At 71.7% G+C, this 115343-nt stretch carries 92 protein-coding genes and 1 pseudogene (2 of these 93 only partly in view); 38 read left to right on the plus strand and 55 right to left on the minus strand.

All coding sequences use genetic code 11. The annotated features are described in order from the left end of the window. Window positions 1-650, minus strand: the 5' portion of a protein-coding gene (locus tag J5X86_RS18840; protein ID WP_208517940.1) for an SGNH/GDSL hydrolase family protein. The gene continues 157 nt to the left of window position 1, outside the view; the window shows 650 of its 807 coding nt (coding positions 1-650); its start codon is at window positions 648-650; its stop codon lies beyond the left edge, outside the window. A 403-nt stretch (window positions 651-1053) separates the two neighbouring features. On the opposite strand from J5X86_RS18840, the gene J5X86_RS18845 reads away from it, so the two are divergent. From J5X86_RS18845 to J5X86_RS18870, 6 genes are all read left to right on the plus strand, one after another. Then, entirely contained in the window at window positions 1054-1449 is a 396-nt protein-coding gene (locus J5X86_RS18845) for a hypothetical protein (RefSeq protein WP_208517941.1), read from the plus strand. A gap of 4 nt (window positions 1450-1453) precedes the next feature. Then, window positions 1454-2557: a GNAT family N-acetyltransferase gene (locus tag J5X86_RS18850; protein WP_208517942.1), complete on the plus strand. Its 1104-nt coding sequence runs from the start codon at window positions 1454-1456 to the stop codon at window positions 2555-2557. Between the two features lie 367 nt (window positions 2558-2924). Continuing rightward, a complete protein-coding gene (locus tag J5X86_RS18855; protein ID WP_014059617.1) occupies window positions 2925-3737 on the plus strand; it encodes a glycosyltransferase family 2 protein in 813 nt (270 codons plus the stop codon). Further along, a complete protein-coding gene (locus J5X86_RS18860) occupies window positions 3734-4972 on the plus strand; it encodes a glycosyltransferase family 2 protein (RefSeq protein WP_243980735.1) in 1239 nt (412 codons plus the stop codon). The genes J5X86_RS18855 and J5X86_RS18860 overlap by 4 nt, the downstream gene beginning before the upstream one ends. 128 nt (window positions 4973-5100) lie before the next feature. Further along, window positions 5101-5874 (plus strand): polysaccharide deacetylase family protein, encoded by a 774-nt coding sequence (locus tag J5X86_RS18865; protein WP_243980801.1) that lies wholly within the window; start codon window positions 5101-5103, stop codon window positions 5872-5874. 5 nt (window positions 5875-5879) lie between these two features. Further along, window positions 5880-10265 (plus strand): lipopolysaccharide biosynthesis protein, encoded by a 4386-nt coding sequence (locus J5X86_RS18870; protein WP_243980736.1) that lies wholly within the window; start codon window positions 5880-5882, stop codon window positions 10263-10265. Between the two features lie 71 nt (window positions 10266-10336). Here the strand turns inward: J5X86_RS18870 and J5X86_RS18875 are convergent, their stop codons facing one another. Beyond that, the gene (locus J5X86_RS18875) at window positions 10337-11650 is read right to left on the minus strand and encodes a xylan 1,4-beta-xylosidase (RefSeq protein WP_208517945.1); all 1314 of its coding nucleotides are present in this window, start codon (window positions 11648-11650) and stop codon (window positions 10337-10339) included. Window positions 11651-11897: 247 nt separating this feature from the next. Between J5X86_RS18875 and J5X86_RS18880 the strand changes: the two genes are divergently transcribed. After that, on the plus strand, window positions 11898-13010 hold the full coding sequence (locus J5X86_RS18880) for a DUF5925 domain-containing protein (RefSeq protein ID WP_208518037.1): 1113 nt from the start codon (window positions 11898-11900) through the stop codon (window positions 13008-13010). A 120-nt stretch (window positions 13011-13130) separates the two neighbouring features. Here J5X86_RS18880 and ddaH read toward each other — a convergent pair whose 3' ends face one another. The 4 genes from ddaH to J5X86_RS18900 all read right to left on the minus strand — a co-directional run bounded on the left by ddaH (window position 13131) and on the right by J5X86_RS18900 (window position 16170). Continuing rightward, complete coding sequence (ddaH, locus tag J5X86_RS18885) at window positions 13131-13907, minus strand: dimethylargininase (protein WP_208517946.1); 777 nt, start codon at window positions 13905-13907, stop codon at window positions 13131-13133. A 49-nt stretch (window positions 13908-13956) separates the two neighbouring features. Beyond that, the gene (locus J5X86_RS18890; RefSeq protein WP_078640617.1) at window positions 13957-14337 is read right to left on the minus strand and encodes a GntR family transcriptional regulator; all 381 of its coding nucleotides are present in this window, start codon (window positions 14335-14337) and stop codon (window positions 13957-13959) included. A 76-nt stretch (window positions 14338-14413) separates the two neighbouring features. Further along, a complete protein-coding gene (locus tag J5X86_RS18895) occupies window positions 14414-15004 on the minus strand; it encodes a TetR/AcrR family transcriptional regulator (RefSeq protein ID WP_208517947.1) in 591 nt (196 codons plus the stop codon). Between the two features lie 62 nt (window positions 15005-15066). Further along, the gene (locus J5X86_RS18900) at window positions 15067-16170 is read right to left on the minus strand and encodes a methyltransferase domain-containing protein (RefSeq protein ID WP_208517948.1); all 1104 of its coding nucleotides are present in this window, start codon (window positions 16168-16170) and stop codon (window positions 15067-15069) included. Between the two features lie 93 nt (window positions 16171-16263). On the opposite strand from J5X86_RS18900, the gene J5X86_RS18905 reads away from it, so the two are divergent. Next, window positions 16264-16638 (plus strand): type II toxin-antitoxin system RelE/ParE family toxin, encoded by a 375-nt coding sequence (locus tag J5X86_RS18905; RefSeq protein WP_208517949.1) that lies wholly within the window; start codon window positions 16264-16266, stop codon window positions 16636-16638. Further along, window positions 16638-16973 (plus strand): helix-turn-helix domain-containing protein, encoded by a 336-nt coding sequence (locus J5X86_RS18910; RefSeq protein ID WP_208517950.1) that lies wholly within the window; start codon window positions 16638-16640, stop codon window positions 16971-16973. The genes J5X86_RS18905 and J5X86_RS18910 overlap by 1 nt, the downstream gene beginning before the upstream one ends. Window positions 16974-16992: 19 nt before the next feature. On the opposite strand, the gene J5X86_RS18915 is transcribed toward J5X86_RS18910, so the two are convergent. After that, window positions 16993-17739, minus strand: coding sequence for a cyclopropane-fatty-acyl-phospholipid synthase family protein (locus J5X86_RS18915; RefSeq protein ID WP_208517951.1), 747 nt, complete (start codon window positions 17737-17739; stop codon window positions 16993-16995). A gap of 259 nt (window positions 17740-17998) precedes the next feature. On the opposite strand from J5X86_RS18915, the gene J5X86_RS18920 reads away from it, so the two are divergent. Together J5X86_RS18920 and J5X86_RS18925 are read left to right on the plus strand one after the other, a co-directional pair. After that, window positions 17999-19408: an MFS transporter gene (locus J5X86_RS18920; protein WP_208518038.1), complete on the plus strand. Its 1410-nt coding sequence runs from the start codon at window positions 17999-18001 to the stop codon at window positions 19406-19408. Further along, window positions 19405-20628, plus strand: a complete 1224-nt coding sequence (locus tag J5X86_RS18925) for an FAD-dependent monooxygenase (protein WP_208517952.1) — start codon at window positions 19405-19407, stop codon at window positions 20626-20628. The genes J5X86_RS18920 and J5X86_RS18925 overlap by 4 nt, the downstream gene beginning before the upstream one ends. A 7-nt stretch (window positions 20629-20635) precedes the next feature. Here J5X86_RS18925 and J5X86_RS18930 read toward each other — a convergent pair whose 3' ends face one another. The 4 genes from J5X86_RS18930 to J5X86_RS18945 all read right to left on the minus strand — a co-directional run bounded on the left by J5X86_RS18930 (window position 20636) and on the right by J5X86_RS18945 (window position 38856). Further along, a complete protein-coding gene (locus J5X86_RS18930) occupies window positions 20636-21331 on the minus strand; it encodes a response regulator transcription factor (protein ID WP_119986647.1) in 696 nt (231 codons plus the stop codon). Beyond that, a complete protein-coding gene (locus J5X86_RS18935; protein ID WP_208517953.1) occupies window positions 21328-22668 on the minus strand; it encodes a sensor histidine kinase in 1341 nt (446 codons plus the stop codon). Before J5X86_RS18935 ends, J5X86_RS18930 begins: the two co-directional genes overlap by 4 nt. A 7-nt stretch (window positions 22669-22675) precedes the next feature. After that, on the minus strand, window positions 22676-24964 hold the full coding sequence (locus tag J5X86_RS18940; protein WP_208517954.1) for an MMPL family transporter: 2289 nt from the start codon (window positions 24962-24964) through the stop codon (window positions 22676-22678). A gap of 203 nt (window positions 24965-25167) precedes the next feature. Beyond that, complete coding sequence (locus tag J5X86_RS18945) at window positions 25168-38856, minus strand: type I polyketide synthase (protein WP_208517955.1); 13689 nt, start codon at window positions 38854-38856, stop codon at window positions 25168-25170. Window positions 38857-39268: 412 nt separating this feature from the next. Here J5X86_RS18945 and J5X86_RS18950 point away from each other — a divergent pair, with 412 nt between their 5' ends. Then, a complete protein-coding gene (locus J5X86_RS18950; RefSeq protein ID WP_208517956.1) occupies window positions 39269-40561 on the plus strand; it encodes a carboxymuconolactone decarboxylase family protein in 1293 nt (430 codons plus the stop codon). Window positions 40562-40629: 68 nt separating this feature from the next. Here the strand turns inward: J5X86_RS18950 and J5X86_RS18955 are convergent, their stop codons facing one another. The 6 genes from J5X86_RS18955 to J5X86_RS18980 all read right to left on the minus strand — a co-directional run bounded on the left by J5X86_RS18955 (window position 40630) and on the right by J5X86_RS18980 (window position 46097). Then, window positions 40630-41307, minus strand: a complete 678-nt coding sequence (locus J5X86_RS18955; RefSeq protein WP_078640631.1) for an O-methyltransferase — start codon at window positions 41305-41307, stop codon at window positions 40630-40632. After that, entirely contained in the window at window positions 41292-42455 is a 1164-nt protein-coding gene (locus J5X86_RS18960; RefSeq protein ID WP_308124616.1) for an HAD-IIIC family phosphatase, read from the minus strand. The genes J5X86_RS18955 and J5X86_RS18960 overlap by 16 nt, the downstream gene beginning before the upstream one ends. A 27-nt stretch (window positions 42456-42482) precedes the next feature. After that, on the minus strand, window positions 42483-43592 hold the full coding sequence (locus J5X86_RS18965) for an acyl-CoA dehydrogenase family protein (RefSeq protein WP_208517957.1): 1110 nt from the start codon (window positions 43590-43592) through the stop codon (window positions 42483-42485). Next, complete coding sequence (locus tag J5X86_RS18970) at window positions 43585-43857, minus strand: acyl carrier protein (RefSeq protein ID WP_043236862.1); 273 nt, start codon at window positions 43855-43857, stop codon at window positions 43585-43587. Before J5X86_RS18970 ends, J5X86_RS18965 begins: the two co-directional genes overlap by 8 nt. Before the next feature lie 2 nt (window positions 43858-43859). Then, on the minus strand, window positions 43860-44723 hold the full coding sequence (locus tag J5X86_RS18975; RefSeq protein WP_208517958.1) for a 3-hydroxyacyl-CoA dehydrogenase family protein: 864 nt from the start codon (window positions 44721-44723) through the stop codon (window positions 43860-43862). Window positions 44724-45167: 444 nt separating this feature from the next. After that, window positions 45168-46097: a LysR family transcriptional regulator gene (locus J5X86_RS18980; RefSeq protein WP_208517959.1), complete on the minus strand. Its 930-nt coding sequence runs from the start codon at window positions 46095-46097 to the stop codon at window positions 45168-45170. 257 nt (window positions 46098-46354) lie between these two features. On the opposite strand from J5X86_RS18980, the gene J5X86_RS18985 reads away from it, so the two are divergent. Then, window positions 46355-47017 (plus strand): hydrolase, encoded by a 663-nt coding sequence (locus tag J5X86_RS18985; RefSeq protein ID WP_208517960.1) that lies wholly within the window; start codon window positions 46355-46357, stop codon window positions 47015-47017. 184 nt (window positions 47018-47201) lie between these two features. Here J5X86_RS18985 and J5X86_RS18990 read toward each other — a convergent pair whose 3' ends face one another. After that, window positions 47202-48776: an FG-GAP and VCBS repeat-containing protein gene (locus tag J5X86_RS18990; RefSeq protein ID WP_308124617.1), complete on the minus strand. Its 1575-nt coding sequence runs from the start codon at window positions 48774-48776 to the stop codon at window positions 47202-47204. Window positions 48777-48859: 83 nt separating this feature from the next. Further along, window positions 48860-49018, minus strand: coding sequence for a hypothetical protein (locus J5X86_RS18995; protein WP_162952970.1), 159 nt, complete (start codon window positions 49016-49018; stop codon window positions 48860-48862). 153 nt (window positions 49019-49171) lie between these two features. Here J5X86_RS18995 and J5X86_RS19000 point away from each other — a divergent pair, with 153 nt between their 5' ends. The 3 genes from J5X86_RS19000 to J5X86_RS19010 are packed head-to-tail and all read left to right on the plus strand — an operon-like array spanning window position 49172 to window position 50957. Continuing rightward, window positions 49172-50020, plus strand: coding sequence for a helix-turn-helix transcriptional regulator (locus J5X86_RS19000; RefSeq protein WP_208517961.1), 849 nt, complete (start codon window positions 49172-49174; stop codon window positions 50018-50020). Further along, window positions 49999-50208, plus strand: a complete 210-nt coding sequence (locus tag J5X86_RS19005; RefSeq protein ID WP_208517962.1) for a DUF397 domain-containing protein — start codon at window positions 49999-50001, stop codon at window positions 50206-50208. Before J5X86_RS19000 ends, J5X86_RS19005 begins: the two co-directional genes overlap by 22 nt. Further along, window positions 50205-50957 carry a type 1 glutamine amidotransferase gene (locus tag J5X86_RS19010; protein ID WP_208517963.1) on the plus strand — a complete coding sequence of 251 codons (753 nt, stop codon included), beginning with the start codon at window positions 50205-50207 and terminating at the stop codon, window positions 50955-50957. Before J5X86_RS19005 ends, J5X86_RS19010 begins: the two co-directional genes overlap by 4 nt. Window positions 50958-50967: 10 nt before the next feature. On the opposite strand, the gene J5X86_RS19015 is transcribed toward J5X86_RS19010, so the two are convergent. From J5X86_RS19015 to J5X86_RS19025, 3 genes are all read right to left on the minus strand, one after another. After that, window positions 50968-51732, minus strand: coding sequence for a sulfite exporter TauE/SafE family protein (locus tag J5X86_RS19015; protein ID WP_208517964.1), 765 nt, complete (start codon window positions 51730-51732; stop codon window positions 50968-50970). Window positions 51733-51874: 142 nt separating this feature from the next. After that, window positions 51875-52873, minus strand: a complete 999-nt coding sequence (locus J5X86_RS19020) for a WD40 repeat domain-containing protein (RefSeq protein ID WP_208517965.1) — start codon at window positions 52871-52873, stop codon at window positions 51875-51877. Between the two features lie 69 nt (window positions 52874-52942). Further along, window positions 52943-54454, minus strand: coding sequence for a glycosyltransferase family 39 protein (locus J5X86_RS19025; protein ID WP_208517966.1), 1512 nt, complete (start codon window positions 54452-54454; stop codon window positions 52943-52945). Window positions 54455-54582: 128 nt separating this feature from the next. Between J5X86_RS19025 and J5X86_RS19030 the strand changes: the two genes are divergently transcribed. From J5X86_RS19030 to J5X86_RS19045, 4 genes are all read left to right on the plus strand, one after another. Continuing rightward, window positions 54583-55263: a response regulator transcription factor gene (locus J5X86_RS19030; protein WP_208517967.1), complete on the plus strand. Its 681-nt coding sequence runs from the start codon at window positions 54583-54585 to the stop codon at window positions 55261-55263. Further along, window positions 55250-56725, plus strand: a complete 1476-nt coding sequence (locus tag J5X86_RS19035; protein ID WP_208517968.1) for a cell wall metabolism sensor histidine kinase WalK — start codon at window positions 55250-55252, stop codon at window positions 56723-56725. Before J5X86_RS19030 ends, J5X86_RS19035 begins: the two co-directional genes overlap by 14 nt. A gap of 193 nt (window positions 56726-56918) precedes the next feature. Beyond that, window positions 56919-57791: a helix-turn-helix domain-containing protein gene (locus J5X86_RS19040; RefSeq protein WP_208517969.1), complete on the plus strand. Its 873-nt coding sequence runs from the start codon at window positions 56919-56921 to the stop codon at window positions 57789-57791. Between the two features lie 5 nt (window positions 57792-57796). After that, on the plus strand, window positions 57797-58240 hold the full coding sequence (locus tag J5X86_RS19045; protein ID WP_208517970.1) for a VOC family protein: 444 nt from the start codon (window positions 57797-57799) through the stop codon (window positions 58238-58240). A gap of 18 nt (window positions 58241-58258) precedes the next feature. Here J5X86_RS19045 and J5X86_RS19050 read toward each other — a convergent pair whose 3' ends face one another. The 5 genes from J5X86_RS19050 to J5X86_RS19070 form a co-directional block, all read right to left on the minus strand. Further along, a complete protein-coding gene (locus J5X86_RS19050; protein WP_208517971.1) occupies window positions 58259-59470 on the minus strand; it encodes a type III PLP-dependent enzyme in 1212 nt (403 codons plus the stop codon). Then, entirely contained in the window at window positions 59467-61332 is a 1866-nt protein-coding gene (locus J5X86_RS19055; protein ID WP_208517972.1) for an IucA/IucC family siderophore biosynthesis protein, read from the minus strand. Before J5X86_RS19055 ends, J5X86_RS19050 begins: the two co-directional genes overlap by 4 nt. 83 nt (window positions 61333-61415) lie before the next feature. Further along, on the minus strand, window positions 61416-63569 hold the full coding sequence (locus J5X86_RS19060; protein WP_208517973.1) for an IucA/IucC family protein: 2154 nt from the start codon (window positions 63567-63569) through the stop codon (window positions 61416-61418). Beyond that, complete coding sequence (locus tag J5X86_RS19065; protein WP_208518040.1) at window positions 63566-64816, minus strand: acetyl-CoA carboxylase biotin carboxylase subunit family protein; 1251 nt, start codon at window positions 64814-64816, stop codon at window positions 63566-63568. Before J5X86_RS19065 ends, J5X86_RS19060 begins: the two co-directional genes overlap by 4 nt. A gap of 186 nt (window positions 64817-65002) precedes the next feature. Beyond that, window positions 65003-67078, minus strand: a complete 2076-nt coding sequence (locus tag J5X86_RS19070; protein WP_208517974.1) for a carboxyl transferase domain-containing protein — start codon at window positions 67076-67078, stop codon at window positions 65003-65005. Window positions 67079-67306: 228 nt separating this feature from the next. On the opposite strand from J5X86_RS19070, the gene J5X86_RS19075 reads away from it, so the two are divergent. Further along, entirely contained in the window at window positions 67307-68350 is a 1044-nt protein-coding gene (locus J5X86_RS19075) for a lytic polysaccharide monooxygenase (protein ID WP_208517975.1), read from the plus strand. Between the two features lie 154 nt (window positions 68351-68504). On the opposite strand, the gene J5X86_RS19080 is transcribed toward J5X86_RS19075, so the two are convergent. Then, on the minus strand, window positions 68505-69017 hold the full coding sequence (locus J5X86_RS19080; RefSeq protein WP_208517976.1) for a MarR family winged helix-turn-helix transcriptional regulator: 513 nt from the start codon (window positions 69015-69017) through the stop codon (window positions 68505-68507). A gap of 116 nt (window positions 69018-69133) precedes the next feature. Between J5X86_RS19080 and J5X86_RS19085 the strand changes: the two genes are divergently transcribed. After that, on the plus strand, window positions 69134-69550 hold the full coding sequence (locus J5X86_RS19085) for an organic hydroperoxide resistance protein (RefSeq protein WP_078647314.1): 417 nt from the start codon (window positions 69134-69136) through the stop codon (window positions 69548-69550). A gap of 128 nt (window positions 69551-69678) precedes the next feature. On the opposite strand, the gene J5X86_RS19090 is transcribed toward J5X86_RS19085, so the two are convergent. The 3 genes from J5X86_RS19090 to J5X86_RS19100 all read right to left on the minus strand — a co-directional run bounded on the left by J5X86_RS19090 (window position 69679) and on the right by J5X86_RS19100 (window position 76151). Next, window positions 69679-70572, minus strand: coding sequence for a triacylglycerol lipase (locus tag J5X86_RS19090; RefSeq protein WP_208517977.1), 894 nt, complete (start codon window positions 70570-70572; stop codon window positions 69679-69681). 231 nt (window positions 70573-70803) lie between these two features. Continuing rightward, the gene (locus J5X86_RS19095) at window positions 70804-71844 is read right to left on the minus strand and encodes a helix-hairpin-helix domain-containing protein (RefSeq protein WP_208517978.1); all 1041 of its coding nucleotides are present in this window, start codon (window positions 71842-71844) and stop codon (window positions 70804-70806) included. Between the two features lie 701 nt (window positions 71845-72545). Further along, window positions 72546-76151, minus strand: coding sequence for a DNA polymerase III subunit alpha (locus J5X86_RS19100; RefSeq protein ID WP_208517979.1), 3606 nt, complete (start codon window positions 76149-76151; stop codon window positions 72546-72548). A gap of 227 nt (window positions 76152-76378) precedes the next feature. Here J5X86_RS19100 and J5X86_RS19105 point away from each other — a divergent pair, with 227 nt between their 5' ends. Next, window positions 76379-76831 (plus strand): PPOX class F420-dependent oxidoreductase, encoded by a 453-nt coding sequence (locus J5X86_RS19105; protein WP_106685981.1) that lies wholly within the window; start codon window positions 76379-76381, stop codon window positions 76829-76831. A gap of 387 nt (window positions 76832-77218) precedes the next feature. Beyond that, window positions 77219-77662, plus strand: a complete 444-nt coding sequence (locus J5X86_RS19110; protein WP_059146915.1) for a subtilase-type protease inhibitor — start codon at window positions 77219-77221, stop codon at window positions 77660-77662. A 159-nt stretch (window positions 77663-77821) separates the two neighbouring features. Here the strand turns inward: J5X86_RS19110 and J5X86_RS19115 are convergent, their stop codons facing one another. The 10 genes from J5X86_RS19115 to J5X86_RS19160 all read right to left on the minus strand — a co-directional run bounded on the left by J5X86_RS19115 (window position 77822) and on the right by J5X86_RS19160 (window position 90600). Continuing rightward, window positions 77822-78898, minus strand: a complete 1077-nt coding sequence (locus J5X86_RS19115; protein ID WP_208517980.1) for a S1 family peptidase — start codon at window positions 78896-78898, stop codon at window positions 77822-77824. A 375-nt stretch (window positions 78899-79273) separates the two neighbouring features. Next, window positions 79274-80218 (minus strand): slipin family protein, encoded by a 945-nt coding sequence (locus J5X86_RS19120; RefSeq protein ID WP_208517981.1) that lies wholly within the window; start codon window positions 80216-80218, stop codon window positions 79274-79276. Window positions 80219-80457: 239 nt separating this feature from the next. After that, window positions 80458-81363: a S1 family peptidase gene (locus J5X86_RS19125; RefSeq protein WP_208517982.1), complete on the minus strand. Its 906-nt coding sequence runs from the start codon at window positions 81361-81363 to the stop codon at window positions 80458-80460. Window positions 81364-81685: 322 nt separating this feature from the next. Further along, on the minus strand, window positions 81686-83035 hold the full coding sequence (locus J5X86_RS19130; protein ID WP_208517983.1) for an NtaA/DmoA family FMN-dependent monooxygenase: 1350 nt from the start codon (window positions 83033-83035) through the stop codon (window positions 81686-81688). Then, a complete protein-coding gene (locus J5X86_RS19135) occupies window positions 83032-84123 on the minus strand; it encodes an LLM class flavin-dependent oxidoreductase (RefSeq protein WP_208517984.1) in 1092 nt (363 codons plus the stop codon). The genes J5X86_RS19130 and J5X86_RS19135 overlap by 4 nt, the downstream gene beginning before the upstream one ends. A gap of 36 nt (window positions 84124-84159) precedes the next feature. After that, window positions 84160-85122: an ABC transporter substrate-binding protein gene (locus tag J5X86_RS19140; protein WP_208517985.1), complete on the minus strand. Its 963-nt coding sequence runs from the start codon at window positions 85120-85122 to the stop codon at window positions 84160-84162. Window positions 85123-85211: 89 nt separating this feature from the next. Then, window positions 85212-85964, minus strand: coding sequence for an amino acid ABC transporter ATP-binding protein (locus J5X86_RS19145; RefSeq protein ID WP_208518041.1), 753 nt, complete (start codon window positions 85962-85964; stop codon window positions 85212-85214). Between the two features lie 5 nt (window positions 85965-85969). Next, window positions 85970-86863 carry an amino acid ABC transporter permease gene (locus tag J5X86_RS19150; RefSeq protein WP_208517986.1) on the minus strand — a complete coding sequence of 298 codons (894 nt, stop codon included), beginning with the start codon at window positions 86861-86863 and terminating at the stop codon, window positions 85970-85972. 92 nt (window positions 86864-86955) lie between these two features. Continuing rightward, a complete protein-coding gene (locus tag J5X86_RS19155) occupies window positions 86956-88845 on the minus strand; it encodes an FAD/NAD(P)-binding domain-containing protein (RefSeq protein WP_208517987.1) in 1890 nt (629 codons plus the stop codon). Window positions 88846-89397: 552 nt separating this feature from the next. Then, the gene (locus tag J5X86_RS19160) at window positions 89398-90600 is read right to left on the minus strand and encodes a DUF5685 family protein (protein ID WP_208518042.1); all 1203 of its coding nucleotides are present in this window, start codon (window positions 90598-90600) and stop codon (window positions 89398-89400) included. 233 nt (window positions 90601-90833) lie between these two features. On the opposite strand from J5X86_RS19160, the gene J5X86_RS19165 reads away from it, so the two are divergent. Continuing rightward, window positions 90834-91265, plus strand: a complete 432-nt coding sequence (locus tag J5X86_RS19165; RefSeq protein WP_208517988.1) for a cell division protein SepF — start codon at window positions 90834-90836, stop codon at window positions 91263-91265. Between the two features lie 30 nt (window positions 91266-91295). On the opposite strand, the gene J5X86_RS19170 is transcribed toward J5X86_RS19165, so the two are convergent. Together J5X86_RS19170 and J5X86_RS19175 are read right to left on the minus strand one after the other, a co-directional pair. Further along, window positions 91296-92483 (minus strand): acyl-CoA dehydrogenase family protein, encoded by a 1188-nt coding sequence (locus J5X86_RS19170; RefSeq protein WP_208517989.1) that lies wholly within the window; start codon window positions 92481-92483, stop codon window positions 91296-91298. Window positions 92484-92748: 265 nt separating this feature from the next. Next, window positions 92749-94416 carry an MFS transporter gene (locus J5X86_RS19175; protein WP_208517990.1) on the minus strand — a complete coding sequence of 556 codons (1668 nt, stop codon included), beginning with the start codon at window positions 94414-94416 and terminating at the stop codon, window positions 92749-92751. A 354-nt stretch (window positions 94417-94770) separates the two neighbouring features. Here J5X86_RS19175 and J5X86_RS19180 point away from each other — a divergent pair, with 354 nt between their 5' ends. Together J5X86_RS19180 and J5X86_RS19185 are read left to right on the plus strand one after the other, a co-directional pair. Next, complete coding sequence (locus tag J5X86_RS19180; protein ID WP_208517991.1) at window positions 94771-95958, plus strand: mannosyltransferase family protein; 1188 nt, start codon at window positions 94771-94773, stop codon at window positions 95956-95958. A 304-nt stretch (window positions 95959-96262) separates the two neighbouring features. Beyond that, complete coding sequence (locus tag J5X86_RS19185; RefSeq protein WP_208517992.1) at window positions 96263-97297, plus strand: phosphatase PAP2 family protein; 1035 nt, start codon at window positions 96263-96265, stop codon at window positions 97295-97297. A 147-nt stretch (window positions 97298-97444) separates the two neighbouring features. Here J5X86_RS19185 and J5X86_RS19190 read toward each other — a convergent pair whose 3' ends face one another. Beyond that, complete coding sequence (locus tag J5X86_RS19190; protein WP_014059684.1) at window positions 97445-97660, minus strand: I78 family peptidase inhibitor; 216 nt, start codon at window positions 97658-97660, stop codon at window positions 97445-97447. Window positions 97661-98050: 390 nt separating this feature from the next. Between J5X86_RS19190 and gvpO the strand changes: the two genes are divergently transcribed. From gvpO to ctaD, 9 genes are all read left to right on the plus strand, one after another. Then, complete coding sequence (gene gvpO / locus J5X86_RS19195; RefSeq protein ID WP_078640668.1) at window positions 98051-98353, plus strand: gas vesicle protein GvpO; 303 nt, start codon at window positions 98051-98053, stop codon at window positions 98351-98353. Window positions 98354-98397: 44 nt separating this feature from the next. Beyond that, complete coding sequence (locus J5X86_RS19200) at window positions 98398-98850, plus strand: gas vesicle structural protein GvpA (protein WP_078640669.1); 453 nt, start codon at window positions 98398-98400, stop codon at window positions 98848-98850. Further along, a complete protein-coding gene (locus J5X86_RS19205) occupies window positions 98847-99566 on the plus strand; it encodes a GvpL/GvpF family gas vesicle protein (protein ID WP_208517993.1) in 720 nt (239 codons plus the stop codon). Before J5X86_RS19200 ends, J5X86_RS19205 begins: the two co-directional genes overlap by 4 nt. A gap of 17 nt (window positions 99567-99583) precedes the next feature. Further along, on the plus strand, window positions 99584-99772 hold the full coding sequence (locus J5X86_RS19210; protein ID WP_374229265.1) for a gas vesicle protein GvpG: 189 nt from the start codon (window positions 99584-99586) through the stop codon (window positions 99770-99772). Between the two features lie 80 nt (window positions 99773-99852). Next, window positions 99853-100134, plus strand: a complete 282-nt coding sequence (locus tag J5X86_RS19215; protein WP_208518043.1) for a gas vesicle protein — start codon at window positions 99853-99855, stop codon at window positions 100132-100134. Then, a complete protein-coding gene (locus tag J5X86_RS19220; RefSeq protein ID WP_208517995.1) occupies window positions 100131-100985 on the plus strand; it encodes a GvpL/GvpF family gas vesicle protein in 855 nt (284 codons plus the stop codon). Before J5X86_RS19215 ends, J5X86_RS19220 begins: the two co-directional genes overlap by 4 nt. Then, the gene (locus J5X86_RS19225) at window positions 100982-101182 is read left to right on the plus strand and encodes a gas vesicle protein (protein WP_014059691.1); all 201 of its coding nucleotides are present in this window, start codon (window positions 100982-100984) and stop codon (window positions 101180-101182) included. The genes J5X86_RS19220 and J5X86_RS19225 overlap by 4 nt, the downstream gene beginning before the upstream one ends. Beyond that, window positions 101179-101457 (plus strand): gas vesicle protein K, encoded by a 279-nt coding sequence (locus tag J5X86_RS19230; protein WP_208517996.1) that lies wholly within the window; start codon window positions 101179-101181, stop codon window positions 101455-101457. Before J5X86_RS19225 ends, J5X86_RS19230 begins: the two co-directional genes overlap by 4 nt. Before the next feature lie 88 nt (window positions 101458-101545). Continuing rightward, window positions 101546-103249, plus strand: coding sequence for a cytochrome c oxidase subunit I (gene ctaD / locus J5X86_RS19235; protein ID WP_208517997.1), 1704 nt, complete (start codon window positions 101546-101548; stop codon window positions 103247-103249). Here the strand turns inward: ctaD and J5X86_RS19240 are convergent. The 3 genes and pseudogenes from J5X86_RS19240 to J5X86_RS19250 form a co-directional block, all read right to left on the minus strand. Next, window positions 103221-104177, minus strand: a pseudogene (locus tag J5X86_RS19240) (helix-turn-helix transcriptional regulator); the annotation flags it as partial. The gene ctaD and the pseudogene J5X86_RS19240 sit on opposite strands and share 29 nt — an antisense overlap. 89 nt (window positions 104178-104266) lie before the next feature. Then, window positions 104267-105145 carry a hypothetical protein gene (locus J5X86_RS19245; protein ID WP_208517999.1) on the minus strand — a complete coding sequence of 293 codons (879 nt, stop codon included), beginning with the start codon at window positions 105143-105145 and terminating at the stop codon, window positions 104267-104269. A 41-nt stretch (window positions 105146-105186) separates the two neighbouring features. Further along, window positions 105187-106425 (minus strand): glycosyltransferase family 4 protein, encoded by a 1239-nt coding sequence (locus tag J5X86_RS19250; RefSeq protein ID WP_208518000.1) that lies wholly within the window; start codon window positions 106423-106425, stop codon window positions 105187-105189. Between the two features lie 271 nt (window positions 106426-106696). On the opposite strand from J5X86_RS19250, the gene J5X86_RS19255 reads away from it, so the two are divergent. Both J5X86_RS19255 and J5X86_RS50770 read left to right on the plus strand, forming a co-directional pair. Then, window positions 106697-107644: a hypothetical protein gene (locus tag J5X86_RS19255; protein WP_374229266.1), complete on the plus strand. Its 948-nt coding sequence runs from the start codon at window positions 106697-106699 to the stop codon at window positions 107642-107644. 158 nt (window positions 107645-107802) lie between these two features. Next, window positions 107803-108102, plus strand: coding sequence for a hypothetical protein (locus tag J5X86_RS50770; RefSeq protein ID WP_243980739.1), 300 nt, complete (start codon window positions 107803-107805; stop codon window positions 108100-108102). Between the two features lie 142 nt (window positions 108103-108244). On the opposite strand, the gene der is transcribed toward J5X86_RS50770, so the two are convergent. From der to J5X86_RS19300, 8 genes are all read right to left on the minus strand, one after another. Then, a complete protein-coding gene (der, locus tag J5X86_RS19265) occupies window positions 108245-109708 on the minus strand; it encodes a ribosome biogenesis GTPase Der (protein ID WP_208518002.1) in 1464 nt (487 codons plus the stop codon). Between the two features lie 55 nt (window positions 109709-109763). Beyond that, window positions 109764-110480 (minus strand): lysophospholipid acyltransferase family protein, encoded by a 717-nt coding sequence (locus J5X86_RS19270; RefSeq protein ID WP_208518003.1) that lies wholly within the window; start codon window positions 110478-110480, stop codon window positions 109764-109766. After that, a complete protein-coding gene (gene cmk, locus J5X86_RS19275; RefSeq protein WP_014059701.1) occupies window positions 110438-111142 on the minus strand; it encodes a (d)CMP kinase in 705 nt (234 codons plus the stop codon). Before cmk ends, J5X86_RS19270 begins: the two co-directional genes overlap by 43 nt. A gap of 144 nt (window positions 111143-111286) precedes the next feature. Further along, the gene (locus J5X86_RS19280; RefSeq protein WP_208518004.1) at window positions 111287-112372 is read right to left on the minus strand and encodes a prephenate dehydrogenase; all 1086 of its coding nucleotides are present in this window, start codon (window positions 112370-112372) and stop codon (window positions 111287-111289) included. Further along, window positions 112369-112731 carry a chorismate mutase gene (gene aroH / locus J5X86_RS19285; protein ID WP_208518005.1) on the minus strand — a complete coding sequence of 121 codons (363 nt, stop codon included), beginning with the start codon at window positions 112729-112731 and terminating at the stop codon, window positions 112369-112371. Before aroH ends, J5X86_RS19280 begins: the two co-directional genes overlap by 4 nt. Window positions 112732-112914: 183 nt before the next feature. Then, complete coding sequence (locus J5X86_RS19290) at window positions 112915-114039, minus strand: pseudouridine synthase (RefSeq protein ID WP_208518006.1); 1125 nt, start codon at window positions 114037-114039, stop codon at window positions 112915-112917. Then, window positions 114039-114719, minus strand: coding sequence for an SMC-Scp complex subunit ScpB (scpB, locus tag J5X86_RS19295; RefSeq protein ID WP_059146883.1), 681 nt, complete (start codon window positions 114717-114719; stop codon window positions 114039-114041). Before scpB ends, J5X86_RS19290 begins: the two co-directional genes overlap by 1 nt. Further along, window positions 114716-115343 carry the 3' end of a ScpA family protein gene (locus J5X86_RS19300; protein ID WP_208518007.1) on the minus strand. 935 nt of this gene lie beyond the right edge of the window, so 628 of the gene's 1563 nt are visible here — the last part of the coding sequence; its start codon lies beyond the right edge, outside the window; its stop codon occupies window positions 114716-114718. The genes scpB and J5X86_RS19300 overlap by 4 nt, the downstream gene beginning before the upstream one ends.

The following is a 115343-nucleotide window of genomic DNA, read 5'->3' on the forward strand; positions in this document are numbered from 1 at the left end:
AAGCCGTGGTCGGCGGCGCGCTTGGCGGTGACGGAGTTGAGCAGATCGGCGCCGCCGTTGATCGCGGCGCGCTCGGCCTCGCTGAGGCCCACGATGCAGGAGCCGCTGAGCTTGTAGAACCGCGGGTAGCCGAGGACGACGACATGCGCGGAGGGGGCCTTGGCGCTGATGGCGTTGTAGACCTGGTCCAGCTTGCCGGGCAGGGTGTTCTGGACGAACGTCTTGGCGCTGTTGACCGCGTTGATGCAGGTGGACTCGGACTGCAGCACGCAGGTCATCATGATGTCGGCGAAGCCGGCGTCGTTGCCGCCGATGGAGATGGAGACGAGACCGGTGCCGGAGCCCAGCGGACCGAGCTGGTTGTTCAGCACATCGCCGGTCTTGGCGCCGGAGCAGGCGGTGAAGTTGAAGCTCGAGGGGGCGTGCGCGGCGGCCCAGAGCGCGGGGTACGCCTTGCTGCTGCGCTTACAGCTCCCGCTGGAGCTGTCGTAGCTGCCCGAGCCGAGCCCGGATGAGTAGGAGTCGCCCAGCGCCACATAGGCGGGGCCCGCGCTGTTCTCGGTGGCATGGGCTGCGCCGGCCCCGGTGAGGGCGAGGACGGCACCGACGACGAACGCACCCATCGTCGCCGTGAGTCTGGACAGTTTCATTCGATCTCCCTAGCAGGATCACTGCTGTGCCGATATGAGGCGCGATAGCCCGAAAAAGGGCAATCGCGTTCGAAACCGTCAGTCACGCCGCCAGGGATCGATTTCAGCGGTGTGACATGGATATGTCATCCCGCGAAAACGGCCTATCTATGCGGGTAGTTGGCAAAAATCTTTCGATCCAGGGCCGATACGTCCATAGGTCGGACGGAATACGGATGAGTCACCACGCCCCGCCCCAACTCCCCCGGCGCACGACCGGCGCACAGGGCGCGACCAGCCCTGATGGGCACTCAACCCCTGCGCCCGCCATGGACCGTTCGCACACTTTCTCCGTCTTGACGGCATCCGTCGACTGCGCGACATTGAAGCCCGGCATCCGGCGCTTCGGGGGGCAAAGACGCCAATGCATACCATCACTGACAAGAGACCGGCGGGTGGGGATTCGCTGCCGGTGATCGCGGGCGCCGCGGTCGGCATCGCGGCCATCGGCGCGGCACTCGCGCTGGCCGACGTCCACTCACCGCTGCGGGCGCCGTTCACGCTGTTCTTCCTGCTCGCCGCGCCCGCGCTGGCCATCGGCAGCGCTCTGCGCGGGCTGGACGCGCTGATCCGCCCGGTGCTGGCGGTGGCAGGCGCGCTCGCGCTGGATCTGCTGGTGGCGCAGGCGATGCTCGCGCTGCGGCTGTGGTCGGCGCGCGGCGGGGTGGCGGCGGTCGGGGCCCTGAGCCTGCTGATCCTGGTGGCGGCACTGCTCACCCGCCTCACCCGGCGACGACGTATGACCCAGAGTCAGGAATAGATACGTGGAGATCGGTGTGTACCGCCCGGGGGAGCTGACGGCGGCCGACCGGGCGGTGTGGACGGCCATGCAGTCACAGGCGCATCTGCTGGGCGCGCCGGAGCTGGCGAACCCCTTTCTGTCACCGGAGTTCACGCTGGCCGTCGGCCACTGCAGACGCGGGGTGCGGATCGCGGTGGTCCGCGAGGAGGGGGAGCCGGTGGCCTTCTTCCCTTTTCAGCGGACCCGGCTCGGGGTGGGGCGGGCGATCGGTCTCGGCCTTTCGGACGCCCAGGGTCTGGTGCACCGGCCGGGGTTCCAGTGGGACGCCCGGGAGCTGCTGCGCGCATGCTCCCTGGCCGTCTGGGAGTTCGACCATCTGGTGGAGGGGCAGAAGCCGTTCGCGGTGGGGGCCCGTGGCTCCTTCCCCTCCCCCGTGATCGATGTGGAGCGGGGCTATGAGGCGTATCTGGCCCGGCTGCGCGACCGGTCGCCGAGGTTCACCCGCACCACGCTGGCCAAGGAGCGCAAGCTGGGCCGGGACGTGGGCGAGGTGCGCTATGTGCACGACGAGCGCGATCCGGCGGTGCTGCGCACCCTGATCGGCTGGAAGTCCGCGCAGTACCGCAGGACCGGGCGCAGCGACCGGTTCGCCCGGCCGTGGATCATCCGGCTGGTGGAGCAGCTCTTCCACACCCGCGGCGCCTCCTGCCAGGGGCTGCTGTCGGTGCTGTACGCGGGCGGCCGGCCGGTCGCCGCGCACTTCGGGCTGTGCTCGGAGCGGGTGCTCGCCTGCTGGTTTCCGGCCTACGACCCGGCATACGCCAAATACTCGCCCGGACTTGTGCTGCATCTGCGCATGGCGGAAGGGGCCGCCGCGCAGGGTGTGGACTATCTCGATCTCGGGCGCGGCGAGAAGGAATACAAGGACTCCCTGAAAACACGCGATCTCAGCGTGTCGGAGGGATGGGTGACGCGCCGCCATCCAGTGGCGCTCGGTCACCGGGCACGGCGCGCCCCGGTGCGCGCACTGCGCAATACCGTGGTTTCCCGGCCGGAGCTCTTCGGGCCGGCCGACCGGGTGCTCAAAAGCATGGGCAGCCTTCGGAAAAGGAACCCACAAGACTGACGAACAAAATTACCAAGGGGGGTGTAGCCGCAACCGGCTTGCCATACAGTTTGCGACGTCAATACCGTCGTACTTCCACCCGTGTCGGGACCATCATTACAGGCGGCTCCAGGGGAGGGGCTTCATAGCGTCGCGATGGTTCTCGGGGCGGGAAACGCGGTAGGGGGGTGCCGCGTCCGGCTGTCCTGATCCTTTTGGGATGCGCCGTGCACGCGGGCCGCGAGGCCAGTAACACCAGCCAGCTTGCCTTGCCTTGGCCGGCAGTCCATGCCGTCATGCGCGGGCGAGAACCCCCCTTTCGAACCGGATACACCAAAGGACCGTCCGTGGGGCGGACGGTCCACCGGACGAGAGGGAAAACAGACTCATGAGCTCCTTTGTGCGCCCGGCCGCGCCGGAAATCGATCCGGCGGCCCGTACACATCCGTACCGCCCGGTGTCCTCTCATCTCGCGATTGCGCCACCGGTGAGCGTCGTGATTCCGGCGATGAACGAGGCCGAGAATCTTCCGTACGTTTTCAAAACCCTGCCCGACTGGATCCATGAAGTGGTCCTGGTCGACGGCAATTCCACCGACGACACGGTCCGGGTGGCCCGGGAACTGTGGCCCGAGGTGAAAGTCGTGTCGCAGTCCGGCAAAGGAAAGGGGGACGCGCTCAGCGCCGGATTCGCCGCCTGCACCGGCGACATCGTGGTGATGATCGACGCCGATGGATCCGCCGATGGATCGGAGATCGTCAGCTATGTGTCGGCGCTGGTCTCGGGCGCCGACTTCGCCAAGGGTTCGCGCTTCGCCAACGGCGGCGGCACGGACGACATGACGACGATCCGCAGGCTCGGCAATCGCGCGCTCACCTCGATCGTCAACCGCAAGTTCGGCGCCCGTTACACCGATCTCTGCTACGGCTACAACGCCTTCTGGCGCCACTGCCTCGACGAGATCGCGCTGGACTGCGCCGGGTTCGAGGTGGAGACGCTGATGAACATCCGGGTGGTCAAGGCCGGGCTGCGGGTCCAGGAGATCCCCAGCCATGAGTACGAGCGCATCCACGGCGCCAGCAATCTGCGGGCCGTCCGCGACGGGCTGCGGGTGCTGAAGGTGATCCTGCGCGAGCGCGGCGCCCGGCGCCCGCGCCGCCCCGCGGTGGCGCCCGCGGCGGTCCGGGGGGAGGCGTCTTGACGGTTCGCCCGGCTCCGGGGCCGCTGGTGCGGATCTCCGTGGTGATCTGCGTCTACACCGAGGACCGCTGGGGCGACATCCTCGCCGCGGTGGACTCGGTGCGGGCCCAGTCGCTGCCCGCACACGAGACGCTCCTGGTGGTGGACCACAACGCCGGCCTGCTGCGGCGGCTGACGGACCACTACGGGGACGGCGGGGCGGGCCCGGATCCCGAAACGGCGGCGGATACGGGTCAGGGGGTGCGGGTGCTCGCCAACGCGGGCCCCCGCGGCCTGTCCTCCGGCCGTAACACCGGGATCGCGGCCTCGCACGGCGAGGTGATCGCCTTCCTCGACGACGACGCGGTCGCCGAACGGGACTGGCTGCACCACTTCGCCGCCGCGTACACCGATCCACGGGTCATGGCGGTCGGCGGGCGCACCGTCCCGGTGTGGGCGTCGCGCCGCCGCCCGGTCTGGTTCCCCGAGGAGTTCGACTGGGTGGTGGGCTGCACCTACCGGGGGCTGCCGCCGGGTCGGGTGCGGGTGCGCAACGTCCTGGGCGGGAACGCCTCGTTCCGCAGGGAGGCGTTCGACGCCGCCGGGGGCTTCGCGAGCGGTATCGGCAGGGACGGCGACAAGCGGCCGCTGGGCTGCGAGGAGACCGAGCTGTGCATCCGGCTGGCCCGCGCCCGGCCGGACGCGCTGCTGCTGATCGACGACCGCGCGGTGATCCACCACAAGGTGCCCGCCGCCCGGGAGCGCTTCGCCTACTTCCGGTCGCGGGCGTACGCCGAGGGCCTCTCCAAGGCCCTGGTGACACGCAGCGTGGGCGCCCAGGCGGGCCTTTCGACCGAGCGCCGCTACACCACCCGGGTGCTGCCCGCGGGCATCGCCCGCGGGCTGCGGGACGCGCTGCTCGGCCGGGCGGGCGGCGCCGGGCGGGCGGGCGCGATCGTGGCGGGCGTCGCGGCGGCGGCGGGCGGCTATGCGGTGGGCACCGCCCGCGCCCGCCGCGGCGGCCCCCGCTTCAGCATCGCCACCCTCCCGGAACGGCCACCTCCGCCCGGCGGACAGCCGGACGAGGGCCGCGAGGCGGAACGGGGCCGCGAAGCGGGGCAAGGCCGTGCGGCGGAGCAGGAGTCGCGACGGGACCGCGAGGCGGGGCAAGACGGCGGGACGGGACGGGGCCGCGAGGCCGGACCGGGCCCCGAGGCCGGACCGGGCCGCGAGGCGAGACGGGAGGGGGCGGCATGAGCGGCGCGAACCCAGGCCCGGCGCCGAACACAAACCCCGGCCCGGTGCCGAACGCGAAGCCCGGCCCGGTGCCGAACGCGAGCCCCGGCCCGGCGCCGAACGCAAACCGCGGCTCCGTGCCGATCCTGATGTATCACGCCGTGGCCAACGCCCCCGCGCGGGCCACCCGTGGGCTGTCCGTCACGCCGGGCGCGTTCGCCGAGCAGATGGCTCTGCTCGGCGAGCGCGGCTTCACTCCGGTCAGTTGCGTACGGCTGGCCGACGCCTGGCGCGGCGGCCCCGCGCTGCCGCCCAGACCCGTGGTGGTCACCTTCGACGACGGCTACGAGGGCGTGCACCGCCACGCCCTCCCCGTCCTCGCCCACCACGGCTTCGAGGCCACGCTCTTCGCGGCCACGGGCTGGCTGCGAGGCCCGCACCAGGCAGCAGGCGCCCTGGACCTGATGCTCGACTGGGGCCAGGTACGTGAGCTGGCCGGCGCGGGGGTGGAGATCGGCGCGCACAGCCACACCCACCCCCAGCTGGACCAGCTCTCCGACGCCCGGCTGTGGTTCGAAGTGGCCCACTGCCGGGATCTGCTCACCGCCGAACTCGGCCGTCCGCCCGTGTCGTTCGCCTATCCCTACGGCTACTCCAGCCGCCGGGTGCGCCGGGTGGTGCGCTCGGCCGGGTTCGGGGTGTCCCTCGCGGTGGGTAACGCCCTGGCGGCGCGCGGCCAGGGCCCGTACGCACTGCGCCGGGTCACGGTGCGGCGCACCACCCGGATCGAGGAGTTCGAGCGGCTGGTGTCCGGGCGGGCGATCGGCCGCGGCTTCGCCGGGGACCGGGCCCTCACCAAGGGATACGCCATGGTCCGCAGATCCCGTCAGCTCTCACGCCAGGTACTACGGAAGGTGACGTGAGCCCGTTGTCCGACACGACCACCCGGGCAGAGGAGCGGACGGCCGCCGCCGAGCGGCCGTCCGACGGCCGGAGCGGTGAGCGCGGCATGCTGTTCCGCAACGCCTACGCGCTGATGCTCAACACGGGCATCTCCGCGGTCCTCGGCCTCGGCTTCTGGCTGGCCGCCGCCCGCTACTACGCGGAGGACGCGGTCGGCCAGGGCTCGGCGGCCATCGCCGCGATGAAGCTCCTCGCGGGGCTCACCGCGGTCACCCTGACGGGCGCGCTGGCCCGTTTCATCCCGGTCGCCGGGCGGACCACGGGCCGGCTGGTGTTCAGCACCTACGCGGCCAGTTCGGTGATCGTGGCGCTGGCCGCGGTGGTCTTCCTGCTCACGCTCAACGCCTGGGGGCCGTCGTACCGCTTTCTGCACGGCCCCCTCCACGGCCTCGGCTTCATCGTCGCGGTCGTGGGCTGGTCGCTGCTGACCTTGCAGGACGGGGTGCTGACCGGGCTGCGCAGCGCGTTCTGGGTGCCGGTGGGCAATACGGTCTTCTCGGCGGCCAAGCTGGTGCTGCTCATCGCGTTCGCCGCGGCGATCCCGACCGCCGGGGTGTTCGTATCCTGGGTCGCCTCGATCGCGGTGTCCGTACTGCCGCTGGGCTGGCTGGTGTTCCGCCGCCTCGTGCCCCGGCACATCACGGCGACGGAGGGGAGGGCGCGGCCCGCGGGCTATCGAGAGATGGGCCGCTTCCTCGCCGGGGACTACACCGGGTCGCTGTTCTCGCTCGTGGTGGTCTACGCCGTGCCGGTGATCGTCGCCTCGCAGGTCAGCGCGGCCGACAACGCGTACTTCTACATCACGACCACCATCGGCGGCACGACGAATCTGCTGGCCATCAACATGGGTTCCTCGCTGACCGTCGAGGGCTCGCACGATCCGGCCCGGCTCGCCGAGAACTGCCGGGCGGCGCTGCGGCGGATGGCGCGCATCATGATCCCGGTCTGTCTCTTCCTCTTCGTCTTCGCCCCCCAGATCCTCGGGGTCTTCGGCGACGGCTACGCGGAGGCTGCCGCACCGCTGCTGCGCTGGTTCGCGGTGGGCGCGGCGCTGCGGGTGGTCATCGAGGTGTACTTCGCGGTGCTGCGGGCGCAGAGCCGAACCTCGGGGCTGGCGGTGTTGCAGGGGCTGTTGTGTGTGTTGGTGCTGGGGCTGACGTTGCTGCTGCTGCCACGGATGGGGTTGACGGGGGCGGGGGTCGCGGAGATCTCCAGCCTGTCGGTGATCGCGTCGATCGCGGCGGTGCGGCTGCGCCGGGTGCTCAAGGGGCACGGTGGGGCCGCCGCCCCGGAGCCGGAGTCCGCCTCCCCGCCCAAGCCGCCTCTGCCGCTGCCGGAGCAGCGCACAGCGCCCGACGGCGATCTCGCGGACCTCGCGGTCTACGGCGACCGCCGCCGCGAGTACGCGGGCCACTACGGCACCCGCTGGGCGCTGCGCGCCGCCCTCGACACGGACACGCTGGCGCTCGGCGTCCGCATGCACTTCCCCGCCACGGATCCGCCGCGAGACGACGACGCCCAGAAACGCCGCTGGGACAAGCGCTACGGGGCATCGGCCCCGGAGACACCACCCCCGGCCCGGGCCACCGAAACGACCGCCGCAGGGACCACCCACCCAGCGCCGGGTGACACCGACTCGGCCGCGGACGGCCGGTGGCCGGTGCTGAGCGCCGGGCTCCCGGGGTCGGCTGACGACGCCTCGGGCGCGGGTCCCGGGCACGTTCGGCCCGACGCGGGCGGCACGGACCACCCGACCGGCGAACCCCGCGTGGCACGGAACGCCTCGGCCCCCGGCCCCCTCGCCCCCGCCGACGCCCCGGACGACGACGCGGGACTCGCCGGAGTCTCCCGAGCGGAGGCGGACGGCGGGCCGCGTATCCAGGCCGCTGGTACGGCCGCTGGTGCGGGCGCTCCCAAGGACCGGTGGCCGGTGCTGAAGCCCGGACCCCTGGGGGCGGTTGATCCGAAACGCGGGCAACCCGGTGCGGAACGCGACCCGGCCGTACGGTCCCAGGCCGCGCGGCGGTGGTCGGTCGCCGCCTCGCCGCTCGGCGAGCTGCCCGATCGGGGCGCCGCCGCCAACGCGTCGCAGGCGCGGAGCGGGGCGGGTGGGGTGCACTCGGGGGGCGTGCCCTCGGAGCGGGCCGCGACCGGTCCGGGGACGGACCCGGCCTCACCGCCCGCCTCCGACGCCACCGATGCCGCCGCCGACTCGGCACGGCAGTGGGACCGGCGGGGCCTGGCGTCCGCCGGTCCCGCAGGACGGCAGGGCGGCTGGGGGGCCGCCGGGCCCACGGACCGGGCCGACCGGGCGGACCGAGCGGACACGGCAGGCTCGGCAGGGCCCAGCGGGCGGCGGGCGGGCCGGAAGGGCGCGGTCGCCCTGTGGGGGGTCGCGGCCGGCGGGCTTGCCCTCTACTGGGTGCCGCTGCTGCGCATGGGGGACGCCGATCTCGACCGTATGGGCGGGCTCGGGCTCGTCTCGGTCCTCCCCCGGGCCACTCTCCTCGGCGCCGTGCTGCTGATCGCCGCCTTCGCCGGTGCGCTCCGGCTCGCGCGGCCCCGGCGCGCCCTGCTGACCGTCGTACTCCTCGCGACCGTCGTCTCGCTGCACGCCGTGCCCGCCGTGCTGGAGGCGCAGCCGCGGTTCCCGACCGCATGGCAGCACTTGGGGTTCCTGGACTACATCGGCCGGACCGGTCACGCCGTGCCCGATCTCGACGCGCGCTGGAGCTGGCCCGGTTTCTTCGCGGGGGCGGCGTTCCTGGCCCAGGCCGCCGGGGTGCACGATCTCTCCGAGGTGCTGCGCTGGTGGCCCACGCTCCTCCAGTTGCTCTGTCTCGCCCCGCTGATGGTGCTGTTGCGCGCTCTGCGGGCGAGCTGGCGGGCGAAGTGGACCGCGGTGTGGCTGTTCGCGCTCTGCGGCTGGGTGGGTCAGGACTACTTCTCGCCGCAGGGGTTCACCTACCTCCTCTACCTCGTCTTCGTCGCCGTCCTTCTGGTGTGGTTCCGCGAACCCCGGGTGCTGCCCGGTAAGCGGCGGCCGGGTGAGGCGGAGGTGACGGCGGCCACGCCCGCCCAGCGCACAGCGCTGCTGGGCCTGCTGATCACGCTCTTCGCGGCGTCCGTGGCGGCCCATCAGCTCACCCCGTTCGTGATGCTGGGCGTGGTGAGCGCGCTGGTGCTGCTGCGCCGGTCGAATCTGTACGGGCTGCCGCTGCTGTGCGGGGTGATGGTGGCCGTATGGGTGGGGTTCCTGGCGGAGCCGTACTGGTCGGGCCACTGGGACGAGCTGTTCGGCGGGGTCGGCGGGGTGGGCGGCAATGTGTCCTCGTCCGTCTCGGGCCGGATCGAGGGCGGCAGCAGCGTGCACCGGCTGGTGCTCTACGTCCGGGTGGCGCTGGCGGGCGGGGTGCTGGCGCTCGCCTGCTGGGGGGTGCTGCGGCGGCGCGCCGCCGGGTTCACCGAGCGGTCGCTGCTGGTGCTGACCTTCGTGCCGTTCCTGGGCTTCGGCATGCAGAGCTACGGCGGTGAGATGGCGCTGCGCGTCTTCATGTTCGCGCTGCCGGGCGCCTGTGTGCTCGGCGCGCTGGCGGTCTTCCCCCGGGTGGGCGCGGACCGCGCGAGGCTGGGTCCGGTGGCCGCGCTGCTGGCCGGGCTGACCCTGATGTCCGGGTTCCTGGTGGCGCGCTGGGGCAATGAGACGTTCGAGAGGGTGCGGCCGGGCGAGGTGGCGGCGATGGAGTACGTCTACGCCCATGACAAGCCGACCGTACGGGTGCTGTGGATGAGCAACGACCCCATCAACAACGTCACCCCCGCGATGCCGTGGGGCGCCCGCGACATGGAGCGGGTCCTCTACGAGCCCACCCTGGCCCCGCGCGATCCGGTGCTGGTCGACAGCCTGGTCACGGGGCTGCGCGAGGCCGGGCCGCACTCCTATCTGATGGTGGGCCGCGGCCAGTCCGTCTATCTCACCCTCGACTCAGGCTATGACGAGCACTGGCAGGAACGGCTGCGGCGCTCGCTGGACCAGCGCGCCGAGCTGCGCCGGGTGTTCGCCAACGATGACGCGGCGCTGTACGAGCTGAAGCGGCAGCCGAGCGGGCCGGTCGCGGAGCCCGCGCCGGGGCCGTCCGGTCCGCTGGTCACCTGGACGCCCTGGTCGGTGGTGGGGGCGCTGGCGGCGGTGGCGCTGATGCTGCTGCTGGCGGCGCGCGAGGTGGTGCGGGTGGCGGTGCGGCCGAGCGTACGGCGGCTGCACTGGCTGCAGGGCTCGTTCTGGTTCGCGCTGCCGCTGCTGGTCGTGGTGGTGGCCGCGCTGGTGCAGCGCTTTGTGACGATGGCGTAGCGACCTCGAAGCGGTGACGAGGGCGGTGGCGACCGTGGCGCACGGTGGCCACGCCCTCGTACGGCGCCAGCTCACCGCTTGAGCCAGCGCACCTCGTATCCGTCCATCCCGAACGACCGGCCGTCGACCTTCGCCTTGATCGGCCGGTCGAGGGTGTTGACGACCAGCACCGCGTCATCGTCGGCGAGCACCTGGACATTGGGCCGGTCGTCGGCGGCGATGTCCACGGAGCGGAAGGTGGTGCCGGGCGGGAACTCCCGGGCGAACCGGCCGAGCAGCTTCATCATGGGCAGCGCACGGCCGCCGTCGTCCAGTTCGGTGGGGCGCCACAGACAGCCGGGGCACCGCTTGCCCGTGGTCTCCGGGTTCCAGTAGAAGGCCGTGGCGGTGCCGCCCTCGGCCAGCCGGATCATCGCGGTGGCCTGGACGGCGGTGCGGCGGCCCTCGCTCCAGCCCGCGCGGTCGTCGCGCCCGTCGGCCGGTTCGACGTACCACTCGGCCCACCACACCGGCAGCCCGGTGGTCCTGCGCAGCCAGCGGGTGACGTCCTGGAACTTCCGCGTGGCCCCGAAGGCGTCCGGGATGAGCCGGTCGCCCTCGCGGGTGTAGCTGGAGCCGTCGACGACGACGAAGTCCGCGCCCGCCTTGTGCTTGTCCCAGTACGTGATCGCGGCGGCGGACCGCTGGTCGAGGGTGCCCCAGGGGCCGCTCACCGCGGCGGAGCCGTCGGCCTCGCCCGGGGCGTCGCTGTCGGCGACCACATACGGGCCGCCGACCTGGTTGTCGGGGTTCTGCTTCTTCAGCTCGCGGTAGACCAGGTTGTAGAGCCGGGTGTAGCCCTCGTAGTTCCAGCGCTTCTTGCCGTCGTCGTAGAAGCCCTTGAACTCGTTCCACACGATGAAGTGGCGCACCTGCGGATAGCGCCGGGCGATCTTTCCCGCGAGCGCGGCGAAGTCCTTGTAGTGCTCGGGGGTGGGCGCGGTCTCCAGGGCCTCCTGCGACCAGTCCGTACGTCCCGGCTCGCCGCCCTTCATCCAGTCGGGCGCACAGCACAGGGTGAGCACGGGCGCGGTGCCGGTCTTGCGCATCAGGGCGATGCGGCGGTCGAGATCCGCGAAGTCGTAGTGGCCCGGGGACGGCTCGGGGTTGCCCGCGCCCCAGCCCATGATGTGCTGGTTCTGCGGCATCGGCCGGCCGGACAGCAGGGCGCTCGCGGCCTTACGGCCGCTTTCCGTGCCCTGGTCGGCGCTGTACTGGGTATGGGTGAATCCCCAGCCCAGCCCCCCGGCGCCGGCCTTCCCGCGCGCCGACTCCGATCCCTGCCGCCCCTCGCCCGCGCCGGACCCGCCGGAGCAGGTGGCCGCCAGCAGTGCCAGCGTGACCATGCCGACACCGAGCAGCGCGCCGGTCCGCCGGCGCCTCTTTTGCCATAACCTGGCCAACCCGCCCCGTTCCCTTCCCTGACGCCCCACAACGGGTAAGAGTATCCGTGAACGCCCCCATTCCAGTGGGGTTCCGTGGAACAGCTCGGTAAACGGCCACAAACCTTGGTGCGCCCTCGCCCCCAGTCCTGGATCATGGGGCCGGGTGCGCTGACCGACGCACCGGCCCCCCGTTCTCAGGAGGCAGACCCTGCCTACGACACCCGCCGAAGAGTCCCTTCCCATCCGGCTCAACGTCGACGACAGCGATTCGCCGTCCGATGTCGTCGACGCGCTCTTCCTGGGGCGCTTCGCGACCGGCGAGCAGCCGTACGCCCGCAGTCACTCCGTCGACCGGGTGCGGTCGGGCGCGACGCTGCTGCCGCCGTCCGCCACCGTGCTGCGCGCGGCCTGCGACGACGACCGCAGCGCGACGCTCGCCGAGGGCGACGGCTGGACGCTGCTGATCTCCCGGTGGAACCGGGGGGCCGATGTGACCGTGACCGCCGTCGACGACGCCCTGGCCGAGAAGGTGCTCCACCAGGCCGTCGACGGCGCGGAGGACGAGCCGGAACCCCAGCCGGAGAACGTGTCGATGGGCTTCTGGTACGTCTCGCCGCGCCGCGGACCGCATCGCACCTCGCGGCAGATCTCGGCCGGGACCTGGGAGGAGATCCGCGGCAACTACACGACACCGGTCGCGGAGGCCATGGACGGGCTGATGAAGGTCACCCCGGACGACATCGCCGGCCGCCTCCTGCTGCTGCACGGCCCGCCCGGCACCGGCAAGACCTCGGCGCTGCGCACCCTGGCCCGGTCCTGGCGGGAGTGGTGCCAGGTGGACTGCGTCCTGGACCCGGAGCGGCTCTTCACCGACGTCGGCTATCTGATGGACATCGCCATCGGCGAGGACGACGGCACGGCCAAGGGGCGCTGGCGGCTGCTGCTCCTGGAGGACTGCGACGAGCTGATCCGCGGCGAGGCCAAGCACACCGCGGGCCAGGCACTGTCCCGGCTGTTGAACCTGACGGACGGTCTGCTCGGCCAGGGGCGCAATGTGCTGGTCGGGGTGACCACCAACGAGGACCTGGAACGGCTGCATCCGGCGGTGGTCCGCCCCGGCCGGTGCCTGGCCAGGATCGAGGTCGGCAAGCTGACCCGGACGGAGGCGGTCGGCTGGCTCGGCGGGGAGGTCGACGACCGGGAAGGTGTGATCGGGCGGGACGGGGCGACGCTCGCGGAGCTGTACGCGCTGCGGCGCGGCACCCGGCCGCCCGCCGTGCCGTCGCAGCCGGGGGACGCGAACGCGGGGCTGTATCTGTGAACCGGCCCCCGGGGGCCGCCGCCCGCAGGACGGCCGCCGGGGGCCCGTGAGCCGGCCGGCCTCCCGGGGCTTGTGAGATGCCCACGGGGCCCCGTGGCCCGGGCCCCCGTGGGGCCCGGCTCAGGCGTACAGCTCCCGGAGCCGGACCGACAGGCAGGTCACACAGCCCTCCATCTTCTCGAACTCGCTGATGTCCACCGGCACCGGCTCATAGCCGAGATCGGCGAACAGCTCGGCGCTGCGCGGCGCGCTCTCCGCCATCAGCAGCTTGCCGCCGCCGAGCAGCACCACATGGGCGCCGGACTCCTCGGGGACGGGGAGGAAGCGGTCAAACGCGTCCGGGTCGTCGACCAGCGGCGGATAGCCGATGACGGTGCCGTCCGGCAGCGCGGTGACCGCCGACTTGAGGTGGAGCACCTTGCTGACCGGTACGGCCACCACCCGTGCGCCCAGCGGCTCCAGCGCGGCGCGAAGCTGGCGGATGCCGTCGCCGTTGGTGCGTCCGCCGCGTCCCACGTATACGGTGTCGCCGATCTTCAGGACGTCGCCGCCCTCCAGCGTGCCCGGCTCGCGGATCCGGTTCAGCGAGCAGCCGAGCCCGGTCACGGCCTCCTCCGTCGTCACGGTCTCGGGCCTGCGGGACTCGGCTCCGGGGCGGGCGATCACCGCGACGTTCCGGTGGACGACCATGGTGTCCTCGACGAACACCCCGTCCGGGCAGTCGTCCACCGGCGGCAGCTCCACCGTCTCCCAGCCGTGCGCACGCAGCGCCACGACATAGACCTCCCACTGCCGCAGTGCCAGCGCGGCGTCGACCGGCGTGCGGTCGATATGGGTGACGAGCCCGTCGGCGAGGCGGGGGCTGGGGCGTCGGACGAGGGCTTTGCGGCTGGTCATGGGGGACAGCATGGCAGGCGGAGTCACCGGCGCAGTGAGCGGCAGAGGTTCAGGCGGGGTCTCCGTAGGCGGCCCGCAGGGCGTCCTCGACGGCGGCGAGGGCCGCCGCGCGGTCCAGACCTAGGCGGCGCGCCCGCTGGACATAGGTCTGGGCGGCCTCGGCGGCCTGGCGCCGTGCCGCGTCACCCGCCGCCGCGATGAAGGTGCCGTGGCGGCCACGGGTCTCGATCACACCGTCCGCCTCCAGAGCCCGGTACGCCTTGGCGACGGTGTTCGCCGCCAGTCCCAGCTCCTCGGCGAAGCCCCGTACGGTGGGCAGTTTGTAGCCCACGGGAAGCGCGCCGGAGCGGGCCAGCTCGGCGATCTGTGCGCGGATCTGCTCGAAGGGGGCGGTCGCCGCGTCCTGGTCGACGGTGATCTGCAAGGCCACGTGGGGCTCCTGGGGCGTGGGTGGAGTGGTTTGTGGCCCCCATTGTGTGCCAGGGCGGGCGCTGCCCGGCCGATGGTCAGTGTGGTCGGCGCAGTCCCGCGATGAGCAGCTCGACCAGGTGACGTGTGTCGTAGCGGGGGTCGGTGCCGGCGCCCGCGCAGAGGCTGCCGACGCCGCGCATGAGCTCGTAGGCGTCCTGGCCGGTGCGGATCTCGTCCGCGTCGGCCGCGGCGTCGAGGAGCTGGGTGCATACGGGCAGGAGCCGGTCGAGGAAGTAGGAGTGCAGGGGGTCGAAGCAGGGGTCGTCGGACTGCAGCACGGCCGCGAGCCCGTGCTTGGTGACCAGGAAGTCGACAAAGAGATCGATCCAGCGCCCCAGGGCGGCGTGCGGAGTCTCGCTGGTCTCCCGCAGGGCCGGACCGGCCTCGGCGAGGGCCTCGACCTGGTGCCGGTAGACGGCGACGATGAGATCCGCCCGCGTCGGGAAGTGGCGGTAGATCGTGGCCGTGCCGACGCCCGCCTTGGCCGCGATATCGCGTATCGGCGCTTCGACGCCCGAGGTGACGAAGACCGCGGCGGCCGCTTCGAGCAGGGCCTTCTCGTTGCGCCGCGCGTCCGCCCGCTTGGGCCGGGCCGCGCGCCCCGCGTCTCGATCGTTGTCGTTCACCGCACCCTTCCCTTCGCCGCCGAGTCTAACTAAACGGGACAGTGTCCCGTAACCTCTGATCGTCAGAGCGGGGTCAGACGGTCGGGGCCCTTGGGGGCAAACGCGATCGGGTCGTCCGGCTCATGCCAGTGGAGGGCGAAGCGGTGGCCCGCGCGGTACGCCTCGAGACCCGCGCGGCAGTACGCCACCATGTCGTCCGGCAGCGCGTCCAGCGGGAACCAGCCGAGCTCGGAGCACTTCTCCGGCTCCCGGTTGACGGGCTGCCGCCCGCCCTCCCCCAGCTCCGCCTCGAAGAACCACCCCGTACGGGCCGCCCCCGTGGGCGCCTTGTGCTGCAGCACGAGGACCGCCCGCACCTCGTCCGGGCCCAGGGTGAGGCCGATCTCCTCGGCCGTCTCGCGGAGCATCGCGGTGCGGACGTCCTCGCCGTCCTCGACATGCCCGGACGGGGCATGCAGCAGCCCATCCGCATAGCCCGTGTTGGCACGGCGGGCGAGCAGAACCTCATCCCCGCGGCGCAGGATCAAATGAACGTCCACGATCTCGGTATGGCGCCGAGCCGGTGCGAGGTCGGCCACCAGGGCATACCGCTCGTCGCGCACGGCCCGCCCCCACAGCGCCGCGTCCGGCGCGAGCTGCTCGACCGACAGCCGCTCGGTCAGCGGCCCGACCAGCGCGGACAGCTCGGCGGCGGGCAGCCCGACGGGGTCGGACTCGCCCCACCGCCCCTCGATCAGCACCAGCCGCCCGCCCGGCCGCAGCAGCCGGGCCCAACGGCGCAGCACCGCCTGCCGGTCCGGCAGCATCCACAGCAGATGCCGGACCAGGACGACATCGAAACTCCCCTCCCCCACGGGCGGCTCCGCCGCGTCCCCGACCAGCACGGTGGCCCCCGTCCCGGCCAGCTTCGCCCGCGCCAGCTCAACCATCCGAGGCGAGCGATCGACCCCCGTCACCCGATGCCCCCGCTCGGCCGCGAGCAGCGCGAGACTCCCCGTGCCACACCCGAGGTCGAGCACATCCCCGGCCCGCCCGGGCAGCCACCCCCACAGCCGGGCGGCCCACGCCTCCCGCACGGCCGGATCCCGCAGCCCATGATCCGGCTCGTTGTCGAAGTCCGCGGCGGCGGCGTCCCAGTAAGCGGTGGTCGAGGTATCGGCGCACATGCCGCGATGGTCGCACCCACCACTGACAACGTCCCGCCTTCGGGCAGGCACCCAGCGTTGCCCATGTCGTGCACGACATATATCGTGCACGACATGAACGACGCGCTGTATGTCATCGAGGTCGAGCCCGAGGTCAGGGCCTGGCTTGAGCTCTTACCCGGCAGGCTCTACCGCAAGGTCGAGGCCTACGTCGAATTGCTGGCCGAGCTGGGACCACAGACCCCGATGCCATATGCCCGCCCACTGCGCGAGGGGGTGGCGGAATTGCGCCCCAGCCTCGACGGCATCCAGACGCGAGTGACCTACTGGATCACGGATGACCGCCGCGTCGTACTGCTGACCGTGTTTCACAAGACCAGGGCGCACGAGGAAGCCCAGATCAACAGGGCTGTATTGGCGAAGAAGGAGTGCGAGGCCGAACACGGCCCGGCGCATACTGATTTCACTCGCGAAGAAGGGGACCAGTGATGGAGCACAGCCGCTGGAAGCGGGCGGGCGAACGTAAGCTCGCGGAGGGGTACCAGGAGTCCGCCGAGATCGAGCAGGAGCGCCAGGAGCACCGTCTGTCCATGGCGCTGGCCAAAGTCGTCTACGACCGCCGCACGGAGCTGGGCCTGTCCCAGACCGAACTGGCCGCCCGGTCCGGGCTGACCCAGGCCAAGATCTCCCGGATCGAGGGGTCCGACACCGTGCCCACGCTGCCCCTTCTCGCGAAGCTGGCCAAGGGGCTGAACGCGTCACTGAACATCGCCATCGACGAGGCCGACGCACACGTGACACTCACCGCCCACGAAGCCGCCTAGGCCAACGTCACCGTGGGGCTCAGGGGCTCTGCCGCAGTACGAGGGTGACGAAGCCGAGGGTGCCGCGGTAGCCGTGCAACCAGCCCGTGCGGTGTTCGGCGGCGGCCTTGTACGTGTCCAGGGCGTCGGGTTCGTCGCTGTGGTCCAGGGCCCAGCGGGACAGTGAGCCGGTCCATGACCACTCGTAGTCGTCCCACTCCCCGGCCGTGCTGACGTGGCCGTAGACGGGTGTCCAGCCGTCGGCGGTGACGCGGTCCACGGTGGTGGCGAGATCGGCGTAGTCGTCCCAGGTGGCGCCCAGGGCAGAGAGGGCGGCGGCGTCGGGTTCGCGCTCCCAGAAGCCGTCGCCCACGAGGACATGGCCGCCCGGGGCGAGGAGTTCACGCGCCGCCGCCAGGGTGGGCAGCAGCCCGCCGAAGGCGTGCGCGGCGCCGACGCTCAGCACCAGGTCGAAGCGGTGCGCCGAGGCGAACACGGAGGCGTCCATCTCGTGGAGGACCAGCCGGTCCGCGACGCCGGCTTCCGCCGCGCCCTCGCGTGCCTGTTCCAGGGCCGCGGTGTGGATGTCCACCCCCTCGGCGCGCATCCACGGATAGCGGACCAGGAGCCGCCGCAGCCAGGCGCCGCCTCCACAGCCGAGGTCGAGGGCGCGGTCGGCCTCGTCCGCCACCGCCCGGTCGAGCAGTCGGGCCACCGACTCGTCGGCGAGCGGGGCGGCGATCGGGTGGTCGGCGTGCGCGAGCTGGGATCTCCGTTGACGGTCCATCCGCTCAGCGTGCCAAGGTCCGCCCTCCACCGCAGCTGCTTTATCAGTGAACGGCTCGGTTCGCCCCCAGGGTGGTTGATCCGCCCGGCCCACGCCGGCCTGTGGTGCGTAGGCACCAGGACACCTGAGCGGCTGGTCCGGGTGCACCAGGAGAAGACGGCGGCGGGAGACGATGCCCGGCGGGACGCCGGAAGGAAGGGTGGGAAGCGCGTGAATCTCGCGCATTCCCCCCTGCCTGACGGTGTCTGGAAGGACGTCCATGTCCCTAGCTGTAGCTTCCCCGGTCCGCATCGGGAGGCTGTCGATCGGTGCCCTCGGCATCCTGGCGCTCGCCCTCGGCACTCTGCAGTCAGTGGTGGAGCCCGCGCTCCCGCAATTGCAGCGTGAGCTGGGGGTCAGCCCTGCCGAAGGGGCATTGATCGGCAACACCCTGCTCATCACCGGCGCGGTCATCACACCCGTCGCGGGCAAACTCGGCGACCGCTACGGCGGAAAGCGGGTGCTGGTCTGGCTGATGGCCGTGGTCTCGGCCGGTGGTCTGTTGGCAAGCCTGGCGCCGAACCTGCCGGTGTTGTTGCTCGGTCAGATATTGCAGGGCGTCATGGTGGGCGCGCTGCCCCTCTCCTTCATCCTGGTGCGCAAAAACCTCCCCGCACGAGCGTCACAGGTCGCGATCGGGCTGGTCATGGCGCTGTTCACGGGCGGCGGCATGGTGGGAACGCTGATCGCCGGGCCGCTTTCGGAAGAGCTGTCCTGGCATTGGATGTTCGCGCTGCCGACGATCGTGATCATCGCGACGACGTTGGTCCTGACGCGGCTGATGCCGCATGATCCGCCGACCCCCTCGGACGACAGGATCGACTGGCCGGGCGTGGTTCTGCTGAGCGGCGCGTTGCTCGCGTTCATGATCGGGCTCGTCAGGGTGACGGGCGCCGGTCTGCCGCCCCTCGCGGTCGTTGCCCTCACCCTTCTCGTGGCCGCCCTCGCGACCGCATGGGTCGCCGTCGAGCGCCGGGCGGCCTCGCCGATGGTCGATCTGCGCATGCTGGCAAAGCCCGCGATGTGGCATTCGTGCGTGCTCACCTTGGTCATCATGGCCGGCTTCGGGATGGTGGCCTTTCTGCTCCCGCAGCTTTTCGCGATATCGGCCGACGGGTACGGCTTTGGACTCAGCACCACCGACATCGGACTGTTCCTGCTGCCCGGCGCCATCGCCGGGGCGGTCAGCGATTCGGTCGGCGGGGTCGTGGCGCGGCGTTTCGGTCTGCGTGCCGTGCTCGTCGGGGGTGCCGTCGTCACGGCGGCAACGACGATCGCCCTGGCGTCCCTGCACACCGCGGCATGGCAGCTCGTCATCGCGAAGGCGCTGACCTCGATCGCCGCGGGCGTCGGCAGCACGGCGTTGCTCACCCGCGCCGCCGCCGCCGTCGAGACCGGGGACACCGGCATCGCCACCAGCCTGCTCGTGGTGACCCGCGTGATCGGCGTCGCCCTGGGCTCTCAGGTCGGCGGCGCGATCCTCGACTCCGGGGCCGACCCGAAGACGGGCCTGCCGACCGAATCGGCCTTCGTCACAGGTTTCGTCATCGCCGGTCTCGTCGCCGCGTTGGCACTGCTCATTGTCCGTATCACGAAGATCCGTAACACGCAGAATGGAGCCCAGGCATGACATCTACCGGCCTGTCGATGGACGTGCGTACCACCGCGAAGCGCACGGTTCTGATCTCCGGGGCCAGTATCTCCGGACCCGCGCTGGCGTACTGGCTGCACCGGTCCGGATACGCGGTCACCGTGGTGGAGAAGGCAGACGCACTGCGCGCCGGTGGTTACCCGATCGACATCCGCGGTACCGCGATAGAGGTGGTCCGGCGGATGGGGATACTGCCGCGACTGCGGGACGCGCACATCGACTCGCGCCGCTGCACCTTCCTCAACGCCGATGGCAGCGAAGTGGCCTCGCTCAACCCGAGCGCCGTTGCCGGCGGTGTCGAGGGACAGGACCTCGAAGTGCGTCGTGGGGATCTGGCGGCGAGCCTGTACGGAATAGTCCGCGACGATGTGGAATTCCTGTTCGGCGACTCCATCGACACCCTCGACGAGTCCGGACAAGGGTTCGATGTCATGTTCCGCAGTGGGCAACGGCGCACGTTCGACCTGGTGGTCGGCGCCGACGGGATGCACTCAGCCACCCGGAAGGCCCTGTTCGGCCCCGAGGAACAGTTCCACCGCTACCTCGGCTACTGCTTCGCCATCTTCACCATGCCGAACACCTTGGGGCTCTCCCGCGAGGTCATGATGTGGAACACCCCGGGGAAGGCCGCGGCCCTCTACGCCGTCGGGGACAACGACGAGCTGCACGCCTTCCTGAACTTTCACCAACCGGAACCGCCGCTCGATGCCCTCCGGAACCCCGACGCCCAGCGGGACCTGGTCGCCACGGTCTTCGCGGGCGCGGGATGGGAGGTCCCTGGCATGGTCAAAGCCCTGCGCGACGCGGATGACCTGTTCTTCGACACGGCCGGTCAGATCCGCATGCCCCACTGGTCCAGCGGCCGCGTCGCGCTCGTCGGCGACGCCGCGTACGCACCCTCGTTCCTTACCGGACAAGGCTCGAGCCTGGCGCTGGTCGGTGCCTACATGCTGGCCAACGCCCTGGCCACGCACCGGGACCACACCGCGGCGTTCGCCGCCTACGAACGCGACGTTCGCGACTTCGTCGCCATGAATCAGGCACTGGTCGACAAGGGTGGGGCCACGCTCTTCCCCACCACCGCCCAGGCGCTGGATCAGCGCAACACCAGGCTGCGTGGCCTCGTCACCCTGCCCTCCGCGCCGGCACGACCGGCCCACTCGGCCCTTACGCTGCCCCCATTCGCCACGATGCCGTGACCTCGGACTACGACAGGGGGTCGGCCCCGCCGCCATCGGGGGCGGCGTGGGCCAGACCCGTCCGGTAGGCGATGACGACGAGTTGCGCCCGGTCGCGGGCCTCCAGCTTCGTCATGGCGCGCTGCACATGGGCGCGGACCGTGAAGGGGCTGAGGAACATCTGCTCGGCGATCTCCTGGTTGGACAGGCCGGTCGCGACCAGGGCCACCATCTCGCGTTCGCGCGGGGTGAGCACGGCGAGCCGTTCGGCGTGACGGGGCGGGGCGTCGGCCGGTGTGGCCAGGAAACGGGCGACCAGGGAGCGGGTCGCGGCGGGGGACAGCAGCGTGTCGCCGTCGGCGATCGTACGCACGGCGGCCAGCAGGTCCTCGGCCCCGATGCCCTTGCCGATGAAGCCGCCGGCCCCCGCGCGCAGCGCCTGCGCGACATACTCGTCGGTCTCGTACGTGGTGAGGATCAGGATGCGGCTGGCACGCAGTTCCGGGTCCGCGCAGATCTCCGTTGTGGCGGCGAGACCGTCCACCTCGGGCATGCGGATGTCCATGAGCACCACGTCCGGCCGCAGTTGCCGGGTGAGTCTCACCGCCTCCCTGCCGTCGGCGGCCTCGCCGACCACGGTGATGTCGTCGGCGGAGTCGAGAAGCAACCGGAAGGCCCCGCGCAGCAGGGCCTGATCGTCGGCGAGCAGCACCCGGAGCGTCACGGCGCATCCCCGGCCTCTCCGTCGCCCGTCCGTACGTCGTCTGTCCGTACGTCGCCTGTCGCTTGGTCGGCCATCCGTCCCTCGATGGTGGTCGCTCCGTCCGTTCTCCGCGTCGTGTCCTTGGCGGGCGGGAGGGGCAGCTCGGTGGAGACGAGGAAGCCGCCCTCCGGGCGCCTGCCCGCGGAGAGGTGTCCCCCGACCGCGGTGGCGCGCTCCCGCATCCCGATCAGACCGTAACCGGGCGGACGCTCCGGCATCGTGGGCGCGCTCCGTCCCGTGGACGCGCTCGGTCCCGTACGGCCGCCCCTTCCGTCGTCGGCGACGGTGATGGTCACGCGGTCGCGGTTCCAGGCGAGGCCCACCCGGGCGCTACCGCTACCGGCGTGCTTGGTCACGTTGGTCAGGGCCTCCTGGACGATGCGGTAGGCGGTGAGGTCCACTCCCGGCGACAGCGGCCTGGCCGTGCCCTCCTGGTGCACCGACACCTCCAGACCCGCGCGGCGGAAGGACTCGAGGAGCGTGGGAAGCCGGGACAGCCCGGGCGCCGGATCGCCGGGCGTGGCCGTGTCCCCGGACTGACGCAACAGACCGACCGTGGCCCGCAGTTCGTCGAGTGCGTGGCCGGTGGTCTCGACAAGCTCCGTCAGGCTCTTGCGGGTCTGCTCCGGGCGGGCGTCGAAGAGGTGGGCGGCGACCGAGGCCTGCGCGTTGGCCAGGGTGATCTGATGGGCCACGAGGTCGTGCAGTTCCCGGGCGATGCGCACCCGTTCCTCGGCCACTCTCCGGCGCGCCTCGCTCTCCCGGCTCTTCTCGGCCCGCTGGGCCCGCTCCTCCACGGCCGCCAGATAGGCCCGCCGGTTCTGCACCGCGTGCCCGAGTACGGCGGCCACCAGCGGGAATGCCGCCACCGCCCCCACCCTGCTCGCGTCCTTCCACGAGAGGGCCCCGAACAGGGGGGTGGAGGCGACCAGCAGCGCCACGGAGGTGAGGGACACCGCGCTCGTCGCGTGCCGTTCGGTGCGCGCGGTGAGCGAGTAGGCGGTGATCACGGCGGGGGCCACGATGAGCGGGCTCAGCAGGAGGTCCAAGAACGGCACCAGCACACCGCTCGCGGTCGTGACCGCCATGGCGGCCAGGGGCGCCCGGTGCCGCACCGGCAGCACGGCACAGGACACCACGGCGATGAGGTAGGCGGCGGCGGGCGGCAGTGACAGCGTACTGCCGTCTTCCTGGAGCGCGCCGCCGAGCAGACAGAGCGCGAACGCCGTCGCGGTGATCGCTCCCTCCCGCCACCACGTGCCGCGTGGTCGCGGGCCACCGCCACCTGTGTTCGTCATGGCCGGCTCAGCCCCGGTGCCGGCCGACGGGGAGCGGCGGAACCGCTGTGTCCGGCACGGTCGCGGAGGCCGGGACACGCCTGGTCAGTGCCTCACCCTCGATATCCACATTCGGCAGCACACGGTCGAGGATACGGGGCAGCCACCAGGCCCGGTGGCCGAGCAGTGCCAGGACCGCGGGCACGATCGCCATCCGGACCACGAAGGCGTCGAAGAGGACGGCGGCGGCCAGGCCGACGCCCATCGTCTGGATGGTCGGGCTGCTCATGCCGACGAATCCGGCGAACACGCTGATCATGATGATCGCCGCCGCGGCCACCACCCGTCCGCTGTGCCGGAAACCGCTCACGATCGCCTCGCCGGGGGACGCGCCATGGACGTGGGCCTCCCGCATCCGGGTGAGGAGGAAGACCTCGTAATCCATGGCGAGGCCGAACACTATGCCGATGATGAGAATCGGCATCAGCGACATGACCGGTCCGGTCTGCTCGATGCCGAGCAGGTCCGCCGCCCAGCCCCACTGGAAGACGGCGACGAGGACGCCGAAGGCGGCACCCACCGACAGCAGGAAGCCGAGCGCGGCCTTGACCGGGACCAGGACCGAGCGGAAGACCACCAGCAGCAGGAGCACCGCCAGGCCGATGACCACGGTCAGATAGGGGATGAGGGCGTCGGACATGGCTTCGGAGATGTCGATGTTCATCGCGGTGGTGCCGGTCACCAGGATGGCGGCGCCCGTGTCGGCCTCGACGCCGGAGACCGCGCCCCGGATCGCGTGCACCAGGTCCTTGGTCTCGCCGCTGTTCGGCGCGGTCCGGGGGACGGCGGTGAGGACGGCCGTGTCCTTGGTCCGGCTGAGAACCGGATCACCGACCGAGGCGACCCCGTCCACTCCCCGTACGGTCTTGACGACCTGGTTCGTGGCGGCCCGGGTGTCCGCGGACTTCGAGGTGTCCACGACCACGGTCAACGGGCCGTTGAAGCCGGGGCCGAAGCCTTCCGACAGCAGGTCGTAGGCACGGCGCTGGGTGGTCTCCACCGACTTGGACTCGTCTCCGGGCAGCCCGAGTTCGAGGCTCAGCGCCGGTAGGGCGACGGCGCCGAGACCGAGTCCGGCGATCATCAGCACGGCCACCGGCCGGCGCAGCACGAACCGCGCCCAGCGGGTGCCTATGCCCTTCGCCGGCATTGCCGCGATGGATTGTCGGTCGCCTGCGGGTTCGTCGTGGCTGGTCGCGCGGTTCCCCGCGCCCCTTCGGGGCGCTCCCGCAGCCTTGCGCACGGCACGGGGCAGGACCCTCCGGCCGAAGAGGCCGAACAGCGCGGGGACCAGGGTCAGTGCGACGAGTACGGCAAGGGCCACGGCGCCCGCGCCGCCCATGCCCATCTTGGTGAGTTCGGGGATTCCGACGACTCCCAGCCCGACCAGGGCGATGAAGACGGTCGCGCCGGCGAAGACGACGGCGGATCCGGCCGTGCCCACCGCCCGGCCGGCGGCCTCCTCCGGCTCGCTGCCCTGGGCGCACTCGTCGCGGAAGCGGGAGGTGATGAAGAGTGCGTAGTCGATGCCAACCGCCAGTCCCAGCATCAGGGCCAGGATGGCGACGGTGGACGTCAGGCCCAGCGGCACGGCCAGCGCGGAGACCAGGCCGAAGGCGATGGCCACGCCCAAGAGGGCGGTCAGCAGCGACAGTCCGGCCGCGACCAGCGACCCGAGGGCGAGGACCAGCACCACGGCCGCCACCGCCACGCCGATGAGTTCCGTCGTACCGCCCGGTTCCTCTTCCGCGTCGAGGGCCGAGCCGCCGATCTCGACGGTCAGCCCGGCGTCCCGGGCCTGGTTCGCGGCGTCCTCGAGGGCGCTCTTCGTCGACTCGGTCAGGTCGACGGCGCCCTCGGTGTAGGTGATCGTGGAGTAGGCGATGGTGCCGTCCTCGCTGACCGCGCCGCTCTCATAGGGGTCGGTGGTCGACGCGACCTGATCGCCCCCGTCCAGCGAGCCGAGCGTGTCCTGGACGGCCGCCTTGTTCTCCCTGGCCGTCACCCGCTGCCCGTCCGGGGCCTGGAACACCAAACGGGCCTCGGCGCCCTGGGAGTTGCTCTCGGGGAAGCGCTCGTCCAGCAGGTCGAACGCCTTCTGCGATTCGGTGCCGGGCATGGAGAGGTCCTCTTCCTCCCCGGCCGGGGCCATGGCGGCGGCGGCCAGGGCCAGCACCAGGGCGCCCAGCCACAGACCGCCCACGAGCCGGCGCCGCCGGAAGACCCACCGTCCGATCCGGTAAAGAAATGTCGCCACCTGTAGATCACTCCAGACACCGTCAGGCAAGGGGAATGCGCGGGATTCACGCGCTTCCAACCCTTCCTTCCGGCGCCCAGCCGGGCATCGTCTCCCGCCGCCGTCTTCTCCTGGTGCTCCCGGACCAGCCACGCACGTGTCCTGGTGCGTACGCACCACAGGCGGGGACCGGGCCAGCCCCCGTCCCCGCCCGGAGAAGCTGTTCACCCCAGTCCGGTGAGCCAGTCGGTGAGGTGGCCTGCGGCGGCGGGGGCGTGCTGGTTGACGAGGGTGAAGTGGTTGCCCGCAGTGGTGCGGGTGGTGGTGATGTGGGGAAGGGCCGTCTGCCAGTCGTGCGGCACCGGGTCCGCCCCGTGTGCTGCGGGGAGCGGGTCCGAGGCGCGCAGGAGCAGGGTCGGGAAGGGCGTGGGTGCGGGGGTCCAGGTGTGGATGAGCTGTTCCATCCAGGCGTAGGCGGACAGGTCGGTGGCGGTGAAGCCGTCGGTGTGGTGCTCGCGCTCGTACAGGCCGTGCCACAGGTGGGGTTGGAGGGCGAGGGCGGCGGGGGATTCCAGGATGTAGGTGTCCAGGAGGACCACGGCCCGTACGGGCACCCCGTGGTCCGCGAGATGGCGGGCGGTCTCATGAGCGAGGATGCCGCCGGACGAGGTGCCCAGGAGGATCACCGGGTCGGTGGTGTCACCGCCGGTGCTCGCGGCCACGGCTTGGGCCAGCCCTTCGACGAGGGCTTCCCGGGTGGCGGGCAGTGCCTCGTCGGTGCCGAAGCCGGGGGGTGTCAGGCAGGAGACGTCCCAGGTGTCGGGGAGCGCCCCGGCCAGGGCGAAGTAGGTGTCGGGTCCGGTCAGGGGCACGATGGGGGCCACGCAGATCAGCCGGGTGCCTGAGGTGCCGGTGGTGAGCCGGTCCAGGGTGGACGGCAGAGGCCCGGTGCTCTTGGGCCGGAGGGCGGCGAGGTCGAGAAGCAGGGTTTCGGCCTCGGTCCCGCGGCCCGTCCGCACGGCGTCGCGGTGGAGGCGGGCGACCAGGTCGGTTATCGGGGCCGCGCCGGTGGCGTGGTCCTCGGCCCGCGGCGTGGCGAGGTGGTCGAGGAGATGGCCGGCCAGGTCGGCCGGGGTGGGATGGGTGAGAACGACGGTGCTGGGCAGTGTCGTGCCCATCGCGGCGGCCAGCCGGTTGCGCAGGTCGATGGCGGCGAGCGAGTCCATGCCGTGGTCACGGAAGGCGGAGTGTTCCTCGATCGCCTCGCCGGATGAGTGGCCGAGCGCCACCCCGGCCTCGCTCCGCACCAGGTCGAGGAGGAGTCGCCGCGCTTCCGCGGGCGGCAGGCTCCGCAGCCGTGCCGTGAAGTCGCCGTGTCCGCTCGCGGGTTCGGGCCCGGTGAGCTTGGCTGCCTCCGGCAGCTCGCTGAAGAACGGGCGGGGAGCGGCCTCGGTGATGACGGGGAGATGGCGGTCCCAGTCGATGTCGGCGACCGTCAGCGCGGTCTCCTGTTCATGCAGCGCCTGGGCGAGCGCGGCCAGGGCCAGGTCACCGTCGAGGAAGGACATTCCGCTGCGCAGGAGTTGCTCGCGGTCGTGCTCGCTCATCCGCCCCCGTGCCTCCTCCCAGGGGCTGTAGGCGATCGCCGTCGCGGGGGCGCCCCGGGCGCGGCGCTGGGATGCCAGCGCTTCCAGGTACGCGTTGGCCGCCGCCTGTGCCGCGTGGTGGCCGATGCCCCAGACGCCGGAGACCGAGGAGAACAGCACGAAGGCGTCCAGGCCGGTGTCGTCGAGCAGTTGGTCGAGGTGCGCGGCGCCCGCCACCTTTGTGTGCAGCGCGTCGGCGAAGTGCTCGGGGCTCGCCGTGGAGAGCGGGCCGAGCGGGCTCGTCCCGGCCGTGTGCACCACGGCGCGCACCGGATGGCCGTCCGCCGAGAGCCGGTCGAGTACGTCGGCCGCGGCCTCCCTGTCGGTCAGCTCGCACGGCACCACCTCGGCGGTCGTCCCCTGGGCGGTCAGCTCCGCCACCAGTTCGGCCGCGCCCGGTGCCGCGGGGCCACGCCGGTTCATCAGCACCAGGTGCTCCGCGCCCTGGTGGGCCAGCCATCGGGCGACCCGGCTGCCCAGCGCGCCGGTGCCGCCGGTGACCAGGGTCGTGCCGCGGGGCGCCCAGGTGCCGGGCGAGTCGGCCCGTGCCGGTGCCCGCACCAGTCGCCGGACGAGGATGCCCGAGGGGCGCACCGCCGCCTGGTCCTCCCCCAGGTCCGCCGAGAGCAGCGCGGCGAACCGCCCGGCCGCCTCGGGGTCGAGGCGCTCGGGGAGGTCGGCCGGACCGCCGCGCAGCGACGGTGCCTCCAGGGCCGCGGTCCTGGCGAGTCCGAGGACCATCGCCTGCCGCGGGTCGCGGACCGGGTCGGCCGGGCCGGTGGACACCGCGCCGCGGGTCACCGTCCACAGCGGCACCTCGGCCCCGGCCGCCATCAGCGCCTGGACCAGCGACACGCTGAGGGCCAGACCGGCGGGCAGCGCGGGTTCGCCGCTGCCGGTGTCCTCGGCCGCCGCGAGCAGCGACACCACTCCGGCCACCCGGTCGAGGCCGACGTCGGCGAGCTGTGCGGCCATCGCCTCCGGGCCGGTGCGGGTCCCGTCGAGGACCACACGGCGCGCCTGGGCGCCGTGTGCGGTCAGCGCGGACACCACATCCGTGTCGTCGATGGAGTCGGTGGTGAGCACCAGCCACGTTCCGGTCAGTGTGGGGCCGGCGGGGACGCGCAGGGGTGTCCACACCGTCCGGTAGCGCCGCCGGCCGGCCAGCGTGTGCTCGTCCTGCCGCCTGCGCCACCCCGACAGCGCGGGGAGCACCGAGTCGAGCGCACCCTTGCTCTCGGGTTCGAGGCCGATCAGCGTGGCGACGGCGGCGCTGTCTCCCTGGTCCACGGCGGTCCACAGCGGCTCGTCGGCCCCTGCGGCGGTGCCGGCCGGCGAGGTGGACGGGGCGGGCGGGGCGATCCAGTACGACTCGTGCTGGAAGGCGTAGGTGGGCAGGTCCACCGTACGGCCGCCGGGCAGCACGCTGGTCCAGTCGACGGGCACGCCGTGGGCGTACGCCTCCCCGAGCGAGCGCAGGACCCGGTCCCATCCGCCGTCGTCCCGGCGCAGGGTGCCCAGGGTGACGGCGGGGCTGCCCGCGTGCTCGATGAGCTCGCTGGTGCCGACCGCGAGCACCGGATGCGGACCGACCTCGATCATGACCCCGTAGCCCTCGCCCAGGAGACCGGTCATCGTCTCGGCGTAGGACACGGTCTGCCGCAAATTCCGGCACCAGTACCGGGCGTCCAGCTCCTCGGTGTCGAGACGGCCCCCGGTCACCGTGGAGTAGAACGGCACCTCCGAGGGGCGGGGCCGCACCGGAGCCAGCAGCTCCAGCAGTTCGGCCTCGATCTCGTCGATATGCGCCGAGTGGGCGGCGAAGTCCACCCCGGCCAGCCGCCAGCGCATGATCCTGGCGGCGGACAGACCGCGCTCGACCTGGTCGAGTGCGGCCGGATCGCCGGAGAGCGTCACCGTCTTCGGGCCGTTGACCGCCGCGATGGACACCGCGCCGGACACCTCGTCCAGCAACTCCTGTATGCGCTCCGGCGATGCCATCGCCGACATCATCGCGCCGCGTCCGGACAGGCGCTCGTGGATGAGCCGGCTGCGCAGCGCCACCACGCGGGCGCCGTCGTCCAGCGACAGGCCGCCGCTGACGCAGGCGGCGGCCACCTCGCCCTGGGAGTGGCCGACGACGGCGGCGGGCTCGACACCGAACGAGCGCCACAGCGCGGCGAGCGAGACCATGACCGTCCACAGCACGGGCTGCAGCACATCGGGGCGCCGCTCGATCGGCGGAGCGCCGGGCTCACCGCGGATCACCTCGGTGGGCGACCAGTCGAGGTACGGGGCCAGGGCCGTCTCGCACTCGGCGACGCGCGCGGCGAAGACGGGCGAGACATCGAGCAGTTCGGCCGCCATCCCGGCCCATGCCGCGTCCTGTCCGGGGAACACGAAGACCACCGGGCCGCGTTCGGTCGCCGTGCCGCGCACCGCCGCGGGATCCGAGGTGCCCTCGGCCAGGGCCGCCAGGCTTCCGCGCAGCGCCGCGGGGTCCTCGCCGACCAGCACCGCCCGATGCTCGAACGCGGCACGGGCCGTGGCCAGGGAATGCCCGATGTCCACCGGGTGCGCCCCCGGGTGGGCGTCCAGATGTGCGAGCAGTTTCGCGGCCTGGGCGCGCAGCGCCGCGGCCGACTTGCCCGCCAGCGGCCATGCCACCGGCCCGTCCCCCACCGGATCCGGGACCGGGGCGGTGGGCGCCGGGGCCTGCTCCAGTACGGCGTGGGCGTTGGTCCCGCTCATGCCGAACGCGGAGACCGCGGCCCGCCGCGGACGGCCGAGGTCGGGCCACGGTGCCGCCTCGGTCAGCAGCTCGACCGCGCCCGAGTCCCAGGCGATACGGGAGGACGGCTCGGCGGCGTGCAGCGTCTTCGGCAGTTGGCCGTGCCGCATGGCCATCACCATCTTGATGACACCCGCGACACCGGCGGCCACCTGCGTGTGTCCGATGTTGGACTTGACCGAGCCGACCAGCAGCGGCGGGTTGCCGCCCCGGTCCTGGCCGTAGGTGGCCAGCAGCGCGTGCGCTTCGATCGGATCGCCCAGGGCGGTGCCGGTTCCGTGTGCCTCGACCACGTCGACGTCGGACGCCGCGAGACCGCTGTTGGCCAGGGCCTGCCGAATGACCCGCTGCTGGGCCGGTCCGCTCGGCGCGGTCAGCCCGTTGGAGGCGCCGTCGGAGTTCACCGCCGACCCGCGGACGACCGCCAGCACCTGGTGGCCGTGGCGGACCGCGTCCGAGAGTCGCTCCAGCACCAGGAGACCGGCGCCTTCGGCGATGCCCATGCCGTCCGCCGACTCGGCGAACGCCTTACTCCGTCCGTCGGGCGCCATGACCCGGTGCCTGCTCAGCGAGACCAGCAGGTCCGGGCCGGTCAGCACGGTGGCACCGCCCGCGAGGGCCAGGGTGCTCTCCCCCGAGCGCAGCGACTGGCACGCCATATGCAGCGCGACCAGGGACGCCGAGCAGGCGGTGTCCACCGTCACGGTCGGCCCGTGGAGGTCGAAGAGATAGGCCAGACGGCCCGAGAGCACGCTGGGGAGCGTGCCGGTGAGCTGGTAGCCGTCGGAGTCCGCCGACACCCCCGTGCCGTACTGCTGGGCGGTCGCCGAGACGAAGGTGCCGGTCATGCTGGACCGCAGGGAGGCGGGGTCGATCCCGGCGCGTTCGAACGCCTCCCAGGTGAGCTCCAGCAGCATCCGCTGCTGCGGGTCCATCGAGACGGCCTCACGCGGGGAGATGCCGAAGAACGCCGCGTCGAACTCGGCCGCGCCGTCGACAAAGCCACCCGCCGCCGAGTAGGTCGTGCCCGTCCGCTCCGGGTCGGGGTGGTACGCGCCCGTGTCCCAGCCGCGGTCGGCGGGCAACGGGGAGATGGCGTCCGTGCCCTCGGTCAGCAACTCCCACAGTTGCTCGGGCGAGCGCACCCCGCCGGGAAAACGGCAGCTCATTCCGATGATCGCGATCGGCTCCGCGTCGGCCGCCCCGGTTGCGGGACCGCCCGCCGTGATCGCGGCCGGTGCGGCGCTCCCCCGCCGCTCGTCGGCCTCGCCGCCCAGCTCGGTCCACAGATGACCGGCCAGGGCCTCCGGCGTCGGATGGTCGTAGATCAGGGTCGAGGGCAGGCTCAGGCCCGTCCGCTTCCGCAGGGCGTTGCGCAACTGACCGGCGGTCAGGGAGTCGAAGCCCATGTCCTTGAACGTCCGCCCGCCCCCGGCCGCCGCCGGACCCGCGAGCCCGAGCACCGAACCCACCTGCTCACGGACGAGCTGGAGCAGGGTGTCCCGGGCCCGGTCGGCCGTCAGCCCGGTCAGCAGGCCGGAGCCGCCACCGGTGGCGGCGGCCCGGCGGACGGCGCCGGTGGGCACCAGGCCGCGGAGGACGGCGGGCACGGTGCCACGCGCCCGCAGGGCGGCCCGGTCGACGCGGGTGGCGACGAGGGACGCCTCGCCCATCGCACCCGCGGTGTCGAAGCAGGCCAGTCCCTCCTCGACGGTGAGCGTCGGCAGCCCGGCCGCGGCGATCCTGCGAAGCTGCGCGGCGCTCAGCCCGGCCGACATACCGCCGCTCCGCGGCCAGAGCCCCCAGCCGATGGACAGGCCCGCGAGGCCCTCCGCGCTCCGCCGCCGCGCCAGCGCGTCCAGGAACGCGTTGGCCGCGGTGTAGGCGGCCTGCCCCGCGTTGCCGAGGACACCGAACACCGAGGAGAACACCACGAACGCGGTCAGACCGTGGTCACGCGTCAGCTCATGCAGATGCCAGGCGCCGTCCAGTTTCGGGCGGAACACCGTGTCCAGCCGGTCCGGGGTCAGCGCCCCGATCAACCCGTCGTCGAGCACACCGGCGGCGTGCACCACCCCGGTCAGCGGGTGCTCGGCCGGGATCGCCGCCAGCAGGGCGGCCACGGCCGCGCGGTCGGAGACATCGCAGGCGGCGGCGGTCACCCGCGCGCCCTGCCCGGTCAGCTCGGCCACCAGCGCGTCCGCGCCCTCGGTGTCGGCGCCGCGACGACCGGCCAGCACCAGGTGGCGCACGCCGTGCGCGGTGACCAGGTGCCGGGCCACCAGCGCGCCGAGACCGCCCAGACCGCCGGTGACCAGTACGGTGCCGTCACCACCCCATACGGTGCCCGGCGCGGACGGGTCCGGGGCGTCGACGGAAGCCAGCCGAGGCATCAGCAACTCACCGGCGCGCACCGCCAGTTCGGGCTCGTCGCAGTCCAGCGCCGCGCGCAGGGTTCCGGCGGCGGCCGACACCGGATCCCCGGTATCGGCGGGGTCCAGGTCGAGCAGGACGAACCGGTCGGGGCTCTCCTGCCGGGCCGACCGCACCAGGCCCCACACCGTGGCCGCCACCGCGTCAGGGGCCGTACCGGCGGTGGTGGCCACCGCGCCACGGGTCACGAACACCACCCGGGCGGGCCGACTCCCGCCGGTCGCGCCCGTGTCGGCGGCGTCGCCTGAGTCGTCGTCGTTCAGGTGGTAACGCAGTGTGTCGAGCACGGACGCGGTGACCGCACGGACCGCCTCCGGCACCGGCACACCGTCCGGCGCGGTGACCGGGACCAGCACCGCCTCCCCGGCGCTCACCGGGCCGTGCCCACCGGTGTCCGGCACCGGCGCGGGCAGCCAGTCCAGGCGCAGCAGTGGCCGCGCCGCCATGGCCCCCGAGGTGTGGACGTCCGGCGTACGCAGCGTCAGCGCGCGCGCCGACACCACCGGATGGCCCTCGGTGTCCACCGCGCTCAGCGTGACCGTGTCCTCGCCCGTCGCGCGCAGCCGCACCCGCAGCACCGACGCGCCCACGGCGTGCAGGGACACCCCGGACCAGGTCGACACCTCGGAGCGAGCCGAGGCCGCCCGCCCGCCGTCCGGGCCGCCGTCGAGCCCGGTCGACGACGCGATGTGCAGCGCCGCGTCCAGCAGCGCGGGATGGAGGCGGAAGGCATCGGCATCCTCGGCGATGTGCTCGGGGAGGGCGACCTCGGTCAGCACCTCGTCCCCGGCCCGCCAGACCGCCCGGACGGCCTGGAACGCCGGCCCGTAGGCGAGCCCGGCCTCGCGCCGCCGCTCGTAGAAGCCATCGAGGTCGACGGGTACGGCGTCCACGGGCGGCCACGCCGACCCGGCATCGGCACCGGCACCGGCACCGGGCGTGCCCGGCGCGAGCGTGCCGGTGGCGTGCCGCGTCCAGGGCGCGTCCGGCGTGTCGGCGGGGCGCGCGTAGATGCCCAGGGTGCGTCGGCCGCCGTCGCCGGGGCCGCCGAGCGCGACCTGGATCCGTACGCCGACGTCGTCCTGCCCGGGCAGCACCAGCGGGGCGTCCAGGGTGAGTTCCTCGACGAGACCACAGCCGACCTCGTCGCCCGCGCGTACCGCCAGCTCGACGAATCCGGCGCCGGGGAAGGTCGTGTGCCCGGCCACCACATGGTCGGCCAGCCACGGCTGCGCCGCCACCGACAGCAGGCCGGTGCACAGCAGACCACCGGTCTCGGGCAGCTCCACGACCGCGCCGAGCAGCGGATGCTCCACACCGCCGAGCCCGGCCGGGACCGCGCCCGCCGAGGTGTTGCCGACGGGCGCGGTCCAGTACCGCTCCCGCTGGAACGCGTAGGTCGGCAGCGCGACCCGGCGCGCGTCGGTCCCGGTGAAGAGTTCGGCCCACCGGACCGGTACGCCCCGCACATACAGCCGGGCCGCCGCCGCCAGCGCGGTGGACTCCTCGCCGCGGTCCTTGCCCAGCAGCGGCACGGCCTCCACGCGCGCCACCTCGGGCAGAGCGTCCTGCGCCAGCACCGACAGCGTGGCGTCCGGGCCCAGTTCGAGGAAGGTGTGCGCGCCGGCCCGCGCCGCGGCGCCGACCGCGTCGGCGAACCGCACCGTCATCCTGACGTGCCGCACCCAGTAGTCGGGGGTACGGATCCGCTCCGCGTCGATCCGCTCACCGGTGACGGTCGAGACGATCGGGATGCGCGGCTCGCCGAAGGCCAGGCTCTCGACGACCACGCGGAAGTCGTCCAGCATCGGCGTCATCAGCGGGGAGTGGAAGGCGTGGCTGACCCGCAGCCGGGTGGTCTTGCGGCCGTCGGCCGCGAACCGGTCCGCGATGGCCTCGACCGCGTCGGCCTCCCCGGACACCACCACCGCCTCGGGGCCGTTGACCGCGGCGAGTCCCACACGGTCCTCGGAGCCGGTGAGCAGCGCCGCGACCTCGTCCTCGGTGGCCCGCAGCGCGACCATGGCGCCGCCTTCGGGCAGCGCCTGCATCAGCCGTCCGCGGGCGGCGACGAGGGTGCACGCGTCGGGCAGGGACAGCACCCCGGCCACATGGGCGGCCGCGATCTCGCCGACCGAATGCCCGATCAGCAGATCCGGCGCCGTCCCCCACGACTCCACCAGCCGGTAGAGGGCCACTTCCAGGGCGAACAGCGCGGGCTGGGCGTATTCGGTGCGGTTCAGCAGCTCCGCGTCGTCGCCGAACACCGCCTCCCGCAGCGGCCGTTCCAGTTCGCCGTCCAGCAGCGCGCAGACCTCGTCCCACGCCGCCGCGAACACCGGGAACCGGCCGTGCAGTTCGCGCCCCATGCCCAGCCGCTGGGCGCCCTGGCCGGCGAAGAGCAGCGCCAGCGGGCCGGGGTCGCCCGCCATGCCCTCGGCCACCTTCACGGGCCGCGCGTCACCGTCCCTCGCGCGGTCCGTCGCGGCCAGGAGGACCGCTCGATGCTCCAGCTCGGAGCGGGTCGTCGCCAGCGAGTAGCCGATGTCGGCCGCCGCCGCGCCGGTGTCGGCCACGAACGCGGCCAGCCGGTCCAGTTGCGCCTCCAGCGCCGCCTCGCCACGAGCCGACACCGGCCACGGCACCACGTCCGGCCCGGCCTGCGACCGCGGCGCGCCCGAGGGCCGCTCGGCGGTCTCATCGGTACGGTCCCGCGGTGGCTGCTCGATGATCACATGCGCGTTGGTGCCGCTGATCCCGAACGACGACACGCCCGCGCGGCGGGGCCGCTCGGCCGGTGGCCACAGGGTGGGCCCGGTGAGCAGCTCCACCGCCCCGGCCGACCAGTCCACCTGCGACGACGGCGCGTCCACATGCAACGTGCGCGGCAGTACGCCGTGCCGCATCGCCAGGATCATCTTGATGACGCCCGCGACACCGGCGGCGGCCTGCGTATGCCCGATGTTGGACTTGAGCGACCCCAGCAGCAGCGGGCGGTCCGGGTCCCGGTCCTGTCCGTAGGCGGCGAGCAGCGCCTGGGCCTCGATCGGGTCGCCCAGCCGGGTGCCGGTGCCGTGCCCCTCCACCGCGTCCACGTCCGACGGGACCAGTCCGGCACCGGCCAGGGCCTGGCCGATCACCTGCCGCTGCGAGGTTCCGCTGGGCGCGGTCAGGCCGTTCGACGCACCGTCGGAGTTGACCGCGGAGCCACGCAGTACGGCCAGCACCCGGTGGCCGGCCCGGGTCGCGTCCGAGAGCCGTTCCAGCACCAGGACGCCCACGCCCTCGGACCAGCCGGTGCCGTCCGCGGCCTCCGCGTACGCCTTGCAGCGGCCGTCGGGCGACAGGCCGCCCTGCCGGGCGAACTCCACGAAGATGCCGGGCTCCGACATGACGGTGACACCGCCGGCCAGCGCCAGGGAGCACTCGCCATTGCGCAGCGCCTGCGCCGCCAGGTGCATCGCCACCAGCGACGACGAGCACGCCGTGTCCACGGTCAGCGCGGGCCCGCGCAGCCCCAGGGCGTAGGCGATCCGGCCGGACAGCACGCTCGGCGAGATGCCGGTGAGCAGATACCCCTCCGCGGCGCCGGAGCTGTCCTTGAGTCGCGGACCGTAGTCCTGGGCCATCGCGCCCATGAACACGCCGGTCCGGCTGCCGTGCAGGGACGACGGGGCGATCTCGGCCCGTTCGACCGCCTCCCAGCTCATCTCCAGCGCCAGCCGCTGCTGGGGGTCCATGGCTTCCGCCTCACGCGGCGAGATCCCGAACAGGGCCGCGTCGAAACGGTCCGCGTCGTAGAGGAATCCGCCCGCCCTGCCGGTCGCCGTCATCTCCGGCGCCCATCCCCGGTTGGCGGGCAGGTCGGAGACGGCGTCGACTTCGCCCGACACCAGATCCCACAGTCCCTCCGGGGAGTTCACCCCGCCCGGGTAGCGGCAGGCCATGCCCACGATCACCACCGGGTCGTCCGCGGGGACGGCGCGGGGTGCGGGCGACGCGTCGCCGGTCAGCGGGCCGGTGAGCTCCGTGGCCAGATGGTCCGCGCACGCGTCGGGCGTGGGGTGGTCGAACAGCACGGTGTTGGGCACCCGCAGCCCGGTCGCGGCCTTCAGCCGGGTCGCCAGCTCCACCGTCATCGCCGAGTCGAAGCCCAGCTCCTTGAAGGACCGCGCCGGGTTCACCCGCTCCGCGGAGGCGAATCCCAGCACCACGGCCGTCTCCGTGCGCACCAGCCGCCCCAGGTCGGGGCGGGTCCACGAAGCGCCGGATTCCGCACGCTCCGGCTCGGGTTCCGACTCCGGTTCCAGGTCGGTGGCGTGTCCTGTTACGGCCGCCGGAACGGCCGTAGTGGCGCCCCCGGCGGGCTCCGGGAGCCAGTACCGCTCCCGCTGGAATCCGTACGTCGGCAGGGCCACCCGCCGGGCGTGGGTCCCGGCGAACGGCCGCGCCCAGTCGACCGGCACCCCGCGGACGTACACCTCGGCCAGACAGCTCAGGAACCGGTCCATTCCGCCCAGTTCGCGCCGCAGCGTGCCGACGGCGATCGCCCGGACGTCGGCCGCGTCGATGGCCTCCTGCACCGCGGGGGTCAGCACCGGGTGGGAGCTGACCTCGACGAAGGCCCGGTGGCCCTGGCCGAGCAGCGCCCGGACGGCCGGTTCGAAGGCGACGGTCTGCCGCAGATTGCGGTACCAGTACCCGGCGTCCATGCAGGTGGTGTCCAGCCACTCGCCGGTCACCGTGGAGAAGAACGGCACGTCGGCCCGGCGCGGGGCGATGCCCTCCAGCGCGGCCGACAGCTCCTCGCGCACCCGCTCCACCTGCGCCGAGTGCGAGGCGTAGTCCACCGCGATCCGCCGCACCCGCACATCCGCGCCCGCGAGTTCCTCGAACAGCTCGTCCAGCGCCTCCAGTTCACCGGAGACCACCACCGAGCCGGGCCCGTTGACCGCCGCGATCGACACCCGGCCGTCCCAGCGGCCCAGCCGCGCCTCGGCCTCGGCGCGCGGCAGCGCCACCGACAGCATGCCGCCCGCCCCAGAGAGGCGGCGTGCGATGGCCTGGCTGCGCAGCGCCACCACACGGGCCGCGTCCTCCAGCGAGAGCGCACCGGCCACGCAGGCCGCCGCGATCTCCCCCTGCGAATGGCCCAGCACCGCGTCCGGGACCACCCCATGCGCCCGCCACACCGCCGCGAGGGAGACCATCACCGCCCAGGAGGCGGGCTGGACCACATCGACCCGTTCCAGCGACGGCGCGCCTTCGGCCTGTCGCAGCACCTCCGGCAGCGACCAGTCCACATGGGGCGCGAGCGCGGCGGCGCACTGGGCCAGCCGCTCGGCGAAGACCGGGGACTCCGCCATCAACCGGACGCCCATGCCCGCCCATTGCGAACCCTGGCCGGGGAAGACGAACACCGTCCGGCCCTCGACGTCGGCCACTCCCCGCACCACGCCCGGCGCGAACTGGCCGTCGGCCAGCGCCGCCAGCGCGCCCAGGGCCTCCGGCCGGTCCGGCGCGAGGACGACGGCGCGGTGGTCGAACGCGGTTCGGGTGGTGGCCAGCGAGAAGCCCACGTCCACCGGATCGAGCCGTTCGTTCTCCGCGAGATGGGAGGCGAGGCGGGCGGCCTGCGCGCGCAGCGCGTCCCGGGTCCGGCCCGACAGCGGCCACGGCACGGCGCAACCCGCCACCAGGGCATCGTCCGCCGTGTCCGACCCCATGTCAGTCGGCTCGGTGGCGGACACCACCAGATGGCAGTTGGTGCCGCCCATGCCGAACGACGAGACGCCGGCCAGGGCACGGCCGTCGCGGTAGGGCCACGGGCGGGTCGCCGACACCACGTCCAGGTGCCACTCGTCGAAGCGGATCCGCGTATTGGGCTGGGTGAAGTTCAGGCTGGCCGGAAGCTCGCCGTTCCGCAGCGACAGCACGACCTTCAGGAGGCCCACGATGCCCGCGGCGCCCTCCAGGTGCCCCACGTTGGTCTTCGCCGAGCCGACCAGCAGCGGGCTGTCCGCGGCGCGGTCCGCTCCGTACACCGCGCCGAGCGCCGCCGCCTCCACCGGATCGCCCACCCGGGTGCCGGTCCCGTGCAGCTCCACATACTGGACCGCCGCCGGGTCGACCCCCGCGCGTCGGCACGCCGCCGCCAGCACCGCCCCCTGCCCCTCGGGGTCGGGGGTGGTCAGGCCCGCGCCGGGGCCGTCGTTGCCCACCGCGCTGCCCTCGATGACGCAGTAGATCTCGTCCCCGTCGGCCAGCGCGCTCGCCAGTGGCTTGAGCAGCACCATCCCCGCGCCCTCGCCGCGGACATACCCATTGGCGCGCTCGTCGAAGGTGAAGCAGCGGCCGTCCGGGGACAGTGCGCCGAGCCGGGCCGCCGCCAGCGCGCTGTCCCGCACCAGGTTGAGGTGCACACCGCCGGCCAGTGCGGTGGCCGACTCCCCGCGCCGCAGGCTCTCGCAGGCCAAGTGCACCGCGACCAGCGACGACGACTGCCCGGTGTCCACCACCAGGCTCGGCCCCCGCAGGCCCAGGAAGTAGGACACCCGGTTCGCGATCACACTGCGGTTCAGTCCGGTCAGGGTGTGATGAGCGATGGCCGCGGGTCCCCTGCGCCGGTCCAGTACGCCGTAGTCGTCGGCGGTTACACCGATGAACACGCCGGTGTCCTCGCCCCGTACCTCGGCGGGCAGGACGCCCGCGTCCTCCAGGACCTCCCAGCCCAGCTCCAGCGCGAGCCGCTGCTGTGGGTCCATCGCCCGCGCCTCACGCGGCGAGATCCCGAAGAACTCGGGGTCGAAACGGTCGACTTCGTCCAGGAAGGCGCCCCACCCGGTCTCGCCGGAGTCCGCCGCCTCATCGTCGCTCCAGCGGCCCGGCGGTACCTGTGACACCGCGCTCATCCCGCCGGTCAGCAACTGCCAGAACCGCGCGGGATCGTGCGCGGACGGCAATCGGCAGGACACCCCCACTACCGCGATGGCGGTGTCCTGCGGCTGGATTCGGCCAGCGGATATGGACTCAGGTCGGCTCACGGTGCCGCTCCCCACTCGTCGTCCTCACGGGCTCGGCAGGAGTGGCAAGTGCTGGCACACGCCGGGTCTCCGAGAATCCGGTGACACCGGACTGCCGTTCAAGTCGTGATCAACAATGCGCGAAATAGTACATGTATGGTCGGATGAAATCCCTGAGCCTCCCTCCGCGTGGCGTCACTCTCCCTTTGGGGCTATTCGTCGCCTGTTTCCCCTCTCGTAGATGCATGCCGGCCCATGCGAAGGTTGCTGGGAATTCACCTAGACCTCCGGTGTTTGAAAACCCGTACGATCACCTATCGTTGGGCGGGGTCGGCCGAAAAGAGCTGCCGAACGTCAAGCTGCCCGCTGCCCGACAGCCGACAGCGCGTCCGTCGAGACGCCGACGTGACAACACAAGCGCGAGGGTGAGGAAATGCGGCCCAGGATCGATCCGCAGGACGCGGACGACTTCGCCGTCACACCGGCCGGCCAGGTTTACCTCCAGGAGGTCAGCCAGTCATTGAACGGGATCCTCGCGGACCGGCCGCCGCCGAACGTCCACCGGACCATCGCCAACCACCCGACGCTGCTGCCCGCGATGCAGCCGCTGATGTCTCATGTGGCGGGCGACATCCTCCCGCCACGCGAGCGCGAGCTCATCATCCTGCGGACGGCGTGGCGTTCACAGGCGTCGTACGTCTGGGCGCATCACCATGCCGCGGGGCTCTTCGTCGGGCTGACCGAGACGGAGGTCGCCCGTGTCGCCTCGGAGGATGCCACCGGCTGGACGCCGTTCGAGGCCGCCCTCCTCGCAGCGGTCGACGAGCTCCACACCAAGTCGGCGATCTCGGACAGCACCTGGAAGCAGCTCGCCGAGCGCTACAGCGAGGAGCAGATCCTCGAACTGCTGGCCCTCGCCGGAACCTACAAGACCCTGGCGTTCATCCTGAATTCCTGCCTGGTCCCGGTCGATAGCTGGATGGAGCGTCCGGCGCTGCTGCCGGTGGACCCGGGGCAGCTCACCTCCGGCAGGCATGCCCGCCCGCGCGAGTCGCTTCCGGGATCGGGCGCCGAGACATGGAACCGACGCATCGTGCTGCAGAACGACACCGGGCTCTCGCAGCTCACACCCTCGGCGGCCCACCCCGAGCCGCCACTTCACGAGATCCTCGTCCGCTATCCGGACCTGATGTCCACGGCCACGCAGGCCCGCGAGACCGGCTCGCCGCTCCTGCTGATCCGCCGGAACTCCTCGGACATCATGCCGGACACGGACGGCTACTCCTTCAGCGCCACCCATCTGTTCGCCGATTCCACGGGTGTCCCGATTCTCGCCGAAGTGGTGGAACCGCACGACACCTGGAACGCGCACAGCGCCCTGTCCAAAATTCTCGACTACGCGGGCAGCGGGGCCCGGCACTGGCCGCTCCACATACTGCAGCGCTCGCTCGAGTACACCGCGCAATTGCAGGACACCAGCGCGGAGGGTTTGCTGGCGGAGATGGGCTATCCGATCGACCAGGGCTCCTTCCTGCGCACGATCGAGGGGAATCTGGCCCTGGGCAGGCTCCGTATGGTCATTGTGGCCAGTCAATTCCCGCCCGAATTCAACCGGGTCATCTCGTTCCTCGGCCAGCAGCTCCGCCCCGCCGAGGTGTACGGCGTCGAACTGCGCCGCTTCTCCGACGGGGCCCAGGCGGCGTACATACCGAGGGTGGTCACCTGAGCGGGGAAGCCCGCGCGGACGGCTGAGGCGGGAGGCCCCTGCCCGCCTTCATTCACTCACCAGGCCGTTCACTCACCCGCGGGGCGCGTCTTGCGGATCAGCGTGATGCCGTCCGCCATGGGGACCAGGGACATCTCCACCCGCGGATCGTCGTGGACCAGCTTGTTGAACGCGCGGATCCCGGCGGTGTCGACGTCCTGCGCCTCGGGGTCCACGACCTTGCCGAAGAACAGGGTGTTGTCGACCACGATCAGGCCGCGGTCGCCGAGAAGCGTCAGCGCCATCTCGTAGTAGTGCGGATAGCCCTGCTTGTCGGCGTCGATGAACACGAAGTCGAACGTGCCGGGGCCCTCCTCCGCGAGGATGGCCTTGAGGGTGTCGGCCGCGTCACCGACGCGCAGGTCGATCCGCCCCTCGACGCCCGCCCTGGCCCAGTAGTCGGCGCCGATGCTTGCCCAGCGGTCGGTGATGTCACAGGTGACGAGCTGTCCGCCGGGCGCGAGCGCACGGGCCAGGCACAGGGTGCTGTACCCGGTGAACGTGCCGATCTCCAGAATCCTTTTCGCCGGGGTGAGTCCGGCCAGCAGCGTCAGAAGCTGGCCCTCCTCGGGCATGACCTGCATCGCGGTGCCCGCGGGAAGCTCCGCCGTCGTCTCACGTAGCTGCCGCAGGACCTCGTCCTCCCGCAGGGAGAACTCCCGGATGTACTCCGAGAGCGCGGCCGGGAGACCTACCTGGTTCGCCATGCGTCATCCATCTTCTCTGGTCTTCTCACATCGGAACCGGCCGGGAGGCTGGCCTCCCGGCCGGCGAGGGCTAAGACGCCCTGGAGGCTGACGGCGTGCAGCTCCAGCGTGGGCGGCGGGTCGGACGGCGCCGGGGACAGATGCAGCCGCTGGATGTCCTCCTGTGCGGGCGCGGGCAGTTCGGCCCGGCAGTCGCACGGCTCGTCGGTGAAACCGGCGAAGCGGTAGGCGATCTCCATCATCCGGTTGCGCTCGGTCTGCCGGAAGTCGGCGGCCAGGTGGACACCCGCCTGGGCGGCCTGGTCGCCGAGCCAGCGCAGGATCGCCGAACCGGCGCCGAACGACACCACCCGGCACGACGTGGCCAGCAGCTTGAGATGCCAGACGCCTTCGTGCTTCTCCAGCAGTTGGAGACCGACCGCGCCATGCGGCCCGAACCGGTCGGTGAGCGTGGTCACCAGCACCTCATGGCGCGGATCGGCCAGCAGCGCCCGCAGATCGGTGATGGAGTAGTGCACACCGGTGGCGTTCATCTGGCTGGTGCGCAGCGTCAGCTCCTCCACCCGGGAGAGCTCCTCCTCGGTGGCGCGTCCGATGCGCATCACCAGTTCCAGCGAGCGCAGGAAGTCTTCACTCGGCCCCTGGAACTCCGCCTCGGCCGCCTTCCGCTCGAACCCGGCCTGGTACATCTGCCGGCGGCGGCGCGCGTCCACGGTCACCGTCGCCGGGTTGAACTCCGGCAGGGCGGAGAGCTCGGACAGTTGCTCGGCGTCATAGCAGCGGACCTCGGGCAGATGGAACTGGACCTCCGCCCGCTCCGTCGGCTGGTCGTCGATGAAGGCGATCGCGGAGAGCGCGAAGTTGAGCTCGGTGGCGATCTCCCGCACCGAATCGGACTTCGGACCCCAGCCGATGTGCGGCAGCACGAAGTACTCGGCGACGCCCAGCGCCTCCAACTGCTTCCAGGCCAGGTCGTGGTCGTTCTTGCTGGCCACCGACTGCAGGATGCCGCGGCTGTCCAGCTCGGCGATGAGTTCTCTGACCGGGGCGGGGAGCGTCACCGCTCCGTCCTCCAGCAACGTGCCCTGCCACAGGGTGTTGTCGAGGTCCCACACCAGACACTTCACGATCGAGGTCTGTTCAGCCACAGCTCTTCCTTGTCTCGGTTCGCCAACTCATGTCGCGGGCATCGACACGGCGTGGTCGGCGAGGATCAGCTCACAGATCTCCGTACTGCCCTCGATGAGCTCCATGAGCTTCGCGTCGCGGTACGCGCGCTCGACCACATGGCCCTCGTGTGCCGCCGCCGAACCCAGCACCTGCACCGCCGTGGCGGCGCCCTGCGCGGCCTGGACCGCGCTCACCTGCTTGGCGAGAACGGTGGCGACGACCATCTCGGGAGAGCCCTCGTCCCAGCACCGGCTGGCGTGTTCGCACACTCGGGTGGCGATCTGCTCGGAGGTCAGCAGATTCGCCAGGTGGCGGGCGACAAGCTGGTGGTCCGCGAGTCGCTTTCCGAACTGCGTCCGGGTGCGGGCATGGCCACGGGCCGCGTCGAGACAGGCCCGGAGGATGCCGACGCAGCCCCAGGCGACCGAGATCCGCCCGTACGCCAGCGCGGTGGTCACCAGGAGCATCAGGGGCTGTCCACCGCCGAGCACGGCGGTGGCGGGCAGCCGCACCTCGTCGAGCGTCACGTTCGCATGGCCCGCCGCCCGGCAGCCGGACGGCTGCGCCACCCTGGTCACGGTGACGCCCGGAGCCGAGGCGGGCACCACGACGGCTGCCGCACCTGAGCCATAGCGGCCGACGACAACGATCAGGTCGGCGTAGTGGGCCGCGGTCGTCCAGACCTTCTGGCCGCGGACGATGACGGTGTCGTCGTCCCGCTCGATGGTCGTGGTCATCGCCGACAGATCGCTGCCCGCCTCCGGCTCGCTGAACGCGACGGCGGCGAGCTGACGCCCGGCCAGTTTCGGCAGGTACTCGGCGTGCTGTTGTGCGCTGCCCAGGCGCTGAATGGTCCACGCGGCCATGCCCTGCGAGGTCATCACGCTCCGCAGGGAGCTGCACCGGCTGCCGACGAACGCGGTGAACTCGCCGTTCACCGCGCTGCTCGCGCCGAGCCCGCCGGACGCCTCCGGCACCCCGGCGCACAGCAGACCGCGAGCGGACAGCGTGCGCAGTACGTCGTCGGGGATCAGACCGGTCCGGTCCCACTCCGCGGCCCGGTCGCCGACGAGGTCGTCGACGAGGTCACGGGCCCCGGCGAGCGGCTCAGTCATCGGCGGGCTTCTCGCCGCCGCGCAACCGCACCACCAGAGCGGTCATGGCCGCGATGGTGCGGAAGTTGTCCCGCTTGAGGTCGTCCCCCAGGATCTGCACGGAGAACGCCTGCTCCAGATGGACGACGAGCTCCATCGCGAACATCGACGACACCAGCCCGGACCCGAAGAGGTCCTGGTCGGCAGGGACCTCCGCCTTCACCCGCTCCGAGACGAACGCTGTGATCGCCTGCTCGGTCGCCTCGGCGGTGACTGCCTGGTCCATACTCACGAAAGCACCTCTCCATAGTTGTAGAACCCGCGCCCTGTCTTACGCCCCAGATCACCGCGGCGCACCTTCTCCATCAGAAGTTCACAGGGCTCGAAGGTGGAATTTCCGGTCCGCTCGGCAAGCAGCCGAAGAGCGTCCGCGAGATTGTCGAGTCCGATCAGATCGGCGGTGCGCAGCGGGCCGGTCGGATGACCGAGGCAGCCGTGCATGAGCTGGTCCACGTCCTCGACACTCGCGGTGCCCTCGGCGACGATGCGCGCCGCTTCATTGATCATGGGGTGCAGCAGCCTGCTGGTGACGAAGCCCGGCGCGTCACGCACGACAACCGTCTTCCGCCCCAGCCGGCCCAGCAGGGCCAGGATCGCGGCCATGGCGTCCTCGCCGGTCTGCGGGCCGCGCACCACTTCCACCATCTCGATGAGATAGGACGGATTCATGAAGTGAACCCCGGCCAGTTCCGCGGGCCGCTGCACCGACTTCGCCAGTTCGGCGATGGGGATTCCCGAGGTGTTGGTGATCAGCGGGGTCCCGGCGGGGACCGTGCCGGAGAGGTCCGCCATGACCCGCGCCTTGAGCGCGGCGTCCTCGGTGATCGCCTCGATCACCACATCGGCGTCCGCGACATCGCCGCTGGACAGCGTCGTGGTCAAGGTCCCGGTGGCCTGGGAGGCGGGGAAGGCGCCCATGAACTGCCCGTGCCGCAACAGTTGGGCGATTTCCGCTCGGGCGCTCTCCAGCACATCACCCGAGACATCGACCAGCACGACATCGACCCCACGGCCCAGCGCGAGTGCGGTGATGTTGCGTCCCATTACCCCGGCACCGACGACAGCGATCGTGTCCGATGCGGAACCCGCCATCCCCTGCCTCCAATCGTCACTCAGATGAGCGCGCCCCCGGTAGGGCGCACAACAAGTGAATGCCAACAGGAACGGCAGGCCCCTGTCTCTATGGCACTTTCAGGTAAAAATACTAGGAGAGCGCGGCCGGTGTCGATGGGGCGCAACCACCGCCGCCACCTCGGCATCTTCATCTCGATCCAGGGCGATCTGGACGACCCGCCGGCCGTCGCGGACTGCAAATCACCAGCCCACGGGTCCGTTCACGTCGAAGAAGCCGCCGCTGGGACCGTCCGCCGGGAGCGTGGCGGCGCGCATGCTGTGTTCCCTCATCGACCCCATCCTGGCCCACCTGCGATGTGGCCACACCTACGCCCAACTGGCTGCCACGGCGCGTCGCAAACTCCGCTGCAGCACCACACGCATCACTGACCTGGTCGAGGCTGCGGGCCGTAGCTTCAGGCGCTATGTGATGGGGCTGCGTAGCCATCCGTTGTGTTCAGCGCATCGTCGGGCGGTGGCGAGGACGCTCGCAATGGCGGGCGACGGATCCTTCGCGGGCCACAGCACCGAGAGTTCGGCCACGATCGACGGATCGACGACATCGCGACGAATGATGCTGGTGCCGGCCTTCGCGGCGTGCTCAGCGAACGATGTAGGGGCCAAGCCGACATCGCGTCCGCTGGAGAGCCGGGCGAGCATGGCGTTTACCGGCGGTTCCTCGAACGCGCAAATCTTAGGTGAGAAGCCTGCTTCGTGGCACGCGGCGACGATGCCGTCGTAGTACGCCGGTGCGAGACGGCGAGGGAACAGCTGCAGCGTCTCGTCGCGGAGGACCGTCACCGGGATCGTCGGTGCGGCAGCGAGGCGGTGGCGAGTGCTGAGGAGCGCGGAAACGGGCTCCTCACGGAGAATCTCGCCACCTACCCCGTCGAGCGGCTGCGGTGAGAGGGCGAGACCGATGTCCAGGTCGCCGGCACAGAGCCGTTCGGGAATCTCGGCGCTGAAGAACTCTCGAGGGTCGACCGTGAAGTCGGGGTGGTCTTCCTGGAGAGCATCCAGAAGCACCGTGAGCGTGTCGAAGCTCGTGACCGGCGTATAGCCCAACCGAATCGTCGTCGCGATCCCTGACCCGGCCCGCCGGGTGAGCTGCACGGCTTGCTCCAGCGCAGCTAACGCTATCGGTGCCTCGTGAACCAGCGTCCGGCCCGCCGCGGTGAGCTGCACCCGACGGCTCGAACGCACAAAGAGCGGGGTTTCGAGGGTCTCCTCAAGCTTGCGGATCTGATGACTCAGGGACGGCTGGGAGATGTAGAGACGCATGGCTGCGCGGCCGAAGTGGAGTTCCTCGGCTACGGCCATGAAGTAGCGGAGGACGCGGGGGCTGACATCCATAGACGAATCCTATTGCCCGGCGTCCGGACAAGTCTTGGACGCTCGCCGGATGGCCGCCGTAGCGTCGTTTCACGCCACGGGAGAAACATCGGCGGCGGGCTGGCCGACCTGTGGGAACGTGCCGGGCACCAGGTGACGCGGCTGAGGCGTGGAGGCGGCGACGTCGGCGCCTCGGCCGGTTCGTCTACCGGATGGCATCACCAGAACAGCTCTGACTCACCATCGAAGGCTCAATCCATCACGCAGAAGGAACCATCGTGACACGCACTGCAAAGGCCGGACTCGAAGCACTGCTTACCCCCGAGGAAAGCGTCCTGGTGCTCATCGACCACCAGCCCTTCCAGTTCTCCAATCTCAACAGCCACGAACCAACCATGATCGTCAACAACGTCGTCGGCCTGGCCAAGGCCGCGAAGGTGTTCGACGTCCCCACAGTGCTGACCACGGTGATAGAAGAACGTGGCGGCTACCTCATCAAGGGCCTCCAGGACGTCTTCCCGGACCAGAAACCGATCAACCGCACGTTCATCAACACCTGGGAAGACCGTCGCGTCGTCGACGTCGTGGAGCGAACGGGGCGCAAGAAGCTGATCATTGCCGGGCTGTGGACGGAGATCTGCGTCGCCATGCCCGCCATCCAGGCGCTGGGTGAGGGGTACGACGTCTTCGTCGTCACGGACGCCAGCGGCGGGGTCAGTGCCGAGACGCACGACATGGCGGTGCGTCGCATGGAGCAGGCCGGCGTGGTGCCCATCACCTGGATGGCCGTGATCAGCGAATGGCAGCGCGACTGGGCTCGCGAGTCAACGACCGACGCGCTCGCGCAGGTTCTCTTCGACCACGGTGGCGGTAGCGGGATCGCGCTCGCCTGGGAGCTGCAGTTGCTGGCCACACCCACCACCGATGGTGCTGGCGTGTAGCGCTGGCCGCTGCTGAGCCGGAGGGGGTGGAGCGCTCACGGCCGGCGCACGCTTGCCGCCCGCGGCAAGGGTACGGCGGTGTTCGTCGCCAACGACCAGATGGCGGTGCCGGGGGTGCGCGTGACCATCCCTATGGAGCTGGTCGTACGCCGCGGCAGCGGCCCTGCGCCCAGGGATTAGAGGACTAGCGGGCGATCCCGCCGCCTCCCATATAGAGGTCCAGCTTCCCGGTCCGCTCGAAACTGTCGCCGTACAGCCGGGTGACGCCGCCGGTCGACAGCCCCTGGTCCGTGCCGGGCAGCAGCCATGCGGAGCTGCGAATCTTGTCGTCGCCCGGCGCGGCCACCGTCAGGTCGGCCCGGTGGTCGCCGTCCATGTCGACGAGGCGCACCGACATACCGAACGTGGCCCGCGCGCTCTTCTCGCCGCCGATGTCGCCCGCATCGATGACTCGGGCTCCCTCACCGGTCAGGCCGTTTGGACCGCCCAGCAGGAGCAGCACCTGTTCCGGGCCCGACTTCGCGTACTCCTCGCTCCGGGGTGAGCCGGCCACCACGTCCGCGTAGCCGTCACCGTTGACGTCACCGGTGTCCAGGGAGATGAAGGCGGCGTCCTCGTCCTGAGGTTCCTCGCCGGGTACGCCCGGGGTGTCGCGGTCGACGGTCGTCGACCGTTTTCCCTTCCCCGGCCCAGCCTTGGAGCCGTACACGACGGTCACCGAGCTATGGCTCACCTTGCCGCGCCGGGGACTGAGCACGAGGTCCGCGACGCCGTCGCCGTCCACGTCGCCGACCGCCCCGGCCGCCGCGTCGGGGATGTCGATGTCATCTGGCTGGGCGAGCCCGCCGCGGCGGGCGTGGAAGTAACTGACCGGCCAGCGCTCCTCGAACCGGGCTGTGCCCAGGGGCTTGTCGTGGTGGAAGGCCATCAACTCGTCGGCACCGTCACCGTCCAGGTCCCCGGCGACGAGGCCGCGGTAGTTCGCAGTGTCGATGTCTTTTGCGGGCTGGCGCGGTGCGGACACCGGGCCGGTGCCCGCCGGCGTTCCGTCGCGTTTGAAAGGCCCCTTGAGCAGGCCCTTGTTGGAACCGAGCCCGAAGACCAGATCGGCATGCCCGTCCCCGTCGAAGTCACCAGCGACGAGTTGCTCCTCCAGGATCGGGTCCAGCGCCCAGGAGACGTGGCTGCCGTCCGTCCCCGGCACCCGGACGGCGCTCTTCAGCCCGTCCGGGGAACCCCACAAGATGATCACGCTCGGTTTCCAGTCGAAGACGGCGGTGGCGAGATCGGAGTACCCGTCCCCATCGAAGTCGCGGGACACCACATCGGTCCCGAAGAACGCCTCGTCCCGGGCCTCCCCCGGTGTCCCGGCGTCGTTCTGCGTGAGGTACTGGCAGCGGGCGAGACCGGTCCCGTCGCCCGATCCGTACGCCACCGCGATGCTGCCGCCGCCGCTGCCGTTCTCCACGTCGCCCAGTGCTCCCATGGCCAGGTCGGGGTGGCCGTCACCGTCGAAGTCAGCGGCGGGCGCGGTACCGGCCGGTGCCTGGGCGCCCTTCGCCGGGGCGCCCTTCGCCGGGGCGCCCTTCGCCGGGGCGCTGGAGGGCGCGGTTCCGTGAGCCGCGGTGTGGCAGGTGCGGGGTGCGGCGATGCCCTCGGGCCCGGACTGAGCCAGAACCACTCCGACCGCGACGACGACCGCGACGACAGCCGCACCGCCCGCGATCACCCACCGGCGTTTGCCGCCTCGTTTCCGCACAGTTCCCTGCTCATCATCTTCGACGTCTATGTGATCAAGCACCTCTCGACGGTACCCAACGGTTCCGGACACCCGATTGCGAGTCACAGGTCCGCACGGTCGCGGTGGCGCGGGCAGCGGCAGGGCGGGTACTGGCTGGACCGCAAGGGTTCGAGCTTGTCCTTGACCACGACGACCACCCTGCCGAGCTCCTGCGTGACGACCGCGCCGTCCGGCGAGACGCGGTAGACGCGCATCGTCATCCGTGGGGCATTGGATTCGGTGTGTGAGAACACGTTGACCTGTCTTTCCGGTCGGCCAATTACGTTGTGTGCACATACCGTTGCGTTCCGGCGCGTAGGCTGGAAAGAGGCGACACGTCCCAGCCAAGATCGCGGGACAAGAGGGGATGCACGATGCCGTTCCAGCCACGCGAACTCTTTCCCGACCGCTCCGCCCGCGACCTCTTCGGCGCGGAGATCCGCCGCCACCGAGAGAAGGCGGACATGTCGTTACGGCGGCTGTCCGAGGTGCTGAACTACAGCAAATCGCACCTGGCACGGATCGAGGCGGCGGAGTCCCTGCCGTACGACGACCTCCCGGCCAAGTTGGACGCGTGCTTCGGGACGGACGGGATGTTCGCGCGGGTGTATGCGCTGGCGAAGAACGAGCCGTATCCGTCGAAGCTGCGCCGTGTAGTGGAAGTTGAGAAGCGCGCGGTCACCATCGAGCAATACGCGTGCGCAACCATCCCTGGACTGCTCCAGACTCCCGAACTCGCGAAGGCGTCTCTGCGCATCGGCAATCGGTTCGCCCCTGACGCGGAGATCGAGGCGTGGGCGAAGGCCCGCATCGCTCGACAGGCGCGGCTGGCCGAACCACGGCCACCGCACTGTTGGTTCATCGTGGACGAGGCGGCATTGCGCCGCGCGGCGGGCGGACCTGAGGTGATGCGCCGCCAGTTGGCGTCCCTCCTTGAGCGCGGGACACAGCCCTACGTAACCATTCAGGTCCTGCCGTTCAGGGCGGGCCAGCACGTGGAGGCGGGCGGTTCCTTGCTGCTCTACACGCTGCCGAACGAGCCGTTGCTGGCCTACGAAGAAGGCAGCCGCTTCGGGACTTTCATCGAGGACCTGGACCGAGTCGCGGAGCGTCGGAAGAACTACGATCTGCTCAGGGCCATGGCCCTCTCGCCCCTCGACTCCGAGGCGATGATCCGAGCCGTGATGAAGGACTGGACCTCATGGGAACCGCCCCAGATCTGAGAACCGCTTCGTGGCACAAGAGCAGCTACAGCAGCAACGGGGGCGGCGAATGCGTCGAGGTCGCCGACAACCTCCCCGGCATCGTCCCCGTCCGCGACTCCAAGAACCCTGACGGCCCCACCCTCATATTCCCCAATGGCTCGTGGAGCGCCTTCATAGCGGGCCTGAAGAAGAAGGCAGGGGTGTGACGTCGTTCCCTGATCCCACCGGCCCCCGCCCTCGCCTCCTCGTCGTCCGCAACGCGGAGCGCAGTGGTCCGGGGCGGTTCCTGCCGTGGTGGGAGGAGGTGGGGCTCACGGTGGTCGAAACCGACGGCGCGTCGGCCCCCGCGTCCCCGGAGGGTTTCGACGCGGTGGTCCTGCTCGGTGGTGGCTTCCTGCCGGATGCCGACACATACGCGCCCTGGCTACCGGCCGAACGGGAACTCACCCGGCGTGCCATCGCCGAGGGCGTCCCGTTGCTGGGGATCTGCCTGGGGGCCCAGGTGCTCGCCGTCGCGGCGGGCGGGACAGTGCTCGGCGATCACGGTCGGCCCGAACGGGGCTCCTGTGCTGTCCGGCTGAGGCCGGAAGCCGACGCCGACGCGCTGTTCGCCGGGGTACCACGTGAGTTCCGCGCCATTCAGAACCATCGTGACCAGATCACCGCGCTTCCCCCCGGCGCCGTCTGGCTCGCATCGAGCGACGCCTGTCCGGTGCAGGCGTTCCGGATGGGCGAGCGGGCCTGGGGCGTGCAGTTTCATCCGGAGGCGGGGGCAGACCGCCTCGACGGCTGGGACGAAGCCGCCCTGGCCGACGCGGGTCTGGACCTGCGCGCGCTCCGGGCCGAGGCCGAGCGGGTCGAGCCGGAGTCCGTGCGCACGGCGCGGCGACTGGCGGCGAACTTCGCCGATGTGGTCCGCCAGGCCGCGGACGCATCGCCGACCCGGGCCTCGTAAGCCGTGGGGCTCAGCGCAGCAGCAACTGAAGCCCGCCCAGTACCGTGGCCCCGATGACCAGTCGCTCGAAGAGCCGCTGATTGATCCGGTCCACGCATGCCTTACCGATGTACGCACCGGGCAGCACGAAGAGCGCCAGCAGCGCGTCCAGGAGCAGGGAGCGGCCGTCGATCAGGCCGAGGCCGACGCTGAAGGGCACCTTGGCGACGTTCACGATCAGGAAGAACCAGGCCGAGGTGCCCAGGAAGCCCAGCTTCCGGAAGCCGGCGGAGAGCAGGTAGAGCGACATCACGGGGCCGCCGGCGTTGGCCACCATCGTGGTGAAGCCGCCGAGCACACCGTACGAACCGGCCTTGAGCCGGGCGCCCGCCCCGTCCGCGTCGGGCGTCGCGGGGGCCTCCGCCCGGGCCGCCGCGCGCCGCCGCCACACCGTGACCCCGGCCATCAGCAGCAGGATCGCCCCGATGGACATGCGCACCTCCGCGTCCCCGGCCCAGAGCAAGAACACCGTGCCCACCACGACCCCGGCCGCGACCGCCGGGAACAGCCGCACCAAGGTCCCCCAGTGGGCGTGCCGCCGATAGGTGCGCACGGCGAGCAGGTCGCCGACGATCAGCAGGGGCAGCAGCACACCGGTCGACTCCCGGGCCGGAAGCACCGCCGCGAAGATCGCGAGGCTGACGGTATTGGCGCCGCTGACGGCGGTCTTCGAGAAGCCGACGAGTATGGATGCCGCCGCGAGCGCGGCGAACTCCCAGAGGGTAACGGTGTACATGCCACCGAATGATTCCAGGCCACCGCAACCCCGCCGCAGCCAGGGACCTCAGCGCACCCAGCCCTGGAGCGGCTCGGCGTCGAGCGTGACGCCGACCGGCACGGTCTTGGTGTCTCGACCTTGAGACCCTGGTCGCCGACCACTACGACACCAAGGCGGCCAGGTCCCAGGCGCGGATCACGCCGTCCAGGCCCGCGCTCAGGGCGACTTCACGGCCGCCGAGCATGGTGGTCCGCACTACCGCGACGCCACCCCGATGGCCGGTCAGCGGGGCACCGACTCCCGCGCCCTCGGCCAGGTCCCAAATGCGTACGGTCGCGTCCGCACCCCCGGTTACCGCGAGGAACCGGTCGCCGACCGTGGCAGTGTCCATGGCGCAGACGCCGCCCTCGTGACCGACGATCGGATCGTAGAGCGGCTCATCGCCCTCGTCCTCCGACAGTCCCCATACGTAAACCTGTCCCGGATCCGCCGCCGCCACCACGATCGGACGATCGGCGATCTGGGACACGGCGACCGCTTCGATACTGCCGTCATCAGGGTAAAACGAAGCCAGTTGCTCGTCCCGCGCCAGATCCCACACGCCCACGTCGCTACCGCCCGCCACGACCAGCGAGCGGCCGTTGATCTGTGCGGTGGCGACGGTGCAGATGCCGTGGATGTCGCTGTCCGGTAGCTCCACCGGGGGCTCCTCGGCAGACATCCCCCACACCAGGACTCCGGCATCCGAACCCGTCACGAACCGCGGTGGCCCCTCCCCCCTCACGGTGGCCATGGACCCGACGTAGGGCTCGCCATACATCGCCCCCCGGAGCAGTTCGCCGCTCTCCAAATCCCACAGGGCGGAGCCCTGCTCATGACCACCAGCCGCCAGCAGCACGCGGCTGCCGGAAACGGCCGCGGCCAGCGAGCTCAGCTCGTTCTCGGCGTCGGGGTACTCGACGGCGAGCGGATCTTCAGCAAAGGCGTACGTCAACGGCCGCTTCTGCCACAGGTCCCGCTGCGGGTCCCAGGTCCACACGGCATCGTCGCGGTCGGCGCAGACCACCAGCGGACCGCCGCCCACCTCGACCACCGCAAGGTCAATGATCAGGGAAGAGGAAGGTATTTCGCTGCTCAGCAACACAGATGCGTCTGACATGCGGCGAGCGTAATCCCCAGCTCTGACATCGCAGTCGCATGAGGATGATCATCAACAGCCTGTTCAGCCTCAGTAGCCGTTGTACCGGGGCTCGTAAATAATGACTTGCGCCCCGTCAATTTGTATAGTGAGGTCCTTAGTGAAATATTCTGCCAGAACCCTCTCCTTCATCAGCTCTGTCCCGTTGCCTTCGACATGAATTCCTTCGGGTTCCGTTACTACGAGAATTCGTGCACTGCTGCGCATGCGTGCGCGAATCTGAGGGGAAGGCAATTCGGTGCCGTAAAGGTCGTGCGAGGCTGCCGGAGCGAGCCCCTGGGCAAGGTCCAACATCCCTCTATTTACCGAAGGGTAGGCTAGCGACCATGCGCGCCTCTTCACGGACAAGTAGAGAATTCCGTCGCCAGGAGCGTATTCCCTGGACAGGATTCTTGCCAGAGCGGTGACATTATCCGATCGGCTTTCCGGTGCCCGCAGCTTAAGGGACTCGGGTATGAGCAGTGCGATTGCCAACGCGACAACAATCACCGCAGTTACTCGCAGGGTGCGCCCTAGTTCAGGCACACGATCCAGCACGGCCCCCAGAAGGAGTGCCAGGCCGACGAGACCGTAGAGCACGTACCTCTCCACATAGAAGGGCTTGTAAAGAGAAATTAGCATGAGAAGCGCAGTGGGCAATATGAACAGAGGCAGGGCGATCGCCCGTAGGCTGAAAGGCGCTTCAGGGGAAACTTTGCCGGCGTTCCCTGACGAAGCGAAGTAAGACAGCACTATGGCGAAAGAAGCCAGTATCGCGAAGTGCTGGTATTCACTACCGGTGACACCGTCGATCCATGCGATTTGCCCAGATTGCGCCATCCCCAGAGCCGCAAGGGGTGCGACTCCTGCCGCAACCAATAGCGCGGTGCATGCCCAAGGGCGCCGCGCATGACCTGGCAGGACGAAGGCATGCACTACCAGGGCAAAGGCGGCAAACTGATGCAGAATGCACGCTGCCAGCATGAGAGTGCCATATGCGATCCACGGCGCCATCGAACTTCTACGCCTAACAATTACCGGGGCTCGGCAGCCAAGTGCCGCACTCACAAGAAAATATGTGGCCCAGACCACAAGTGCGCAGACCAGTGAGTACGAGCGCCCCTCCTGTGAATATTTTTGAACATCTGGGAGTACGGCGAAGGAAAGTCCTGCCAGTATTCCAGCTCGCGTCCCTGACAATCGGACCCCGAGCGCCGTTACTCCTGCCGCTGCCAGCGCACCGGCGAGAACAGAGGGAAGACGCAGCACCAGGAGGTCGGTCCCGAATAGGCCAAACAGCCCATGCATGAGAAGGTAATACGCTCCATGTACGGCGTCTATGTTACCCAGCGTCTGCCACAGGTCCGGCAGGCTACGGGAAGCCAATCCGAGAGTCGCAGCCTCGTCATGCCACAGGGCGTCATCTCTGCGAATTCCCCATAGACCGAGAAGAGTGGACAGCAAAACGGGAAAGAGCAAGGGGGTGAGGAATTTTCGGCGTGCGGGCGCGGAAACTTCCTGAGGAGCATTTTCCGTATCGTTGATAAGGTCGAAAAGGGTCATCGGTGGCAGGGCCTTTCAGCAGCGGCGAAGACACTCCGCCAGCGTGCCCGGACCTCGTTGACCGGAGGCTGACCCAACCTGACCGGCCGATCAGGAAGGCGGGCCGGCGCTGTGCAAGGCTGCACCACATGCGCATCCTGGTGGTCGAAGACGAGGTGGACCTTGCCCACACCCTGCACACCGGTCTGACCGCCGAGGGCTACAGCGTCGACCTCGCCCATGACGGCCGACAGGGACTGTGGATGGCCCGGACCGGCGAATACGCCCTTGTCGTACTGGACTTGATGCTGCCCGGACTCAACGGCTACAAGGTCTGCGCCCAGCTCCGCCGGGAAAGCAACGCGACCCCCATCCTGGTACTCACCGCCAAGGACGGGGACTGGGATCAGGCAGAGGCCCTGGACACGGGGGCCGACGACTACCTGGCCAAACCCTTCTCCTACATGGTGCTCGTCGCACGGCTGCGGGCCCTGGTCAGACGAGCCGCCGCGGTCGCCCCGCCCGTCCTCGCCGTGGGCGACCTCTCGTTGGATGTCGCCGGCCGGGTCTGCCGCCGGGCCGGGGCCCGGGTGGAACTCACACCCCGGGAGTTCGCCGTGCTGGAGCTGCTGGCCCGCCGGGCGGGCCAGGCGGTCTCCAAAGCGGATCTGCTCTATCACGCGTGGCCCGACGAAGCCCTGGATCCCAACCTGGTGGAGGCGCGCGTGAGCGCCCTGCGCAAGAAGGTGGACGCCGCGTTCCAACGGCAGTCCCTGCAGACCGTACGGGGCACCGGCTACCGACTGGTGGACGATCGTGAACGTGACTGAGCCGCGGCGCCGTTGGTGGCCGCGGTCGGTGCGATCCCGCACGGCCCTGGCCGTCGCCACGACCGCCGCCGTCATCCTGGTCGGCATCGGCTGGTGGGTACACCGCGACGTCTACCACCGGAGCACGCAGGTCGCCGAGGAACAAGCCCGGACGCAGCTCGGGGCTCTCTGCGAACAGCTCGAACAGGGCGTCGTTCCCGTCTCCACAAGCACCGTGCCGTACGAGGTCGTCGCGACCGGCCGACGCACCGCTGTCGCTTCCGGCGGGGCACTGAAACTCGCCTATCCCGGCACCCGTCACGTGATGCCCACCCCGCCGACGGCCGGCATGGCCGCGCTGACGCCGCTCACCACCGTCCGCCTGCCCGTGAACCGCAACTACAACCCCAGGGACAAATTCGACATCGCCGGCGGGACCCAGCGGGTCATGACCGCCGATATCAGAGCCGATGAACTCAGCAGCGCCGAAAAAGCCGCTCTGGGCGTCGCCGCCGACGCCAAGCTGCGGGTCTATGTCGTCGTGCTCCCGCACACAGCCGAGGAAATCACCGACACCACCCACCGCGTGCTGCTGCGGGCCGGACTCGTCGGCCTCGTACTGATCGCCGCCGCCGCCTACTTCGCCGTCCGCACCGCGCTGCGGCCGGTCGAAGCCATCCGCGTTCTCACCGCCTCCGTCACGGCGAACGACCCCCGCGAACGCGTCACCGTCCCCGCCACGGGACACGAGATCACCGCCCTGGCCACCACCATCAACACCACCCTCCAACGCCTCGACAACGCCGCCGCCCAGCAACGCCGCTTCGTCGCGGACGCCGCCCACGAACTACGCAGCCCCCTCACCACACTGCTCGCCAGCCTGGAAGTCGCGCTCGCCTACCCGGAACGCACTGACTGGCCCGCCACAGCCAACACCGCTGCACGACAGACCCGCCGCCTCCAAGCCCTCGCCGAAGACCTGCTGCTCCTCGCCCGCCTCGACACCCGCACCCCGACAGCCGACGCCGAAACCGTCGACCTGACAGCCGTCGCCTCTCGGCTGACCGAGCAATACCCGCTCGCCGAACGGCCGTTGACCCTCACCTGCGACAGCACCGCTCCCGCACACGCACACGGAAACCCCGACGAATACGAACGGCTGCTGCGCAACCTCATCGACAACGCCGCCCGCCACGCCGCACATCGCATCCAGATCACCGTCCGGAACCAGGACGCCTGGGTCGTCCTCACGGTGCACGACGACGGACCGGGCGTGCCCACCGAGGACGCCGAGCGCATCTTCGAACGCTTCGTCCGGCTCGACGACGCCCGCTCCCGCGACCACGGCGGCACCGGCCTGGGCCTCGCCATCGCCCGCGACCTGGCCCACCGCCACCAAGGCACCCTCACCCTCACCCCCCGGACCCTCGGAGCATGCTTCCAGCTACGCCTCCCCCAAGCCCCCACCCCAGCCGAGAAATGACGCACCTCTCCACGTGAGACGCGTGGCACGACGCGCGCCCGGGAGCATGTGCATGCCCCCGAGAGCCACATCGGAGGCGGCCCGGCCGCGCGGTGGAGACCACCCCGCCGCCGGACGCCGCACGGTAACGGCGCTGGGTAGCGGGGGAACGGCAGCCAAGCCCCGCCGCCTGCGGGCGGGTGATACTGGGCCCATGAGCAGCCACGAGTTCGTGCGGGCCGGGGCCGGGCTCGGGCGCGGGCTCGGTGGGATGGTGGTGACCGCCGTCGGCTATCGCTCCCAGGGGATACCGCCGACGCTGCACCGGGGGCTGCCCTCTCCCTACCTCACGCTGATCTTTTCCCTGGAGGGCCCCGTCGTCGGCGGGGTCACGCCCGAGCAGGCGCGGGGGCCCGGCGCCTCGCGGACGGAGATCGTCGTGGGCGGCCTGCACCAGCGACCCGCGTATATCGCCCAGGCCGGGAGCGAGGCCGGAGTGCAGCTCGCGGTGCATCCGCTGGCGGCGCGCACGCTGCTGGGGCTTCCGGCCGGGGCGCTCACCTCCGAGCTGGTCACCTCCGGGGCGGATGTGCTGGGAAAGCGGGCTGCCGAAATTCGGGAGCGGCTGTGTGAGCAGCAAACGTGGGCGGATCGGTTCGTCACGCTGGGCACGTATCTGCGGGAGCGCGCGGCGGCGGGCGAGGACGGGGCGCCGGTGCGCAGCGAGGTCGCCGAGGCGTGGACGTGGCTGGCCCGGCATCGGGGGGCCGGGACGCTGACGGGTCTGGCCGAGCATGTGGCGCTCAGCCCGCGCCGTCTGACCAGCGTGTTCCGGGCCGAGACGGGGTTGAGCCCCAAGCAGGCGGCGCGGCTGATGCGCTTCCAGCACGCCAGAAGCACGGTGGTCCGGTCCGTGGCGGTGGGCCGGGCGCCGGATCTGGCCCGGGTCGCCGCCGAGTGCGGCTACTTCGACCACTCCCACCTGGTGCGCGACTTCCGTCAGTACACCGGAGTGAGCCCGACCGCCTGGTTGGCCGAAGAGTGCCGGAATATCCAAGCCGGAGGGCATCTCTACGGCGAAGAGTAGGTGCCATGAACACCGCACCGAACCAGCAGCAAGAGCAGCAGAAGCAGCCGCGTGATCCGGCCGTATGGCCCACGCTCCAGGCCCATGACGCCATCGCCCTGATCGACTTCCTGGTCGACACGGTCGGCTTCCTGCGCACGGCCGTCTACCAGGACGAGGACCGCGTCGCCCATGCCCAGCTCGACTGGCCCGAGGGCGGTGGCATCATGCTCGGCTCGTACGACCCGGCCGCCAAGAGCTGGTGCCTGGAGCCGGGCACCTTCGGGGCATACGTCGTCACGGACCACGTCGACGCGCTGTACGAACGGCTCACGGCGGCCGGTGTGCGGGTGCTCCGGCCGATCGAGGACCAGCCGTACGGCAGCCGTGAGTTCGCCATCGCCGACCCGGAGGGCAACAAGTGGTCCTTCGGCACCTATCGCGGTGAGCCCCGCCCCGCCGACGGCTGATCCGTCCGTCCCCCGAGGTCATTCCTCCAGGTAGTGGAAGCCCGGCCGGGGGTGCATCAGGAAGTCGTGGTGCGAGATGTTCCACGCGTACGCACCCGCCATCGCGAAGGCGACGCGGTCCCCCACCCGTAGCTCCGGGACCGGGATCCGGCGGGCCAGCACGTCCTTGGGGGTGCAGAGCTGGCCGACCAGCGTGACCGGCTCCGCCCGTACGGCCGGGCGCGCCCAGGGCCGGGTCCAGGTGTCCCCGGTGTCCATGGGGAGCACCTGGAAGGGCTGGTCGTGCTGTTTGGTGGCGGGGGTGCGGAGGTGGTGGGTGCCGCCGCGCACCACCGCGAACGCCTCGCCCCCGCTGTGCTTGATGTCCAGCACCTCGGTGACGTACCAGCCGCAGTAGACGGTCAGCGCCCGGCCGGGCTCGATCCGCAGGGTGCGGCCGGGGTGGCGGAGGGCGAGGTCCGCCATGCCCTTGCCGTAGGCGGCCCAGTCGAAGCGGCGGTCGGGATGGGCGTAGTCCACGCCCATCCCGCCGCCGACGTTCACCTCGGTGAGGCCCAGCCCGTGGCGTTCGGACAGCTTCGCCGCCCAGTCGGCGATCGCGGCGGCGACGGCGACCTGGGCGGGGGCGTCGAGGCCGCTGGCGAGATGGGCATGGATGCCGCGCAGCCGGAGGGGGCCGCCGCCCGGGCTCGCCTCGGCGAACAGCGGAAGGCAGCGCTCCACGGCTTCGGGGTCGAGGCCGAAGGGGCTGGGGCGGCCACCCATGGCGAGCGCCGCGCCGCCCAGCTCGTCACCGGCCACCGGGAGATTGACGCGCAGGAGGACGTCCACGGCCGGGATCCCCGCGTCCTGCGCCGCCCCGGCCAGCAGCCGCAGCTCCTGTTCGCTCTCCACATGGAACCGCTCCACGCCCAGCGCCAGCGCCCGCCGCAGCTCCCCCTCGGTCTTGCCCGGCCCGCCGAAGGCCAGCGGCGCCCCGGGCACCGCCGCCCGGACATGCTCCACCTCGCCGCCGGAGGCGACCTCGTAGCCGGTGACGTGGGGCGCGAGGGCCTGGAGGATGGCGGGCGCCGGGTTGGCCTTCGCGGCGTAGTAGAGCTCGAGGCCCGGCGGCAGCGCGTCCCGTACGGCCCGCGCGTGGGCGCGGAGCGCGGTCAGGTCGTAGCCGTAGGCGGGAAGGTCGTCGCCGGTCAGCTCCGTGGCGAGGGTACGGACGGCAGAGGTGATCAACGGCTGCTCCCGGGGTGGTGGATGGCGTGGGCTTCTTCGGACACATGGGCCGCTTCCGACACATGCGCCGCTTCCGACACGTGCGCCGCCTCGGACAGCAGGGCGGAGGCGAGCGGGCTGGCGATGCGGACATAGCCCGCGTGGCGGTCGGCCCGACGAGCCCAGCGGGTCAGGAGGTTGGCCTTGGCGGGCAGCGGCACGCCCGCCACGAGGGCACGCAGCGCGGGCGGGTGGTCATGGGCCGCCGAGCGCTCGCACAGCACCCGGCGGACCGCCGACCACAGCGCGGGCTCCAGACGCGGACAGCGGTCGGCGAGGGCGGCCACCATCTCGGCGATGTGGTTGACCAGCAGGCAGTACACCACCCGGTCCCAGCCGCGCTCGCGCTCGTACGTCAGCGGACGGGCCACCGCCTCGGGCAGCGCGGCGAGGGCGGCGGCGTGGCGCTCGGGCACCAGTTTGGTGCCCTCCAGATCCCGGAAGAGCACCTGCCGGGGGGTGCCGTCGGCGGGGTCGACGCCGATGACGACGTTCTGGAGGTGGGGTTCGAGGACCACGCCGTGATCGAAGTAGGCGGCCAGCACGGGTGGTACGAGAAGGTTGAGATACGCCTGCCACCACGCGGAGAGCCGGTCGGGGCCGACATCGGGGAGGAGCCGGGAGATCTGGGCGCCGCTGGTCGGGTACTCATCGGCGACGGCCGCCGCGAGCAGCGCGGTCAGCCCCGGCCGCAGCCGGGCGGCCAGCCCCTCGCGGACGATCACCCCGAAGCCCTCGATGAGCTGCTGGTCGCCGCCGAGGTCCAGCGTCCGGTAGGCGGGTTCGCGCAGCAGCTCACAGCCGGGGAAGCGGGCGGCGAGATCGGCGGCGACCGGCTCCAGCAGCCGGGTCAGGGCGACGGCGCCGGACAGCTCGTAGTCGGCGTTCTTGCGCAGACAGTTGGTGATCCGCACATTGAGGCTGAACTTGAGGAAGTCCCGGCCGTCGTAGAGCGTACGGACCGACGCGGTCGGCGCGAACTCCGCGCCGCCCGGCCCGAGGTCCAGCACCTCGCCCCGGGCGATGGCCGCCCGCAGCAGACGGTGCTCGCGCAGCATCGCGTACTGCCACGGGTGCGCGGGCAGCAGCCGGTAGCCCTCGGGGACGGCGCCCTGCCGGTCGAGCGCGGCGAGGGCTCCGCGTTCCTGGCCGACGTACTCCTGGCCGACGTACTCCTCGCGGACGCACTCCTCCCCGACGTACTCCTCGCGGACGTACTCCTCGCGGACGTACTCCTGGCGTACGGCGAGGTGGTGCAGCGGGAAGCGCGCCCCGGCCTCGGGGGCGAACCGCGCCCAGGAGTCGGCGCTGCCGGTGCGGGCCTTGGGGGTGGGGTGGAAGCGGTGGCCGAAGAGCAGGGACTGCTCGGAGGCGAGGTAGGGGTCCGGGGCGCCGCCGCTCACGGGTGGTGTGTCCCGGTCGTCCAGAGCTTCCCGGCCCTCCAGAGCCGCCAAGGCCGCCGTCATGCCCGCGTGACTGGAGGCGACCTGGTCCAGGAACTCATCGTTGCGCACCCCCGTGCGCAGTTGCAGCTCCCGGCGAATGCGCTCGGCCAACTCGCGCCAGGACACCTCGGTCCAGCCGCCCTCGCGCTGCTCGCTGACCGGCCCGGTGAAGCGGTGCGCCCCGATGAGGGAGGTGCGCCGCAGCCCGACGCGCAACAGCACCCCGCAGCGCGGCAGCCTCAGCCGCAGCCACCCATCGGCCACGACGGTCTGATGCTCCGGCCCCGACACCTCACGGAGCAGACAGTTGAGCAGGGTGTGGGCGGTGGCGTGGTCGGCGGAGGCCACGGTCGCGGCGGGCGAGGAGGTCATGGGCATGGGGCGGCTCCAGCGGGTGCGGAGGAGAGAGGGGCAGGAGGGGCAAGAGGGGCTTGGCGGTATCGGCAAGAGGGGCGCGGCGGTCATCTGCCGCTTCCCCGCAGCAGATAGTTGGGCCCGGTGACGTAGTGCTTGTTGATGTCCGCGGCGCCCGAGCGCTCCTTGGTGAACAAGGTGCCGGCGGTGACCATCGCCTTGACCGGCAGCCGATCCGCGTCCAGCACCCGCCGCCGCAGCAGCGCGGCGGCGGCACCGGGCCGGGTGACGGCGAGCCGGTCGACGGCGTCGGTGAGCCGGTCGCGCAGCCGCCGCAGCAGGGTGTCGAGCGGAGCCCGGCCGAGGCGCGCGAGCTCGAAGACGGGGGCGGCGGCGCACAGATGGACGGTGATAGTGGTGAACACGTCGGCCACCGGCCCGTCGCCGGACGTCAGGATTCTGCGGTCGTCGAATCCGCACAGGTCGGCGGCCGGTCCTCCGCCGACCATGGCGGCGAGCCGTATCGCGTGGACGCGAGGGCCGTCGTGGTCCTTGATGAGCAGCCGCAGCCGGGGCACGGCACCGGCGTTGTCACCGCCGCCTCCACCGCCGCCCTCGAAGACCAGCGAGATGTTCTGCTGATGGGACTCCAGCGCGATGCCGTACGCGAAGAGTGTGGTGTGGAAGTCGAACAGCAGGGTGAGGTAGTCGTCGAGCAGGGCGAGGACGTCCCCGCCGTAGTGGCGCTCGGCGAGCCCGTCGATGACGAGCGTGCCGTCCGGGGCGGGGGCGAGCAGCCCGGCCAGCGGCACGATGGTGGCGTTCTCCAGCCCGGGCGGGTAGCGGCGTACAAGCGTGGCCAGCAGCTCGTGTCCGGCGTGAAGGTGGGTGGTCTCGTCGGCGAGCAGCACGGTCGCACCAAATCGCGGCTCGCGCGCGATCACCGCCTCCACCAGGCGCTGTGCCACCTCGCCGTCGATCAGCGTGCCGGGTTTGACCGAGCGCCGGTTGCGCATCCCCAGCGTGGCGGTGGTGAGCGGCAGTTTGAGGTGGACGAGAGGGTCGTCGGCGACGGCGACGGTCCGCATGGAGAGGGTGGGCCGTACGTCCAGCAGGGGGCGGTCGGCGAGCCGGGCTTCGCCGTCGAGCCCGGCCGCGCGGAGCGCGGCTTCGAGCGGGCGGCCGACGGTGAGCGGATGCACGGGGAAGGCCAGCCGCCGCTCGTCGGAGGGCCGCCCGCTTCCGAGGCCGAGCTGAGCGGGCGTCGGCCACCAGTCGGGCAGCCGCGCCGGGTCACCGCCCACCGCCTCGCGGGGGAGGACGAGCCAGCGCAGCAGGAAGGTGGGGTGGAACTCGGGTGCGTGGGCGCGTAATTGGCCCTCGGTGAAGACGGCCCGGCCCCGGCTGGTCGGGTAGACCGGGTGGTCCCGGAAGGCGGCGAGCGTGTCGTACGCGACCGCCCCGGGCATCCCCGTCCATTGCCCCTCGCCGTGGCGTGCGGCCAGCTCGGCGACGACGGCGGGACGGATGCGGGTGTGCAGCCGCATGGCGTCGAGGGCCTGTCGGCACTCGGTCACGAAGACGTCGTACAGCGGCCGGTCCTCCTCCGGCACGGCGGCCCGCAGCCGCCCGAGGACGGGGGCGAGGCCGGTGAGCGGCCGTTCGGCCGGGGCACAGTCCCTGGACTCGCTGGCCGGGCCGGACGCGGACGGCGGCTCGGCGTCGGCCGGTTCGGCACAGGCCGGTTCAGCCGGGGCCGGTTCAGCCGGGGACCGTTCGGCACCGCCCGGTTCAGCGTCCACCCGATCAGCACCGCCCGGTTCGGCATCGGCGCGATCGGCGTCGGCCGGTTCGGCGGAGGTCCGTTCGGCATCGCCCGGTTCGGCCGGGGCCGATTCGGCGTCGGCCCGTCCGGCGGGGGCCCTATCGGCATCGCCCGGTTCGGCGTCAGCCCGTTCGGCACCGCCCGGCTCGGCGGAGGTCCGTTCGGCATCGCCGGGTTCGGCGTCGGCCCGTTCGGCCAGGGTCCATTCGGCAGTCGCGGGAGCGCTCAACCGCAGGGGCCGGCGACGAGCGCGGATATCGCACTGGAAGCCCTCGGGTTCCACCGGCAGCAGCACGCTTTCGCCCCCCTCGAGCGCGATGCGCAGCCAGTCGCCGTCGGCGCGCCGTTCCAGGGTGGCGCGGCTGCGCAGCTTGTAGGCGTCCTCTCGGAGGAGCGTGTCGAGCACCCGTCCGAGAAGCTCCTCTTCCTCTGTCACACGATCTCCCATCGGTGGGCCGCGAGGAACTGCGCCACCGCCGCGTCGATCCGCCCCTGGTCGGTGCCGGTGGCCCGGAGTACGCCGAGGAAGTCTCGATTGGTGCGGTGGAGTGGGTGTTCCTCGCCGACCCCGCGCAGCGGCCGGTAGTCCAGTCGTACGCCGTCGCGCTCGGTCACGCTCGCCGGAGGGGCGGAGGCGAGCCGCCCGGCGCGGTCGGCCAGGACGTACTCCATGCGAACCCTGCCGTCGGTGCGCGCGCCGAGGTCGTCCGGGAGCGGCTCGCCCAGGTGCGTACGGAGGATGTACTCGAAAAGGGGGATGCCGAGGAGTTCGGCGAGGGCGAGGTCGCACTGGTCGCCTATGGCACGGTAGTTGACCTCGATGAGGCGGGCCCGGTCACCCTGGACGACATACTCGGTGTGGCACACACCGAAGCCGACGCCCAGCGCGCGCAGTTGCGCCAGCACCTGATCGGTGTGCGGCTGCGGGGATGGGGCGGGCAGCAGGTGCAGCCGTTCCTCGATGAAGTGCGGGGGCGGCGAGAGCTCGGTGCGGAAGCCGCCGAGGACATGCAGGGTGCGGCCGTCGCCGAGGGTTTCGAGGGTGCGCAGCTCGCCGTCCAGGAACTCCTCGACGACCAGGGCAGCTCCGGGCCGCCGGGCCCGTATCTCGACGCAGCGCCGGACGAGTTCGTCGGCGTCGGCGACGAGGACGACGTCCTCGCTGGCCACGCCCTCGCGCGGTTTGACCACGCAGGGGTAGGGCGCGTCGAGTCCGGCGAGGGTGGCGGGTTCCTGCCCGGTGGCGAGTTCGGCGGACCAGACGGGGTCGGCGGACCAAGCGGGGTCGGCGGACCATGCGGGGTCGGCGGCGTCCGGGCCCGCGGCGGCGAGGGCGCGGCGCAGCTCGGCCTTGTTCTTGGTGCGCAGCGCGGCGCGCCAGTCCTTGCCCGGGAGGCCGAAGTACTCGGCGGCGAGGGCGGCCTGGGTCTGGAGGTGGTCGCTGTTGGTGAAGACGGCGCGGGGGCGGCCGTCGGCGGCGATACGGCTGATGACCTCGGCGAAGTCCCGTACGTCGCAGGGGACGATGTCGAGCGCGGGGAACGCGTGGTCCTGCCGCCCGTAGGCGCGTTCATGGGCCTCGGGCTGGTCGGTGAGCAGGGTGACCGCCAGGCCGAGCCGGGCCGCCGCGGGGAGGAAGCCCTCGGTGACGGAGTCGGTGGGGTTGAGGGCCAGGAGGTGCAGCCGAGGCGGCGTCGGGGCGGCCGAGGAGCCCCCGAGGGCAGGGGAAGAGGACGGCCGTGACGCCGCGTCGAGATCATTCTCGTTCACGGCCCGAGATTAGGTTAGGCATGCCTAAGACCGCTAATTCGACGTGCCGGTCCGCCCGTTTGGCCCTGATTAGCCGTCAACAACGGTCAACGGTCGGCGTCAACGGCCCAGCCCGATCCGGCGATGACGAACGCGGCGCGCGGCAAGCCGCTCACCCGGGTCCTGGGCGCGCAGGGCGGCGAGTTCGGCACCGAGGAGATGGCCGAGGCGGCTCAGGAAGACGTCGGGGGCGCGGGAGGCGTCCTCGGCACGGGAGGTCTCCGGGGCCCCGGAGGCACCCTCGACCTGGGAAGCGTCCCCGGCCCGGGAGCGGTCCCCGGCCTGGGAGCGGTCCCCGGCCTGGGAGCCGTCCCCGACGCGGGAGGCGTCCCCAGCCGGGTAGGCGTCCCCGAAGCCGGAGGCTTCCCCGGCCCGGGAGGCGTCCCCGACACGGGAGCCGTCCCCAGCCTGGGAAACGTCCCCAGCCTGGGAGCGGTCCCCAGCCTGGGAGCCGTCCCCAGCCCGGGCGCCGTCCCCGAAGCCGGAGACATCCTCCTCCACAATGCGGTCGACGATGCCCTGGGCGAGAAGGTCGGCGGAGCGTACGCCCTGGCGGGCAGCGACCTCGTACGCCCGCTCCGTCGTGCGGTGGAGGATCGCGGACGCGCCCTCCGGCGGCAGCGGCGACAGCCAGGCGTGGCGCGCGGCCACGACCCGGTCGGCGGGCAGCAGCGCGAGCGCGGCGCCGCCGGCGCCCTGGCCGAGCAGCAGGCAGAGGGTGGGCGCGGGCAGGGTCACCATGTCGGCGAGGCACCGCGCTATCTCCGCCGCGAGCCCGCCCTCCTCGGCCTCACGGCTGAGCGCGGCCCCCGCGGTGTCGATGACGGTGAGCAGCGGCAGGCCGAGTTCAGCGGCGATGTGCATCCCGCGCCGCGCGGTCCGCAGCCCCGCCGGGCCCAGCGCCTGCCCCTCCCCCGGCCCCTCGGCCGTATCGCCTTCGCGGGCGCTGCGCCGGTTGTGGCCGAGGACGACACAGGGCGTCCCGCCGACCCGGGCGAGCGCGAGCAACAACCCGGGATCGTGCTCCCCGGCCCCCGTACCGCTGAGCGGACTCACATCCTCGGCGGCGACCCGCAACAGATCCCGCACTCCGGGCCGCTCAGCCCGCCGCGAAGCCCGTATCGACACCTCCGCCGACGGCACAACCACTCCCGGCCCCGCGCCGTCGGGGGCCCCGCCGAAGTCGGCGGGCGCGGCCCGATCGTGGGCGGACCCCACGCCCCCGGCGACCCCTGCCGCCTCCGGCGTGGCGGCGCCGTCCACGCCGCCAGGCGCCATGGACGGCCTGCCCCCGGCCGCGGCATCCCCACGCCGCCCGGGTTCCTCCGCCGCTGGGGCGGCGCCGGAGGCCGGGGCCACCCCGGGGCCGGAAGCCGGGGCCACCCCGAGACCGGAGGCCTCGGCGGGCTCGCTCGCGCAGAGGACCCGCAGCACCCGTGCCGCCACGCCCGACAGTCGGCTCAGGGGGAGCACCGCGTCGATCAGGCCGTGGTTCATCAGGTTCTCGGCGTTCTGCACACCGGGCGGAAATTCCTCCCCGTACAGGGCCTCATGCACCCGCGGGCCCATGAAGCCGATGAGGGCGCCCGGCTCGGCGGCGGTGACATGGCCGAGGGAGCCCCAGGAGGCGAGGACGCCGCCGGTTGTGGGGTGGCGGAGGTGGACGAGATACGGCAGGCCCGCCGCCTTGTGGTCCGTGATCGCCGCGGCCACCTTCACCATCTGCAGAAACGCGACCGTGCCCTCCTGCATCCGGGTGCCGCCCGACGCCGGGGCCGCGAGCAGGGGCAGCCGTTCCGCCGTGGCCCGCTCCACGGCGCGTACCAGCCGCTCCCCCGCGGCGACCCCTATCGAGCCGGCCAGGAAGCGGAACTCGCAGGCGACCAGCGCCACCCTGCGCCCCTCGATACGGCCCTCACCAGTGATGACCGACTCGTCCAGCCCGGTGCGCTCCCTTGCCCGCTCCAGGTCGGCCCGGTAGTCGGGGTCGTCCGTGGTGATCTCCACCGGTTCGTCCCAGCCGTGCCAGCTACCGGGGTCGACGATGGCCTCGATCAGCTCACGGGCCGAGGCGCGGGCGGCGCCACGGGAGGCGCCCGGGCCGCCGGAGCCGCCGGAAGAGTTCGTTGCGGTCATATGTGTCACCCTTCCACGCCACCGACCCCCCGCAATCATCGGCGATCACCTCGGGTACCCCCGGGACCGGGCCAGTCTCAGCTCTGCCTGAGCTGCTCCTTAACGGCGCCATAAGACCGGCGAGGAAGCCGTTGGGCGGGGCTAGCGTGCTGCGCGTCACCCCCCAACCGCATCACCCCCCAACCGCGTGACCTCCCAGCGCGTCCCCCACCGAAGGAGCCCCCGACGATGACCGCTCGTGCGACCGCTCACCGCAGAACCGCCCGGCTCGCCGTACTCGGCGTGGTGCCACTCGCCCTCACCGCGCTGACCGCCGACCCGGCCGCCGCGCACGGTTCGATGCAGGACCCGGTCAGCCGGGTGTCGGCGTGTTTCGCGGAGGGGCCGGAGAGCCCGGACTCGGCGGCCTGCAAGGCGGCCGTCCAGGCGGGCGGCACCCAGGCGCTCTACGACTGGAACGAGGTCAACATCCCGGACGCCGCCGGGCGCCACAAGGAGATCATCCCGGACGGAAAGCTGTGCAGCGCGGGCCGCGACAAGTACAAGGGCCTGGACCTGCCGCGCGCCGACTGGCCGGCCACCGCCATGACGGCCGGTGAGCACACCTTCACCTACCGGGCCACCGCGCCCCACCGGGGCAGCTTCGAGCTGTACGTCACCAAGGACGGCTACGACCCGACGAAGCCGCTCACCTGGGCTGACCTGGAGTCGGAGCCGTTCGCCAAGGTCACCGATCCCACGCTGAAGGACGGGAGTTACGTCTTCACGGGGAACGTCCCCGACAAGTCGGGCCGCCATCTGATCTACAGCGTCTGGCAGCGCTCGGACAGCCCGGAGGCGTTCTACACCTGCTCGGACGTGACGTTCGGCGGAGCCGGAGCCGCGGCGGCCAAGGGGGCCGGGACGAGCGCGAGTTCCGCACCCACCGCCGCCGCGCCCAATGACGCGCAGATAGCGGAGGGCACCGAGAAGTCGACCGTCGATCACCACGGCCACGGCGGTGACGACGGCGCCGAGGCCGAACACCAGCCGAAGGCGGCGGACGAGAAGAGCACGGAGGCGAACCAGCCCGAGGCCAAGAGCGCCAAGGTCATGGCCGCGGACACCGAACCGCAGGACGGCAGCGCCGACGGGCAGCGTCTCGCCGAGACCGGGGGCGACGGGTCCACCGCCCCCATGGCCATCGGCGGCGCCGCGGTCCTGGCCGCCGGCGCGGCCGTGCTGTTCGCCGCCGCCAACCGCCGCAAGGCCGTACGCCGCGGCCGCGGCTGAGGCCGTAGGCCGTAACGTAACCGCGGCCGATCGGAGCGAGCCGGTCCCGGGGAGGATGACGCCGCCCCCGGGACCGGCTCTCCTCGTTCCTCCCCCGCCTCGTTCAAGCACCCTTCACGACGAGTCGCCCGTCACCAACATCCCCGGACAGGGCCTACGCTTCCTCGTCGGCCAGCGCCGCGTCGAGGGCCGCCGTCAGCCGCTGCACCCGGGCCTGCAGGTCCACCGCCTCCGCCAGGCCGAGGCCGCTGGCCTCGATCGCCTTCAGGGGGACGCCCTGGGCGCGCTCCTTCAGCGCCGCGCCCTCCGCCGTCAGCCGGACCGTCACCGAGCGCTCGTCGTGTGCGCTGCGCTCGCGCTGGACGAGTCCGGCCGTCTGCATCCGCTTGAGCAGCGGCGAGAGGGTACCCGAGTCCAGCCGCAGGAACTCCCCCAGCCGCTTGACCGGCATCTCCCCGTACTCCCAGAGCACCAGCATGGCCAGGTACTGCGGATAGGTCAGCCCCGTGTCGCTCAGCACCCGGCGGTAGAGGCCGTCGAAGGCGCGGGAGGCGGCGTGCAGGGAGAAGCAGAGCTGCCGATCGAGCCGGAGCAGTTCATCGGCGGGGTGCGGCTCCGGGGTGGTGCGATCGGTGTCGGTGGTGGTGCGGTCGGGCTGGTGTGACATGTGTCCAGCGTACCCTTTAGTTGTGCACAACTTAATTGTGTGCTGTACTTCCATCCGGAGGCAGGGCGCACCGGGCGCCCACCTCCCGACTGCCTGACACGAAAGGGATGGTCTTCATGGACGCGATCTACACCGCGGTGGCCACTGCCAACGGACGCGACGGCCGGGCCGTGAGCTCCGACGGACAGCTCGACCTGCCGCTCGCCATGCCGCCCGCCCTCGGCGGCAACGGCCAGGGCACCAACCCCGAGCAGCTCTTCGCCGCGGGCTACGCCGCCTGCTTCGCGTCCGCGCTCGGCCTCGTCGGCCGCCAGGCCAAGGTCGACACCAAGGACATCTCCGTCACCGCCGAGGTCGGCATCGGCAAGGACGAGGCGGACGGCGGCTTCGGGCTCAAGGTGACGCTGCGCGTCGAGCTGCCGGGCGACCTGGAGAACGAGACCGGCCGCAAGCTGGTCGAGCAGGCGCACCAGGTGTGCCCGTACTCCAAGGCGACGAAGGGCAACCTCGAGGTCGAGCTCGTCGCCGAGTAATCGGACGACGGCCGCTCGTCGCCGGGGCGGTCGAGGGCGGGCTGGTAGCGGCGCGAGGCGGACCAGCCCGACGGGCGACGCGCCCTGCTCGTACGGACCGAGACAGGGCGCGCCATGACGGGCAAGCGTCAGTCGTCCGACGCACAGGTGGTCGGGGTGGCGTGATCCGGATCGAGGGCATTGACGGCCTCATGGAAGGCCAGCCCGTCGGTCAGGCCGATGGCCAGATGCTCCGAGATGTCGGTCGCGCACAGATCCTGGATCACCACGTTCTTGACGTTCGGACCGGAGAGGAACTGCGCCTGGTAGGGGGTCGCGACCTCGTCGTACTTGGTCGCGATGACGGTGTAGCGCACTCCGGGGACGGTGTCGCCGCCCTCGTTGAGGCGCCGCAGGAAGTCCGAACCGACCACCTGGTCCATCAGCCCCGGGGCGCCCTTGGCGATGAGATCGCCGACCCCGGGGAAGTAGTCCAGCAGCTTCGTCAGCCCGGACAGGGTGGTGCCGTGGTTGGTGGGGGCGATGCCGACCAGGGCGTTCACCTTCGGCGCGCCACCGAGGAACTTGAGGTAGTAGCGGGGCATCATCCCGCCCTGCGAATGCCCGACCATGTCGACCTTGGCGGCGCCGGTGGCGGCGAGCACCCGGTCGACATGGGTGGACAGTTGCTTCGCCGACTGGTCGACCGCCCCGAGACCGTGGAAGAACGGCACGGCGGGCAGTTGGCCGTAGTCGAGGGAGAAGACGCAGTAACCGCGCTTGACCAGGTAGGGCGCGAAGCCGAGCCAGTTGTCGACGGAGTTGCCGAGGGTGCCGTGCACCAGGACGACGGGGCGCGGGTGTTGGGCCGAGGGCTTGCAGGAGTAGTCGTTCCAGCCGCTGCTCACCCCCTGCGACGCGGTGTCCGTGGCGAGCGCGGCGGTGGGGGTCGCCACGGTCGCCGCGACCGCGAGGGCCAGGGCGGGCAATAACGTGCGGGGCTTGGTCTTCCGGAATCGCCGGATACGCCTCCGGGGCAGCATCACATGAACTCCTCGCTGGTGGGGGAGAGAGTTGCGCTGACGGTGCGCTTGCGCTGCGCCCTGCGATCCGGATCACAAGAAGTGGTGCGCTCAATCGAAATTACGCGCGAGTAGCAAAGCCATCCAGCCATTCGTCAGTGAAGGAACGTTTACACGCTTTTCACGTGACGTCCAGGAATGCGCCGGGTTACGCGAAGTGGGAAAACCAGTGGGACTGGTGGGACCTGCGGCTTACGCGACGTCGAGGAATCCGGCGGGCCGGACCGCGGAGATGCCGAAGCGGGCCCGGGCCCGGTCGGCGGCGGCCTCCAGGCGGCGTGACTTCTCGTCCGCGGGGTCGAACGTGAGCTGATGGGAGGCGAGTTCGGCGTCCATCAGCCCCTCGAAGCGCAGCGCCACGGACCGCACCCGGGCCCGCTGCAGCCCGAGCGCGTCATGCAGCGCGTACGCGGCGGCGGTCAACGCCGGGGTGTGCGCGGTCGGCTCGGTCAGGGTGCGGGAGCGGGTGGTCGTGGAGCGGTCGGCGTAGCGGACGGTGAGGCTGATCGCGGCCGCGACCTGCCCACTCGTCCGCAGCCGGACACCGAGCCCGTCGGCGAGGGTGAGCAGCGCGCGGCGCCTGCGGACCGGGTCCAACTCGTCGTGGCGGAAGCGGTGTTCCGCGCCCATCGCACGGGCGGGGGCGTTCGGGGTGACCGGCGCCGGGTCGATACCGCGCGCCCACGCGTGGACGCGGCGCGCGGTCGCCGCGCCGAGGATCCGCTGCAGAGTGGACAGCGGCGCGGCGGCGATCCGCGCGGCGCTGTCCAGCCCGTACGCGCTCAGGGTGCGCGCGGTCGCGGGCCCCACCCCGGGCAGGGCGATGGGCGGCTTGCGCGCCAGGAACGCCGCGACGGCGTCCGGATCACCGGGAACGGTACGGACGGACCCGGCCGCTTGGCCGGACCTGCCGCCGGACCCGCCTCCGGACCGGCCGCCCCTGGAGGCGGGGGCGCCGGGCTCCTGGGCGGCCATGCGCGCGAGCAGGGGGTTGGCGGCGACGCCGACGGTGCAGTCCACGCCGTACCGGGCCAGCGCCCGGACCCGTACGATCTCGGCCAACCCCGCCGCGTCCCGCCCGAAGTACCGCAGCGCGCCCCGCACATCCGCGAACGCGGCATCGGGCGGCAGCGCCTCGACGACGGGCGTCAGCTCACCGAGCAGGGTGAGCAGGCCCTGGTAGACATCCTCCCCGGGCGCGGGATGGAACCGCACGTACAACACATGCGGCACGTCGCCCTCACGAACCGAGTCCGAGGCGTTGCCGTCCCCACCGGAACTGCCCGGACCCTCCGCCCCTGCCTCAGCCGAACCTCCGACCGCTTCAGCCGAACCCCCGCCGCCCGGGCCTCCGCCGTCCGTGCCTCCACCCCGGGGCCTGGCCGATGAATCCTCAGCCACTTCCCCCTCTCCAGTCGCTCCCCCGACGCCACCCGAGGCCCGGCCCGAGCTGCCGGCCGACGCCCCCTCAGCGACCTCACCGCTCAACTCCTCACCGCCGCCCGAGCACACATCGGCCACGCCCCCGGGCGTGGTGGCGCCGGCCGGGCGTCCGGCAGACCCGCCAAGGGACGCCACGCCGACCACGGCACCGGGCGCCGCTTCGGCCGTCCCCCGTGACACGGTCGGCTCGGCCGACGCCGTCTGGCGCATGTCGGCCCGAGCGCCAAGCGGGACGACACCGGCCAGTCGCGCAGCGGACACGCCCACAGCACCCACCCCGCGCCCGGGCACCGGCGTACCCGAGCGCGCCTCGGCCAGGAGGCCGGGCGAGGTGGCGCTGGAAACACGACGGGGCTGCCGGCCCTTAGGCGCGGGCGCCCCGGCCACGGTCACCGGCCCGGCCGGGCGCGCCCCGGTCACAGCACCCGGCAGGGGCGTACCCGACGCGGGCGTGCCCGGCGGGCGGGGCGAGAGGGAATTGTGGCCGAAAATCATCCCGCGCTCCCCGGGCTCGCATGCCACAGCTTGCGGCCGGTGGCGGCCTGGTCGCCCGCGGGCTGGAGGTCGGCCCAGGGGTGCATGGCGTAACCGGTGGGCATCTCGATCCGGCGGCCGGAGTCGGAGTCACTGCCGGAGTCGGAGCCCGCCTCGCGGCCGGTACCGGAGCCCGCCTCGGCCGTCTCCGGGCCCGCCCCCGCCAGTTCGGCGGCGACCGCTTCGAGGCCGCCCTCCTTCCTGAGCTGGGCCAGTTCGGCGAGGTTCCACACGGCCGAGCCGACGACGCTGAGGCTGCGCGGGCCGCGCCGCTGGACCACGCCGCGTACGAGCAGCAGCCAGGAGTGGAAGACGGTGTGCGCGCACGCCGCGTGGCTGTCGTCGAAGAAGGCGCAGTCGACCAGCCCCGTACCGTCGTCGAGCGTGGTGAAGATGACCCGGCGCCCCGAGCGGATCGGCGGGGTCTGGGTGGCGGCCTTGGCGCCGGCGACGAGCACGACCTCCCCGTGCGGCGCGTCGCGCAGCCGCTTCGCGGGGATCGCGCCCAGCTCCTCCAGGAAGTCCCGGTGGTCGCCCATCAGATGGCGGGAGACGTCCATGCCGAGGATGCCGAGTTCGGCGCCGAGGCGTTCGTCCGCGTCGAGGTCGGGGAGTCCGGCGGGGGCGGCGGGGCCGGTTTCGGCCAGCGGAAGCTGGCCCTCCGCGTTATGCCGGGCGGCGGCGCCCCGGTGCTGCCGGTGCAGTTCGGCGATCTGCAGCAGCAGATCGCGACGGCTGGCGCCGAACGCGTCCAACGCGCCGACCTGGGCCAGCCGTTCGGCGACCGGCCGCCCGGGGTGGGCGCGCAGCCACAGGTCCTGGAGCGAGGAGTAGGGCGCTCCGGCCGCGATCCGCTCGGTCTCGGCCTCGCTGATGCCGTGGACGTCGCTCAGCGCCAGCCGGACACCGATGTCCCCCTTACTGCGGCCATCCCCCCTACTGCGCCCGTCCTCCTTGTTACTGATGTCACGAGAATCACCAGACGTCAGTTCGATTTGATAGGCGGCGCCCGACCGGTTCACATCCAGCGGCAGGATCGGCACTCCGCGTCGCCGCGCGTCCGCCAGCAGCAGCCGCTTCGGGTACATCCCGGGGTCATGGGTGAGCAGCCCGGCGTAGAAGGCGGCCGGATGGTGCGCCTTGAGCCAGGCGGACTGATACGTCGGGACCGCGAAGGCGACGGCATGCGCCTTGCAGAAGCCGTACGAGCCGAACGCCTCGACGATCTCCCAGGTGCGCGCCAGCACCTCCGGCGCATAGCCCCGCTTCTCCGCCTCCGCGTGGAACCAGGCCCGCACCCGCCCCTGCCGCTCGGGGTTGGACAGCGCGCGCCGCGCCTCGTCGGCGAGGTCCCGTTCACATCCGGTCATGATCGACACGATCTTGATGATCTGCTCATGGAAGACCACGACCCCGTGGGTCTCGCGCAGCGCGTCCTCCAGGTCCGGATGCGGATAGCGCGCGGGCTTGCGGCCGTGCCGGGCGTCGATGAAGGGCCGGACCATGTCGGCGGCGACCGGGCCCGGCCGGAAGAGCGATATGTCGACCACGAGATCGTGGAAGGAGGTGGGCTGCAGCCGACCGAGGAGATCGCGCTGACCGGGCGATTCGATCTGGAAGCAGCCGAGTGTCTCGGTGGAGCGGATCAGGTCGTAGGTGGCCGGATCGCCGGGCCGGACCTGCCCGGGGTCGTCGATGTCCACGACCCGCCCGGTGGTCCGCCGGATCTCCGCGACCGCGTGCGCCATCGCGGACTGCATCCGCACCCCGAGGACGTCGAGCTTGAGCAGTCCGAGCTCCTCCACGTCGTCCTTGTCGAACTGCGACATGGGAAAGCCCTCGCCGCTGGTCGGCACGATGGGCGTACGGGCCAGCAGCCCGGCGTCCGAGAGCAGCACACCGCAGGGGTGCATGGCGATGCCACGGGGCAGTCCGTCGAGCGCCTCGACCAGCTCCCAGAACTTGCCGAAACGTTCCTGCTCGGCGGTCGCTTCTCGTAGCGCCCGCAGCTCGGGCAGTTCCGCGAGCGCCGCGCGGGCATCGCGGGCGCGGATATGCGGGAAGGACTTGGCGAGCCGGTCCACCTCGGCCGGGTCCATGCCGAGCGCCGCGCCCACGTCCCGTACGGCATGGCGCACCCGGTAGGTCTCGGGCATCGAGACGGTCGCGACCCGCTCCGCCCCGAACCGCTCGAAGATCGCGCGATAGACGTCGAGCCGGCGCGCGGACTCCACATCGATGTCGATATCGGGCAGCGCGGCCCGCCGCACCGACAGGAAGCGCTCCATCAGCAGGTCATTGGCCACGGGGTCGGCGTGGGCGATGCCCAGCAGATGGTTGACGAACGATCCGGCGCCGGAACCACGGGCGGCCACCCGGATGCCGAGCTCCCGGGTGTCGTCGACGACCTGCGCGACGGTGAGGAAGTACGAGGCGAAGCCGAGCCGTTCGATGGTGCGCAGCTCGTCCTCGAGCCGCTCCCAGCGCACCCGGTCCCGGTCGTACCCCCGCAGCACCATGGCGGCGGCGCAGCGCGACCGCAGCACCCGCTCGGCGCTCCGCCGCCCGGCCCCGACCAGCCGGGGCTCGGGGAAGTGGACGCTGCCCAGGCCGATGTGGTCCTCGGGGTCGACCAGACACGCGGCGGCGGTGCGCCGGGTCTCCTCCAGCAGGCGGTGCGCGGCGTCCCGCCGCATCCCGGCCGCCTCCACGATCCGCTCGGCCGCCTTCGCCATGTCCCGGGGCCCCTTGAGCCAGCGCTCACCGCTGTCGAGCGCCCCGGGGGTGCGCGGGTCGATGGGGACGAGCCGGCGGGCCGCGTCCAGGACGTCGGCGACCGGCCCCTCCCCCGGATCGGCGTAGCGGGCGGCGTTGCTCAGCACGGCCGGGATGCCCTGGTCGGCGGCGAAGCCGACGGTACGGGCGGCGAGCCGCAGCGAGCCCGGGCCGGTGCCGGTGCGGCCGTGCCATACGGCTTCCAGCCGCAGCGCGCCGCCGAAGAGTTCACGCCAGGGGGCGATCAGCCGCGCGGCCCGGTCGGGGCGCCCTGCGGCCAGGGCCCGGCCGACATCGGAGTCCGGGCCGAGCAGCACGGTCAGCGGGGCGAGCGCGCCGGGGTCGCTCACCAGGTCGCGCCAGTGCAGCAGGGGCGGCCCGTCGCCGTTCGTCCGGGCGGATCCGGAGTGAGTGAGCCCCGCATGGGCGGCGGAGACCAGCCCGCACAGCGCGGCCCAGCCGGCCGCGCCGTCCCGGGCGAGGAAGACCGCCCGGGGCGTGGACTCGTCGATGAACGCCCCGCCGCGCACCGGCGTACGGCGCCGAACGGTGCGCCCCGGCTCCGGGTCCTCCCTCCGTACGGCGAGGTCCACCCCGAAGAGCGGCCGCACTCCCGCGCGCTCACACGCCCGGGCGAACCGCACCGCTCCGGCGAGGCTGTCGCGGTCGGTCAGCGCGATCGCGTCCATGCCGCGCTCGGCGGCCCGCTGCGCCAGCCGCTCCGGGTGCGCGGCCCCGTACCGCATGGAGAACCCGGACGCGGTGTGCAGATGCGTGAAGCCTGGCATCCGCACCTCCCGCTGCTCACACCCCCTGACCGACCCTGCTTGTCCCACGCCCCACCATAACCCCATTCTCGAACAGACGTGCGAGTCGGTTCGATCGCGCTTCCCCTCTCCACCATAAGCACCTAAAACGCCCTTTAATCCCGCGTGTCGCCTTGCGAACGCGACGCACGGAAGCCGGTCGGTCGAATCCATGGGCCGGTCACCGGCCCGCGCGTATGCTGATCACCATGACGGAGGGATCCCTGCTCGACCTGCTACGGGAGCAGCGCACCGGCGCGCTCGTCACCCTCAAGCGCGATGGACGGCCGCAGCTCTCCAATGTCGCCTTCACCTATGACCCCGCGACGCGCCTCATCCGGATCTCGGTCACCGATGACCGCGCCAAGACCCGCAATCTGCGCCGCGATCCGCGTGCGAGCTTCTACGTCACCAGCGGGGACCACTCCTCCTATCTGGTCGCCGAGGGCGATGCCGAGCTGACGCCGGTCGCCGCCGACCCCCATGACGCCACCGCCGATGAGCTGGTGGAGGTCTACCGCGCGATCCAGGGCGACCATCCGGACTGGGAGGAGTTCCGCACCGCGATGGTGGCCGAGCGACGGCTGGTGCTGCGGTTGCGCGTGGGGCGCGGCTACGGCTGGGGCCGGCAGGCCGGGGCCCTGAGCGGAGAGCTGGGCTAGAGCGGCCACCACCGGTCAGCTTGCCCTGGCAGGTTCTCGCTCTAGCGGGGTACGCGGCAGCCCTCACCCCAGAGGCATCATGGACATCACTCGGTCCTGCTCACCTGAGCGTCCTTGAATCGATTTGAGCGCCTCGGGCACCTCACTGAGCACGCCATCCACCGGGGGCGCGAAACGGCGCCGGGGTCCTCCGAGGGGCGCAACCGCGCGCTGTCGCGCACCCGGTCGCCACGCGGCGTTCCGCGCCCGGCCATCTCCCGCACGCGACAATAAGCCACCGAACGACTACTTGTAGCGACCGGAAGTGCTCGATCGACGTGCGTTCCTGACGCGCACCGCGTAAGACTCCGTCCGGTATCTGCAACGACGAGCAAGGGAGTGTTCGAAATGCGGAAGACTACTGGGGCGATCGGGCTCGGAGCCGCTCTGGCCGTGAGCGCCGTGCTGGGGATCGGCACGAGCGGCACGGCGAGCGCCCAGCCCGCCAAGCCGCAGAGCCTGTACCCGCCCTCCGCGCTGGTCCTCACCGTCGGCTGGGGAGCCGACGGGGCCACGACCGAGGTCCAGCGAGCGGTGACACTGAGCTGTCGCCCCACCGCCACCGGCACCCACCCGGCCCCCGCCAAGGCATGCGCCGAACTCCGCTCCGTGGGCGGCACGTTCGGCCAGCTGCGCACCGGCGCGGAGCCCGGCCGGGTGTGCACCAAGGAGTGGCACCCCATCACGGTCACCGCCGAGGGGATCTGGGACGGCCGCCGGGTGTCGTACGAGCACACCTTCGCGAACAACTGCTTCAAGAGCGCGGCCCCGACGATGGTCTTCGAGTTCTGACCGGCTGACCGACCACCGAACACGGCAATGAGCACAAACAGCCTGAGTACAACGGGCTGAGCACGGCAAAGGGAAAGCCCCCGGACACCGTCCACGGGTGTCCGGGGGCCTGCTCTTGTTCACACGGGAGCGGACCGCGGGAGCGAAACGCGTCCCAGGTCAGCCGATCTCGGCGCCGAACGCCTGCAGCGCCTCCGGCACCGGCTGGAAGAAGGTCTCGCCGCCCGAGGAGCAGTCACCGCTGCCGCCGGAGGTCAGACCCAGCGCGGTGTCGCCCGCGAAGAGCGCGCCGCCGCTGTCGCCGGGCTCGGCGCAGACCGTGGTCTGGATCAGCCCCTCGACCGTCCCCTCCTGGTAGTTGACGGTCGCGTTGAGGCCGGTGACCTCGCCGTCGTGCACCTGGGTGGTGGAGCCGCTGCGCGTCACCTTCTGGCCGACCGTGGCGTCACCGGCCTTGGAGATGGCCTGGGTGCTGCCGTTGTAGAGGTCGACCGCGCTCGGGTGGTCGGTGTCCTTGGTGTACTTGACCAGCCCGTAGTCGTTACCGGGGAAGTCGCTGCCCTCGTTGGTGCCGATCTCCTCGCCGCCCTGCGAGTCCGACCAGCTGCTGATGGCCTCGGTGCAGTGACCGGCGGTCAGGAAGTACGGCTGGCCGCCCTTGACCACGTTGAAGCCCAGCGAGCAGCGCCCGCCGTCGCCCCAGATGGCGTCGCCACCGGCGATGAAGGTGGAGAACTTACCGGCCGAGTGCTTCACCTCGACCTTGTCGCCGAGCGCGTCGGTGACCTTGCCGAGGGTGGCCATCCGGGCGCCCTTGACGGAGCTGTCCGCGGTGACGACGACCTTGTTGCTTCTGGGGTCCACCGACCACGAGGTGCCGGGGATGGTGGCCTTCTCCTTGAGCGTCTGACGCGCCTCGCTCAGCTCGGCCAGGGTGTGCTTGACGACCTTGACCTCGGCCCCGGCGTCCCGGACCTTGTCCACGACACCCTTGTTGACCACATTGACGACGAGCTTCTTGGCCTTGGCGTCGTAATACGCACCCGCCGTGTCGCTCTTGAGCGACGAGGTGAGGGTGTTGGCGAGCTTTCCGGCGGCGCCGACCGAGAGGGTGTCGGGCTGGGTCTCACCGGGGGCGGCGTTGGCGCTCTGCAGGGTGATGCCCGTGGCGACCAGGGCCGCGATGCCGGCTCCGGCTATGGCGACACGACGCTTGGGTATGCGGCGGTGCTTCAAGTCTCTGCCTTCCAGTGGGGGGTTGGGCCCGACGGCAGTGGGGTGCCAGGGCCCGGAGGGCGTAACGACATGGCGCTTCTCCCCACTCAGGGGCGCGTCCATGCCAAATTGCGCCGCCGAGTATTCCCACCGCCACCGGCCGCGCACAAGGGTGCGTTCGCGTCATCGCCGTGAAATTTACCCGGCGGCCTCATGTCCGGACATGGCGGTGCCCGCACACCTTCTGGGTGTACGGGCACCGAATCAGGTATCCGGACGAGCCGTCAAACCGGGCGAATCAACCGCGCGCGATCCCCTGGCAAGAGGCCCTCTGGCGAGCCCCCTTGGCGAGAGCCCCTTGGTGGTTCACCTCCGGCGGGAGAGACGGGCTTCACTTCACCGGTCCACGGCACGCGGCTCCGGCTCGCGCTCGGTGAGCGTCGGCATCGCCTGCCGGGCGGGCTGGGCCGGCTGCGCGGGCGCGGCCTCCCGCTCCGGGGCGGTGGCCGGACCGGCGGCCGGGGCGCCGCCCTCCGCATCGCCCTCCGTCCGGGCGGCCATCTGGGCGGCGGCCGGGATCTCCTGTGCACCCCGCTCCAGGAAGCGCAGCAGCTCGACCGGGATGGGCAGCACCAGCGTGGAGTTCTTCTCTGCGGCGACCGCCATCACCGTCTGCAGCAGCCGTAGCTGGAGGGCCGAGGGGGTGTCGGCCATCTGGGCGGCGGCCTCGGCCAGCTTATGCGACGCCTGCAGCTCCGCGTCCGCGTTGATGACCCGGGCGCGGCGCTCCCGGTCGGCCTCCGCCTGGCGGGCCATCGACCGCTTCATGGTCTCCGGCAGCGACACGTCCTTGATCTCCACCCGGTCGATATGGACGCCCCAGCCGACGGCCGGGCTGTCGATCATGAGCTCGAGGCCCTGGTTGAGCTTCTCCCGGTTGGAGAGCAGATCGTCCAGATCGCTCTTCCCGATGATCGACCGCAACGAGGTCTGGGCCATCTGGGAGACGGCGAAGCGGTAGTCCTCCACCTCGATGAGCGCTTCGGCCGGGTCCACGACCCTGAAGTAGACGACGGCGTCCACCCGCACGGTCACGTTGTCCCGGGTGATGCCCTCCTGGGCGGGCACGGGCATCGTCACGATCTGCATATTGACCTTCTGGAGCCGGTCGACCATCGGAGCGATCATGGTGAACCCCGGCCCCCGGATATCCGAGCGCAGCCTCCCGAGCCGGAAGACCACACCCCGCTCGTACTGCTTGACCACCCGGGCCGCGGCCAGCGCGCCAAGGGCGCCGAGGCAAGCCAGTACCACTATCAATGTCACGAGCGCATCGACCATCACGGCCACCTGCCGTCCGTATCGCGAACAATGCCCCTCGTGGGGTACATGTCCACGATAGTCCGCCCGTCGGACAGTGGGGAGGGCTGCGGAATGGCCCCTTCCGGCGGCACGGAAAGGCCCCGCCCAGGGGCATGGCGAGACCCCGTCCGGAGGCGCGGAGAGCCCCCGTCCGGTGGCCCGGACGGGGGCTCTCGATCAGCCTGGTGCGGAGATGATCAGCGAAGGGACGGCGCCGATCAGTAGACGCTCACGCCGTACGCGTTCAGCGCCTCGACGACCGGCTGGAAGAACGTGGTGCCACCGGAGGTGCAGTTACCGCTGCCGCCGGAGGTGAGGCCGAGGGCGGTGGAGCCGGCGTAGAGCGGGCCGCCGCTGTCGCCGGGCTCGGCGCAGACCGTGGTCTGGATCATGCCGTAGACGATGTCGCCATTGCCGTAGTTGACCGTGGCGTTCAGCGCGGTGACCCGGCCGCTGTGGATGCCGGTGGTGGAGCCGCGCCGGGTGACCGTCTGGCCCACGGTCGGGTTGGCGGCCGAGGTGATGTCCTGGCTGCCGACGGTGCCCTGGGGGGTGACCGAGCCGCTGTACCGGACCAGACCGTAGTCGTTGGTCGGGAAGCTGGAGCCGGACGTCGGGCCGATGGTGGTGCTGTGGCCGGAGTTCGACCACCAGGTGCCCGCACCGTCGGTGCAGTGACCGGCGGTGACGAAGTAGTTGGCCCCACTGCTGTTGCGCACGTTGAAGCCGAGGGAGCAGCGCCAGCTATCCGCGTAGATAGCGTCTCCGCCCGAGATCAGCTTCTGAATCTTGCCCGAGGTCCGCTTGACCTCGATCGCGTCGGCGCTCGCGCCGGCGGTGTTCTTGATCTTGGCTATCTCGCTCTGGGACACCGTGCCGTCGGCGGTGACGACGAGCTTGTTGGTCGCCTTGTCGACATACCAGGCGGTGCCCGCGACATCGGCCTCAAGGACGGCGTTGCTCGCCGACTTGGCCTCCGCCGCGCTGAAGGTGCGGGTGCCGTCGCTTCCGGCGTAGGCGGCGGGGGCGGCGAGTGCCGCTCCGGCCACCAGGGCGGAGGTCGCGGCGATCAGGGCGATACGTCTCGCCTGCTTGCCGTGGGGGGCGTTGCGCTTGATCCTCAACTCTTCCTCCGGGGGAATCGGGGGTCCGCCTGGGTGGGCAGGCCCGTGAGGCGCAGTCATGGGGCACGTCGATGACCGATACGACCCGATTCGGCGTGCCCCTGACAAGCGCTTCCGGAAGTATTCGTGGCCACGGGCAGACCGCGCAAGAGGACAATTCGGAACGGCTGTCGGGCACACGCCACATAGCCCCGGCGGGTTCAGGCCGCCGGGGCTTGTGCTCCCATCCCCTGGGTAACCCCTGAGACGGACGCACGGGCGATCGGGTTCCGCTATGGCGTCGGCCGGTCACATCCCCGCGGCCGGGCCGGTGCCGAGCCGCTCAGCCCCGCTCCCCCGGATAGGGAAGTCCCAGGTGGTCACGGAGTGTCGTACCGGTGTACGCGGTGCGGAACACCCCGCGCTCCTGAAGCAGCGGCACCACCCGCTCCACGAAGTCATCGAGCCCGCCGGGGGTCAGATGCGGGACGAGGATGAAGCCGTCGGCGGCGTCGGCGGCGACGAATTCCGCCATCTGTGCGGCGACCGTCTCCGGGGTGCCGATGAACGACTGACGCCCGTTCGCCTCGATGACGGTCTGCCGGATGGACAGCCCTTTCTCCTCCGACAGCGCCCGCCACTTGGCTGCGACGGCCAGCGGATCGCCATGCCGCACCCGGCCCTGGGCCAACTGCGAGCCGGGGTCGGGGTCGATGTCCGGAAGTGGCCCGTCCGGGTCGTAGCCGGACAGGTCCACACCCCAGATCTGTTCCAGGGTGAGAAGCGCGGTCTGTGGTGAGACCTGCTGGAGCCGGATCTCCGCGGCCTTCTCCCGGGCGTCGGCCGCGGTGTCGCCGAGGACCAGGGTCACCCCGGGCATGATCTTCAGCTCCTCCGGGGCGCGCCCGTACCGCGCCAGCCGCCGCTTGACGTCGGCGTAGAAGGCGCGCCCGGCCTCCAGCGAGCCATGCCGGGTGAAGATGATGTCCGCGGCGGAGGCGGCGAACTCCCGGCCCTCGTCGGAGTCCCCGGCCTGGATCACCACCGGATGGCCCTGCGGTGAGCGCTCCACGCCGAACTCGCCGTCGATGGTGAAGTGCCGGCCGGTGTGGGCGAACGGGCGGGGCGTGCCGTCCGGCGGCCAGGAGTCCCACAGCTCACGGGCGGTGGCGACGAACTCGGCGGCCCGGGTGTAGCGGTCGGCCCGGTCCAGGAAGCCGCCGCGCCGGAAGTTCTCGCCGGTGAAGGCGTCGGAGGAGGTGACCACGTTCCAGGCGGCGCGGCCCCCGCTGAGATGGTCCAGGGAGGCCAGCCGGCGGGCCAGTTCGTACGGTTCGTTGAACGTGGCGTTGACGGTGGCGGCCAGCCCCAGCCGTTCGGTGACGGCGGCGAGCGCGTTCAGCAGGGTGATCGACTCGGGCCTGCCGACCACGTCGAGGTCGTGGATCCGGCCGTTGTGCTCGCGCAGCCGCAGCCCCTCGGCGAGGAAGAAGAAGTCGAACAGCCCGCGCTCGGCGGTGCGCGCGAGATGTTCGAAGGAGGCGAAGTCGATCTGGCTTCCGAGAGCGGGGTTGCGCGAAGCGCATCGGCCAGGGGTGGTGGTCGGGCTGGCGGGCGGGACAGTCCAGACGGTGGTGTTGTTGACGCCCGGGAAGTGGGCCGCGAGATGGATCTGCTTGTGCTGCCTGCTCATCGGGCGGCCTCCCGCTCCAGGGCGTAGCGGCTGGCCGGACGGGAAAGCCCCAGGTGGTCACGGAGTGTCGCACCGGGATAGAAGGTGCGGAACAGCCCTCGGTGCTGGAGCAGCGCCACGGTGCCGTTGACGAAACGCTCCAGGTCATGGCGTGGGGCGACGGGGGTGATGTGGAACCCGTCCACCGCGTCGGCGGTATGCCAGCCGGTGATCAGCTCGGCGAGCTCGACCGGTCCCCCTCGGTACAGCGGCGGTCCGCCGGGCATCCCGGTCAGCGTGACCGGCGGGGCGTTCCCGGCCGCGCCCTCCCCGTCGGCCAGGTCCACGGCGATGGAGGCGAGCACGGTGAGCGTGCCGGGCTCCCGGCCGTGTGCCACCGCCCGGCGCTTCAGCTCGTCGCGGATGCGGCCCGCCTCCTCCGGGGAGGTGGCGCGGAGGTACACCACATCGGCGTGTCGGGCCGCGGTCTGCCAGGTCACCGGGTCGGTGGCGGCGACGGCCACCACCGGGTGGCCCTGCGGCGGCCGGGGCACGATGGCCGGGCCGCGCACCGAGAAGTGCGCGCCCTCGAAGTCCACGTAGTGCAGCTTGTCGCGGTCGATGAAACGGCCGGTGGCGGTGTCACGGATCTCGGCGTCGTCCTCCCAGCTGTCCCACAGCCGGGCCATCACATCGGCGACCTCCCCCGCCTCGGCCCACAGCTCCCCGGCCGGGGCGGCGGGGCGGCGGCCCACCAGCCGCGCCTCCTCCTCCGTCGCCGACACCTCGACCCGCCAGCCCGCCCGGCCGCGGCTGACCCAGTCCAAGGTGGCCACGGCGGAGGAGACATGGAACGGCTCGGTATGGGTGGTGGTGACGGTCGGCACCAGTCCGATCCGCCCGGTGGCGGGCGCGACACGCGCGAGGACGGCGAGCGCGTCGAGCCTGCCCCGACCCGGTCCCGGAGGGCCGAAGGTGTCGTCCAGGGTGATGAAGTCGAGCGTGCCCTCCTCGGCGAGGCGGGCGAGCTCCACGTAGTACGGCGCCTGGTACTGCCCGTCGCCGTCGATGGCGGCGGCCAGGTGCAGGGTGCCGGTCGGTACGGCCATGGTCGGGGCCTCTCGGTCATGGGTGGGGGGTCACGGTCACGGCGTGGGCAGACCGGGCGGGTTGATCTCGGACTTCTTCACCGCCTCGCCGGCGAGCCCCCAGCGCTTGAGGACCTTGGCGTACGAACCGTCCTTGATCACATGGTCGATGGCCGCGGCGTAGGCGTCGACCAGCCCGCTGCCCTTCCTGGTGGTGGCCGCGATCTTGCCCTGCACCTGCTCGCCACCGCCCGAGAAGCGGCCGATCACCTGGGTCTGGCCGGCCGAGGCGACGTGATAGGCGGAGGTGGGGTGGGGGCCGAAGTAGGCGTCGATACGGCCCGATTGAAGGGCTAGGTAGTAGTCGGTGTCCTTCTGGAAGTACTTGATGTCCACGGGCTTGCGGCCCGCCTTCTCGTTCTCCTTGCTCCAGTCGACCAGGATCTTCTCCTGGTTGGTGCCCGAGGAGACCGAAACGGTCTTGCCCGCCACGTCCTTGGGGCCCTTGACCCGCCAGGAGGTGCCCTTCTTGGCCTCGAAGGCGAGATCGTCCAGCCGGTAGGTGGCGAAGTCGTACTTCTCCTTGCGCTCCTCGGTGACCGTCACATTGGAGAAGACGCCGTCGAACTTGGAGCTGTCGAGACCGACGAAGAGGTTCTCCCAGGAGACCGACTGGAAGTCGACCTTGAGCCCGAGGGTGTCGGCGACCAGCGTGGCGATGTCTATCTCGGAGCCGATCCGCGTCTTGTCGTCCGTCGCGTAGAAGCCGAGCGGGGCGGCGGCGTCGGCGCTGCCGCCGATGTGCAGGGTGCCGCGCTTGCGGATCGAGGCCGGCACCTTCGCGGCGATCGAGTCGACCTTCTTCGCTCTGACGCGGTGCTGGTCGGGACCGATATTGATGGCGCCCTTCTTGCCCTTGGAGCCCACCGTCTCCTGGACATCGCCGTCGCCGCAGCCGCCGAGCAGGGCGGCGGCGGTGAGGGCGGCGACGGCGGTGACGATGGTGCGGCGGGTCTTCACGGGGGTGCTCCTTGCGTGGGTGAACATCGGTGGCCTCGCGGACATCAGTGGTCTCGCGGACCTCGGTGATCTCGTGAACATCGGCGGCCTCAGAGGACCTTGGAGAGAAACGCCTTGGTGCGTTCCTGGCGTGGGGCGTCCAGCACCTCGGCGGGTGTGCCCTGCTCGACGATCCGGCCGTCGTCCATGAAGACGACGGTGTCGGCGACCTCCCGCGCGAAGCCGATCTCATGGGTGACGACGATCATCGTCGTGCCCTGATGAGCCAGGTCCTTGATGACGTCGAGGACCTCGCCGACCAGTTCGGGGTCGAGGGCGGAGGTCGGCTCGTCGAAGAGCAGCAGCTCGGGCTCCAGGGCGAGGGCGCGGGCGATCGCCACCCGCTGCTGCTGTCCGCCGGAGAGCTGCCGGGGGTACGCGGCCGCCTTGTCGGCCAGACCGACCCGGGCGAGCAGCGTCTCGGCGCTGTGGACCGCCTCTTTCCTGGGGCGGCGCAGGGCCGAGACCGGCGCCTCGACGATGTTCTCCAGCACCGTCAGATGCGGGAAGAGGTTGAAGTTCTGGAAGACGAAGCCGATCCGGGTGCGCTGTTTGAGGATCTCGCGTTCGCGCAGCTCGTAAAGGCGGTCGCCCTGGCGGCGGTAGCCGACCAGCGAGCCGCCGACGCTGATCCAGCCGCTGTCCACCTTCTCCAGGTGGTTGATGGCGCGCAGCAGGGTGGACTTGCCGGAGCCCGACGGGCCGAGGACGACGGCCACCTCCCCGGAGCGCACCTCCAGGTCGATGCCGCGCAGCACCTCCAGCGACCCGAAGCTCTTGTGGACGGAACGGATGTCGACCATGGCGGTCATCGGGTGGCTCCCCGTGAGAAGCGGCGCTCGACGTAGTACTGCGCGATCGAGAGCACGGTGGTCAGGATGATGTACCAGACGGTCGCGACCATCAGCAGCGGCACGACCCGGCCGTTGCGTCCGTAGATGACCTGCACCTGGTAGAAGAGCTCGCCGATCGCCATGACGGAGACGATCGAGGTGCCCTTGAAGAGCGAGATGACCTCGTTGGCGGCGTTCGGCAGGATCGACCGCATCGCCTGCGGGAGCACGATCCGGCGCAACTGCCGCAGCCGGGGGATGCCGAGCGCGGCCGCCGCCTCCAGCTGTCCGCCGTCGACCGCGAGGACTCCGCCGCGCACGATCTCCGCCGCGTAGGCCGCCTGGTGGAGGGCGAGTCCGAGCACCGCCGCGCTCATCGCGCCGACCAGCCCCGCGGTGTCGAAGGAGAAGAAGCCGGGGCCGAAGGGGATGCCGAAGTCGAGCCGCTTGTAGAGATAGGTGAGGTTGAACCAGAAGAGCAGCTGGACGATGAGCGGGATGGAGCGGAACGCCCAGATGTAGGTGAAGGCGACCGACTTCAGGAAGGGGCTCTGGGACAGCCGCATGAAGGCGAGCACGATCCCGAGGGCGAAGCCGAGCGCGGTGCCGTAGAAGGTGAGCTGGATGGTGATCCAGACCGCCTTGAGGATGGTCCGGGTGGTGAAGAAGTCGGCGAAGACGTCCCACTCCCAGCCGGGGTTGGTGATCAGGCCGTTGGCGAACTGGGCCACCAGGACGGCGGTGACGGCAACGGCGGCCCAGCGCCAGGGGTGCCGTACCGGGACGACCTTGAGGGCGGAGTAGTCCTCGCGTTCGGCGCCGCCGCTTTCGGCGGCTTTGTCGACAGGTGGATCGGACGTCAGCGACATGGAGGGTCCTTCGGATCCTTCGGAGGAGAGCGGAGGTCTTCCCGGGAACGGTCTTCCGGGGGATGCCCAGGCGGTGAGATTTGCCGGGACGCTCAGGCGGTGAGCGAGGCGCGACAGGACAGGTCGCGCAGACAGCGCAGCAGGGCCCGCGCGGTGGCGTCGTTCTGCCGGAACGCGGGGGCGTTGGTACGGGGCCGGGCGAAGGCGCCAGAGGCGCGGGCGTCGGTGTGCGGCCCGAGCGCGAAGCGGCGCGGATGCGGACTTCCGGCCCGGTCCAGGATCCGGCCGTCGGCGGGGCTGACGGCGAGCAGTCCGGCCGGGGTGGCGGCGGCGCCGTCGCGGTGCAGGGAGCGCAGCAGGGTGTCGCGGGAGCGGTCCACGGTCGGTTCCGGCAGCCGGGCCTCGACCAGCGCACGGGCCTCGACGGCATGGCCGGGCACGCTGGCGGAGCTCGCCCGGAACACCCCGCGCAGCGGATCGGCGGTCACGGTCGTCTCGGCGCCGAGGAAGCGCACCACTCCGGCGCGGGAGAGCGCGAGTAGCTGCTCGAGCCGTGGGCCGGGCGGGCCGGAGGCGAGGTAGCTGAAGAAGCCGTGCCACCAGCCGCCGATGTCGCCGAGCCGGATGAGCTGGCCGTAGACGGAGAGCAGGGCGAGGAAGACGGCGAGGTCAGGGCTGTGCGCGGGGTTGTGCCGGCGGGCCAGGTCGGCCTCGACATGGGCGCGCAGCCCCTGCTGCAGGGCCTCGTGGTCGGGGAACCGCAGCCCGGCCAGGGGGTGGTCGAGGGCGTCGAGATCGAGCCGGTCGGCCGGGTCGGGGACGGCCGCGGCGACCAGGGCGTCCAGTTCGGGGCTGCCGGGCGGGCAGGCGGCGTACTTCTCCTCGAACGCGGGCCACTCCCCGGCCGTCCGCTCCGGATGGGCGGTGAACAGCCGGTGGTAGTGGGCGAATCCCAGCTCCTTGGCGATCAGCGGCCAGATGTCGCGCCGGAAGTCCGGACGCCCGGGAAGCGAGAGCAACGCGTCGACCTGGGCGGGGCCGAAGAACCGCGGCACCGGGGGCCGCTCACCGCTCAGCGAGTAGCCGATCTTGGCGTGGTACGGGACGCCGCGCCGCGAACCCGCGTACAGCACGGGCTCGCGGCCCGACGGCCGGTAGGCCAACTCCCCGTCCGGGCCGCGCTCATAGCGTCCGCCGCGCCCCTCGGTGAGCAGCGCCATCAGATCGACGAAGGCGAGGCCGAGGCCGCGCACGAGCACCGGCTCACCCGGGCGCAGCACGCTCAGCTCGCTGTCGGCGGTGAACTCCGGCGGGAGGTGGACGAGTCCGTGCTCGGCGGCGAACGCGGTGAGCGCCCGCTGCTCGGCGTCGGGTTCGGCGTCGAGGTGGCCGAGGGCGAGGACCACGGCGTCGGCGGTGAGCGGGGAGGTCCGCCCCTCCAGCCACACCTGTTGACGTCCGTCGCGCGGCCCGGTGACACGGACGGCCCGGTCCCGGTGTTCATGGACGGTGGTCCCGGGCGGCAGACCGGCCACCGACCGCTCGTACACCCAGCGCAGATAGGCGCTCTGGAGGCGTCGGGTGGCGAAGCTCTGCCCGGTCAGGTCGGCGGCCTCGGCGGCGAGTTCGGGCGGCAGGGCGCGGGCGCCGGGCGACTCTCCCTCGCGGACCTTGCCGGCCCATTCGGCGAGGGAGGGGCCGGGGCGTATCGGTCCTTCGCGCTCCACCGACTCGTCGGTGAACATGGTGACGTCCTCGGCCATGGAGTTCATCCACAGCAGCGGGGACTGGTCCGGGCGCCAGATCCGGCCGCCGCCGGGCGGATGCGGATCGACCAGGTGCAGGTCGAACGGGGCGCCGTCGCCGTGCAGTTCGGGGGCGTTGGCGGCGAGGCGCTCGATCAGACCGGTGGCACGCGGGCCCGCGCCGACGATGACGATCGTGGCGGGTGATCGGGAAGGCTGGTCCGGGTTCGCGGACATGCGGAGGCTCCGTGAGTTCTGAAGTGAACACACGCATGGCCTTCAACACACGGCCGAGCCCCTCAGCTCGGCAGGCGAGCCCCTCAGCTCGACATGGGCCCGAGATTAAGGCGTCCCCACGGTGCGCTGTCAAGACTGTCCGAACTGTGAGCAACGCGTCTCACCGCGGTTGACGCGGAAGCGGATGGCTGCTCCACTTGGCCCATGGACTCAAGGCAGCGACTGGTCACGCGCGACCACATCGACTTCGGTCGAGTGTGGTCGTCGTCCTGTTCGGGCTGACCGCCCGCCTCCGCTGCCGTAGGGGGACTCCCTTCCTCAGCGCTTCGAGGCTTCGCCCGCGCCCGCCGGATTCCCTCCCCCGGTGTGGCCGCAGCACATCCGCGTCGTCACGCGCCTTCGGCCTTCCCACACACCTCAGTACTCCACCCCTCCCCTCAGCCCGTCTTATCGGCTAGGCGGTGTCCGGCAAACCACGGGGCCCGGCCCCGGCCCCCGCCGGGGCTCCGCCCCTGGACCCCGCTCCTCAAACGCCGGAGGGGCTGGATTGCGTCAGCAGTCGCAGCCGCAGTCACAACCATCACAGCAGTCGCAGCTACAGCAGTCGCCGCAGTTGCTACAGCAGTCACAACAGTCGCAGCAGTCACCGCACTTATGGCACAGGCCCTCGCGCGGCTGCCCGCTCCACGGGTCGTGGTACGGATCCCGGCAGCACACCTGGCAGGTGCAGCAGAGCCCGGTCCACACCAGGCAGCCGGCGAGCAGCCCCCGGCGGCGCCCCGGCGGCTCCGGCGGGGCGCCGCCGGGGCCGCCCGGGGTGATCCACGGCGACTGCGGCGGCCCGTAGGAGGACTCCGGGGTGCCGGAGCCGTGGCCGGTGTGCGCACAGCCGGTGGTGCCGAAGGTGCGGTCGACCGCGCGCTCCAGCTCGTGGACCAGCAGCACATGGGCGAGCCGGCCGGAGCCCTTGCCCGCGAATTCGGTGTCCTTGAGCGCCAGCCGCACCCCGTGCACCGCGTCGTCGCACAGCCTGCGGACCTCGGTGAGGTCGGCCCCGGTGGCCGCGATCGGGTTCCAGGCACCGGTCTCGGCGTCCTCGGCCAGGTCCTCCACCGCGTCCAGCAGATGCGCGAGCCGCCCGAAGAGCCGGCCCGCCTCCTCCAGCGGGGCCCGGTTGCCGGGCCGCCCGGCCAGGACGGCGGTGTGCCCGAAGGCCGCGGCGGTCGCGGTCTCGGTGGGCTCGGTGATGGTCAGCAGCGAGGTGCCGGGGCCCGCGTGGGACTCGAGCTCCGCCTGCCGGCCGACCGCGTCGAGCAGCAGGGCGGTGTCGAAGCCGAGCGCGGCGCCGCTGCGCTCCCCCGCCCGGTCCCACCGCCCGGCCACCCGGCGGGCGGCCGCGGCGACCGGCCGCCGGGCCAACGCCCCGTCGCCGTCCGCGACATGGTCCCGTACCTTCGCCGAGGCCAGCACCAGCGAGACGGTGGCCGCAAGACGCGCCCCCTCGCCCTGGGCGACCGACGCCGTCCGCATCCCGCGCAGCGGGCAGGGCCCGGCGGTGCGCCGCCAGCCGTCCGACCGCCCGGCCTGGGCCTCCACCAGCACCGATATCACCAGGCCGTCGTAATTGGTGGCGACGCGGGCGAACTGCCCGTGGTCACCCCGCAACGCGAGGCACAGCCCGCACAAATGCGCCATCCACTCGGTGCGCAGGTTTTCCGACAGCCGATGCCGACAAGGCCGGATAATGCCAAACACCACGAACCCCGTTCACCCATATGTCCCCGACGTCACCCGTCCGGCCGCGGCGGAGTCTACCCATCGCTCCGTCAGCCCCCATAAGCAGGTGGAACTCTGATATGGCGCCAGCCGTTGTGCACCAGTAACGTCACGAATCCCCTGTGCGGCCGCAATCCACGTGGCAGACCATCCGCATCATGGACGACCATAGAGGGGCGGACGGTACACACCATCAGGGAGAGGAGGCGTCTATGGGATCGGTACGCAAGGCAAGTGCCTGGCTTGGCCTCGTCGACGACAGCGATGACGAGCGCTACTACGACGACGACTACGCCGAGGGGTCCGAGCCCGGCGACTCCTGGATGACCGACCCGCGAGCGCGGGTGGCCGACGAGACCGCACGGGACCACGGCACCCGGATCGCCACGGTCACCCCGGACGGGTTCCGGGATGCCCGCGGCATCGGCGAGATGTTCCGGGAGGGCGTTCCGGTCATCGTCAATCTCACGACGATGGACTCGGCCGACGCCAAGCGCGTGGTGGACTTCATGGCCGGGCTGATCTTCGGGCTGCGCGGCTCGATCGACCGCGTGGCCAACCGCGTCTTCCTCCTCACCCCCGCGGACTACCAGATCGTCAGCGGCCCGGCCGGCCACACCACGGGCTTTTTCAACCAGAGCTAGGCCCGGACAGGGCCTGGCGCCCGAGGCCGCTCACCGGAATGCGTCGATTCCGGTGAGCGCCTTGCCCAGCACCAGTTGGTGCATTTCGACGGTGCCCTCATAGGTGAGCACGGACTCGAGATTCGTGGCGTGCCGCATCACCGGATACTCCAGCGAGATCCCGTTGGCGCCCAGAATCGTCCGGGACGTGCGGCAGATCTCGATCGCCTCGCGCACATTGTTCAGCTTGCCGAAGCTGACCTGCTCGGGGCGGAGCCGTCCCGCCTCCATGCGCCGCCCCAGATGGTGGGCGAGCAGGATCCCCTTGTGGAGTTCCAGCGCCATATCGGCCAGCTTGGCCTGGGTGAGCTGGAAGCCCCCGATCGGCCGGCCGAACTGCTCGCGCTCACGCGCGTAGTCCAGCGCCGACTCGAAGGCGGAGCGGGCGGCCCCCATCGAGCCCCAGATGATGCCGTAGCGGGCGTGGCCCAGACAGCTCAGCGGCCCCCGCAACCCGGTGACCTCGGGCAGGACCGCGTCGGCCGGCAGCCGCACCTCGTCCAGGACCAGCTCGCTGGTGACCGAGGCGCGCAGCGACCACTTGTGCTTGATGTCGGGGGCCGAGAAGCCGGGCGCGTCGGTGGGGACGACGAAACCGCGGATGCCCTCGTCGGTGCGGGCCCACACCACCGCGACCCCGGCCACCGAGCCATTGGTGATCCACATCTTGCGGCCGGTGAGCACCCAGTCCGAGCCGTCCCGCTTGGCGTACGTCCGCATGCCCGCCGGGTCGGAGCCGTGGTCCGGTTCGGTCAGCCCGAAGCAGCCGATGACCTCGCCGGAGGCCATCCGGGGCAGCCACTGCTGCTTCTGCTCCTCGGAGCCGAAGCGGTGGATGGCGTACATGGACAGGGAGCCCTGCACCGACATCAGGGAGCGGATCCCGGAGTCGGCGGCCTCCAGTTCCAGGCAGGCCAGGCCGTACTGGATCGGACTGGCACCCGCACACCCGTAGCCGGTGAGGGACATCCCGAGCGCGCCGAGGGAGCCGAGCTCCCGGGCCAGCTCCCGGATGCCGGGCACCTCGCCGCGCTCGAACCAGTCGGCGACATGCGGCAGCACGCGGTCGGCGGCCCACTGCCGCATGGTGTCGCGGACCGCGAGGTCCTCGGGGTCGAGGAGATCGTCGAGCCCCAGCGGGTCACGCGGATCGAACGACGGCAGGGTGCCAGCGGACATGGGTGGCGGCCTCCGGTGGATGCGGGTCCGGGTCGCCGGGCGGGTACCGGTCGCCGGGGCGCGTCCTTCCGCCCGGCGGCCGAGGTGATCAGCCCGGTCGATCCGACGCTACGGCCGGGTAACCCCTGACGTCCAGACCCGCTCACGCCGCGCCACCAGGACACGGGCAGCACGCGGGCAGGACCGGGGCGGGAGTCGGGCAGGCCGGACCGGGACGCGGGCAGGGCTGGGGCGGGGGATTCGCGCGGGAGTCGGGCGGGGTCGGTCAGGACTCGGCGGCGAAGGCGGCGCGGTCGCGCCGGGCCGGGGAGTCCGTACCGCCCTGTGCGCGCTGGTCGGGGCCCTGAGCGGGCTCCTCGTCGTCGGCGGCGCACTCCATGGCCTTGGGCAGCCGCAGCGCGGCGAGCGCGCCCATCAGCAGCAGACCGGCGCTGACCGCGAGCGTGACGTGCAGACCGTGGACGAAGGCGCCGCGGGCGGCCGAGCGCAGGGCCTCTCCGGCGTGGCCGCCGAGCCGGTCGGATACCTTGTACGCGGCGCCCAGCGACTGGCTCGCGTCGGAGCTGGCCGAGGCGGGGACGCCGGGCACCGAGGAGACGCCGGGCTTGTAGGCGGCGTTCATCACGCTGCCGAGGAGGGCTATGCCGATACCGGCGCCGAGCTGGTACGAGGTCTCGCCGATGGCGGCCGCGCCGCCCGCCGAACCGGCCGACGCCTCGTTGAGCATCGACTCGTACGCGCTGAAGAGCGTGGTCTCCAGGCCGAAGCCCAGGACGATGAAGCCGCCGACGAGCACGGCGGGCCGGTCGGCCTGGCCCATGGCGGTGAGCGAGAGAACGGCGAGCGCGGTGAGCGCGAAGCCGATGGCGACCATGAGCCGCGGACCGAGCCACTGGAGCATCCGGGACCCCACGAGCCCGGCGGCCATGGCGGCGAAGGTGAGCGGCAGCAGCCGCAGACCCGTCTCGAGCGGGGTGAGCCCGAGCACGAGCTGGAGGTACTGGGCGGCTATGAGCTCCAGGCCGACGAGCGCCAGCAGGGCGAGCACGATACAGCCGACGGAGATCGAGAAGGCGGGCCGGGCGAACAGCTTGAGGTCGACCAGCGGATGCGTACGGCGGCGCTGGCGGCGCACGAAGAGCACCAGCAGGACCACCCCGAACAGCAGCGGGGCGGTGGTCACGGCGTCCAGCGGATCCGTGCCGCTGCCCATCCGTTTGACGCCGAAGACGACGCAGAACAGCCCGCACGCGGCCATGACCGCGCCCAGCACGTCCCAGGGCCCGTTCCGGTCGCCGGTGGACTCCGGCAGCAGCCAGCGGCCGACGGGCAGCGCCACGATCATCAGGGGCAGGTTGACCAGGAAGACCGAGCCCCACCAGAAGTTCTCCACCAGGAAGCCGCCGAGCAGCGGGCCGACGGCCGCGCCGACGGCGGCGACCGCGCTCCAGACGCCGATAGCCAGCGCCCGCTCCCGGCGGTCCGGGAAGACCTGGCGCAGGATCGACAGTGTCGCGGGCATGATCATCGCGCCGCCGACGCCCAGCAGGGCACGGGCCACGATGAGGATCTGAGGGGTGGGGGCGAAGGCGGCGAGCGCGGAGGCGGCGCCGAAGAGCCCGTAGCCGAGCAGCAGGACGCGCCGTCTGCCGACGCGGTCGCCGAGGGTGCCGAAGAGGATCAGCAGCGAGGCGCAGACCAGTGGGTAGATGTCCACGATCCACAGCAGTTCCATCGCGCCGGGGCGCAGATCCTCGGTCACGGCCGGGACCGCGACATGCAGCACGGTCGCGTCCACGGCGACGAGCAGCAGGCTGACGCAGAGCACGAGGAGCACGACCCAGCGGTTCGCCCCGCCGCCCGCCTCGGTGCCGCGCCATTGCCGGGGAACGCCCGCCGTCCGCCGAGTGCGGGCCGTGGTCGTCCCGGACATGTACGCACCTCCCTGGGGCTTGCGCTCGCGGTCCGCCGTCGGAGGGGCGGTACGTCACGTCGTAGGGACGTCCGGGTGACCCCGGTGGCGAAGGCGCGAGTGAGAGGTCAGGGTACGCGAGTCCCCGCGCGGGCCGTGTGCCGCAGGTCATGTTGGGAGCAGACCGCGGAGGGTTACGGAGGCGTACGTTCCGGACTTCCCCTTTTGTCCCCCGCCTCTCTGCCGTCCCTCCCGTGGCCCCCCGGCGGCCGTCCCGCGTTCGTCCTCCGTTGTCCACAGCCCCCGCGGCCGCTCCGCCGGGGGTTGTCCACAGCCCCCGCGGAACGGTCCTGGCCATCCTTGATAATCGTCGCCGTGACTGATCTCGCCCAGGCCGGCACCGCGCCGCTCAGCGACGACGGCCGACCGGGCCGCGCCGCTCGGGCCGCGCTGCGCCGGGCCGCTCCAGCATTGCTCGCCTACGCGGGGACGCGCCTGCTCGGGCTCGTGGTTCTCGCGATCTGGGGGGCCTTCGCGGACAAGAGCCCGCACCAGCTCCTCTCGGCGCGCTGGGATTCGCTGTGGTACACCCGCATCGCCGAGGAGGGGTACGGCTACACGGTCCATCTGCCCGACGGGGCGGTCCACTCCAACCTGGCGTTCTTCCCCCTGCTCCCCGGCCTGGAGCGAGTGATATCGGCCATAGCCCCGCTGGACGCGGCCGACGCCGGTCTGCTGGTGAGCTGGGTCACGTCCCTGTTCGCCGCCTGGGGGATCTTCGCGATCGGCGATCTGCTGTACGGACGGCGGGTGGGCCTCACGCTGGCCGTGCTGTGGGGCGTGCTGCCGGTCGGGATCGTCCAGTCGATGGCGTACTCGGAGTCGCTCTTCACGGCGCTGGCCGCCTGGGGGGTCTATGCGGCGCTCACCCGGCGGTGGCTGTGGGCGGGGCTGTTCGCGGCGCTGGCGGGGCTGACCCGGCCGGTGGGGGCGGCGGTGGTCGCGGCGCTCTGGGCGGCGGCCGCGATGGAGCTCCTGTCCGGCGGGCGCTGGCGCCAGGCGTGGCGCACCGATCGGGGCCTGCTCGCGGGCGTCGTGCTCGCGCCGCTGGGCTGGCTCGGCTATGTGGTGTGGGTCGCCGTCCGGACCGGCAGCGTCACCGGCTACTTCGACGTCCAGAACGGCTGGGGGAACGGCTTCGACGGCGGGCTGGCCTTCGCGGGCTTCATCGGGGGGCTGCTGATCAAGCCGCCCTTCGTGGGCGGGCTCGGGCTGCTGCTCGGCGTCGGGGCGCTGATCTGGCTCGCGGTCCGCTGTGTGCGGCAGCGCCAGCCGCTGCCGCTGCTGGCCTACGGCGGGGCGGTGCTGGCCCTGGCGCTGGCCGCGAAGGGGTACTTCGGCTCGAAACCCCGGCTGCTGATACCGGCCTTCCCGCTGCTGCTGCCGATCGCGGTCGCCCTGGCCCGGCTGCGCCCGGTGCGCACCGCGCTGGTCCTGGGGTCGGCCGGGCTCGCCTCGGCGGCGTACGGGGCCTTCTGGCTGCATGGCTCCGGACCGCCATGATCCGGCCACCCCGTCCGGCCGGGCCGGGCCCCGCGGATGATCACCCCCTGCCGCCTGGCGACGCCTGGGGAAACTTCCGGGAACGGCACGGCCAATAAGCGATAAACTCGCCCTGTAAGAATTCCATAAAGTCCCCGAGACACGCCCATTGGAAGGCCGGGAGCAGAAAAGTTCCCGGGCCTCGTGCATTCCGTGGAAAGGGCGCGGCCAAAAGCCGTGGACGAGACGCACTCCACATCACATCGTCATCACAAAGCGACCTGATCGACTGAACCCGCCTGTCACGCAATGTAACGTCGATTAGGTGCGTACCGAAGACAAGCTCCCCGCGTCCGAGGAGCGAAGGCCCGATCTCGCGCGACCGCGCATGACCCGAACACGCTTCTGGCTGCTCGGGACCACGCTGGCGGTCTACGCGGCGACCGTGATCGGCGTGCTCACCACCTCATGGCTGGTGAAGCTCGACTGGCAGATCATGCTCTTCCGGCCCTACAAGCAGTGGCCCGAGTTCCACACCTTGCTGGACTACTTCGTGGTCATGGGCCAGCGCGGACCCACCGCGGTGGCCGTCGCCGCCTGGCTGGGGTGGTGCTGCTACCGGCAGCGGACCCTGCGCCCGCTGCTGGCACTGGGCACTTCCCTGCTGCTGCTGAACGCCACCGTGGGCGCGGTGAAGATCGGCTTCGGCCGGCTCGGTCCGCACTACGCGACCACCGTCGGCTCCAATGAGATGTGGGGCACCGGCGATATATTTCCTTCGGGTCACACCGCGAACGCCGTGGTCACCTGGGGGATTCTGGCCTATCTGGCGACCACCCCCGTCGCGCGCCGGGTCGCCTCGCTGATCGCCGCGGGCTTCGCCTTCGGGGTCGGCATGACCACCGTCTACCTCGGCACCCACTGGCTGAGCGATGTGGTGCTGGGCTGGGCCGCCGGGGTGCTGGTGCTGCTGGCGCTGCCGTGGCTGGAGCCGGCCATGGCCCGCGCCGAGGTGCTGCTGCTGACCCTGTGGCGCCGGATGCGCGAGGGCTGGGCGCCCGTGCCGCTGCCGTCCGGGCGGCCGGTCGCCGGGACCCCGCTGGCCACCCCGCGCGCCGCCCGCGACGACGAGCTGCCCGCCCGCGAGCCCGTGGCCGTGATCCGGTCCGGCGGTGCCACCGGCCGTGGCCCGGACGGGCGGCCCCACCACCCGGTCCGTCAGCACACGGTGCGCTCCGAGCGCACTCCCGTCACCCCGGTCGGCAGCCGCCGGCCGCCGCACGCCGACCGGGTGCCGCGCGCCACGACGCCCTTCGGCCCGTCCGGCGCCTCCCGCGGCCGGACCGCCACGGGAGGCTGAGCCACCCACCGGGCCGCGGGGCGGTACGCACCCCCTTCCCCGCGCCGACCGGTCACACCACGGCCCCGAACGCTCTCGCCGGAGCGTCCGGGGCCGTAGTCGTGTCCGCGCCGGGCACACCGGCCCACCGGCGCGGATCCGGGCCGGTCAGCCGCGCCAGCAGCGCTTCACGGTGCCGTCGTCCACCTCGAAGTCGATCCGCCCGCGCAGATACTCCATCGTGATGATCGCGCCCGGCGGAAGCGTCCGTACGGTGCTCCAGCCGCGTGCGCGCGCCCTCTCCTCGGCGGTCCGGGCATCGAGGCCCACATAGCTGTCGAGGTCGTCGTCGGGTTCGGCCGGAAGGTTCGGTACAGGTCCCATGACGCCACCGTAGGTGGCTCCCTACGCGGGGCAAACCCAGAGTGGCGAAGGACTGCCACTGCCTCATGCCTCTCACGGCCGCCATTCGTCACACTTGTGTCACAGAAAACACGCCCGGGTTTGTGGGCGACTTCATCACTCTTCCGGGGCTTGTGTTGACCCCTCGAAGATGATTGCGAGTTTTCGTCGATATCCCGCGTCAAACGACCGGCTCCGGTATGGACGGCGGAGCACCGCCGAGATCTTTCGAGCAATTCACACGGCGGCCGGAAAAGCTCTGCCCGGACCCCTCCGGAGCACACAATTCCACCACAAATCGCCGGGGCCTCGGGGCCGAACGTCGAGGTTTACGCCCACCGGGACGCGGTACCCGCCGCCACCGGAGCCAACATGACTGACAGATCAGATGAAACCCCCGAGAAGACGGCGGCCGGCGGTCCGAGCCCGCTGGCACTCCTGCGTGCCGCCCGTGAACAGCTCGTCGAGCTGACGGGCCTGTACCCCGAGTCCCTCCCCCGTCTGGAGCGGACCGACGAGGGGTGGCTGCTGGAGGCCGAGGTGGTGGAGCTGGCCCGGGTGCCGGAGACGATGAGCCTGATGGCCCTGTACGAGGTGACTCTCGACCCGGACGGCCTGCTCACCGGATACCGCCGCCTCCGTCGCTATGAGCGCGGCCGGAGCGACCGCCGCTGACGGCGGCGAGCCGGACGCCCACCGACACGAGAGGAAACACCGACATGACCACTGTTGTCCCGGCACAGCAATCCAGGGGCGGGGGCGGCTCCAGCGGCCTGTACGACGTCCTGGAGCTGATCCTCGACCGAGGGCTGGTGATCGACGCGTTCATCCGCGTCTCCCTCGTCGGCATCGAGATACTCAAAATCGACATCCGGATCGTGGTGGCGAGCGTCGACACCTATCTGCGGTTCGCCGAGGCGTGCAACCGGCTCGACCTGGAGTCGGGCCCGAACAAGTCCCCCGGCCTGCCCGAGGTCGTCGAGGGCATCACCGAGGGTGGTGCGCGCTCCAAGACCAAGGGCGCCCTGTCCGGCGCCGGCGAAACCGTCTCCAAGGCCGCCCAGTCCGTGGCCGACGCGATCCGGCCGTCGGAGGAGGACGAGGAGGAGGAGCCTCGCCGTCGGCGTCCGGCCCGTAAGGCGGCGCCGAGGAAGTCCGAGGAGTCCGCATGACCACGTATGTCTACGGCATCGCACGCGGTGAGGTCCGGGACCTGGGCGATCGGCTGCTGGGCATCGGCGACCCTCCGCTGCCGGTCCGGGCGCTGAACCAGGGCGAGCTGGCCGCGATCGTCAGCGACTGCCCGCCGGAGCTCAAGCCCCGGCGCCGCGATCTGCTGGCCCATCAGCATGTGCTGGCCGAGGTGAGCGACTCCCGCCCGGTGCTGCCGATGCGCTTCGGCAGCGTCTCCTCCAGCGACGACGACGTCCGCAGTGTGCTGGCCGAGCACGCCGACCGCTACCAGGACCAGCTGAGCCGGCTGACCGACCGGGTGGAGTACAACGTGAAGGTCGTGCACGACGAGGACGCGGTGCTCCACCAAGTGCTCGCCGAGGAGCCGGAGTTGCGGGTGATGGCGGAGGCCAACCGGGCGGCCGGCGGCGGCACCTATGAGGAACGGGTGCGCTTCGGCGAACTGATGGCGAGCGCGGTGCGGGCCCGCGAGGTGCGGGACGCCAAGCTGGTGGAGGAGGCGCTGGCCCTGGCCGCCGAGGACGTGCGCCCCGGCCCGGAGAGCGGCGGCTGGTTCCTCAGCCTGTCCCTGCTGCTCGCCAAGGACGGCGCCGATCCGCTGCTGACGGCCGCCGCCGACGTGGAGCGGGACCACCCCTGGCTGAAGCTGCGGATCAACGGTCCGCTGCCGCCGTACAGCTTCGTCGAGTCCTGATGCTGATGATCGGCTGGGTGCTGAGGCAGGTCGTCGCCGCCGCGGAGCGGGAGTACTACGACCCGGCCAACATCCAGCGCGCCCTGGCCGAGCTGGAGGCCCAGCTCGACCAGGGCGTGATCGACGAGAAGGAGTTCGAGCGGCAGGAAGACACGCTGCTCGACCGGTTGGAGGAGGCACACCAGTGGGCGAACGGGACTCTGTGACCACCCGGGGCGGTGCGGCCCCGACGGCCGGCGCGTATGGCTCACCGGCGTCGTCGTTCGGCTCCTCGGGGTCGTACGGGCTGGCCGGCCGCGGCGAGGGCGGGGCCAACCTCGCCGACATCCTGGAGCGGGTGCTCGACAAGGGTGTGGTGATCGCGGGCGATATCCGCATCAACCTGCTCGACATCGAACTTCTCACGATCAAGCTCCGGCTGATCGTGGCCTCGGTCGACAAGGCGAAGGAGATGGGCATCGACTGGTGGGAGCACGACCCGTCGCTCTCGTCACGCGCCCGGGCCGAGGTCAGCGGCCCGGAGAAGACCGAGGTGACCAGCGGGGAGAACCGGGAGAGCGCCGAATGACCGAAGGACTGCGGTACGCCTACGGGGTCGTGCGCGACACCGCCGCGCCTCAGGCCGCCCTGGACGTCCTCACCGCCCTGGAGCAGGTGCCCGGTGTCGCGGGCGAACCGGTGGTGGCCGTGCGCCATCTGGGGCTCGCCGTGCTGGCGGGCACCGTACCGGCCGAGGACTTCGACGAGGGCCCGTTGCGGGAGCGGCTGGAGGACATGGCGTGGCTGGAGAAGGTGGCCCGGACCCATCAGCGGGTGGTCGACACCGTCGGCGCCGAGTCCTGCGTCATACCGGTCCGGCTGGCCACCGTCTGCCAGGGCGAGGAGGGGCTGCGGCGGATGCTCGCCACCGGGCGGGAGCGGTTCGCCTCGGCGCTGGACCGGCTGGAGGGCCGGGTCGAATGGGGCGTCAAGGCGTACGCCGCGACGCCCGCACCTCAGGAGCCGCCCGCACCCAAGGAGCCGCCCGCCGGGACCCCGAACGCCCCGGGCGGCATGTCCGGCCGCGACTATCTGCGCCGCCGCAAAGCACAGCGGCAGGCGGCCGAGCGGCGCTGGGGCGATACGGAGGAGGGTGCGCGGCTGGTGCACGACACCCTCAGCGGGCTGGCCGAGCGGGCCCGGCTGCATCCGCCGCAGGACCCCCGGCTGTCGGGGGTGTCCGACCGCAATGTGCTGAACGCCGCGTATCTGGTGCGTCGCGAGGACAGCGACGCGTTCGCCGAGCGGGTCGGTGAGCTGGCCGGACGGACGGCGGCGCTGCGGGTGGAGCTGACCGGCCCCTGGGCGCCGTACTCCTTCACCGCCCCGGACGGGAACGCCGCCCCTGACGGAGCGAAGAGCGCGGGGGCGGAGGGATGACGATGGCCCCGGAGGGCCCGTTGGCCCATCAGCAGATCGCCCTGGTGGATGTGCTGGACCGGCTGCTCGCGGGTGGCGTGGTGATCACCGGTGATCTGACCCTGCGGATCGCCGACGTCGACTTGGTCCGCATCGATCTGCGCGCCCTCATCAGCTCGGTCAACGCCAATGTCCCGTCCCCCTGGGAGGAACCGTGAGCCGCAAGGTGGAGCTGGACCAGGACACCGTCGAACGCGACCTGATGAAGCTGGTGCTGACCGTCGTGGAGCTGCTGCGCCATCTCATGGAGCGGCAGGCGCTGCGCCGGGTGGACGAGGGCGATCTGACCGAGGACCAGGAAGAGCGGATCGGGGTCACGCTGATGCTGCTGGAGGACCGGATGGGCACGCTCTGCGAGCGCTACGGTATCGCGCCCTCCGATCTCAATCTGGACCTTGGGCCACTCGGTCCGCTGCTGTCCCCGAGGGAGTGACGCTTCGGACAGCTCCGGGCAGCTCCGCGGCTCGCGGGAGCCACCGCGCGATCATGGCGATACCCGCCCAGGACGCAGAGGAGCCCCGATGGCGACAGAGACCGCGCGGGCCGCCGGTCCGGCAGGGGTGACGCGGCAGGGCAGCGTGCTCGTGGACTGGGTCACCACCACCGACCACAAGAAGATCGGGCATCTGTATCTGGTCTCGTCGTTCGGCTTCTTCCTGGTCGGCGGCGTGCTGGCGCTGGTGATGCGCGCCGAGCTGGCCCGTCCGGGCCTGCAGATCGTCTCGCAGGAGCAGTTCAACCAGGCGTTCACCCTGCATGGCACGATCATGCTGCTGCTCTTCGCGACCCCGGCCTTCGCGGGGTTCGCCAACGAGATCATGCCGCTGCAGATCGGCGCGCCCGATGTGGCCTTCCCGCGCCTCAACATGCTGTCGTACTGGCTGTATCTGTTCGGCGGGCTGATGGTGCTGACCGGTCTGGTGGTGCCGCAGGGCGCCGCGGCCTTCGGCTGGACCGCCTATGCCCCGCTGAACAGCGCGATCCGCTCCCCCGGTGTCGGCGCCGATCTGTGGATCATGGGGCTGGCGCTGTCGGGCTTCGGGACGATCCTGGGCGCGGTGAACTTCCTGACCACCATCATGGCGATGCGCGCGCCGGGCATGACGATGTTCCGGATGCCGATCTTCACCTGGAACACCCTCTTCACCTCGATCATGATCCTGATGGCGTTCCCGGTGCTGGCGGCGGCGCTGCTGGCGCTGGAGGCGGACCGGCGGTTCGGGGCGGTGGTCTTCGACGCCCGGTACGGCGGGCCGCTGCTGTGGCAGCACCTCTTCTGGTTCTTCGGCCATCCCGAGGTCTACATCATCGCGCTGCCGTTCTTCGGCATCATCACCGAGATCATCCCGGTCTTCTCGCGTAAGCCGATCTTCGGCTATGTGACGCTGATCGGCGCGACCATGGCCATCACCGGACTGTCGATGGTCGTCTGGGCCCACCATATGTTCGCCACGGGATCGGTGCTGCTGCCCTTCTTCTCCCTGACGTCGTTTCTGATCGCGGTGCCGACCGGGGTGAAGTTCTTCAACTGGATCGGCACCATGCTGGGCGGCTCGGTGTCCCTGGAGGCGCCGATGCTGTGGGCGGTCGGGTTCCTGGTGAGCTTTCTCTTCGGGGGGCTCACCGGCGTCATCCTGGCCTCACCGCCCATGGACTTCCATGTCACGGACACCTACTTCGTCGTGGGCCACTTCCACTACGTGGTCTTCGGGACGGTCGTCTTCGCGATGTTCGCGGGGTTCTACTTCTGGTGGCCCAAGTTCACGGGCAAGCTGCTGGACGAGCGGCTGGCCCGGATCCACTTCTGGACCCTGTTCACCGGCTTCCACACCACCTTCCTGGTGCAGCACTGGCTGGGGGTGGAGGGGATGCCGCGCCGCTACGCCGACTATCTGGCGGCGGACGGCTTCACCGCGCTCAACACCGTCTCCACGATCGGCGCCTTCCTGCTGGGCCTGTCGACCCTGCCGTTCCTCTACAACGTCTGGCGGACGGCCAAGTACGGGACGAAGGTGGAGGTCGACGACCCCTGGGGGTTCAGCCGCTCGCTGGAGTGGGTGACCTCCTGTCCCCCGCCCCGGCACAACTTCACCACGCTGCCCCGGATCCGCTCCGAGTCACCGGCCTTCGATCTGCACCATCCGGAGGTGGCGAGCCTGGAGCGGGACCGGCGGCTGAAGGCCCGGGGCTCGATCAGCCCAGGGCCCGATCCAGACGGTCCCTGATCTCCCGGATGTGGTCGTTCAGCTCCACCGGCTCGCGCACCTCGAAGTCGAAGCCGCTCAGCGCGATATGGAGCACCAGCGCATCGGGGTTGGAAGCGCCGGTGTGCAGCAGACAGCTGTGCTCGTCGACCGCCTCCAACACCCCCACCAAGGGCGAGAACCGCTCGGCCGCCCGCTCGGCGGGCACCCGTAGCAGCACGGTGGCCTGCTGGGAGTAGACCGAGGTGGTGATGCCCCGGGCCACATAGGCGGCGATGTCCTCGGCGGGCGGACGGCGCGGGGTGAACCGGGGGCCGTGCGGCGGGGTCGGGGTGATCCGGTCGACCCGGTACGTACGCCAGTCGGCGCGGTCGATGTCCCAGGCCACCAGGTACCAGCGGCGCTGCGCGGCGACCAGCCGGTGCGGTTCTGCGGCGCGGCGGGTGAGGGCACCGCCGTGGTCGCGGTACTCGAAGCGCAGTTGATGGCAGTCCCGGCAGGCGGCGGCCAGCTCGGTCAGCACCTCGGGGTCCACCCCGGGGCCGGGGCTCCAGCCGGACAGCGGCACGGTGAAGGCGCTCAGCGCGCCCACCCGGCGGCGCAGCCGGTCCGGCAGCACCTGCTCCAGCTTGGCCAGGGCCCGTACCGAGGTCTCCTCGATGCCCTCGACCCCGCCGCCCGCGGCCTGGCGCAGCCGCACCGCGACCGCCACCGCCTCCTCGTCGTCCAGCAGCAGCGGCGGCAACTGGGCGCCCGCGCCGAGCTGATAGCCACCGCCGGTGCCCGGCGCGGAGTGCACCGGGTAGCCGAGCTCGCGCAGCCGGTCCACATCGCGGCGCACGGTGCGCGGGGTGACCCCGAGCCGGTCGGCGAGATCCGCGCCGGACCATTCGCGGTGGGCCTGCAACAGGGAGAGCAGGCGGAGCAGGCGGGCCGAGGTCTCCAGCATGCGGCCGAGTCTGCCACTGCTTGAGGACAGCCCTCGTCCTCAAAGCTCCCCCTGCTCGCCTGGCTTCTCGCCCGGGATCTCTTCTGGGATCAGGCGGGCGCCTCGATCCGCACCGCCAGATCGTTGTCCCGGGTGTAGTACGGCTGGGCCCGCACCTCCCCGTGCGGACCTGACACCGTGCGCGGCGGGTAGGTGAAGATCTCCTTCTTGTCCGCGACATCGTCCAGGATCCGGGCGAGCCGCGCTGGGGCCATGGTCTCGTCCGCCGGGCGCAGCCACAGGTCCCAGACGTGCGCGCCGCCGTCCCAGCTCCGGGCGAGCTCGGCGTAGGAGAGCGTGAAGGAGAAGTCCGGGCCGTCCACCACCAGCGGTGCCGTCCGTACGGGGGCGGCGCTCCGCCGGCAGCGGGCCTCGACGACCGCCTCGGCCAGCCACTCGGACGGGTACGCGACGCGGTAGAGCCGCCCCCGTACGGCCATCGTGTCGTCCTCCAGCCGTATCTCCCCGGCCTCGGCGTGGGGCGCCCGCCGCCAGCTGCGCAGCGAGAGATTGCCGTGCTTGGTGGCGTAGGGGATGCGGACGGACAGCGGGGAGGTGCTCGGCCCCGGCCGGCGGTCGACGAGCGAGCGCAGATCGTTCAGGCCCGGGGCGAGCCGCTGCGGCTCGGTGTCCCGGTGGGCCACATGGACGTCCCAGCGGCCCTCGGGCAGGGCGACATTGCTGGGCAGGGCGGCCTGCAGCCGGCCGTCCGCGGTGGGGGCCAGCGGCAGCCGCACCTCCCCGTCGGGGGTGTCCTCCGCGCCCCGGCGGACCAGCACCAGCGCACCGCTCCAGTCGTCGAGGCCGCCCGGGCCGGGCCGGGTCCAGTCGGCGATGTGGAAGGTGAGCCCTCCGGCGGAGTCCGCCACGCAGTCGGCGCGGGCGGGGGCGGCCTCGGGGGCCTCGGGGGCCTCGGGGGCCTCACTCATCCTGTCCTCCTCGACGTGCTGCGCTGCCTGTGCCGTTGCACTCATGCGACACGCACCTTCCGCAGGGAGTCCTTGGTGGCGAACGCGCCGCTGAGCAGGGAGCCGCGGGCGCGGTGCAGCGAGCCCCGCAGCCCGCTGCGGGCGACCAGACCGGAGAACAGCGTCTCGTAGCGCCCGGCCACCCGGGAGGGGTCGAAGCGGGCCGAGTCCTTCAGCGCCGCCTGTCCCATCTGCTGGCGCAGCTCGTCGTTGTTGATGAGGTCGAGCAGCGCGGCGGCGATGGCGTCGGTGTCGCCGGTGGGCACGAGACGGCCGTCCACCCCGTTGTCGATGATCTCCGCGGGCCCGTGCGGGCAGTCGGTGGACACCACGGGAAGGCCGCAGCGCATCGCCTCCACGATGGTCATGCCGAACGACTCCAGGCTGGAGGTGACGGCGGCTATGGAGCCCTTGGCCCACTCGGGGTCGAGCGGATTGGCCGGGCCCATCAGGAAGACGTTGTTGTAGAGGCCGAGCTGGTCGATGAGGGCGCGCAGCTTGGCGTGCTGGGCGCCGCCGCCGTAGATCCGCAGCCGCCAGTCCGGGCGGGCCGCGCTGACCTTCGCGAAGGCGCGTATCAGCAGGTCGTAGCGTTTGACCGGGGCCAGCCGGCCGGCCGCGACGACCCATTTGCCGGTGCCGTCGGCGGGCTCGAGACCGGGCTTGGGCACGCTGTTGGGGACCGCCTCGACCCGTACGCCGGGCAGCCGCATCTGGTCGCGGTAGGTCCGCGCGTCGGCCTCGGTCACGGTGGTCACCGCGTCCAGCCGGGGATAGACGGCGCGCAGGGCCCGCTTCAGCCTCGTGGAGTGGGTGCCGAGCGTCAGATGCTCCTGGCCGACCCGTACCGGACCGCGGCGGGCCTCGCGGGCGATGTGGACATTGAGCCCAGGGCGGGTTCCGACAACGATATCGGCCTCGAGACGGCGGAGATGGTCCCCGATACGGCGGTCGGTGAGGGCGCTGTACTGCTTGTAGCGGCCCTCGGACGCGGGGAAGACCTCCGCCGGGCGGCCGTGGTCCGGGTCGGCGCCGTCGTAGGACGGGCTGTTCTTCCGGATGTCCACGAGATGGCTGAGCCGCACCCGCGGACCGGGGTCGAAGATCGGCTGGTCACGGTGGCGGAACACCGACACGATCTCCACATCGTGCTGCTCTCCCAGGGAACGGGCGAGGTTGTACGTGGTCCGGATCGTCCCGCCGATCCCGTACGCGTTGTGAATAAGGAAAGAGATGTGCATCCGGCCCCGTATCCCATGGCTTCCCCGCGGACGAGTGTGTCGTCCGCCTACCACGGTGTAAGACCGAGAAAAGTGGCACAGGGTTGGGTTTCATCACCTTTTTGTGCCCCAACAGATGTGCAATCGGTAGGAAGTCGGGGGAACTTTCCGGCCCGACGGCGCATCAGACCCCGGGGCGGCCGGGCCGCGTGACCCCCGCCCCGCATGGCCCGTTGTCTACGTATGAGCCGGGGACCCACCCCGCGCACCCACCGAGACCGAGGAGCCACCCGTGCCGCGCATGCTCGACGTCAGCAATGACGTACGCGCCGAGATCGGCGACGAAGAAGCCGACCGGCTGCTCGCCGGGGACAACGCCCCGGGCGCTTACGACTGCACCTCCTGCCGCACCCCCGGCAACACCGAGCAGGAGCGGACCAGCACCGTGCTCTTCGTGGGGCAGGAGACGGCGGTGCTGGCCTTCGCGCACGCCACCTGCGTCCCCTCCCAGGTCGTCCCGGTCTCCGAGGACCAGTTGCGCGGTGCGGTGCGGTCCATCACGGGTGAGGACACCGCGCCGTCGTACGCGCCGCCCGTACCGGCCGCGGCGCATGCTTCGGCGCCGCACTTCCCCGCCCCGGCCGCCCCGCCCGGATACTCCGCCCCGGCCCCGTCGCTCGCGTCTCCCGCCACCGCCTCCCACGCCTCCGCGCCGTCCGGCCACGCACCGTCCGGTCAGGCACCGTCCGGTCACGCACCGGTGCCCCAGCAGGCGGTGCTCGGCGTGACCAGCGGGGTGGTGCTGGTGGGTCAGGAGGTGTGCCCGGCGCTGGTGGTGGAGCCGACCGCGCCGATCATCCGACCGGGTTCGGCCGGGCACGGCGACGAGTTCCTTCAGCTCCTCAGCGAGCAGGGGTTCGCCCCGGTGGTCGACCTGGGCCGGCCGCCCGCGCCCAACCCCGGCTGGTCGGTGCTGCTGGCCATGGGGCGGCTGCACGCGGTGCTGATGCCGGCGCCGGGCGGCGGCCGACCGGTGGCCTGGTGGCAGGCGCACAGCCCGATGCCGCTCAGCGAGGGCTGGCGAAGCGCCGTCGGCCGTTCCCAGAAGGTGCTGATCTACGCCGCGGCCGCGGGCACGATCGGCACCCAGCCGCGCGAGGACCAACTGCGCGCGGCGCTGGACCGGGCCGCGGCGCGCGGTGCGCTGGTCGGCGCGTCGATGCCGCTCGCGGGCACATGACCGCCGCCGTCCCGGACCTCCCACCGGACCTCGGCGACCCATGGTGGGCAGCCCATTCGCCACCGATGCCGCATCCGACGGGCGGCCGGGTCGTTGGCACATACGTGCACGCATACGACCTCTCCTACCGATCCCCGTCATACGGCTGCATTCCGGCCATGCGCCCCGCCCTGGAGGCAGCGCACGATCCCTGGCGCCACTCCGCCACGCCGATCTACGACGCGTTGTACGCGGAGTACCGCAGGCTGTTCCGGGCGCTGCCCGGCGACCGCTCGGACGAGGAGAACATGGAGTTCGTGGCGTTCGCCGCCATCGGCCAGCCCCGGGGCCTCATCAGCGGCGGCCACGGCCGCCCGGACAGCCACAGCGGGGCCTGGCACACCGACGAGCTGTACTACCGCGGCTATCTCCCCGCCCTGCCGCCCGGCCGGGGCGAGGAGCGGGGTCACACCTACTGACGTGGACACCTACTGACGTGGTGCCGTCATGCGCGCCCGGCGGGCCGGAACCGACCCGCCGCTGAGCGCGTCCAGCGCCGCCGCCCCGCCGCCGGACGGTGAAGTCCGGGGCCGGGATGGCGTCAACCGCGCGCCGCCGCCGTTACCTCTTGCGGCCGCGCTTTTCGCGCACCCGCACCGAGATCTGCAGGGGCGTCCCCTCGAAGCCGAACTCCTCGCGCAGCCGCCGCTCGATGAAGCGGCGGTAGCCCGCCTCCAGGAAGCCCGAGGCGAAGAGCACAAACCGCGGCGGCCGGGTGCCGGCCTGCGTCCCGAAGAGGATCCGCGGCTGCTTGCCGCCGCGGATCGGATGCGGATGGGAGGCGACGATCTCGCCGAGGAAGGCGTTGAGCCGCCCGGTCGGGACCCGGGTCTCCCAGCCGGCCAGCGCCGTCTCGATCGCCGGGACCAGCTTCTCCATATGGCGGCCGGTGCGCGCCGAGACATTGACCCGCGGTGCCCACTGGATCTGCCCCAGCTCCGTCTCGATCTCGCGCTCGAGGTAGTAGCGGCGCTCCTCGTCGAGGGTGTCCCACTTGTTGTACGCGATGACGAGCGCGCGCCCGGCCTCGACGGCCATCGTGATGATCCGCTGGTCCTGGACGCTGATGGACTCACTGGCGTCGATCAGCACGACCGCGACCTCGGCCTTCTCCACGGCGGCCGCGGTGCGCAGCGAGGCGTAGTAGTCGGCGCCCTCCTGGAGGTGGACCCGGCGGCGGATACCGGCGGTGTCGACGAACTTCCAGGTGATGCCGCCGAGTTCGATGATCTCGTCGACCGGGTCGCGGGTGGTGCCCGCCAACTCGTTGACGACCACCCGCTCCTCGTTCGCGACCTTGTTGAGCAGCGAGGACTTGCCCACGTTCGGGCGGCCGACCAGGGCGATCCGGCGCGGTCCGCCGAGCGTCGCACCGAAGGTCTGGGCCGGGGCCTCGGGCAGCGCCTCCAGGACCGCGTCGAGCATGTCGCCGGTGCCACGGCCGTGCAGTGCGGAGACCGCGTACGGCTCGCCGAGGCCGAGCGACCACAGCATCGCGGCGTCCGCCTCGGCGCTGGGCCCGTCGACCTTGTTGGCGCACAGCACCACGGGCTTTCCGGCCCGGCGCAGCAGCTTGACCACGGCCTCGTCGGTGTCGGTGGCGCCCACCGTCGCGTCCACGACGAAGACCACCGCGTCGGCGGCCTCGATCGCGAACTCGGCCTGGGCCGCCACGGACGCGTCGAGACCGAGCACGTCCTGCTCCCAGCCGCCGGTGTCGACCACCTTGAAGCGGCGGCCGGACCACTCGGCCTCGTAGGTCACCCGGTCGCGGGTGACCCCGGGGCGGTCCTCCACGACCGCCTCGCGGCGGCCGAGGATCCGGTTCACCAGGGTGGACTTGCCGACATTGGGGCGGCCGACGACGGCCAGCACCGGCAGCGGACCGTGTCCCGCCGCGGCGAGGTCGCCCTCGACCTCCTCCAGGTCGAAGCCCTCTTGCACGGCGAGCTCCATGAACTCCGCGTACTCGGCGTCGCCAAGCTCCCCGTGCTCGTCGCCGCCGCTGTGGATCTGGTCGTTCATGAAGATTTCCTCGTCGTCCCTCAATACCGCGGCCGCCCCTGAGGGCTCGCGGATCTCATGTCTGGTCTGGGCGGCCGGTCAGCCGCCTGGCGGTGCCCAGATGCGTGCCCAGCCGCTTCTGGATGCGCTCGGTGGCCTGGTCCAGGGCCGCCCGCGTCCGCCTGCCGCTTCCGTCTCCCGCCTCGAAGGGGTCGCCGAACACCACGTCGACCCTGCTGCGCAGCCGGGGCAGCGCCCTGGCCCGCCCGTCGCCGCCGCGCGGGGTGGCGGTGCCGAGCACCGCCACCGGCACGATCGGCGCGCCGGAGCGCACGGCGAAGTACGCGAGCCCCGAGCGCAGCGACGCGAAGTCGCCGTCGCCGCGGCTGCCCTCCGGGAAGATCCCGAGGACCCCGCCGCGCTTCAGCACCCCCAGGGCCTGGCCGATCGCGGCGCGGTCGGCGCTCGCACGGTCCACCTTCAGCTGCCCGATACCGCGCAGGAACGGGTCCAGCGGGCCGACGAACGCCTCCTTCTTGACCAGGAAGTGCACCGGCCGCGGCGAGGTGCCGATCAGCATCGGGCCGTCGATGTTGTGGGAGTGGTTCCCCGCGAGGATGACGGGCCCGGCGGACGGGATCCGCCACGCGCCCAGCACCCGGGGCCGCCACAGCCCGTACATCAGGCCGATGCCGATCCGCCGCGCCACGACGGCACCGGCCGCGCTGGGAAGCACCGCGTCGGTGGCGCTCACGCGACCGTCCGCTTCTCCTCGACGAGAGTGACGACGCACTCGATGACCTGGTCGAGGGTGAGTTCGGAGGTGTCCACCTCGACCGCGTCGTCCGCCTTGGCGAGCGGCGAGGTCTTACGGCCGGAGTCCAGGGCGTCCCGCTTGGCCAGCGCGGCCTGGGTGGCGGCCAGGTCGGCGGCCTCCTTGCCCTTCAGCTCACCGCTGCGGCGGGCCGCCCGGACCTCCGGGGAGGCGGTCAGGAAGATCTTGAGGTCGGCGTCCGGGAGGACCGTGGTGCCGATGTCCCGGCCCTCGACCACGATGCCGCGCGGCGCCTCGGCGGCGATGGTCCGCTGCAGCTCGGTGATCACGGCCCGCACCTCGGGCACCGCGCTGACCGCGCTGACCCGCGAGGTGACCTCCTGGGTGCGGATCGGCCCGGAGACATCGGTGCCGTCGACGCTGATCGTCGGGGCGGCCGGGTCGATACCGGAGACGATGTGGGGCTTGGCGGCGGCGTCGGCCACGGCCACGGCGTCGTCGACGTCGATGCCGTTGGTCACCATCCACCAGGTGATCGCCCGGTACTGGGCGCCGGTGTCCAGGTAGCCCAGGCCCAGCTTGGCGGCGACGGCCTTCGAGGTACTGGACTTACCCGTGCCTGCGGGGCCGTCGATCGCGACAATCACTGCTGCCGGGGCGGTCCGGGCGGCGGTTTCCACGGTGACAGACACCTTTCGTGTGCACGGGGCTGAGTTGAACGGGCCATGTGAGCCTCGGACAAGGTTACTGGCTTCCCACGGACGGCTTCGCACCCCTGTGGACGGCCCCGGTCCGCCCGGGGCGCCCGGCGGTCCGCTCCGCCGCTACTGCCGGATGGACCAGCCCCGCTCGCGCAGGGCCTTGGTGAGCCCCGGGGCCGCCGAGGGCTCGACCATCAGCTGGATCAGACCGGACTGCTGCCCGGTGGCGTGCTCGATCCGGACGTCCTCGATGTTGACCCCCGCCCGGCCCGCGTCGGCGAAGATCCGGGCCAGCTCGCCCGGCTGGTCGCCGATGAGCACCGTCACGGTCTCGTAGACGGCCGAGGCGGCGCCGTGCTTGCCCGGCACCCGCTCCCGCCCGGCGTTGCCCCGGCGCAGCACGTCCTCGATACCGGCCGTGCCGTCGCCGCGCTTGGCCTCGTCGGCGGACTGGAGCGCGCGCAGCGCCCGCACCGTCTCGTCGAGGTCGGAGGCGACGGCGGCGAGCACATCGGCGACCGGGCCGGGGTTGGCGGAGAGGATGTCGATCCACATGGCGGGGTCGGAGGCCGCGATCCGGGTGACGTCGCGGATGCCCTGGCCGCACAGCCGCACCGCCGTCTCATCCGCGTCCTGGAGCCGTGCGGCGACCATGCTGGACAGCAGGTGCGGGGTGTGCGAGACGAGCGCCACCGCCCGGTCGTGGGCCTCGTCCTCCATCACCACGGGCACCGCCCGGCACAGCGCGACGAGCTCGAGCGCGAGGTTGAGCACCTCGGTGTCGGTGCCGCCGGTGGGCGTGAGCACCCAGGGCCGTCCCTCGAAGAGGTCGGCGGTGGCGGCCAGCGGCCCGGAGCGCTCCCGGCCCGCCATCGGATGCGTGCCGATGTAGCGGGTCAGATCGCAGCCGAGGGCCTCCAGCTCGCGGCGCGGGCCGCCCTTGACGCTCGCGACGTCCAGCACGCCGCGGGCCAGGCCGCGGCGCAGCACATCGGCCACCGTCCCGGCCACGTACGCCGGGGGGACGGCGACAATCGCCAGGTCCACGGGCCCGGCGGGCTCGCCCTGCGTCCCGGCGCCCAGCGCCTCGGCGGTGCGGGCCTGGTCCGCGTCATGGTCGGCGAGGTGCACCTGGACCCCGCGGCCGGCCAGGGCCAGCGCGGCGGAGGTGCCGATCAGGCCGGTGCCGATGACGAGCGCGGTTCTCATTGGGCGATGTCCTTGCGGAGGGCGGCGGCGGCGCCGAGGTAGACATGGGCGATCTCGGACTTGGGCAGGGAGGTCTCGATATGCGCCAGTATGCGGACGACGCGGGGCATGGCCCCCTCGATGTCCAGCTCCTGGGCGCAGATCAGCGGCACGTCGGTGATGCCCAGCTTGCGGGCGGCGGCCGCGGGGAAGTCGCTGTGCAGATCGGGGGTGGCCGTGAACCACACGCTGATCAGATCGTCGGGGTCGAGGGCATTGCGCCCCAGGATGGCCGTCAGCAGCGCGGAGACCTGCTCATGCATGTGCTCCGGCTCGTCCCGCTCCAGCTGGACTGCCCCGCGGACCGCTCGTACCGCCACGTCTCGCTCCCTGTGCGCGCTGTGCCTGTCGTGCGTCGGGCGCGGCCGCGTCGCCGGCCGCACTCCCGATCAGCGTAACGAGCGGGTCCGACAGGCTCCCGGGGCGACCGCTGGGCGAGACGCGGCGGGCCGCCACGACGGCCGGGGCCGTCAGCGGTCCCCGGCCTCAGCGGTCCCCGGCTCTCAGAGCTCGACCTCGCGCATCAGCATGCCGACCTCGGTGTTGGTCATCCGGCGCAGCCAGCCGGACTTCTGGTCGCCGAGCGCGATCGGGCCGAAGGCCGTCCGCACCAGCTTGTCGACCGGGAAACCGGCCTCGGCGAGCATCCGCCGCACGATGTGCTTACGGCCCTCGTGCAGGCTCACCTCGACCAGGTAGTTCTTGCCGGTGTTCTGCACCACACGGAAGTGGTCGGCGCGGGCGTAGCCGTCCTCCAGCTCGATGCCGCTCTTGAGCCGCTTGCCGAGGTCACGCGGGAGCGGGCCCTGGATGGCGGCGAGATAGGTCTTCTTCACGCCGTAGCGGGGGTGGGTGAGGCGGTGGGCCAGCTCACCGTGGTTGGTGAGCAGGATGATGCCCTCGGTCTCGGTGTCGAGCCGGCCGACGTGGAAGAGCCGGGTCTCGCGGTTGGTCACATAGTCGCCCAGGCACTGGCGGCCGTCGGGGTCCTCCATGGTGGAGACGACACCGGCGGGCTTGTTCAGCGCGAAGAAGAGGTACGACTGGGTGGCCACGGTCAGCCCGTCGACCTTGATCTCGTCCTTCTCGGGGTCGACGCGCAGCCCCTGCTCGGTCACGATCTTGCCGTTGACCTCGACCCGGGCCTGGTCGATCAGCTCCTCACAGGCGCGCCGCGAGCCCATCCCGGCGCGGGCGAGGACCTTCTGCAGCCGCTCGCCCTCGACCTCGCCGAAGGTCTTGGGCAGCGCGACCCGCGGCTTGTCGTGGCGGGCGCGGTTGCGCTCCTCCATCTGCGCCTCGTACTCGCGCGGACGGGCCGGTGCGTTCGGCTTGCGGCCGCGGCCGCCGACGCCCTTGGGGGCACCGCTCTTGGCCGTGCCGCCCTTAGGGCCGCCCTTGGGACCGCCCTGGGAGCCTCCCTTGGGACCGCCCTGGGAGCCTCCCTTGGGACCCGCCTTGGGGCCGGGGCCCGCCTGGGGGCCGCCGCCCACGTCGTAGCGGCGCTCCTCGGGGCGGGGGCGGCCGGCGCGCTGCTGCTGCTCGTCGCGCCGGTTCCCCGCGCCCCGGTAGTTGTTGCCGCCGCTACCGCTGCCGCTGCCCCTGCTGTTCCTGCCGCTGCTTCGCATCAAGTTTCCGTCTGAGAGTGGCCGCTACGGGCTCGGTGTTCTACGTCGTCGTGCGCGTCATCGCTGTCGATGGCGTCCGGATCGAACGACGGCACGCCCTCCTGGGACTCGCCCTCGACCGCGTCCGCCTCGGGGAGGAACGGTGCGAGCTCCGGAAGCTCGTCCAGCCCTCGCAGGCCCATCCGCTCCAGGAAGTAGTTCGTCGTCCTGTACAGGATCGCACCTGTTTCGGGTTCCGTGCCCGCCTCCTCGACCAGTCCCCGCTGCAGGAGGGTCCGCATCACGCCGTCGCAGTTGACACCGCGGACGGCCGAGACACGGGAACGGCTGACCGGCTGACGGTACGCGACCACCGCGAGGGTTTCCAAAGCGGCCTGGGTGAGCCGGGCCTGCTGCCCGTCCAGGACGAAGCCCTCGACGGCGGCGGCGTAGGCCGGGCGCGTGTAGTAGCGCCAGCCGCCCGCGACCAGCCGCAGCTCGAAGCCCCGGCCCTGCGTCGCGTACTCGTCGGCCAGCTCGCGCAGGGCGTCCGCGACGGCGCGGCGCGGCCGTGCCAGCACCTTGGCGAGGTGCTCCTCGGTGGCGGGCTCGTCGACGACCATGAGGACGGCCTCCAGGGCGGGCTTGAGGTCCAGCTCGGCGACCTCGGAGAGCCCGGCGGGTGTCCGCTGCTCGCTCAACTCGGTACCTCCTCCTTCTCCTTCTCCGGCTCCGGCGTGGCCGTCTCCTCAGGGGGCTTGTCCTGCGGCTCCGCCTGGGGCTTGGTCTGGGACTCCGCCTGGGGCTTGGCCTGGGCCTCCTGGTCGAACTCGTCGGTGACCAGCGGCTCCCGCCCCGCCTCGCCCGTCCAGCGGACCATGAGCGACCCGAGCGCCTCCGGCTGGTCGAGCAGGACCGCGCGCTCGCGGTAGAGCTCCAGGAGCGCCAGGAAGCGCGCGACGACCGTAAGGACGTCGGGAGCGTCCTCGGTGAGCGTGCTGAAGGTGGCCTCCCCCAGCTCCCGCAGCCGCGCGACCACCACCTCGGCCTGCTCCCGGACGCTGACCAGTGGGGCGTGGATGTGGTCGATGTAGACCTGCGGCTTGGGCTTGGCCTGCATCGCCTTGACCGCCAGCTTGGCGAAGCCCTCGGGGCCGATGCTGATGACGACGTCGGGGAGCAGCTCGGCGTGGTGCGGCTCCAGGCCGACCGTACGGGGGTGACGGGCGGCCTCGGCGATCAGCCGGTCGTTGAAGATATCCGCGATCTGCTTGTACGCGCGGTACTGCAGCAGCCGCGCGAAGAGCAGGTCACGCGCCTCCAGC

The organism is Streptomyces sp. NEAU-YJ-81 (genome assembly GCF_017592595.1).
Classification (GTDB): domain Bacteria; phylum Actinomycetota; class Actinomycetes; order Streptomycetales; family Streptomycetaceae; genus Streptomyces; species Streptomyces hygroscopicus_B.

Excerpts from the sequence above, each read along its gene's own strand:
- J5X86_RS18845 (WP_208517941.1), top strand. The coding sequence starts at position 1,054 with ATGCATACCATCACTGACAAGAGACCGGCGGGTGGGGATTCGCTGCCG.
- J5X86_RS18855 (WP_014059617.1), top strand. The coding sequence starts at position 2,925 with ATGAGCTCCTTTGTGCGCCCGGCCGCGCCGGAAATCGATCCGGCGGCC.
- J5X86_RS18865 (WP_243980801.1), top strand. The coding sequence starts at position 5,101 with ATGTATCACGCCGTGGCCAACGCCCCCGCGCGGGCCACCCGTGGGCTG.
- J5X86_RS18875 (WP_208517945.1), bottom strand. The coding sequence starts at position 11,650 with ATGGTCACGCTGGCACTGCTGGCGGCCACCTGCTCCGGCGGGTCCGGC.
- ddaH (WP_208517946.1), bottom strand. The coding sequence starts at position 13,907 with ATGACCAGCCGCAAAGCCCTCGTCCGACGCCCCAGCCCCCGCCTCGCC.
- J5X86_RS18900 (WP_208517948.1), bottom strand. The coding sequence starts at position 16,170 with ATGTGCGCCGATACCTCGACCACCGCTTACTGGGACGCCGCCGCCGCG.
- J5X86_RS18905 (WP_208517949.1), top strand. The coding sequence starts at position 16,264 with ATGAACGACGCGCTGTATGTCATCGAGGTCGAGCCCGAGGTCAGGGCC.
- J5X86_RS18910 (WP_208517950.1), top strand. The coding sequence starts at position 16,638 with ATGGAGCACAGCCGCTGGAAGCGGGCGGGCGAACGTAAGCTCGCGGAG.
- J5X86_RS18915 (WP_208517951.1), bottom strand. The coding sequence starts at position 17,739 with ATGGACCGTCAACGGAGATCCCAGCTCGCGCACGCCGACCACCCGATC.
- J5X86_RS18920 (WP_208518038.1), top strand. The coding sequence starts at position 17,999 with ATGTCCCTAGCTGTAGCTTCCCCGGTCCGCATCGGGAGGCTGTCGATC.
- J5X86_RS18925 (WP_208517952.1), top strand. The coding sequence starts at position 19,405 with ATGACATCTACCGGCCTGTCGATGGACGTGCGTACCACCGCGAAGCGC.
- J5X86_RS18935 (WP_208517953.1), bottom strand. The coding sequence starts at position 22,668 with ATGACGAACACAGGTGGCGGTGGCCCGCGACCACGCGGCACGTGGTGG.
- J5X86_RS18950 (WP_208517956.1), top strand. The coding sequence starts at position 39,269 with ATGCGGCCCAGGATCGATCCGCAGGACGCGGACGACTTCGCCGTCACA.
- J5X86_RS18955 (WP_078640631.1), bottom strand. The coding sequence starts at position 41,307 with ATGGCGAACCAGGTAGGTCTCCCGGCCGCGCTCTCGGAGTACATCCGG.
- J5X86_RS18965 (WP_208517957.1), bottom strand. The coding sequence starts at position 43,592 with ATGACTGAGCCGCTCGCCGGGGCCCGTGACCTCGTCGACGACCTCGTC.
- J5X86_RS18970 (WP_043236862.1), bottom strand. The coding sequence starts at position 43,857 with ATGGACCAGGCAGTCACCGCCGAGGCGACCGAGCAGGCGATCACAGCG.
- J5X86_RS18975 (WP_208517958.1), bottom strand. The coding sequence starts at position 44,723 with ATGGCGGGTTCCGCATCGGACACGATCGCTGTCGTCGGTGCCGGGGTA.
- J5X86_RS18980 (WP_208517959.1), bottom strand. The coding sequence starts at position 46,097 with ATGGATGTCAGCCCCCGCGTCCTCCGCTACTTCATGGCCGTAGCCGAG.
- J5X86_RS18995 (WP_162952970.1), bottom strand. The coding sequence starts at position 49,018 with ATGACGATGCGCGTCTACCGCGTCTCGCCGGACGGCGCGGTCGTCACG.
- J5X86_RS19000 (WP_208517961.1), top strand. The coding sequence starts at position 49,172 with ATGCCGTTCCAGCCACGCGAACTCTTTCCCGACCGCTCCGCCCGCGAC.
- J5X86_RS19005 (WP_208517962.1), top strand. The coding sequence starts at position 49,999 with ATGGGAACCGCCCCAGATCTGAGAACCGCTTCGTGGCACAAGAGCAGC.
- J5X86_RS19015 (WP_208517964.1), bottom strand. The coding sequence starts at position 51,732 with ATGTACACCGTTACCCTCTGGGAGTTCGCCGCGCTCGCGGCGGCATCC.
- J5X86_RS19020 (WP_208517965.1), bottom strand. The coding sequence starts at position 52,873 with ATGTCAGACGCATCTGTGTTGCTGAGCAGCGAAATACCTTCCTCTTCC.
- J5X86_RS19025 (WP_208517966.1), bottom strand. The coding sequence starts at position 54,454 with ATGACCCTTTTCGACCTTATCAACGATACGGAAAATGCTCCTCAGGAA.
- J5X86_RS19030 (WP_208517967.1), top strand. The coding sequence starts at position 54,583 with ATGCGCATCCTGGTGGTCGAAGACGAGGTGGACCTTGCCCACACCCTG.
- J5X86_RS19040 (WP_208517969.1), top strand. The coding sequence starts at position 56,919 with ATGAGCAGCCACGAGTTCGTGCGGGCCGGGGCCGGGCTCGGGCGCGGG.
- J5X86_RS19045 (WP_208517970.1), top strand. The coding sequence starts at position 57,797 with ATGAACACCGCACCGAACCAGCAGCAAGAGCAGCAGAAGCAGCCGCGT.
- J5X86_RS19055 (WP_208517972.1), bottom strand. The coding sequence starts at position 61,332 with ATGCCCATGACCTCCTCGCCCGCCGCGACCGTGGCCTCCGCCGACCAC.
- J5X86_RS19070 (WP_208517974.1), bottom strand. The coding sequence starts at position 67,078 with ATGACCGCAACGAACTCTTCCGGCGGCTCCGGCGGCCCGGGCGCCTCC.
- J5X86_RS19075 (WP_208517975.1), top strand. The coding sequence starts at position 67,307 with ATGACCGCTCGTGCGACCGCTCACCGCAGAACCGCCCGGCTCGCCGTA.
- J5X86_RS19080 (WP_208517976.1), bottom strand. The coding sequence starts at position 69,017 with ATGTCACACCAGCCCGACCGCACCACCACCGACACCGATCGCACCACC.
- J5X86_RS19085 (WP_078647314.1), top strand. The coding sequence starts at position 69,134 with ATGGACGCGATCTACACCGCGGTGGCCACTGCCAACGGACGCGACGGC.
- J5X86_RS19090 (WP_208517977.1), bottom strand. The coding sequence starts at position 70,572 with ATGCTGCCCCGGAGGCGTATCCGGCGATTCCGGAAGACCAAGCCCCGC.
- J5X86_RS19100 (WP_208517979.1), bottom strand. The coding sequence starts at position 76,151 with ATGCCAGGCTTCACGCATCTGCACACCGCGTCCGGGTTCTCCATGCGG.
- J5X86_RS19105 (WP_106685981.1), top strand. The coding sequence starts at position 76,379 with ATGACGGAGGGATCCCTGCTCGACCTGCTACGGGAGCAGCGCACCGGC.
- J5X86_RS19110 (WP_059146915.1), top strand. The coding sequence starts at position 77,219 with ATGCGGAAGACTACTGGGGCGATCGGGCTCGGAGCCGCTCTGGCCGTG.
- J5X86_RS19120 (WP_208517981.1), bottom strand. The coding sequence starts at position 80,218 with ATGGTCGATGCGCTCGTGACATTGATAGTGGTACTGGCTTGCCTCGGC.
- J5X86_RS19130 (WP_208517983.1), bottom strand. The coding sequence starts at position 83,035 with ATGAGCAGGCAGCACAAGCAGATCCATCTCGCGGCCCACTTCCCGGGC.
- J5X86_RS19135 (WP_208517984.1), bottom strand. The coding sequence starts at position 84,123 with ATGGCCGTACCGACCGGCACCCTGCACCTGGCCGCCGCCATCGACGGC.
- J5X86_RS19145 (WP_208518041.1), bottom strand. The coding sequence starts at position 85,964 with ATGGTCGACATCCGTTCCGTCCACAAGAGCTTCGGGTCGCTGGAGGTG.
- J5X86_RS19150 (WP_208517986.1), bottom strand. The coding sequence starts at position 86,863 with ATGTCGCTGACGTCCGATCCACCTGTCGACAAAGCCGCCGAAAGCGGC.
- J5X86_RS19155 (WP_208517987.1), bottom strand. The coding sequence starts at position 88,845 with ATGTCCGCGAACCCGGACCAGCCTTCCCGATCACCCGCCACGATCGTC.
- J5X86_RS19165 (WP_208517988.1), top strand. The coding sequence starts at position 90,834 with ATGGGATCGGTACGCAAGGCAAGTGCCTGGCTTGGCCTCGTCGACGAC.
- J5X86_RS19170 (WP_208517989.1), bottom strand. The coding sequence starts at position 92,483 with ATGTCCGCTGGCACCCTGCCGTCGTTCGATCCGCGTGACCCGCTGGGG.
- J5X86_RS19175 (WP_208517990.1), bottom strand. The coding sequence starts at position 94,416 with ATGTCCGGGACGACCACGGCCCGCACTCGGCGGACGGCGGGCGTTCCC.
- J5X86_RS19190 (WP_014059684.1), bottom strand. The coding sequence starts at position 97,660 with ATGGGACCTGTACCGAACCTTCCGGCCGAACCCGACGACGACCTCGAC.
- gvpO (WP_078640668.1), top strand. The coding sequence starts at position 98,051 with ATGACTGACAGATCAGATGAAACCCCCGAGAAGACGGCGGCCGGCGGT.
- J5X86_RS19200 (WP_078640669.1), top strand. The coding sequence starts at position 98,398 with ATGACCACTGTTGTCCCGGCACAGCAATCCAGGGGCGGGGGCGGCTCC.
- J5X86_RS19205 (WP_208517993.1), top strand. The coding sequence starts at position 98,847 with ATGACCACGTATGTCTACGGCATCGCACGCGGTGAGGTCCGGGACCTG.
- J5X86_RS19220 (WP_208517995.1), top strand. The coding sequence starts at position 100,131 with ATGACCGAAGGACTGCGGTACGCCTACGGGGTCGTGCGCGACACCGCC.
- J5X86_RS19225 (WP_014059691.1), top strand. The coding sequence starts at position 100,982 with ATGACGATGGCCCCGGAGGGCCCGTTGGCCCATCAGCAGATCGCCCTG.
- ctaD (WP_208517997.1), top strand. The coding sequence starts at position 101,546 with ATGGCGACAGAGACCGCGCGGGCCGCCGGTCCGGCAGGGGTGACGCGG.
- J5X86_RS19245 (WP_208517999.1), bottom strand. The coding sequence starts at position 105,145 with ATGAGTGAGGCCCCCGAGGCCCCCGAGGCCCCCGAGGCCGCCCCCGCC.
- J5X86_RS19250 (WP_208518000.1), bottom strand. The coding sequence starts at position 106,425 with ATGCACATCTCTTTCCTTATTCACAACGCGTACGGGATCGGCGGGACG.
- J5X86_RS50770 (WP_243980739.1), top strand. The coding sequence starts at position 107,803 with ATGCGCCCCGCCCTGGAGGCAGCGCACGATCCCTGGCGCCACTCCGCC.
- der (WP_208518002.1), bottom strand. The coding sequence starts at position 109,708 with ATGAACGACCAGATCCACAGCGGCGGCGACGAGCACGGGGAGCTTGGC.
- J5X86_RS19280 (WP_208518004.1), bottom strand. The coding sequence starts at position 112,372 with ATGAGAACCGCGCTCGTCATCGGCACCGGCCTGATCGGCACCTCCGCC.
- J5X86_RS19290 (WP_208518006.1), bottom strand. The coding sequence starts at position 114,039 with ATGCGAAGCAGCGGCAGGAACAGCAGGGGCAGCGGCAGCGGTAGCGGC.